This window comes from Shewanella zhuhaiensis, assembly GCF_022484835.1.
Classification (GTDB): Bacteria; Pseudomonadota; Gammaproteobacteria; order Enterobacterales; family Shewanellaceae; genus Shewanella; species Shewanella khirikhana.
On sequence record NZ_JAKUDL010000002.1, the window covers coordinates 288358 to 403700 of the forward strand.

Annotated in this window: 105 protein-coding genes, 2 tRNA genes and 1 pseudogene (2 of these 108 only partly in view); 59 read left to right on the plus strand and 49 right to left on the minus strand. The window is 54.9% G+C overall.

The window, feature by feature from the left end:
* Window positions 1-1174, plus strand: partial view of a methyl-accepting chemotaxis protein gene (locus MJ923_RS06830; RefSeq protein WP_240590455.1) — the 3' portion only. Its footprint begins 266 nt before the window's first position; the window shows 1174 of its 1440 coding nt (coding positions 267-1440); its start codon lies off the left edge, out of view; the stop codon is at window positions 1172-1174.
* Window positions 1175-1336: 162 nt separating this feature from the next.
* Here the strand turns inward: MJ923_RS06830 and xthA are convergent, their stop codons facing one another.
* From xthA to MJ923_RS06880, 10 genes are all read right to left on the minus strand, one after another.
* On the minus strand, window positions 1337-2143 hold the full coding sequence (gene xthA, locus MJ923_RS06835; protein WP_126167289.1) for an exodeoxyribonuclease III: 807 nt from the start codon (window positions 2141-2143) through the stop codon (window positions 1337-1339).
* Window positions 2143-2442: a YciI family protein gene (locus MJ923_RS06840; RefSeq protein WP_126167288.1), complete on the minus strand. Its 300-nt coding sequence runs from the start codon at window positions 2440-2442 to the stop codon at window positions 2143-2145. Before MJ923_RS06840 ends, xthA begins: the two co-directional genes overlap by 1 nt.
* Entirely contained in the window at window positions 2442-2987 is a 546-nt protein-coding gene (locus MJ923_RS06845; protein ID WP_126167287.1) for a septation protein A, read from the minus strand. The genes MJ923_RS06840 and MJ923_RS06845 overlap by 1 nt, the downstream gene beginning before the upstream one ends.
* Window positions 2988-3089: 102 nt before the next feature.
* Window positions 3090-3623 (minus strand): cysteine hydrolase family protein, encoded by a 534-nt coding sequence (locus tag MJ923_RS06850; RefSeq protein ID WP_240590456.1) that lies wholly within the window; start codon window positions 3621-3623, stop codon window positions 3090-3092.
* Window positions 3624-3815: 192 nt separating this feature from the next.
* Window positions 3816-4616, minus strand: coding sequence for a tryptophan synthase subunit alpha (trpA, locus tag MJ923_RS06855; protein WP_240590457.1), 801 nt, complete (start codon window positions 4614-4616; stop codon window positions 3816-3818).
* Between the two features lie 11 nt (window positions 4617-4627).
* A complete protein-coding gene (gene trpB / locus MJ923_RS06860; RefSeq protein ID WP_240590458.1) occupies window positions 4628-5821 on the minus strand; it encodes a tryptophan synthase subunit beta in 1194 nt (397 codons plus the stop codon).
* 73 nt (window positions 5822-5894) lie between these two features.
* Complete coding sequence (gene trpCF, locus MJ923_RS06865) at window positions 5895-7271, minus strand: bifunctional indole-3-glycerol-phosphate synthase TrpC/phosphoribosylanthranilate isomerase TrpF (protein WP_240590459.1); 1377 nt, start codon at window positions 7269-7271, stop codon at window positions 5895-5897.
* Between the two features lie 13 nt (window positions 7272-7284).
* Window positions 7285-8319 carry an anthranilate phosphoribosyltransferase gene (gene trpD / locus MJ923_RS06870; protein ID WP_240590460.1) on the minus strand — a complete coding sequence of 345 codons (1035 nt, stop codon included), beginning with the start codon at window positions 8317-8319 and terminating at the stop codon, window positions 7285-7287.
* Window positions 8316-8918, minus strand: a complete 603-nt coding sequence (locus MJ923_RS06875; RefSeq protein ID WP_240590461.1) for an aminodeoxychorismate/anthranilate synthase component II — start codon at window positions 8916-8918, stop codon at window positions 8316-8318. Before MJ923_RS06875 ends, trpD begins: the two co-directional genes overlap by 4 nt.
* The gene (locus MJ923_RS06880; RefSeq protein WP_240590462.1) at window positions 8915-10507 is read right to left on the minus strand and encodes an anthranilate synthase component 1; all 1593 of its coding nucleotides are present in this window, start codon (window positions 10505-10507) and stop codon (window positions 8915-8917) included. The genes MJ923_RS06875 and MJ923_RS06880 overlap by 4 nt, the downstream gene beginning before the upstream one ends.
* 352 nt (window positions 10508-10859) lie before the next feature.
* On the opposite strand from MJ923_RS06880, the gene rnm reads away from it, so the two are divergent.
* The 6 genes from rnm (at window position 10860) to MJ923_RS06910 (ending at window position 15757) form a co-directional block, all read left to right on the plus strand.
* Window positions 10860-11720 (plus strand): RNase RNM, encoded by an 861-nt coding sequence (rnm, locus tag MJ923_RS06885; protein ID WP_240590463.1) that lies wholly within the window; start codon window positions 10860-10862, stop codon window positions 11718-11720.
* Window positions 11717-12337 carry an L-threonylcarbamoyladenylate synthase gene (locus MJ923_RS06890; RefSeq protein WP_126167278.1) on the plus strand — a complete coding sequence of 207 codons (621 nt, stop codon included), beginning with the start codon at window positions 11717-11719 and terminating at the stop codon, window positions 12335-12337. The genes rnm and MJ923_RS06890 overlap by 4 nt, the downstream gene beginning before the upstream one ends.
* 134 nt (window positions 12338-12471) lie before the next feature.
* A complete protein-coding gene (locus tag MJ923_RS06895) occupies window positions 12472-13260 on the plus strand; it encodes a segregation and condensation protein A (protein ID WP_126167277.1) in 789 nt (262 codons plus the stop codon).
* Entirely contained in the window at window positions 13260-13856 is a 597-nt protein-coding gene (gene scpB, locus MJ923_RS06900) for an SMC-Scp complex subunit ScpB (protein ID WP_126167276.1), read from the plus strand. Before MJ923_RS06895 ends, scpB begins: the two co-directional genes overlap by 1 nt.
* Window positions 13849-14736 carry a 23S rRNA pseudouridine(2605) synthase RluB gene (gene rluB, locus MJ923_RS06905; RefSeq protein WP_240590464.1) on the plus strand — a complete coding sequence of 296 codons (888 nt, stop codon included), beginning with the start codon at window positions 13849-13851 and terminating at the stop codon, window positions 14734-14736. The genes scpB and rluB overlap by 8 nt, the downstream gene beginning before the upstream one ends.
* Before the next feature lie 91 nt (window positions 14737-14827).
* On the plus strand, window positions 14828-15757 hold the full coding sequence (locus MJ923_RS06910) for an exo-alpha-sialidase (protein WP_240590465.1): 930 nt from the start codon (window positions 14828-14830) through the stop codon (window positions 15755-15757).
* A 57-nt stretch (window positions 15758-15814) separates the two neighbouring features.
* Here the strand turns inward: MJ923_RS06910 and MJ923_RS06915 are convergent, their stop codons facing one another.
* The gene (locus MJ923_RS06915; RefSeq protein ID WP_240590466.1) at window positions 15815-16750 is read right to left on the minus strand and encodes a M14 family metallopeptidase; all 936 of its coding nucleotides are present in this window, start codon (window positions 16748-16750) and stop codon (window positions 15815-15817) included.
* 60 nt (window positions 16751-16810) lie between these two features.
* Entirely contained in the window at window positions 16811-17548 is a 738-nt protein-coding gene (locus tag MJ923_RS06920; RefSeq protein WP_240590467.1) for a YciK family oxidoreductase, read from the minus strand.
* A 260-nt stretch (window positions 17549-17808) separates the two neighbouring features.
* Between MJ923_RS06920 and MJ923_RS06925 the strand changes: the two genes are divergently transcribed.
* The 3 genes from MJ923_RS06925 to MJ923_RS06935 all read left to right on the plus strand — a co-directional run bounded on the left by MJ923_RS06925 (window position 17809) and on the right by MJ923_RS06935 (window position 22648).
* Complete coding sequence (locus MJ923_RS06925; RefSeq protein ID WP_240590468.1) at window positions 17809-20292, plus strand: VolA/Pla-1 family phospholipase; 2484 nt, start codon at window positions 17809-17811, stop codon at window positions 20290-20292.
* A gap of 134 nt (window positions 20293-20426) precedes the next feature.
* Window positions 20427-21440, plus strand: coding sequence for a protease SohB (gene sohB, locus MJ923_RS06930; RefSeq protein ID WP_240590469.1), 1014 nt, complete (start codon window positions 20427-20429; stop codon window positions 21438-21440).
* Between the two features lie 161 nt (window positions 21441-21601).
* A complete protein-coding gene (locus tag MJ923_RS06935; protein WP_240590470.1) occupies window positions 21602-22648 on the plus strand; it encodes an AraC family transcriptional regulator in 1047 nt (348 codons plus the stop codon).
* Here the strand turns inward: MJ923_RS06935 and MJ923_RS06940 are convergent.
* Both MJ923_RS06940 and MJ923_RS06945 read right to left on the minus strand, forming a co-directional pair.
* Window positions 22599-23858: an SO2930 family diheme c-type cytochrome gene (locus MJ923_RS06940; protein WP_240590471.1), complete on the minus strand. Its 1260-nt coding sequence runs from the start codon at window positions 23856-23858 to the stop codon at window positions 22599-22601. The genes MJ923_RS06935 and MJ923_RS06940 overlap by 50 nt on opposite strands.
* A gap of 64 nt (window positions 23859-23922) precedes the next feature.
* The gene (locus MJ923_RS06945; protein WP_240590472.1) at window positions 23923-26571 is read right to left on the minus strand and encodes a parallel beta-helix domain-containing protein; all 2649 of its coding nucleotides are present in this window, start codon (window positions 26569-26571) and stop codon (window positions 23923-23925) included.
* Between the two features lie 86 nt (window positions 26572-26657).
* Here MJ923_RS06945 and MJ923_RS06950 point away from each other — a divergent pair, with 86 nt between their 5' ends.
* The gene (locus MJ923_RS06950; RefSeq protein ID WP_240590473.1) at window positions 26658-26822 is read left to right on the plus strand and encodes a hypothetical protein; all 165 of its coding nucleotides are present in this window, start codon (window positions 26658-26660) and stop codon (window positions 26820-26822) included.
* 231 nt (window positions 26823-27053) lie between these two features.
* On the opposite strand, the gene MJ923_RS06955 is transcribed toward MJ923_RS06950, so the two are convergent.
* The 3 genes from MJ923_RS06955 to MJ923_RS06965 form a co-directional block, all read right to left on the minus strand.
* A complete protein-coding gene (locus MJ923_RS06955) occupies window positions 27054-27899 on the minus strand; it encodes a D-hexose-6-phosphate mutarotase (protein WP_240590474.1) in 846 nt (281 codons plus the stop codon).
* A gap of 219 nt (window positions 27900-28118) precedes the next feature.
* On the minus strand, window positions 28119-28718 hold the full coding sequence (locus MJ923_RS06960) for a VOC family protein (protein WP_240590870.1): 600 nt from the start codon (window positions 28716-28718) through the stop codon (window positions 28119-28121).
* A 12-nt stretch (window positions 28719-28730) separates the two neighbouring features.
* The gene (locus tag MJ923_RS06965) at window positions 28731-29228 is read right to left on the minus strand and encodes a L,D-transpeptidase family protein (protein WP_240590475.1); all 498 of its coding nucleotides are present in this window, start codon (window positions 29226-29228) and stop codon (window positions 28731-28733) included.
* A gap of 176 nt (window positions 29229-29404) precedes the next feature.
* Here MJ923_RS06965 and MJ923_RS06970 point away from each other — a divergent pair, with 176 nt between their 5' ends.
* The 3 genes and pseudogenes from MJ923_RS06970 to tnpA all read left to right on the plus strand — a co-directional run bounded on the left by MJ923_RS06970 (window position 29405) and on the right by tnpA (window position 32400).
* Window positions 29405-30241, plus strand: a complete 837-nt coding sequence (locus MJ923_RS06970) for an ion transporter (protein ID WP_126167265.1) — start codon at window positions 29405-29407, stop codon at window positions 30239-30241.
* A gap of 9 nt (window positions 30242-30250) precedes the next feature.
* A complete protein-coding gene (locus MJ923_RS06975; protein WP_240590476.1) occupies window positions 30251-31762 on the plus strand; it encodes an MATE family efflux transporter in 1512 nt (503 codons plus the stop codon).
* 190 nt (window positions 31763-31952) lie between these two features.
* Window positions 31953-32400: pseudogene (gene tnpA / locus MJ923_RS06980) on the plus strand (IS200/IS605-like element ISSham1 family transposase).
* Between the two features lie 235 nt (window positions 32401-32635).
* Here tnpA and MJ923_RS06985 read toward each other — a convergent pair.
* Together MJ923_RS06985 and MJ923_RS06990 are read right to left on the minus strand one after the other, a co-directional pair.
* The gene (locus MJ923_RS06985) at window positions 32636-32890 is read right to left on the minus strand and encodes a DUF2986 domain-containing protein (RefSeq protein WP_240590477.1); all 255 of its coding nucleotides are present in this window, start codon (window positions 32888-32890) and stop codon (window positions 32636-32638) included.
* Between the two features lie 57 nt (window positions 32891-32947).
* Entirely contained in the window at window positions 32948-33388 is a 441-nt protein-coding gene (locus tag MJ923_RS06990) for a hypothetical protein (protein WP_240590478.1), read from the minus strand.
* Between the two features lie 78 nt (window positions 33389-33466).
* Between MJ923_RS06990 and MJ923_RS06995 the strand changes: the two genes are divergently transcribed.
* The 7 genes from MJ923_RS06995 to MJ923_RS07025 all read left to right on the plus strand — a co-directional run bounded on the left by MJ923_RS06995 (window position 33467) and on the right by MJ923_RS07025 (window position 37760).
* Window positions 33467-34156, plus strand: a complete 690-nt coding sequence (locus tag MJ923_RS06995; RefSeq protein ID WP_240590479.1) for an energy-coupling factor ABC transporter permease — start codon at window positions 33467-33469, stop codon at window positions 34154-34156.
* A gap of 237 nt (window positions 34157-34393) precedes the next feature.
* Window positions 34394-35410: a 2Fe-2S iron-sulfur cluster-binding protein gene (locus tag MJ923_RS07000; protein WP_240590480.1), complete on the plus strand. Its 1017-nt coding sequence runs from the start codon at window positions 34394-34396 to the stop codon at window positions 35408-35410.
* A 118-nt stretch (window positions 35411-35528) separates the two neighbouring features.
* Entirely contained in the window at window positions 35529-35957 is a 429-nt protein-coding gene (locus MJ923_RS07005; protein WP_126167259.1) for a GNAT family N-acetyltransferase, read from the plus strand.
* A 70-nt stretch (window positions 35958-36027) separates the two neighbouring features.
* Window positions 36028-36732 (plus strand): DUF445 domain-containing protein, encoded by a 705-nt coding sequence (locus MJ923_RS07010; RefSeq protein WP_240590481.1) that lies wholly within the window; start codon window positions 36028-36030, stop codon window positions 36730-36732.
* 121 nt (window positions 36733-36853) lie between these two features.
* On the plus strand, window positions 36854-37201 hold the full coding sequence (locus tag MJ923_RS07015; RefSeq protein WP_240590482.1) for a VOC family protein: 348 nt from the start codon (window positions 36854-36856) through the stop codon (window positions 37199-37201).
* 8 nt (window positions 37202-37209) lie between these two features.
* Complete coding sequence (locus MJ923_RS07020; RefSeq protein WP_240590483.1) at window positions 37210-37551, plus strand: 5-carboxymethyl-2-hydroxymuconate Delta-isomerase; 342 nt, start codon at window positions 37210-37212, stop codon at window positions 37549-37551.
* Window positions 37552-37559: 8 nt separating this feature from the next.
* Window positions 37560-37760, plus strand: a complete 201-nt coding sequence (locus MJ923_RS07025) for a DUF1289 domain-containing protein (RefSeq protein ID WP_240590484.1) — start codon at window positions 37560-37562, stop codon at window positions 37758-37760.
* Window positions 37761-37810: 50 nt separating this feature from the next.
* Here MJ923_RS07025 and asnB read toward each other — a convergent pair whose 3' ends face one another.
* From asnB to purM, 5 genes are all read right to left on the minus strand, one after another.
* Window positions 37811-39475 carry an asparagine synthase B gene (asnB, locus tag MJ923_RS07030; protein ID WP_240590485.1) on the minus strand — a complete coding sequence of 555 codons (1665 nt, stop codon included), beginning with the start codon at window positions 39473-39475 and terminating at the stop codon, window positions 37811-37813.
* A 346-nt stretch (window positions 39476-39821) separates the two neighbouring features.
* The gene (locus MJ923_RS07035) at window positions 39822-41450 is read right to left on the minus strand and encodes a M28 family metallopeptidase (protein WP_240590486.1); all 1629 of its coding nucleotides are present in this window, start codon (window positions 41448-41450) and stop codon (window positions 39822-39824) included.
* A gap of 147 nt (window positions 41451-41597) precedes the next feature.
* A complete protein-coding gene (locus MJ923_RS07040) occupies window positions 41598-42344 on the minus strand; it encodes an HAD-IIA family hydrolase (RefSeq protein WP_126167252.1) in 747 nt (248 codons plus the stop codon).
* 313 nt (window positions 42345-42657) lie between these two features.
* The gene (purN, locus tag MJ923_RS07045; RefSeq protein ID WP_126167251.1) at window positions 42658-43296 is read right to left on the minus strand and encodes a phosphoribosylglycinamide formyltransferase; all 639 of its coding nucleotides are present in this window, start codon (window positions 43294-43296) and stop codon (window positions 42658-42660) included.
* Window positions 43296-44333: a phosphoribosylformylglycinamidine cyclo-ligase gene (gene purM / locus MJ923_RS07050; RefSeq protein WP_240590487.1), complete on the minus strand. Its 1038-nt coding sequence runs from the start codon at window positions 44331-44333 to the stop codon at window positions 43296-43298. Before purM ends, purN begins: the two co-directional genes overlap by 1 nt.
* 232 nt (window positions 44334-44565) lie before the next feature.
* Between purM and upp the strand changes: the two genes are divergently transcribed.
* On the plus strand, window positions 44566-45192 hold the full coding sequence (gene upp / locus MJ923_RS07055) for a uracil phosphoribosyltransferase (RefSeq protein WP_126167249.1): 627 nt from the start codon (window positions 44566-44568) through the stop codon (window positions 45190-45192).
* 109 nt (window positions 45193-45301) lie between these two features.
* On the opposite strand, the gene MJ923_RS07060 is transcribed toward upp, so the two are convergent.
* Complete coding sequence (locus MJ923_RS07060) at window positions 45302-46621, minus strand: Na+/H+ antiporter family protein (protein WP_240590871.1); 1320 nt, start codon at window positions 46619-46621, stop codon at window positions 45302-45304.
* Window positions 46622-46927: 306 nt separating this feature from the next.
* Between MJ923_RS07060 and MJ923_RS07065 the strand changes: the two genes are divergently transcribed.
* Complete coding sequence (locus MJ923_RS07065) at window positions 46928-47533, plus strand: peroxiredoxin (RefSeq protein WP_126167248.1); 606 nt, start codon at window positions 46928-46930, stop codon at window positions 47531-47533.
* 101 nt (window positions 47534-47634) lie between these two features.
* On the opposite strand, the gene rnt is transcribed toward MJ923_RS07065, so the two are convergent.
* Window positions 47635-48330, minus strand: coding sequence for a ribonuclease T (rnt, locus tag MJ923_RS07070; protein WP_240590488.1), 696 nt, complete (start codon window positions 48328-48330; stop codon window positions 47635-47637).
* A 214-nt stretch (window positions 48331-48544) separates the two neighbouring features.
* Between rnt and MJ923_RS07075 the strand changes: the two genes are divergently transcribed.
* The 12 genes from MJ923_RS07075 to MJ923_RS07130 all read left to right on the plus strand — a co-directional run bounded on the left by MJ923_RS07075 (window position 48545) and on the right by MJ923_RS07130 (window position 58975).
* Window positions 48545-49354 carry a flagellar protein MotY gene (locus tag MJ923_RS07075; protein ID WP_276313013.1) on the plus strand — a complete coding sequence of 270 codons (810 nt, stop codon included), beginning with the start codon at window positions 48545-48547 and terminating at the stop codon, window positions 49352-49354.
* 646 nt (window positions 49355-50000) lie between these two features.
* Window positions 50001-52052, plus strand: coding sequence for a prolyl oligopeptidase family serine peptidase (locus tag MJ923_RS07080; RefSeq protein WP_240590873.1), 2052 nt, complete (start codon window positions 50001-50003; stop codon window positions 52050-52052).
* A 156-nt stretch (window positions 52053-52208) separates the two neighbouring features.
* Window positions 52209-52610 carry a tol-pal system-associated acyl-CoA thioesterase gene (gene ybgC, locus MJ923_RS07085; RefSeq protein ID WP_126167244.1) on the plus strand — a complete coding sequence of 134 codons (402 nt, stop codon included), beginning with the start codon at window positions 52209-52211 and terminating at the stop codon, window positions 52608-52610.
* A complete protein-coding gene (gene tolQ, locus MJ923_RS07090; RefSeq protein ID WP_126167243.1) occupies window positions 52600-53289 on the plus strand; it encodes a protein TolQ in 690 nt (229 codons plus the stop codon). Before ybgC ends, tolQ begins: the two co-directional genes overlap by 11 nt.
* On the plus strand, window positions 53286-53726 hold the full coding sequence (tolR, locus tag MJ923_RS07095; RefSeq protein WP_240590874.1) for a protein TolR: 441 nt from the start codon (window positions 53286-53288) through the stop codon (window positions 53724-53726). Before tolQ ends, tolR begins: the two co-directional genes overlap by 4 nt.
* 4 nt (window positions 53727-53730) lie before the next feature.
* Window positions 53731-54711 (plus strand): cell envelope integrity protein TolA, encoded by a 981-nt coding sequence (gene tolA, locus MJ923_RS07100; RefSeq protein WP_126167241.1) that lies wholly within the window; start codon window positions 53731-53733, stop codon window positions 54709-54711.
* A gap of 9 nt (window positions 54712-54720) precedes the next feature.
* Complete coding sequence (tolB, locus tag MJ923_RS07105; RefSeq protein ID WP_240590489.1) at window positions 54721-56046, plus strand: Tol-Pal system beta propeller repeat protein TolB; 1326 nt, start codon at window positions 54721-54723, stop codon at window positions 56044-56046.
* 36 nt (window positions 56047-56082) lie between these two features.
* Entirely contained in the window at window positions 56083-56625 is a 543-nt protein-coding gene (gene pal, locus MJ923_RS07110; RefSeq protein ID WP_126167239.1) for a peptidoglycan-associated lipoprotein Pal, read from the plus strand.
* A 22-nt stretch (window positions 56626-56647) separates the two neighbouring features.
* A complete protein-coding gene (gene ybgF / locus MJ923_RS07115) occupies window positions 56648-57409 on the plus strand; it encodes a tol-pal system protein YbgF (protein WP_240590490.1) in 762 nt (253 codons plus the stop codon).
* 146 nt (window positions 57410-57555) lie between these two features.
* Window positions 57556-57628, plus strand: a tRNA-Lys gene (locus tag MJ923_RS07120).
* Window positions 57629-57630: 2 nt separating this feature from the next.
* Window positions 57631-57706: transfer RNA gene (locus MJ923_RS07125), tRNA-Lys, on the plus strand.
* 120 nt (window positions 57707-57826) lie between these two features.
* Window positions 57827-58975 (plus strand): DcaP family trimeric outer membrane transporter, encoded by a 1149-nt coding sequence (locus tag MJ923_RS07130; RefSeq protein WP_126167237.1) that lies wholly within the window; start codon window positions 57827-57829, stop codon window positions 58973-58975.
* A 129-nt stretch (window positions 58976-59104) separates the two neighbouring features.
* On the opposite strand, the gene MJ923_RS07135 is transcribed toward MJ923_RS07130, so the two are convergent.
* From MJ923_RS07135 to acs, 4 genes are all read right to left on the minus strand, one after another.
* A complete protein-coding gene (locus MJ923_RS07135; RefSeq protein ID WP_240590491.1) occupies window positions 59105-60427 on the minus strand; it encodes an ATP-binding protein in 1323 nt (440 codons plus the stop codon).
* A 156-nt stretch (window positions 60428-60583) separates the two neighbouring features.
* Window positions 60584-60844, minus strand: coding sequence for a GrxA family glutaredoxin (locus tag MJ923_RS07140; RefSeq protein WP_126167234.1), 261 nt, complete (start codon window positions 60842-60844; stop codon window positions 60584-60586).
* Between the two features lie 74 nt (window positions 60845-60918).
* Window positions 60919-62694: a DNA repair helicase RadD gene (radD, locus tag MJ923_RS07145; protein ID WP_240590492.1), complete on the minus strand. Its 1776-nt coding sequence runs from the start codon at window positions 62692-62694 to the stop codon at window positions 60919-60921.
* 150 nt (window positions 62695-62844) lie between these two features.
* Window positions 62845-64797, minus strand: coding sequence for an acetate--CoA ligase (gene acs / locus MJ923_RS07150; RefSeq protein ID WP_240590493.1), 1953 nt, complete (start codon window positions 64795-64797; stop codon window positions 62845-62847).
* Between the two features lie 179 nt (window positions 64798-64976).
* On the opposite strand from acs, the gene MJ923_RS07155 reads away from it, so the two are divergent.
* Window positions 64977-68417, plus strand: a complete 3441-nt coding sequence (locus MJ923_RS07155; RefSeq protein ID WP_240590494.1) for a hybrid sensor histidine kinase/response regulator — start codon at window positions 64977-64979, stop codon at window positions 68415-68417.
* Window positions 68418-68512: 95 nt separating this feature from the next.
* A complete protein-coding gene (locus tag MJ923_RS07160) occupies window positions 68513-69802 on the plus strand; it encodes an NAD(P)/FAD-dependent oxidoreductase (protein ID WP_240590495.1) in 1290 nt (429 codons plus the stop codon).
* Between the two features lie 54 nt (window positions 69803-69856).
* On the opposite strand, the gene MJ923_RS07165 is transcribed toward MJ923_RS07160, so the two are convergent.
* Together MJ923_RS07165 and MJ923_RS07170 are read right to left on the minus strand one after the other, a co-directional pair.
* The gene (locus MJ923_RS07165) at window positions 69857-70519 is read right to left on the minus strand and encodes a response regulator transcription factor (RefSeq protein WP_240590496.1); all 663 of its coding nucleotides are present in this window, start codon (window positions 70517-70519) and stop codon (window positions 69857-69859) included.
* Window positions 70520-70721: 202 nt separating this feature from the next.
* The gene (locus MJ923_RS07170) at window positions 70722-71147 is read right to left on the minus strand and encodes an acyl-CoA thioesterase (protein WP_126167228.1); all 426 of its coding nucleotides are present in this window, start codon (window positions 71145-71147) and stop codon (window positions 70722-70724) included.
* A 352-nt stretch (window positions 71148-71499) separates the two neighbouring features.
* Between MJ923_RS07170 and MJ923_RS07175 the strand changes: the two genes are divergently transcribed.
* The gene (locus MJ923_RS07175) at window positions 71500-74889 is read left to right on the plus strand and encodes a glycosyl hydrolase family 18 protein (RefSeq protein WP_240590497.1); all 3390 of its coding nucleotides are present in this window, start codon (window positions 71500-71502) and stop codon (window positions 74887-74889) included.
* A gap of 79 nt (window positions 74890-74968) precedes the next feature.
* Window positions 74969-76561, plus strand: a complete 1593-nt coding sequence (locus MJ923_RS07180) for a lytic polysaccharide monooxygenase (protein WP_240590498.1) — start codon at window positions 74969-74971, stop codon at window positions 76559-76561.
* Between the two features lie 96 nt (window positions 76562-76657).
* Here the strand turns inward: MJ923_RS07180 and MJ923_RS07185 are convergent, their stop codons facing one another.
* Window positions 76658-77719, minus strand: a complete 1062-nt coding sequence (locus MJ923_RS07185; RefSeq protein WP_240590499.1) for a 3-deoxy-7-phosphoheptulonate synthase — start codon at window positions 77717-77719, stop codon at window positions 76658-76660.
* 149 nt (window positions 77720-77868) lie between these two features.
* Complete coding sequence (ppsR, locus tag MJ923_RS07190; protein WP_126167225.1) at window positions 77869-78681, minus strand: posphoenolpyruvate synthetase regulatory kinase/phosphorylase PpsR; 813 nt, start codon at window positions 78679-78681, stop codon at window positions 77869-77871.
* A gap of 124 nt (window positions 78682-78805) precedes the next feature.
* On the opposite strand from ppsR, the gene ppsA reads away from it, so the two are divergent.
* From ppsA to MJ923_RS07210, 4 genes are all read left to right on the plus strand, one after another.
* Entirely contained in the window at window positions 78806-81175 is a 2370-nt protein-coding gene (ppsA, locus tag MJ923_RS07195; protein WP_240590500.1) for a phosphoenolpyruvate synthase, read from the plus strand.
* A 137-nt stretch (window positions 81176-81312) separates the two neighbouring features.
* Window positions 81313-84336, plus strand: coding sequence for a D-2-hydroxyglutarate dehydrogenase YdiJ (ydiJ, locus tag MJ923_RS07200; protein ID WP_240590501.1), 3024 nt, complete (start codon window positions 81313-81315; stop codon window positions 84334-84336).
* Window positions 84337-84384: 48 nt separating this feature from the next.
* Window positions 84385-84843: a DUF1285 domain-containing protein gene (locus MJ923_RS07205; protein ID WP_240590502.1), complete on the plus strand. Its 459-nt coding sequence runs from the start codon at window positions 84385-84387 to the stop codon at window positions 84841-84843.
* 103 nt (window positions 84844-84946) lie between these two features.
* Window positions 84947-85360: a MarR family winged helix-turn-helix transcriptional regulator gene (locus tag MJ923_RS07210; RefSeq protein WP_240590503.1), complete on the plus strand. Its 414-nt coding sequence runs from the start codon at window positions 84947-84949 to the stop codon at window positions 85358-85360.
* A 225-nt stretch (window positions 85361-85585) separates the two neighbouring features.
* Here MJ923_RS07210 and MJ923_RS07215 read toward each other — a convergent pair whose 3' ends face one another.
* Window positions 85586-85939: a hypothetical protein gene (locus MJ923_RS07215; RefSeq protein ID WP_126167221.1), complete on the minus strand. Its 354-nt coding sequence runs from the start codon at window positions 85937-85939 to the stop codon at window positions 85586-85588.
* A 214-nt stretch (window positions 85940-86153) separates the two neighbouring features.
* Complete coding sequence (locus MJ923_RS07220) at window positions 86154-87188, minus strand: Glu/Leu/Phe/Val dehydrogenase dimerization domain-containing protein (RefSeq protein ID WP_240590504.1); 1035 nt, start codon at window positions 87186-87188, stop codon at window positions 86154-86156.
* Between the two features lie 253 nt (window positions 87189-87441).
* Here MJ923_RS07220 and MJ923_RS07225 point away from each other — a divergent pair, with 253 nt between their 5' ends.
* Complete coding sequence (locus MJ923_RS07225; RefSeq protein WP_240590505.1) at window positions 87442-87885, plus strand: DUF4826 family protein; 444 nt, start codon at window positions 87442-87444, stop codon at window positions 87883-87885.
* Window positions 87886-88020: 135 nt separating this feature from the next.
* On the opposite strand, the gene MJ923_RS07230 is transcribed toward MJ923_RS07225, so the two are convergent.
* The 6 genes from MJ923_RS07230 to MJ923_RS07255 form a co-directional block, all read right to left on the minus strand.
* Window positions 88021-89139 (minus strand): cupin domain-containing protein, encoded by a 1119-nt coding sequence (locus MJ923_RS07230; RefSeq protein WP_240590506.1) that lies wholly within the window; start codon window positions 89137-89139, stop codon window positions 88021-88023.
* A 50-nt stretch (window positions 89140-89189) separates the two neighbouring features.
* Complete coding sequence (purB, locus tag MJ923_RS07235; protein ID WP_240590507.1) at window positions 89190-90560, minus strand: adenylosuccinate lyase; 1371 nt, start codon at window positions 90558-90560, stop codon at window positions 89190-89192.
* A gap of 33 nt (window positions 90561-90593) precedes the next feature.
* Window positions 90594-91208, minus strand: coding sequence for a high frequency lysogenization protein HflD (gene hflD / locus MJ923_RS07240; protein WP_240590508.1), 615 nt, complete (start codon window positions 91206-91208; stop codon window positions 90594-90596).
* Window positions 91209-91211: 3 nt separating this feature from the next.
* A complete protein-coding gene (mnmA, locus tag MJ923_RS07245; protein WP_240590509.1) occupies window positions 91212-92345 on the minus strand; it encodes a tRNA 2-thiouridine(34) synthase MnmA in 1134 nt (377 codons plus the stop codon).
* Between the two features lie 181 nt (window positions 92346-92526).
* Window positions 92527-93000: an NUDIX hydrolase gene (locus MJ923_RS07250; protein ID WP_240590510.1), complete on the minus strand. Its 474-nt coding sequence runs from the start codon at window positions 92998-93000 to the stop codon at window positions 92527-92529.
* A gap of 9 nt (window positions 93001-93009) precedes the next feature.
* Window positions 93010-93828, minus strand: coding sequence for an rRNA large subunit pseudouridine synthase E (locus MJ923_RS07255; protein ID WP_338092216.1), 819 nt, complete (start codon window positions 93826-93828; stop codon window positions 93010-93012).
* A gap of 270 nt (window positions 93829-94098) precedes the next feature.
* Here MJ923_RS07255 and MJ923_RS07260 point away from each other — a divergent pair, with 270 nt between their 5' ends.
* On the plus strand, window positions 94099-96324 hold the full coding sequence (locus MJ923_RS07260; protein ID WP_240590511.1) for an NADP-dependent isocitrate dehydrogenase: 2226 nt from the start codon (window positions 94099-94101) through the stop codon (window positions 96322-96324).
* 248 nt (window positions 96325-96572) lie between these two features.
* Here MJ923_RS07260 and cspD read toward each other — a convergent pair whose 3' ends face one another.
* A complete protein-coding gene (gene cspD, locus MJ923_RS07265; RefSeq protein WP_011760171.1) occupies window positions 96573-96779 on the minus strand; it encodes a cold shock domain-containing protein CspD in 207 nt (68 codons plus the stop codon).
* 204 nt (window positions 96780-96983) lie between these two features.
* Here cspD and clpS point away from each other — a divergent pair, with 204 nt between their 5' ends.
* Together clpS and clpA are read left to right on the plus strand one after the other, a co-directional pair.
* Window positions 96984-97292 carry an ATP-dependent Clp protease adapter ClpS gene (gene clpS, locus MJ923_RS07270; protein ID WP_126167212.1) on the plus strand — a complete coding sequence of 103 codons (309 nt, stop codon included), beginning with the start codon at window positions 96984-96986 and terminating at the stop codon, window positions 97290-97292.
* A 53-nt stretch (window positions 97293-97345) separates the two neighbouring features.
* On the plus strand, window positions 97346-99607 hold the full coding sequence (gene clpA / locus MJ923_RS07275) for an ATP-dependent Clp protease ATP-binding subunit ClpA (protein ID WP_240590512.1): 2262 nt from the start codon (window positions 97346-97348) through the stop codon (window positions 99605-99607).
* A 209-nt stretch (window positions 99608-99816) separates the two neighbouring features.
* On the opposite strand, the gene infA is transcribed toward clpA, so the two are convergent.
* The 3 genes from infA to aat form a co-directional block, all read right to left on the minus strand.
* Window positions 99817-100035, minus strand: a complete 219-nt coding sequence (gene infA, locus MJ923_RS07280) for a translation initiation factor IF-1 (RefSeq protein WP_006081934.1) — start codon at window positions 100033-100035, stop codon at window positions 99817-99819.
* A gap of 110 nt (window positions 100036-100145) precedes the next feature.
* On the minus strand, window positions 100146-100859 hold the full coding sequence (locus MJ923_RS07285; protein WP_126167210.1) for an arginyltransferase: 714 nt from the start codon (window positions 100857-100859) through the stop codon (window positions 100146-100148).
* Window positions 100849-101559 (minus strand): leucyl/phenylalanyl-tRNA--protein transferase, encoded by a 711-nt coding sequence (aat, locus tag MJ923_RS07290; protein WP_240590513.1) that lies wholly within the window; start codon window positions 101557-101559, stop codon window positions 100849-100851. Before aat ends, MJ923_RS07285 begins: the two co-directional genes overlap by 11 nt.
* 51 nt (window positions 101560-101610) lie before the next feature.
* On the opposite strand from aat, the gene MJ923_RS07295 reads away from it, so the two are divergent.
* Window positions 101611-102078 carry an outer membrane lipoprotein gene (locus tag MJ923_RS07295; RefSeq protein ID WP_240590514.1) on the plus strand — a complete coding sequence of 156 codons (468 nt, stop codon included), beginning with the start codon at window positions 101611-101613 and terminating at the stop codon, window positions 102076-102078.
* Between the two features lie 100 nt (window positions 102079-102178).
* Here MJ923_RS07295 and MJ923_RS07300 read toward each other — a convergent pair whose 3' ends face one another.
* Window positions 102179-102556, minus strand: coding sequence for a hypothetical protein (locus MJ923_RS07300; RefSeq protein WP_240590515.1), 378 nt, complete (start codon window positions 102554-102556; stop codon window positions 102179-102181).
* 185 nt (window positions 102557-102741) lie between these two features.
* On the opposite strand from MJ923_RS07300, the gene MJ923_RS07305 reads away from it, so the two are divergent.
* Window positions 102742-103491 (plus strand): Nif3-like dinuclear metal center hexameric protein, encoded by a 750-nt coding sequence (locus MJ923_RS07305; RefSeq protein WP_240590516.1) that lies wholly within the window; start codon window positions 102742-102744, stop codon window positions 103489-103491.
* A 79-nt stretch (window positions 103492-103570) separates the two neighbouring features.
* Here MJ923_RS07305 and metG read toward each other — a convergent pair whose 3' ends face one another.
* On the minus strand, window positions 103571-105598 hold the full coding sequence (gene metG / locus MJ923_RS07310) for a methionine--tRNA ligase (protein WP_240590517.1): 2028 nt from the start codon (window positions 105596-105598) through the stop codon (window positions 103571-103573).
* 165 nt (window positions 105599-105763) lie between these two features.
* On the opposite strand from metG, the gene apbC reads away from it, so the two are divergent.
* Genes apbC through MJ923_RS07355 form a run of 9 tightly spaced genes read left to right on the plus strand, consistent with a single transcriptional unit; the run spans window position 105764 to window position 112757 of the window.
* On the plus strand, window positions 105764-106873 hold the full coding sequence (gene apbC, locus MJ923_RS07315) for an iron-sulfur cluster carrier protein ApbC (RefSeq protein WP_420854425.1): 1110 nt from the start codon (window positions 105764-105766) through the stop codon (window positions 106871-106873).
* A 12-nt stretch (window positions 106874-106885) separates the two neighbouring features.
* A complete protein-coding gene (udk, locus tag MJ923_RS07320) occupies window positions 106886-107524 on the plus strand; it encodes a uridine kinase (protein ID WP_126167181.1) in 639 nt (212 codons plus the stop codon).
* A gap of 29 nt (window positions 107525-107553) precedes the next feature.
* Window positions 107554-108138 carry a dCTP deaminase gene (gene dcd, locus MJ923_RS07325; protein WP_126167180.1) on the plus strand — a complete coding sequence of 195 codons (585 nt, stop codon included), beginning with the start codon at window positions 107554-107556 and terminating at the stop codon, window positions 108136-108138.
* Between the two features lie 8 nt (window positions 108139-108146).
* Entirely contained in the window at window positions 108147-109037 is an 891-nt protein-coding gene (gene pabC / locus MJ923_RS07330) for an aminodeoxychorismate lyase (protein ID WP_240590519.1), read from the plus strand.
* A complete protein-coding gene (mltG, locus tag MJ923_RS07335) occupies window positions 109034-110044 on the plus strand; it encodes an endolytic transglycosylase MltG (protein ID WP_240590520.1) in 1011 nt (336 codons plus the stop codon). The genes pabC and mltG overlap by 4 nt, the downstream gene beginning before the upstream one ends.
* Complete coding sequence (gene tmk / locus MJ923_RS07340; RefSeq protein WP_240590521.1) at window positions 110041-110679, plus strand: dTMP kinase; 639 nt, start codon at window positions 110041-110043, stop codon at window positions 110677-110679. The genes mltG and tmk overlap by 4 nt, the downstream gene beginning before the upstream one ends.
* A complete protein-coding gene (gene holB / locus MJ923_RS07345) occupies window positions 110679-111593 on the plus strand; it encodes a DNA polymerase III subunit delta' (protein WP_240590522.1) in 915 nt (304 codons plus the stop codon). Before tmk ends, holB begins: the two co-directional genes overlap by 1 nt.
* 3 nt (window positions 111594-111596) lie before the next feature.
* Complete coding sequence (locus MJ923_RS07350) at window positions 111597-111923, plus strand: PilZ domain-containing protein (protein WP_126167176.1); 327 nt, start codon at window positions 111597-111599, stop codon at window positions 111921-111923.
* Between the two features lie 45 nt (window positions 111924-111968).
* Window positions 111969-112757, plus strand: a complete 789-nt coding sequence (locus tag MJ923_RS07355; RefSeq protein WP_240590523.1) for a TatD family hydrolase — start codon at window positions 111969-111971, stop codon at window positions 112755-112757.
* A 197-nt stretch (window positions 112758-112954) separates the two neighbouring features.
* Here MJ923_RS07355 and rsmF read toward each other — a convergent pair whose 3' ends face one another.
* On the minus strand, window positions 112955-114358 hold the full coding sequence (rsmF, locus tag MJ923_RS07360; protein ID WP_240590524.1) for a 16S rRNA (cytosine(1407)-C(5))-methyltransferase RsmF: 1404 nt from the start codon (window positions 114356-114358) through the stop codon (window positions 112955-112957).
* Between the two features lie 80 nt (window positions 114359-114438).
* Between rsmF and MJ923_RS07365 the strand changes: the two genes are divergently transcribed.
* Window positions 114439-115343, plus strand: partial view of a nucleoside recognition domain-containing protein gene (locus MJ923_RS07365; RefSeq protein ID WP_240590525.1) — the 5' portion only. It continues 322 nt past the right edge of the window; the window shows 905 of its 1227 coding nt (coding positions 1-905); its start codon is at window positions 114439-114441; its stop codon lies beyond the right edge, outside the window.

A 115343-nucleotide genomic window follows, 5' to 3' on the forward strand; every position in this document is an offset into this window, starting at 1 on the left:
CGGCGGTCAGGGCCGCAGTGGCGATCGCGTTACCGCCGCAGCCCAGGTCAATGGCGAGCGGATAACGCTTAGTGCAAATGTGGCGGCCAGTGAGCAGGAGGCGCGCAGCCAGGCTAATATGATGCTCCTTTGGGCTGCGATCGGGTTACTGCCGCTGTTTCAGCTAAGTTACTGGATTTCCACCTCCCTCGGTGGCGGTCTGTGGGATATGTACATGGCCATTAAGCGGCTTGCCGATGGTGATTTGACCCAGCGGCTTAACTTCTTCGGAACCGATGATTTCAGTCTGATTGCCCGTGAAATCGACCGCTGCGCCGACAATATGAGTGATATGGTCAGCGCCATTCGCAGCAATGCCGATACCCTCAAGCGGGCATCGAGCGCTTTTTCATCCCAGGCGCGCAGCAGCGATGATTTGGCCAGACGCCAGCACCAGTTTCTCGATTCAGTGTCTGTGGCCATGTCTCAGATGACCTCGGCTATAGAAGAGGTATCGGCCAATGCGGCCTCAACCTCGAGCCAGACCCGCCAGAACGCAGGTGCAGTGCAGGACAGCCAAAAGCGGATTGCCGCTACGGTTACCGGCATAGCCGAGCTGTCCGGCAAGATTGGAGATGCCTCAAGCTCGGTGGAGGCCCTGTCGCGGGAGGCCACTGAAATCAGCGCTGTGGTGACCGTGATTAACAGTATTTCAGAGCAGACCAACCTGCTGGCGCTTAATGCTGCCATTGAAGCCGCCCGGGCCGGTGAGCAGGGAAGGGGATTTGCGGTGGTGGCGGATGAAGTACGTACTTTGGCGGGCCGTACTCAGCAAGCGACTGTGGAAATTCAAACCATGATTGAGAGTCTTCAGGGCGGCACCCGCTCCCTGTCGGGGATCACCGGTGAAATCGTCAGCCGCGCTGAGCAGGGTAAAACGGCGGTATCGGATGTGGGCGAGGATGTGGGCAGTATGGCCGAATCGGTTAATCAGGTGTTTGATATGGCGAGCCACATTGCGGCGTCAGCGGAAGAGCAGAGCGTAGCCTGCCGCGAAATTGCCTCGCAGCTTGCGGAAATTCGCAGCCAGTCAGGCGTTATCAGCGACAATGCCCACAAGGCACTGGAATTGTCGGAGGAGCTCGCCGGCGCATCTGTAGCGCTTGGGGATATTCTCGGCCAATATCGCACCTGAACTTGAGCCTGAACTTGAACCAATGCTTCGCTGTCAGTGTTGGCAGTCGGTGCGATTAGCGAGTACAGCCGATACTGCATTTATCCAAGTAGTGCATTTAACCAAACAAAAAGCGCCACCAGGGCGCTTTTTTGGTATCAAATCTTAAGCATTGCTGCCGAATTATTCGAACTCGCTCCACACCGGGGCGTGATCCGATGGCTTTTCCATGGCTCGGATATCGTAGTCCACACCAGACGCTTTAAGCCTTTCGGTAAGTGACTTGGTGGTGAGGATAACATCGATACGCAGGCCGCGATTGTCATCAAAGCCTTTGCTGCGATAGTCAAACCAGGAATAGGTGCCTTCTTTTTCAGGGTGCAGCACCCGGAAGCTGTCATCGAAGCCCCAATCTTTCAGGGTTTGCAGCCATTCGCGCTCTTCGGGCAGGAAGCTGCACTTACCGGTTCTAAGCCAGCGTTTGGCGTTGTCCGGACCGATACCGATATCGAGATCCTGCGGGGAGATGTTGATATCGCCCATCACGATAATGTCATCGTCTTTGCTGTAAGACTCGGTCAGTAGACGCTGAAGGTCGGCATAAAACTTACGCTTGGCAGGAAACTTGGTCTCGTGGTCGCGGCTCTCGCCCTGGGGGAAATAGCCGTTCATCACAGTGAGCAGTCTGCCGTTTGGCTGGCGGAATTTGCCAATAATCATCCGCCGCTGGGCATCTTCGGCATCCCAGGGATATCCCTTCTCCAGTGACTCGGGTTCTACCTTTGATAGCAGTGCCACACCGTAGTGAGCCTTGCCGCCGTGGTAGTAGACCTTGTAGCCCATGGCTTCCACGTCGGCCAGTGGAAAGGCCTCGTCGTGTACCTTGGTTTCCTGCAGACCAATGATATCTGGGTTCTGGGTATCAATAAGCGCCTGCAATTGATGCAGGCGTGATCGCAGGCCGTTGATGTTAAATGAAATAACCTTCATCAGGGCAGCACTCGCTTGAAAGGCTTCACAATCACTTTTTCATACACGCCGGCCTGAATATAAGGGTCGGCATCGGCCCAGGCCTGGGCGGCTTCTAAAGACTCAAACTCGGCAACCACCAAAGAGCCGGTGAAGCCGGCTTCGCCTGGGTTGTCGCTGTCGATAGCAGGGTGGGGACCGGCCAGCATCAAACGGCCTTCATCGCTTAACAGCTGCAGACGGGCAAGGTGGTCCGGGCGGGCGGCGAGACGTTTTTCCAGGCTGTTTGGCACGTCTTGAGACGAGATCATGTACCACATTATTTGAGTTCCTTCTTTTTCTCTTCGGGAATATGTTTGAACAGGTAAGCCACAGTTACAACCGTGTTGATCAGGGTGGCGGCAGTCAGACCAAAGACCTTGAAGTTCACCCAGGTTTCCTGGGGCAGGCTAAAGGCCACATAGATGTTAATCAGGCCACAGGCGACAAAAAATGCCACCCAATACCAGGTCAGGCGTGCCCAGATTTTATCTTCTACGGGCATTTCCTGGCCGAGCATGGACTTAAGGATTGGCTTGCCAATTAACTGGCCCACAATCAGTGCGGTGGCAAACAGGCCGTAAACAATGGTCACCTTCCATTTGATAAAGGCATCGTCGTGGAAATACAGGGTCGCACCACCGAAAACCGCCACCAGAACAAAGGTCACCAGATGCATCTTCTCTACTTTTTTGAAGAGCATATAGGTGACAGCAAGCTGGATAAGGGTGGCAACCACCAGGGCGCCGGTAGCGGCATAAATGTCGAAAAACTTATAGACGGCGAAAAAGACCAGCAGGGGCAAAAAGTCGAGTAACTGCTTCATGGGACTTCCACTGAAAAAGACAAAGGCGCAGTGTAACACGCTCCCATATGAGGTAAAACAGGGAGGTAAAACACCGCGCCGGGCTGCATTTTGCTTGAGTGCTCAGCCTTGCCAGTTCAGGGTATCAATCAGAGTCGCCCGCACGCCAAAGCTCTGGATGGCGCTCAAGGTGGCGTTATGGTGTGCCTGAATGAGCTTGCCTTCGAGATGCGGTTTATCTGCAGTGGTGTGGGCATCGCTGATAAGCTCCACCGGATAGCCCAGCGCCAGCGCGCGGCGCACCGTGGTATCAACGCAGAATTCGCTGGCGTAGCCGCAGATAGCGAGTGTTTCCACATCCATTTCATCCAGCAGCGCCTTGAGACCAGTGCCGAGGAAGCTGTCCGGGGTGGATTTACCGACAAGATAATCGTCTTCGTCGACTTCGAGCCTGCTGACCAGCTGCCAGCCTGGAGTCTCCCGGGCAATGGCAGTGTCTGGCTGCTCATGCTGGATAAAGATGACCGAGGTGCCATTCTCCCGCGCGGTGTGGGTGAGGGTGTTGATACGCGTGATAACCGCGTCGGCATCGTAGGGGGGCTTATCGCCTTCAAAAAGCAGGGTCTGAACGTCAATTACCAGCAATGCCTTGGCCATGGGCCACTCCTTAGCTGCTGTGTCGGTACTGTGGTTTGAGTCACTGTGCCGAAAGTATCTGGTACCGTTAAGTTTTATTTCAGCAGCTGCCGCGAGTCAACCCGTAGCGGGTGGGAATTGTGGTTTCTTTTTGGCAGGAAATAAAAAAGCGGGCTGTGCCCGCTTTTTGCTCTTTTGCTATCGGATGTTTGCTCAGGTCGCTGCTTTCATGGCCTCAGCAAAGGCTTTCAGCTCGGCGCAAAGCGCTGAAATATCATCCTTCATGGCTTCGATGCGCTTAACCACTGCCGAGCCTGAGATGGCCCCGGCGGCGCCGGCGGCAATGGCTTCACGTACCTGCGCAGGTTCCGCAATACCAAAGCCCAAGAGTGGCGGCGGCGCGTCAAACTCCTTAAGTGCACTGAGGATGGAGTCCAGCGGCAGGCCGGCGCGGTTGTCGGTGCCGGTTACACCAGCGCGGGACAAAAGATAGGTATAGCCTTCGCCGAGGCTTGCCACTTGCTTAAGGCTGTCACGGCCTGCGTTGGGCGGGGCGATAAAAATCGGCGCTATGCCTTCGGCCTTGGCGGCGGCGACGAAGGGCGCAGACTCTTCCACAGGCACATCGGCAATCAGCACTGAGTCGACGCCAGCCGCCTTGGCGCGGCGGTAAAAGGCCTCGATACCGTTGGCATACACCAGATTGGCATACAGCAAAAGGCCAATGGGCAGCTCTGGGTACCTGGCGCGGATATGGGTAATCATCCGAAAGCAATCGTCCGGCGTGGTACCAGCTTCCAGCGCGCGAATGTTGGCGCCCTGGATCACCGGGCCATCGGCGAGCGGGTCGGAGAAGGGAAAGCCCAGCTCCAGACAGTCGGCGCCGCCCTCGACCAGGGCATCGATGATGGCAAGGCTTGCCTCAATGCCGGGGTCTCCCAGGGTCACGAAGGGTACAAAGGCGCCGCGCTTCTCGGCAGCCAGGCGGGCAAAGGCGTTTGAATATCGGTTCATGGCAGTACTCCTTATGCGCTGGCCTTGCCGTCTAAAATGTCGGAAACGGTGAAGATATCTTTATCGCCGCGACCGGAGAGGTTCACCACTATGATTTGCTCATCGGTGGCCTCTTTGGCGAGCCGCAGGGCGTAGGCAAGCGCATGGGCGGACTCCAGCGCCGGAATAATGCCTTCACTGCGGGCAAGCAGCTGGAAGGCTTCCAGCGCTTCATCGTCGGTGGCGGACTCATAAGTGGCGCGGCCAATCGCATTGAGGTACGCGTGCTGCGGGCCAACCGATGGGAAATCCAGACCTGCTGAAATAGAGTAGGACTCTTCAATCTGGCCGTGTTTGTCCTGCATCAAAGGCGCCTTCATGCCAAAGAAGATGCCGGTCTTGCCATGCTTAAGCGGCGCGCCGTGCATCGGGGTATCAATGCCCTTACCGGCAGGCTCAACACCGATAAGTTTCACTGAGGCTTCGTCGATAAAGTCTGCAAACATGCCGATGGCGTTGGAGCCGCCGCCGACACAGGCGATGACCGCATCCGGGAGACGGCCTTCTTTTTCCAGCATCTGCGCCTTGGTCTCGGCGCCAATCATCCGCTGAAACTCACGTACAATGGTCGGGAAGGGGTGCGGCCCCGCGGCAGTGCCAAGCAGATAGTGGGCTTTTTCGTAGCTTCCTGACCAGTCGCGCATGGCCTCGTTACAGGCATCTTTAAGGGTGGCCGAGCCGGAGGTGACCGGAATGACTTCGGCGCCCATCAAGCGCATGCGAAACACGTTGGGGCTCTGACGGGCCACGTCTTTGGCGCCCATGTAGACTTTGCACTTCAATCCCAGCAGGGCACAGGCGAGTGCGGTAGCCACGCCGTGCTGACCGGCACCTGTCTCGGCGATGATTTCTTTCTTGCCCATGCGCTTTGCCAGCAGCGCCTGCCCAAGCACCTGATTGGTCTTGTGGGCGCCGCCGTGGAGCAAGTCTTCACGCTTTAAGTAAATCTTTACCTTGGGGTTGGGCGAGAGGTTACGGGTTAAGGTCAGCGCAGTGGGGCGACCGGCGTAGTTTTTCAAAAGATCGTGAAATTCTTTTAAAAACTCAGGGTCTTGCTGAGCCTCAACGAAGGCTGTTTCCAGCTGCTTTAGCGCCGGGATCAGGATTTGTGGCACATACATGCCGCCGTATTCACCGAAGTAGGGGTCGAGTTTAAGCTCGCTCATGGCTATCTCCAATCTGGTCAATCTGTTAATTCTTCACAGGCCCGGCCGGTGCCGGGCGCTAAAACGCAATCTGTCAGTAGTTTCTGAGCGCGGCAAAGGCTCTGGCTATCAGTTCGGCACACTTAACGCCGGGGGCAGTTTCGAGCCCGGAGTTAAAGTCGAGCCCCAAAAAGCCCTGGGTGGCCGCAGTGGCAGCGTTGTCTGCATCCAGGCCCCCTGCCAGCATGGCACCCTCTTTACCTTTCAGATCCAATCGCCAGTTAAAGCGGCTGCCGGTGCCACCAAAGCCCTGGGCATTTTTGCTGTCGAAAACGATACGGTCGGCATTGGCGGGTATGGTACCTACGGCGTTTTCTTCCACCGCGACCGCCTTCCAGAGGGCGCATCCTTCCGGCAGTTTGGCTTTAAGGGCATCGATAAAGGCTTCATCTTCGCTGCCGTGCAGCTGCACTGCTGCAAGCTTAAACTCGCTCGCGCGGGCGGCGATGTGCTCTATGCTGTCATCCACAAACACCCCTACCAGCGCCAGCGGCTGGGCTGCAGCTTGATTGACAAGACTCAGGGCGAGGGCAGCATCGTCACTCACAAACCGGGGCGACTTGGGCGCAAATATCAGCCCGCCATAGACGGCACCGGCTTTGGCGGCGGCTTCGATGTCTTCATTGCGGGTCAGGCCGCAGACCTTGTTTTCACCGAAGATGAGCCTGCGACAGGACAAATCCAAATCCTTTTCGGCCATCAGTGAACTGCCCACCAAAAAGCCCTGCACCATGGGAGCCAGGCGCTTGACCTGGGCGTGGGTGTAGATGCCGGATTCGCTCACCACTAACGTATCCGCCGGAATGTGCGGCGCCAGCTCTTCGGTGGTGGCAAGGTCGGTGCTCAAATCACGCAGGTTGCGGTTATTGATGCCGATGATGGGCGCCTTGAGGGCGATGGCGCGCTTGAGTTCTTCTTCGTTGCTCACTTCGGTGAGAGTATCGAGCTGGTACTTGGCGGCCTCTGCGGCAAGAGCGCGGTAGTCGTCATCGTCTAGCACACTCAGCATCAGCAAAATCGCATCGGCGCCCTGGTGGGCGGCAAGCTTCACCTGATAGGGCGCAATAAAGAAATCTTTGCACAGCACAGGTTGGCTGATTGCGGCGCGCACTTTGGGGATATAGTCCATATCGCCCTGAAAGAATTGCTCGTCGGTGAGCACAGACACGGCGGCGGCGTAGCGGCTGTAAACTGATGCGATGGCCACAGGGTCGAAGTCGGCGCGGATAAGCCCCTTGGAGGGGCTGGCCTTTTTACATTCCAGAATAAAACCGGCCTCGGGCGCCGCGAGCTCCTGATACAGGCTGCGGTCTGAGATTTTGGGCGCAAGGCTTGCCTCGGGGAAACGCTGCTTGAGCGCTTCGATATGGGCATATTTGGTGTCGATAATCCGGGTTAACACGTTGCTCATGTATCTTAAATCCTTATGCCTTGTCCTGCTGACTCATGGCCGCAAGGCCTACAAGCTTTTCATATGCCTTGCCGGAGGCGAGGGTGTCAATGGCGAGTTTGAATCCGGCCTGCGGGGTATCGGCAAGGCCTGCCACGTAAAGCGCACAGCCTGCGTTCAGTGCCACGGCGTCGCGGTGGGCACTCTTTCCTTCACCTTTCAGGATTGCGCTGCTGATGGCGGCGTTCACTGTAGGGTCGCCGCCTTCCAGCGCCGAAACATCGATGGGCTCCAGGCCAAAATCGGCTGGGCTTAAACGGTAGTCCTTCAGAGCACCATTGTTCAGCTCACACACCTGGGTGTCGCCGTGAAGCGCCACTTCATCAAGCCCTGAGCCGTGAACCACCATGGCACGTTTCACCCCAAGTGCGGCCAGCACTTCGGCGATGGGGCGCACCAGCGATTCACTGTAGACGCCAAGCAGCATGGCATCGGGGCGGCTTGGGTTAATCAGTGGCCCCAGCACATTGAACAGGGTACGGGTTTTCAGCGCCTGACGCACAGGCACTGCGTATTTCACGCCGCCGTGGTAGTGGGGCGCGAACAGGAAGCAAATGCCCAACTCTTTTAAGCAATTGGAGGCGGTTTGCGGCGCCATGGTGAGCTTGATGCCTAGCTCACCCAGCAGATCGGATGAACCTGATTTGCTCGACACGCTGCGGTTACCGTGCTTGGCCACATTGGCACCAGCGGCGGCCGCGACAAAGGTAGCTGTAGTGGAAATATTGATGGTGTTAAAACCATCGCCGCCGGTGCCGACGATATCCAGCACCAAGCCATCGAGTGCTGGGCGCGGGAAAGGGTTTGCAGCACTGCGCAGCGCATCGGCGGCGCCGCAGATTTCGTCAATGGTTTCGCCGCGTACCTTCAGGGCAATCAGGAGAGCCCCTATGGTGATTTCATCAAGCTCACCTTTTACCAGTGCCGAAAACACGCTCGCGGCTTCATCGCGGCTCAGCTTTTCACCTAAATAAGCCTTATCCAGCAGCGCTTTGATCTGTTCATTCATTTGGCGGCCTCCTGTTTAAGCTTGCTGCCTGTAAGGTACTCGAGACTTTGCACCAGCAGGGTACTGCCCAAGGTGGTGAGGATGGACTCGGGGTGGAACTGAAAGCCGAGTGCCTTGTGTTCCTCATGCAGAATCGCCATAGGCATGGATTCTGTGGTGGCGATGACTTTCAAACACTCGGGCACCTTGGTGGCCACCAGGCTGTGGTAACGGGCGACGGGCAATGGCGATGGCAGGCCTGCAAAAATGCCGCTGCCGTCGTGCTCGGTCGGGCTTGCCTTACCGTGCACCACATTTGGCGCGCGCTCGACCTTGCCGCCGTAATGTTCAACCAGCGCCTGATGGCCAAGGCAAATGCCGAGGATGGGCAGCTTGCCGGCGGTGAGCTTAATCAGCGCCATCAGGCAGCCGGCCTCATGGGGCGCACCCGGGCCGGGGGAGAGCACAAGCGCGCACTTATCTTCGGCGAGCATCTTTTCAGCCAGCAGCTTTGGGTCCACATCGTTGCGGTAAATCAGTACCTCAAAGCCCAGTGAGCGGAACTGATCCACCAGGTTGTAGGTGAAGGAGTCGAAGTTATCCAAAAGATAGAGTTTCACAGGCCACCTCCCATTTTGATGGCAGAGATCACTGCCTGCGCTTTTTGTCTGGTTTCGTCGGCTTCGGCCTGGGGTTCTGAGTCATAGACCACGCCGGCGCCCGCCTGAATATGGGCCGTGCCGTCTTTGACAAACGCAGAGCGAATAACGATGCAGGTATCCATATCGCCAGTGCCCGAGAGGTAACCCACGGCGCCGCCGTAACTGCCGCGGCGAATGTGCTCGGTTTCACGGATAAGCTGGGAGGCACGAACCTTGGGCGCGCCCGTGAGGGTGCCCATGTTCATGCAGGCCTGATAGGCGTGCAGGGCATCGAGATCGCTGCGAAGCTGGCCTGTGACGCGGCTGACCAGATGCATCACATGGCTGTAGCGGTCGACTTTCAAAAGCTCGGCCACTTTACGGGTGCCGCTTTGGCTGATGCGGGCAATGTCGTTGCGGGCAAGGTCAACCAGCATCAGGTGCTCTGACAGTTCTTTCTTATCCAGCCTGAGTTCCAGTTCAATGCGGCCATCCAGATCATGGTCGATATTGCCCGCCGCATCCTTGCCGCGCTTGCGGGTACCGGCAATGGGGTAAATCTCCACTTGATTGCTGCTGGCGTCATACTTAAGCGCACTCTCTGGGGAGGCGCCAAACAGGGTGAAGTCGCCGCTCCTGAAATAAAACATGTAGGGGCTTGGGTTGGTTTTGCGAAGCGCGCGGTAGGCGCCAAGGGAGTTAGGGCAAGGCAGGCTGAAGCTTCTTGAGGGCACTACCTGGAAGATATCACCGGCGATGATGTGCTCCTTAAGTGCCACAACCGAGGCCTTAAAGTCTTCATCGCTGACGCTGGCGGTCGCTTCCAGCGATACCCCTTTTAACGGCTTGGGCGTTCTTGGCTTGGCGGCGATGGCCTCAATCACGGCGGCGCGGCGGCTAAGCTCATCCTGCATACTGCCTCTTTGCTCTGAGCCACCGGCGTCCAGGGTATGGAACTCAGTCAGCACCAGCTCGGCGGATTGGGCTTTGTGGTCAACTAAAATCAGGGTGTCGGCAAGGTAGAAGAGGTAATCGGGGCAGCTGTTGGCGCCTTCGCGGGCTTTGGGCAGCGGCTCAACCGTATCAATCAGGTCGTAGGCCAGTACGCCGCCAAGGAACAGATCTTCAAACTGCCTGTTATTGCCCACATCAATATGGCGGATAAGGGCACGCAAACCATCGAGTGGTGAGGTGGACTTAAGGCGCGCATCTTCATCCAAAAGCCCGCTGTCGCGATTAAGCTGCACGTCGAGCTTGCCGCTTTGGGCCAGGGAATCTGTGTAATCGATATTAAAGAAAGCGGCGATGGCAGGCAGCAGGGTGTGGCCGTTGCCATCCAGTGCGGAAAACTCAAGTTGGTAACCCCGGGCACAAATACGCAGCGCGGCGTGGGTCATGATGATGCTTTTCAGGTTTTCCTTGCTGTCGATTTCAGCCGACTCCAGCAGCAGAGTATGGGGTGCATCCTGGGTGAGACTCTCGTAGAGCGCCAACGGGTCATCCTGGTATGGCAGTGCCTCCTTGACCAGAACTCCCCGTGCGATGGCATCAAAAGCCGTTTGTGTCATCAGATTATCCTTATTGTTACCTTGTGCCGCTTTCCCCGGGCCATAACGCAGAAAGGCCCGCATTGTGCGGGCCTTTCGATGAATCTTGTCTCTGTCAAATGAGCACGAAGCTTCACACCACCCGCGTTGCTGGGAAGTGCCACCACCAGTTGATGATAGAAGCGTTGATTGGCTGCATTTGATTTTTGTCTTGTGAATTCAGGTATTGGCCTATAGAAAACCCCAGGGGCGGGGGAAAGTCAATTGAATATTTATCATAATTTATACCCGCGCGGGTTTTACGGCACTATGCGCTGGCCGCAAAGCGAAAGTTTGAGGCGCTTTTATCAATAGTTTCAAGTAGAATAACCGAATGAACGATGAAAATTATTTGGTTGATCTGCACTGCCATACCACGGCATCGGATGGTCAGCTTCCACCGGCTGAGGTTGTCGGCCGCGCCATTGGTCAGGGCGTGAATATGCTGGCTATTACCGACCACGACACAGTGGCCGGACTGGACGAAGCCCACCTTGCCAATCAGGACGCAGGGCAAGCCCTTACCTTGATTGACGGGGTTGAGATATCAACCCGCTGGCACAGCTACGATATCCACGTGGTGGCGCTCAATATTGACCGTCACAATCCCGAGCTGCTGGCCTTTTTGGAAAACCAGCGCAACCTGCGTGAGCAGCGGGCACAGCTTATTGGTGAACGGCTCGCCAAGGCTGGTATCGAAGGCACTTACGAGGCGGCCAAAGCCCTTGCGGGCAACGCTGCAGTAAGCCGTGGCCACTACGCCCGGGTGCTGGTGGAGCGCGGTGTTGCCACCGATATGGCCGGGGTGTTCAAGCGCTATCTGGCCCGCAATAAAACCGGCTATGTGCCCAATAACTGGGGCGATATGGCCACTGCCATCAGCATCATTCATGACGCCGGCGGCGTGGCGGTGCTGGCGCACCCAAGTGGCTACAAGATGTCGGCCAAGTGGCTGAAAAAGCTGGTGCGGGAGTTTAAAGAGGCGGGCGGCGACGCCATGGAGGTGGTGCTCGGCCAGCAGACGCTGGAAGACAGAGCCAACCTTGTGGCGCTGTCTCACTTGAATGGCCTTGCCGGCAGTCTTGGCAGTGATTTTCATTTTCCCGGCAGCTTTGTTGAGCTGGGCAAAAATTTATTCCGGCCCCAGGGCATTACCTGGGTCTGGGAAACGCAACCTTGGGGGACGCGCGCGTGAGTCAGTTTTTTTATGTGCATGAGGAAAATCCTCAAAAACGCCTGATAGATCAGGCGGTCAACATTCTTCGCAGCGGCGGGGTTATCGTCTATCCCACCGACTCCGGCTATGCGCTGGGCTGCCTGATCGGCGATAAAAACGCCATGGAACGCATTGTGCGTATTCGTCAGATGGAGCAGGACCATCACTTCTCGCTGATGTGCCGCGATTTGTCGGAAATTGCCACTTATGCGCGGGTGGAAAATCAGGCCTACCGCCTGGTAAAACACTGCACCCCAGGCCCTTATACCTTTATTTTCAAGGCCACCAAGGAAGTGCCGCGCCGTTTGCAGAACGACAAAAAGAAAACCATAGGTATTCGCGTGCCGGACAACGTAATTGCGCTGGCGCTGCTGGAAGCCCTGGGCGAACCTTTGATGTCCACCAGTCTGGTGATGCCGAAGGAAGAGTTTGCCGAGTCAGATCCTGAGCATATTCGCGACATCCTTGAGCATCAGGTCGAGGCCATTATTCATGGTGGTTACCTGGCTGAAAGTCCTACGACTGTGGTTGACATGTCTGAGGGGACTTTCGAAGTGCTGCGCGAAGGCGCGGGCGACATCAGTCCTTTCCTTTAAAGGGCGGCCAAACTCAGGTATAATCGCGCGCTTTCGTGTCTGCGACCTGTCCTTATGATGGGCTAAAAAGCGGTGGAAATCTCCTCGCAGGCGCACGAGTGAGTGTATGCAATAGTGCATTCGGTGGAGGAGACATGCAGGGCGTTCAGCAAAGTTTGCCCCTGGCAGTGGTGCGCGGTGAACCCGTAAGGGAATTGCCGGCGGATCTCTTTATTCCCCCCGAGGCGCTGGAGGTCTTTCTTGAGGCCTTCGAAGGGCCGCTGGATTTACTGCTGTACCTTATCCGTAAACAAAAGCTGGATGTGGTGGAGCTGCCGCTGACACTTATTGCCGCACAGTATCTTGAATATATTAAGCTTTTAACCGATGCCCGCATCGAGCTTGCCGCTGACTATCTGGTGATGGCGGCAACCCTGGCGGAAATCAAATCCCGTTTGCTGCTGCCAAAAATGGCGGTGGAAGATGACGAGGAAGAAGACCCGAGAGTCAGGCTTATTCGTCAGCTCAAGGCCTATGAGGCCATTCGGGAAGGCGCCTTTAAGCTTGATGAGTTGCCTAGGCTTGAGCGGGACGTTCATCAGGCACGGGCCACACCTGCGCCGGGGCTTAAGCCGCAAATCATTCCGCCGGATGTATCGCTGAAGGAATTGGCGCTGGCCTTTGCCGAGGTGCTGAAACGGGCGTCAGCCTTTGAGCATCATCAGGTGAAAAAAGAAGTGCTTTCCACCCGGGAGCGGATGAGCGAAATCCTCGGCAAGCTAAACCATGAGAGTTTTACGCCGTTTTCCATGCTGTTTGGTGTGGATGAAGGTCGCGCCGGGGTAGTGGTGAGTTTTCTTGCGCTGATGGAGCTTGTGAAAGAGAGTCTGGTGGAGCTGTACCAGGCCGAGCCCCTCAGCGGCATTTATGTGAAGGCAGCCTGATGGCACAGATTAATAATTTACAGCTCAAACAGTTAATTGAGGCTTGTCTGTTCGTTCAGCAAAAGCCGATGACCATTAAAGCACTGCGTGAAGGGGTGCTGGCGCAGTTCTCGGTCTCCCGGGAGCGGGTCAGTGCCGCCATTGGCGAGCTGGTGGTCGATTATCAGGAACGTGGGGTAAACCTGGTGAAGGTGGCGGGTGGTTACCGCTTTCAAACCCAGGAAGCCCTGAACCCTTTTCTGCAAACCCTGTGGCAGGAGAAGGCGCCCAAATATTCGCGGGCAACCATGGAAACCCTGGCGGTCATAGCGTACCGCCAACCGGTCACCCGGGGGGACATAGAGCAGGTGAGGGGGGTTGCCCTTGGCAGTCATATCCTCAAAACCTTATCTGATCGTCGCTGGATCAGAGTGGTAGGGCACAAAGAAGTACCGGGACGCCCGGCGCTTTATGCCACTACTTCAGAATTTTTGGCCTATTTTGGCTTGGACAGTCTGGCATCGTTACCTGTGCTGGCCGATCTCGAGTCATTGGATGCGTTGTTTGGTAAGCCCTCTGAGGCGCCACAACCGCAGGAAGAGTTAACTCATGAGTGAAAAATTGCAGAAAGTCTTGGCCCGTGCAGGCCATGGCTCCCGTCGTGAGATGGAGGCATGGATTGCTGCAGGACGAGTGAGTATCAACGGCGAAATCGCCAATCTGGGCGACCGTGTCGATGCCGATGCCAAAGTGCGTCTCGACGGCCGTCTGGTGTCTATCAAATCAGCCGACGACATCATCTGTCGGGTGCTGGCGTACCATAAGCCTGAAGGTGAAATTTGCTCGCGCAAAGATCCTGAAGGCCGTCCAACCGTGTTTGACCGTCTGCCAAAGCTGCGTGATGCGCGCTGGGTGGCCGTGGGCCGTTTGGATATCAACACCTCGGGTTTGCTGCTGTTTACCTCCGATGGTGAGCTGGCAAACCGCCTGATGCACCCTTCAAACGAAGTGGAGCGTGAATACGCGGTGCGTACCTTTGGTGATGTGAACGATTTCACCATCCAAAAGCTGCGTACCGGCGTAATGCTGGAAGATGGCCCAGCCCAGTTTGACTATATCAAGTCAGCTGGCGGCGAAGGCATGAACCAGTGGTGGCACGTGGGTCTGCGCGAAGGTCGTAACCGCGAAGTACGTCGTCTGTGGGAGTCGCAGGATGTGCAGGTAAGTCGCCTTATCCGCGTGCGTTACGGCATGATTGAACTGCCCAAAACCCTGCCACGTGGTGGCTGGACTGAGCTGCCGTTGGAGCAGGTGAACTACCTGCGTCAACTGGCTGGCATGGATCCGGAAACCCGTTCCATGCTGGGCGCCGACAAGCACAGTGTGGCCCGTGCCGCTCAGGTGCGCAGCGCCAAAATCCGCCGCGCCGTGCGTAAAAGCAAGGTGGGTGCAGCAGGCAGTAGCAAACGCCCCAAGCCAACCCGTACCCGCAGCTAATCCGCGAACACGGATTTCAGCTTAAAAAAGGCCGCATATGCGGCCTTTTGTGTTATATGGTTCTGTATTCGTTGAATTTGCGGGAATTGCCATGAAACTGCTGTCGGTTACAAAAATCTGGGATAAGGGCGAGCACAATGCCTTTACCGATCTGATTGAGTTTCAGGGACGACTTTACTGTGCCTTCCGGGAAGGTTCCGCCCACGTATCGCCCGATGGCGGGCTTAGGGTGCTGATGTCGTCCGATGACGGACGCAGTTGGCAAAGTGCAGCCTTTATCCAGGCTTCGAAAGGCGATTTACGTGATGCCAGATTATTGGTGTGGCAAGGACAGCTGTATCTTTTTGGTGCCCGGACTTTGGCAGGCGAGCCGCTGCAGTCGCTGATGTGGCGCTCAGAGGACGGCTCTCAGTGGCAGGAAGCGCAGCCTTGTGCCGATAGCGGATACTGGCTGTGGCGGGTCATTGCCGCGGATGACAGTCTCTACGGCGTAGGCTATCGCCCAGGCCCGGATGGCGACGTGCGCCTGTACCGGGCGAGCGCTGGACAACCTCTTCAGGGCGCGGATTTTACCAGCCTGGTTGCCCCCTTAAATCAGGATGGTTACGTCAATGAGTCGGGGCTTGAATTCAGCGGCGGTACCCTCACTTGCCTGCTTAGGCGCGATCCTGTGTGGGATGAACGTAAACTGGCCCTGCTTGGCAAAGCCGAGGCGCCATTTACTGACTGGCGCTGGTTGGAGCTGGATTGCCGCATCGGCGGCCCGGTGGCCTTTCGCTGGCGTGGCCGTCTGCTGGCGATTGTGCGGCTGTATGATGATAAAGTTCGAACGTCGCTGGTGGAGATTTGCGAAAGTACCGGCCATGTTGCCGAGCATCTGGCGCTGCCGTCCGGCGGCGATACCAGTTATGCGGGGGTGCTGATGCGCGCTACAGACGATGGTGATGGGCTGTGGGTGAGTTACTACTCGAGCCACGAAGGCAAAACGGCCATTTATTTCGCAAGCCTGTTACTCGAATAACCATCAAAAACAGCAGCCTGGGCTGCCGTTTTGCATTCAAGCAGATCAAGTTCAAACTTATCTGCGGTTTGCCAGCATAAAGTCCAGGGCGGCGCGAATGGCAGCGACCTGGGCGGCGTTACACTCTTCAGCCGTTGCCTTGGGGCTGTCCGGATACACTTCGGTGGTGGTGGTGAAGGTCGCCTCGGTGATACCGGCGCACAGGCCCAGTTTTTTCACCGGATAGTTAATCACCCCGTGCTGCACCACAGGCGAGCCGATAATGTTGCCTTTGTCATCCGGCGGCGCAATATGGGTCACTTTTTCCACGGCGTCGATAATGGCCTTTTGGAACGCTTCCTGGGGATTATCACTGTCGCCCACCAGATAGAAACCGTCCGGGATCAGATCGGGCTCATAGTCTTTGCCATCACGGGCGGCCAGCGCCGGGCGGAACTCGGTTTCGTCGCTGTCGGTGGTTTCGTGCAGGTCGATGTGCAGTACAAAGTCATGCTTGTTGGCGGCAACCAGTTTAAGCAGTGCAGCTGACTCTTCCGAGGGGCTGTTTTCCACGAATGAGCGGTTGGGATCCACCGCCTTTGGATTCCAGCGGTTGATGATTTCATAGCCCCAGGGACTGACGCAGGGGGCGACAAGTAAATTGACCTTACCCTGATAATCCGCGGCATGCTGATGCAGGAAATCCAGTGCGCCCTGGACGCCGCTGGTCTCGTAGCCATGCACGCCGCCGGTCACCAACGCCAGTGGCAGGCCAGCCTGCCAGTCATTCTTCAGCGCATACAGCGGGAAACGCTCAGGGTTAATGGACAGGGCGCCGTAGTTCAGCAGCTCAAAGCCGGCTGCCAAAGGCAAAATGCGGGACAGCACTTCTTCCTGATAGCTGCGCTTTACGGTTTGGGCGTCAAACCAGGCCTGTTTGTCGGCATCACTCCAGGGGGTGCCCGGAGTGCCAATTGGATAAGAGGCTGTGGAGTAGGGAGTCGTCATAGTCATAAGTTTTTATAATTTGCTTAAAATAAAAAAGCCCGCGGTGGCGGGCCTTGTTGATACTGCTTACTGCGCGCTGAAGGCCTGACCGTTCTGGTCTTTGCTGTTGTCTGCCATCAGGTATACATACAGTGGCATCAGCTCTTCGGCGGTTTTCAGGGTTTGCGGATCTTCACCCGGATAGGCATTGGCGCGCATCTTGGTGCGGGTGGCGCCGGGGTTGATGGTGTTGGCGCGCACACTGGTGCCGTCGCACTCGTGGGCCAGAACCTGCATCATGCCTTCGGTGGCAAATTTGGAGAATGAATAAGGACCCCAGTAAGCACGGCCGGTGCGGCCAACGCCACTTGAGGTAAACACCACAGAGGCCAGTGGCGCTTTGCGCAGAACCTTCAGCAGATGTTTGGTCATGATGGCCTGCGCCGTCACGTTTACCTTCATCACTTCTTCGAGTGACGCCAAATCGATATGCTCGAATGGGCCGAGTACGCCCAGCACACTGGCATTGTGCAGCACGCCGTCGAGGTGGCCGAATTGCTCTTCAATGGTCTCGGCCATGTCACGATAGTTTTGCTCGGTGGCGCCTTTCATATCCAGCGGAACTATGGCTGGCTTGGGGAAACCCGCTGCTTCGATTTCATCGTAAACCGCTTCAAGCTTCTTTACCGTCCTGCCCAGCAGGATAACGGTGGCGCCATGGGCGGCATAGGCGAGGGCGGCGGCACGGCCAATGCCGTCACCGGCACCGGTTACCAAAATGGTTTTGCCTTTCAGGGCGTCGGGTGCAACTTGATATTCCAACATGGATTTGAACTTCCTCTTGGCGCAACTTCCCGTCAATATTGAGGGTTTTCTAGAGTCAAACAACTGTTTCAAACAAATGACTGTTTATTGGCTGCTCGCATCGGCATTCTGTGTGACAAAAATGTAGCGAACTCAATATTTTTGCGTTAAGTTGAAACGAGTTACGGACAACATAAGTCCGGTTGGCTTCGCAATATCGGCTATTGTGACCAATTTCTTGGGGAAAACAAAATTATTACAACAAGATTTGGGGAAAAAAGATGAAAAGACTCATTTTGGGAGTAGCAATCGCCTCTGCCTTGGGCCTCACAGGCTGTGGTGGTGAGGGCAGTGTCAATGAGCTCAAGGACAAGACAGAGCCGCTGATCCCTGAATCACACCTGGTGTTTGACCCAACGGCGGGCAAGGTGCCACTGCCAAGCGATCTGCTGTTCAGTGGTACCCTCGATGGCACCCTGAGCATCCCCGGCGAAGAAGGGGGTGATTACACCAATCCTCAGTACGCCCTGGGTGCCCTCGATGGCTGGTCGACCACACAGCCCATTTCCATCGACTTTGCACCTTCCAAAGATCACAGCGGCAACGAACTGTTCCTGAGTGAAGCCTCAGTGTTCCAGCCTGGTGCCGTGCGTCTGTTTGAAGCCACAGTTGGCGGTGCGCTGTCATCGGATGCTGAATGTAAAGCGGCCGCCTCTGTGTCTGCCTGTAAGATTGGTGACGAGCTGCAGTTTGGCGTTGATTTCATCAGCAAGGCTGTGGGCAACAAGATTGTGATTGTGCCGCTCAAGCCTCTCAAAGCCGGTCATTCTTACATTTACGCCACCACCAATCTGATTGAAGATTCAGAAGGGCGTCCGGTTGCGCCTTCATCGACCTATGCCTCGGTGAAGATGGATATCACCACTCATCCGTTGGGAACTGAAGCCCAGCGTGGCTTGCAGGCGTTGGTGAACAGCTATGAAAATGCCCTCGAGTCCAAGGGCGTCGACAAGGCCAGAATCAGCTATTCAAGCCTGTTTACCACTCAGTCAGTAAACCCTGCCTATGAAACCTTAAAACTGCTGATGGCGAGCAACGATGCGTTCAAGCCATCCTTTGAGGTGACACCAGCTCCAGCGGGTTACACAGTGGCGCAGGCACTGCAGTTATCCCCAGAGATGGGGCTGCCATACGTGCTTGCCGATCTGGCTGATGTGTGGAAAGCCACGCTGAAGCTGCCAGTCTACGGCGACTGTTCATCCAACGGCTGCTTAAGCGCCGATATGAAGCCCACTATAAATGGCCGCTGGAATGCTCTTGGTGACAGCCCTGTATCTGTACTTTTGGCACTGCAGGCCGGCACCCTGAGTCAGCAAAACTTTGGTGCCCAGGCTGTGGCGCAAGGCATTGAAGACCCATCAGCAGCCCTTGCCAATCCAGCGCTGCTGGCCGGCAAGCAATTTAAGCTCGACGATGGCACCCCTGCTGACAAAACCCGTCACGTCACCAAGTTCAACCCCATTCCAGCGCCCAAGACCTATGAGTCTGTGCCTGTGCTTATCACTGTACCCAATGCAGCCAAGCTGAAAGCCTTTACCGAGGCGCAGGGGCAGGTATTCGTGCCACCAACGAGCGGCTGGCCGGTTAACATGGCCATGCACGGCCTGGGTGGTGGTAAAGAGATGGCGCTGGCCTATGCCGGCAGCTACGCCGGTGTTGGTGTTGCCACCATTGCCATCGATATGCCGCTGCACGGTGAGCGTGGCTTCGATGCAAATAAAGACGGTGTGTACGAAGTGTCTGCCAGTGACCCCTCGTTTGGCGACGCCATCGGCAAGCCGGATGCGTTCAAGAACGGCTCGCCACTGGTATTTGTGAATGTCGCAAGCTCACTGTCAGTGCGGGATAACTTCCGTCAGGCGGTTGTGGATCATCTGGGCGTGCGTCTGGCACTCACCGGTATGGCGCAGTATCTGGCTGCCAACAACCAGCCACAGCTGTTTGATGTGAGCAAGGTGTCGTCTCAGGGCCTGAGCCTTGGTGGTATTGTTAACACCAACTTTGCCACTTATGCCTCAACCGGCCTGGTTGACCCATCTACCGGCAACGCGTTGCCAAATGCCTACGGCATTACGGCTGCATCGCTGGTGGCACCTTCCGGTGGTCTGGCCGGCGCTTTTGCAGGCTCTGCCACCTTTGGCCCTGTGCTGTTTAACACCATCACCGCCACTGAGGACTTTAAGGCGCTGGTAGATGCTGCCAATGCCGCAGGTTATGAGCCCGGCAGCCCTGAATACGCCGCGCTGGTGCAACAGGTATACGCTGGCTTTATCCCAAGCTTTGCCTTTGCCATTCAAACCGGTGTTGATTCAATCGACCCTGTGAACCACGGGTCTATGCTGAAGGCCACAGGTTTGCCGGTTCACCTGATTGAGGTCGTTGGTGATGGCAACGGTAACGCACCGGATCTGGTTCTGCCAAACAGCGTTGAAGGCTTCCCGCTGTCAGGTACTGAGCCACTTATTGCAAGCCTTGGTCTTGAGTGCCGCGATGCCACCGAAGTGGGCTCAGGTGCAGTGCGCTTTATCAAGGGGCATCACAGCTCAATCGTGAACCCCGGTGAGGTTGAAGGCGCCACCGATGGTAAGGCTGCCCAGGCCACCGCTGAAATGCAGTGGCAGGTAGCTGGATTTGCCAAGACCGCCGCAGCTGGCAGCGCGACCATTCTGGTCAATGACCCAAGCGTGCTGAAAAGCTGTGACTAATCGGTAATATCGATAGTAAAAACCGGTCTTTATGGCCGGTTTTTTTATTGGATTTATATGCTGACTTGCTAGAATAGCCCCACTTTTATGCTCGCCCGTTTTAAAGCGGGTGATGGGATGCTTTGGAGCAAGATTTGGAATTTTTATACGATTACGGGCTCTTCCTTGCCAAGGCGGTGACCCTGGTTGCAGCCATCGGTGCCGTGCTGGTGATCCTGTTCGCCTCAGCAGCGCGCACCAGAGGGGACAAGGGGGAGCTGGTGCTGACCAATGTTTCCGAAGAACTGGAACATTTGAAAGACCATCTGAAACATGAGCTTTTGGATAAAAAAGCCTGGAAAGCCTACGAAAAGGCCAAAAAAGCAGAAAGCAAAGCCGCAGAGAAGGACGAGAGCGTCAAGCCGCGCACCTTCGTTCTCGACTTCAAAGGCAGTATCGATGCCCATGAGGTTGCGTCGCTTCGCGAAGAAATCAGCGCCATTATCACAGTGGCTGAAGCCGGTGATGCGGTGCTGGTGAATGTCGAAAGTGGCGGCGGTATGGTGCATGGCTACGGGCTGGCGGCAAGTCAGCTCGACCGTCTGCGTCAGGCCAATATTCCCCTCAGTATCTGTATTGATAAGGTGGCCGCCAGTGGTGGTTACATGATGGCATGTGTGGCCGAACGCATTTACGCCGCGCCTTTTGCGATTGTCGGCTCTATCGGTGTGGTGGCTCAGCTGCCCAACTTCAACCGTTTGCTGAAAAAGCATGATATCGATTACGAGCAGCATACCGCCGGCGACTTCAAACGTACCCTGACACTGTTTGGTGAAAATACCGAAGAAGGGCGGCAGAAGTTCCGTGAAGAGCTGGAAGAAACCCATCAGCTGTTCAAGGCCTTCGTTGGCAAGTATCGCCCTGAGCTGGATTTATCCAGAGTCGCCACCGGTGAGCACTGGTACGGTCAACAGGCGCTGGAGCTGGGTTTGGTGGATGAAATTGCCACCAGTGACGACCTGATGCTGGCTGCAGCCAAAGACCGAACCCTGATTAAGGTGCGCTTCCAACCCAAGAAAAAGCTTGCTGATAAGTTAGCCCACAGCGCGGCGCTGTCGGTGAGTACCTTCTTTGGCAAGCTTGCGGAAAAGAATAAACCGCTGCCCTGAGCAAAAAGACAAACGCATTGTTTCAAGAGCCTGCTTTTGCAGGCTTTTTTGTGCCTGACCTTTGCAAGCCCGGCAAGCTGACCGGCGTGCATACGGGGTTTTCTTCACCACATAAATGGTATACAACAGAGAGTTCGGGGGAGTCACAAACGGTTGTTAACATGTCAAATTATCGCGCCGGCGCCATGGTGGGGGATCAAGGGTACCCTGCCTGGGAGCTGGCTCAGGTGTTGGGTGCCATTGGGCGGCTCTTTGGTGAGGCCTGCTACCGGGATGTTTGCGAGCACCTTGGGGTTGCCCCAGAGGTGCTTGCGCATATGACCCTGGTGCCGGTCTGGCAAGTGGCGGGCGCCATGGAGGCGCTGTGCAGTTTCAGCGACGATTGTCAGATAGGTATGCGCGCTGCAGCCGATTACAAGGTGGCGGAGCTTGGCTTTTTGAAAGGCTACCTTGCCCGCTGTGAAACTCTGGGAGATTGCTTTGGACTGCTCAACGATAACCCGGAGTGGGCAGGTTCCATGAGCGACAGTTTGGTGAGTGTGAGCAACTCCGCCCTGAGCGTGCGCTGGATTAACACCCTAAGATTGCCCAACTCACTGTTTCAGTGCCACTTTCTGCACAGTCTTGGGGCTCTTGTGGTGCTGGGCCGAGCCCTTTGCGGTGAGCGTTTTAACCTGGATTCGGTGGCTCTGGCGTGTCCGCCCCACGAGGCTGATTTTATCAGCAGCCTTTGCGGAGTGACCCCAGCATTTAACGCGCCCTTCTATGAGTGGCGGGTTGCCACCGATACCCTCGCATTGCCGGTCCGTTACAGCTTCAGCGATGAAGAGCGCAAAGAACCCTGTTTGCCCCAACCCAGCTTCATCGACGGGGTACTGGAGCAGCTTAAGTCTCAGATGCCGTTGCTGCCCACACTTACCGATATGGCCCAGGCCCTTGGCATGAGTGAGCGAACCTTGCGCCGAAAGCTTGCCGATAATGGTTGCAGCTATCAGCGGCTGTTGGATCAGGTGCGAAGCCAGGCAGCCATCAGCCTTATTTTGCAGGGAAACCTTAGCGCCGATGATATTGCCGAGCGGCTGGGCTTTACCGACGTGAGCCACTTTCGGGCGAGCTTCAAGCACTGGCTTGGCGCGCCGCCCGGCAAGTTTCAACGGCTTATTGGCAGTTCCCAAGGGCAGGGGACATCAAATCAATCCAGCGACTGATCTGCGCTACCGCTTCCTGATGGACCAGATTACGCCCAAGCGGCGGCATTCTGTCTTTCGGGGCTGACAGGGTTTGGCGATAGACCACAATCGAGTGATCGCCATTACCCGGCACTATGTCGTAGGACAGGCCACGCTCGCCACCATCCCACCCCGGCGGCTGCTTGCAAATGCCGTATTGCACGCTTTCATGGTCAATCTCAAACCCAAGTCGTAACCCCGACACGCTGGCAAAGCCGCTGGCCTTATGGCAATGGGCGCAGTTGACATCCAGATAACCCTTGGCGCGGGCGGTAAGGTCGGCGGTTTCATCGGTTATGGCGAAGGTACGTGGCAGTGCGCTTAGCTCCACATTGCCGGTTATCAGCCCCTTATCTTTGAAATAAAGCAGCTGATTAATAGTCTCTGCGCTGCCGCTTCTGTTGATGTCGCGGTTCAGCAACAATGGTTTGGGGCCAATGGGTTTAATCACCGCCAGCTCGTTTTGCAGATCCTGATGACAGATTTTGCACTCGGCCCGGCTTGGCACGTGATAGCCGAAGTCCAATGTTTCTGCGCCGCGGTTAAGGCTGTGGGAAACATCCGCGCCCGCTTCGGTCAGCACAGCTTCCAAGGCGCCGCTGCCGTTATCGCGCCATACGTAGGGCAGAGCAGTCCAGCCTGACTCACGTTGGATAAGCAGCCGGGTTTCGATAAGCCTTGCGTTAAGCGGGTCTTGTTGTTCGGTATCGGCAGGAAGATAAAAGCTTTTGATCAGCACAGTGCCCACAGGAAACTCAAGCTGGCCGTTAACGAGGCTCATCTGGGTCGCGGGCGGTAAAAAGATAAAGCGGCGCTTGATGGCGTAATCGGTAAAAAGCTCGCTGGCAAGCATGTAGGGCTCGCCGCGACCATTTGGCTGGGCGCCGGGATTGGCCGGGTCGGCAAACAAACGGTAATCACTGAGCTTGGCACAGTTTTCCTGCATCAATGCCTGATAGTTAATTTCGCCCTCGGTCGCTGCACATAAACCTGCGCCTGACCCCGAGCCGCCAGTGCTGCCATTTCCTGAGCCACCACTTCCCGAGCCGCCATTTGCGCCAGCGGGTGGCGAGGCCGGGTTGTCTTCACCGCCACCGCAGCCACCCAGGGTTAACAGTGCGGTCAGCAGCATGATGATGCTTCTCACATTGCGCCGCTGTGGGGCACTTTTATTTTTAGCCCTTGGCATATGCTTACCTCCTTGCCAAAGAAAAGGCCGGATAAACCGGCCTTCAGCTGTTACTCAATGCTTATCAGTTGGAGCAGGCGGCTGCAGGCAGACGCTTAATCCATTCATGGATAAGGGCAACACCCTCGGTATGGGCCAGGCTGCGGCCGATTTCCGGCATGCGGTCGCCAGGCTCGGTGCTCGCCATCCTGAAGTGCATGATGGAGCTTTCTGGCTTGGTGGGCACCACATCGTAACCCAGGCTGCCGCCGCCGTAGGCAACAGGCTGCTTACAGGTTCCGTGGGAGAAACCGTTGTCATCGCCGTAGGCGCGCCAGTACTCAAGCTTGAGGCCGGTGTTGGAGGCGTTGCCTTCCGGGCGGTGACAGTGGGCACAGTTAATGTCCAGATAGCCTTTGGCGGTGTTCATCAGGGTGTCGTTGTCCAGACTGGTAACCTTGGTTTCGTCGCCGTCGTGGTAAGCAGGCACCTTGGGTACAGTGGCCAAATCAGGCAAGCCCTGCAGAATACCTGCGCTCTGCCAGCGGCTGAGCTGGTTCACGGTAGCGTCCTGATAGGCGAAGTCGCCATTGAGGAAGCGTGCCTTGGGGCCAATGGGGACGAAACGTGGGTAGTCTTCACCTTCGGCCTTGAACTGGTGGCACTGCTTACACTGGTTGATGGAAGGCACCATGTAGTCGAAGCTCAGGATCTCGCCGTTGTGCTTCACGGTTTTGGCCTGCACGGCACCGGGCTTGGTCAGCACGGCTTCATCCTTTTGGGCGTTCCACACATAAGGCAGCGCAGTCCAGCCGCTGGCGCGGTGGATAAGCAGACGGGTTTCAATCAGATCTTCGTTTTCTATACCCCGTTTGGCAGTGTCAGCGGGCAGCGCGAAGGTTTTGCTGATAACGGTTCCCACCGGGAAGTCGAATGCTTCGTTTTCTGAGTACTGCGCCTTGGTGCCGTCCGGCAGGAATACAAAGCGATACTTACTGGCATAGTCAGTAAACAGCTGCGTATTCAAGTCATAAGGCATGCCGCCATTGGCGTTTTGGGTTGGATCTGTGCCATCGCTGAACAGATTGTAATCCGACAGTTTAGGGCAATTGGCCTTGGCCAGTGCATTCCAGTTTACGCCGCTGCCAGCGGTTTCACACAGGCTCACATCGCCGTCACCTATGATGCCGCCATCGCCGTCGCCAATGGTGCCACCGCCGCCAATCAGATTACCGCCATCACAGCCAGCGGTGTCGTCGTCCACGCCACAGCCGAAGATTTGTTCACCGAAGGTGACGGTATGCACCGGCAGGCTGACCTGGGCACATTTCATCAGATTGGTTTGGTTTTTTTCATACATCACATCGGCAATACTCAAATCGGTATTACTGTTGCCGTAGAGCTGCCCCAGGCTGACATCGCCGTTGTTTTGCATACAGACGTTGTCGCTGCCATCGTCGGCAAAAGGCATCTCCTTCAGGCCAAGGTAGGCGGCGGTGCCGTTATTGGCCAGCAGTTCACCCAGACCATCGTAGAGGATCCCCGGCATGGCGCCGTGGGTCAGCACAAAGGCATTGATGATGTCGGTGATAAGATAGCCGTTGGGCTTTTTGCCGTAACCGCTGATTTCGTTGTCGTGCACATAGATATTGCGGGGCACCGGACGCCAGCCATCTTCAATGGCCTGGCCGGGTTGACCGTAGTTGGCGACAAAATCGCTGATCTCAGGCTCGGCGATAAAGAAGCTGGAGACTGTCAGCCCGAGGGTGTCGTGGTTGGTTATCTGGTTATTGAAGATTTCCACGTCACTGGTGGACAGCACAATCACCCCTGTGCCCGGAGGCACAATATGCACGCCGGCCGGGTTGGCTGAGGCGTTGGCAAAGTTGTGGGTGTTGTTGTCGTACACCTTGTTGTCGAAGATACGCACGCTGGAGCCGTATCTGTGGTTATTGATGGGCAAGTCGAACACCAGAATACCGCCGGTGTTACCCATGGCTTCGTTGTTGTATACATCGGCGTAGCGGCTGTTTTCAATCTCAATTCCGGCCACGTTTTCCTTGGCGATGTTGTTGCGTACCACTATGTATTCAGACTGACCCACGTAGATGCCCGCATCGGCGCTGCCGCGTACATAACTGTCTTCAATCAGGATGTTTTCGCACTCCACCGGATACAGGCCGTAGGCGCCGTTATCTTTGTCGAGGGCGCCTTCCCATACAGCGCCCAGGCGGCGCAGTATGATGCCATTGGTGTTCTTCAGCTTGATGCCGTTGTTTTTGGCTTCATACACCGACAGATCCTGGATGGTAATGTTCATCGCATTTTGCACGAAAATGCCGTCGCCGGAATTGGCGTTGGCAAAATCCAGAATGGTGTCGTCCTTGCCGTAGCCCATCAGGGTTACGTTTTTGGCAAAGGCGCCATCGCCATCCACGTCGCCATCAAACAGCAGGGTGGACTGGATTTCGAAGCGGCCCTTGGGCAGCACAATTACATCGCCGCTTTGTGCGTTGATCAGTGCTTCCTGAATACGGGTGGTCAGGTTTTCACCGGCTTCCACCATGATAGCGCCTTCGGGGAAGGTTGGGCCGCCGGTGGCCGGTGGCGTAACTGCCGGTGGCTCCGGTGTTGGCGCAGGATCTTCACTATCAGAAAAACAGCCGCCCAGATGAAGGGCAACGGCCAATGCTACCGTCGTGGGTAGCCAATGCTTTCGAGTCTTGATGTGCATGAGTTCTCCTCATTATTGTTATAATGCTGTTAAGAAAACTTGCACGAACGTGCAACATAGGCAATGAGAAATCCGGCCAAACTGATATGGCCGCCAAAAAGCGACGCTTGGCTGCTCAGTCTTTAAGCAAGGCATTACAGCAAGCCCTTAAACAGCTTGTTGTATGCGGTCTGTTTCAGGTGAGATTAACGCTTGGTTTGCAGCGTCTGCTGGTGATGGATTTGTGGGTGATGCTTAATGTGTTTGCCTGACTGAAATCAAACGCAGTTTGCAAAATGGGGGCTTGCGAGCGGCAACATCCTGCCGAGCAGCTTGGCGGGATACAGCCTGGACACACAGCGCGAAAAACCAGCGCAAAACTTGAGAAAAGCCCGTGAAAAACCGGCGAAAGAAGAAGCAACGAGCAAGCTGATGTCAGCCTGGTAATAAAAAACGCGCCCGAAGGCGCGTTTATCGTTTTAGGTCAGGCCAGGCCGCAAAGGTTATTTCCAACGAATTATCGTCGACAGCTCGTGGGTTTGCCCTGGCTCCAGCACCAGCTTGTCTTCCAGTACATTGGCCGCTTCGAGGCAAACCATGCTGAGGTAGTCTTCATCGTTAAAACGGGTCAGCCACTTGGACTTGTCAATCCAGGGATTCCACAGCACCGCTGACTGGCTGTTCTCCCGCGCCACTTCAATCACGCCTTCCGGGGTATGCAGGGTTTGCACTGGGCCAAGGTCGGTGTAGACCCGGTCGGTTTCCCGGGTAAAGGTCACTTCATCGCCATCCTGCGGGTAGGGGCCTTCGCCAAACTCGATGTACTTGGCACCGCTGAAGCCTTTGGCGACCAGGGAATGAATATCCTGAATGGGGAAATAGCTGTGCAGCGCCTGGGTCAGGGTCACGGTTTCCTGGCCCACATTGCGGTTCACCAGGGTGACTTTGAGGACCTCGGTCAGGTGGAAGCGGACTTCCACTTCGGTGTCGTGTGGCCAGAAGCGCTTGTCCTGCTCACTGACGTTCAGGGTGAAGCTGAGTTCCACCGCTTCGTTGGCCATGCGGGTGTGTCTTAGGCTCCACAAACGGGTGCGGGCAAAACCGTGCTGGGGAAAGTCGGGGTTGCTGTGCATACCAAACCAGGGCCAGCAAACCGGAATGCCGCCACGAATGCCGCTGCCGGGTTGATAGTCGTCCGCCTCTGATACCCACAGCAGCGGCGCCTTACCGGCGGGCTGGAAAAAGTCTATCTGGGCGCCCTGTAAGAAAATTCGCGCCTTGCAAAAACGGGTATCGACATCGACATAATCGAGTCCATTGGGGTGTTTTTTGGTGGTAACCGACGCCATGGATGACATCCTCCATCAAGATGTTACGGGCCAGACCCGCTGAATACTCAGGCTACTTTACCCAAGAATTGGCGCCGGTATAAGCCGTAAAAAGTGCAATTACGGGTTTTGTCTGTTCGCTTGCTGAAACACTGAGCTGAAATGCCAAACATTCCCCGGTGGCTAGCCGGGGGCGGAGTGAGATAAGTAGATTTGCAGAGTCAGCCTGAACGTTGGGGCTCAGACTCGGGCTTGCTCGCTGGCGACGATGGCTTCGATGCTGTGGGGGTGCACTTTTACCGTCAGCCCCTGATAACCAAAGGCGATGGTAGGGTTGGCCAGCCGTTCGGCTTCGCCCTTGGGGGAGCTCATTTTGACTTTCACATCGGTGTTGCCATCGAGCACCGCAGCAAGTGAAGGGACTCTGGCAATCAGCTGAGCCGCCAGTTCCTCGCAGCTCTGAGCTTCACTGCCTTTTCCTGGGGCTTCGCCTTGGTCTGCACCGGGCAGGACCAGTTCGATATGCTCCCAGCCTTCCTGTGGATAGCGTTTTTCCGATGGGAAGGGCAGCTCGATGCAGGGCACTGACATGCTGCCAAGTATGAGCGGTTGATGCAGGCGGATGATCAAAATCGGTCTGCCATTGATGATATTGTCGCTGATGATATCGCCAAGATTGGCAAAATCGGCTTTCAGTTGCTCGGCGCCCTCGACACTGTTGACCCGCAGAGATGCATGGTCACATTCAAGCTTGAGCCCATCCAGCCCGAGCTTTTTCATCAGTTTCAGAATATTGGCTTCAAATTCGGCCCAGTTGGCGTACAGCTCACTTGCGAGCATCAAGGTTACCTCTTATGGCCAGATTTCGATGGGCGTGCCTGGGTCAATCAACTGCCACAGCTCATCCATTTCTTTGTTGGTCACGGCAATGCAGCCATTGGTCCAGTTGTACTTTTGGGCTTCTTCGGCGCTCAGAGGGGACTTGGGGTCCTGGCCGTGGATCATAATGGCGCCGCCGGGGCTTATCCCCAGCGCGCTGGCACGCAGCAGATCTTCTTCGTTGGGATAGGAGATATGGATAGAGCGGTAGTAGGCGCTGTCGGCCTTCTTGAAGTCGAGAATATAACGGCCCTGAGGCGTGCGCTGATCGCCTTCTTTAAGCTTGTGGCCTTTGGGGTTGTCTCCCATGGCGATGCGGTAGCTTTTAATCAGCTCACCACGGTAAAACACCTGCATTTGGGCGTCGGACTTGTTGACCACCACCAAATCCACCTTTTGACCAGGCTTGATGGCGGCCGCGCCGGCGCCAAAGGTGGCCAGCAAACACACAAAACAAAGCAAACGGAACATGATTACCCCAAAGAATACGACTAAGCGCCTCGCGCAGCCCCCGATTCTACCCAAGCAGGCCTGCGCTGAAAAGTCGGCAGAAAACCTGATTGAGAATTGTTTTTGAGCCAGACCCCAGTGCGTGGCACACTGTTAGCGTTTTGCTGCGATATCAGGGATTTCAGGGACAATACACCATGACTCAAGCGCCTGCTGCGCCAGAGAGCGAGCTACAGAAAAAACTCAGGATCATTATTTTTGGCACAGATACCCCTGCCGGACGCTGGTTCGACCTGGGGTTGATTCTGTGCATCATCGCCAGTGTTACCCTGGTGCTGCTGGACACGGTATCCAGCATTAACGAGCGCTGGGGCGATGTTATCCACGCCCTCGAGTGGGTATTTACGGTGATTTTTACCCTGGAATACCTGCTCAGAATTTATTGCTCTGCTCATCGTTGGCAGTACGCCCGCAGTTTTTACGGCATTGTGGATCTGTTGTCGGTGTTGCCAAGTTATCTGGCGCTGTTCTTCCCCGGGGCCAATTTTACCCTCATCATCCGGGTGCTGCGGCTGTTTCGTATTTTCAGGGTGCTCAAACTGCTGCGTTATTTGAGCGAAGGGAATCTGCTGCTCAAGGCCATGATGCAGTCCGGCCGTAAGGTATTTCTGTTTTTCTTCTCGGTGAGCCTTATCATCATGGTGCTCAGCGCCATCATGTACATGGTGGAAGGTCCGGAGAATGGCTTTTCATCCATTCCCAAATCCATCTACTGGACCATAGTGACCATCACCACGGTAGGCTATGGTGACATCACCCCAAAAACCGAATTAGGTCAGGCGATTGCTGCGCTGACCATGTTGATTGGTTACTCGATTATTGCCATCCCCACCGGGATACTTACCGCCGAGATTTCCCAGGAAATGGGCCGTAATCGCGATTTGCGCCGTTGCAGCAACTGCCTGAAAACGGGACACGATCAGGATGCTGAATATTGCAGCCGCTGTGGCAGCGAACTGCAGCGGGAGGTTTAAGCCACTACCATGACCGATGCCAAATTTGTAGAAGGCCCCATTCTTCGCCATATTCTGGTGATGAGCTCCACCGCTGCCGTGGGTATATCCGCGCTGTTTGTGGTGGATCTGATTGATATCTTCTTTTTGAGCCTGCTTGGGGAAGCAGAGCTTGCCGCCGCCGTGGGCTACGCGGGTACCATCTCGTTTTTCACCACCTCGATTGGTATTGGCCTCTCGATTGCGCTGGGGGCTCAGGTGTCCCGTGCCATTGGTGCCAGAGAGCCCGAAAACGCCAAGCGGCTGATGATGAGTTCGCTGCTGGTTACCCTAGCCGTGTCTACCCTTGTGGCCATTGTCGTTACCTTAAATATCCCGTCACTGGTGGCACTTGTTGGCGCCAGTGGCCGCACCGCAGAGCTGGCGGCGAGTTATCTCTATATTCTGGTGCCTTCGCTGCCGTTTATCTGCCTTGCAATGGCGCTGGGTGCTGCACTCAGGGCAGTTGGCGATGCCAAGCTGTCCATGGTGTCGACCCTGGTGGGCGGCGGCGTGAATCTGGTGCTCGACCCGATTTTTATCTTTCTGTTTGCCATGGGTATTGAAGGGGCGGCAGCGGCATCTGTGCTGGCAAGACTGTCGGTGCTGTTGGTGGCTGGGCGCGGCGTCTTTATCAAGCATCAGTTGGGGACAAAGCCCACGGTAGCAGGGGTGTTGGGAGACTTATCGCCCATTTTCGCCATCGCCGGACCGGCGATGTTGACCAATATTGCTACCCCCATAGGCAACGGTTTTATGACCCGGGCGATCGCAGGTTTTGGTGATGGTTATGTGGCTGGCTGGGCTGTGCTAGGCCGCTTAACGCCGGTGGCTTTCGGGATGATATTTGCGCTTTCCGGCGCCATTGGCCCCATTGTGGGGCAAAACTTTGGCGCCCGGCGTTTCGATAGGCTGCGGGAATGCCTTACCCAGTCGCTGCTGTTTTGCGGCGCCTATGTATTGGGGATGTCGCTGATTTTGTTTATCGCCCAGGACTTTATTGTTCATGTGTTTGATATGAAAGGGGATGCCGCCGAGTTTATCGGCTTCTTCCTAACCTATATCGCGGTGTTTTTTGTGTTCTCGGGCGCGCTGTTTGTTGCCAATGCTTCGTTTAACAATCTCGGTAAAGCCAAATATTCCACCGTGTTTAACGTGGGCAAGGCGACTCTGGGCACCTTGCCGTTTATCTGGCTTGGGGCGCAGTATGGCGGCGTATACGGAGTACTGATTGGCCAGGTCATAGGCTCGGTACTCTTTGGTATCGCCGGGGTGTATACCGCCTATCGGTTGGTGGGGGCAATTGAGGGCGATAAGTCCGCTGCCAGGGCTGATGTGGATGATGAAGTAATGCCCGCCAGCAGCAGTCCGCTGTCGTCTTCGTTTGCGCAGATGGCAACCCACACCGAGGAGAAAGACTGCCTGGGTGCCCAGGAGGCCACCGAGTTTTTGGTCACCCCCGATAGCGACGCTGTGCCAGGGAAAAGACCATCATCGAGCTAGCGGGCGCACCTTGATGAATTTGGCAGAAGCGGCACATAAAAAAACAGGCTCCATATGAGCCTGTTTTTTTATTGTCACCCTAAAACCACCTCCTATGGTGGTGGTGATCGTTCTAGTGGGGCTTTGCCCGTAGAATGCCCATGCTAAATACTCCCTCGGTTTGTTACCAGCAAATCAAGGAGTAAGTAGCATGAGCAGATATGAATCCGCGTCTCACGTGTTCTATCGCTGTCAGTATCACCTCGTTTGGACACCGAAGTACAGGTACAAAATCCTAAAAGGTAATCTTGGCAAAGAGCTTTATCGAAGTATTTATGTTTACTGCAACATGAAGAAATGCAGAGTCAGTAGAACTGAATGTGCAGGAAGATCATGTTCATCTAGTAGTTAGAACTCCACCGAGTCTAAGCGTGTCGGACTTAATGGGTTTTGTAAAAGGAAGAACGGCAATCAGAATGTTTGCGAAATTTCCGTATTTGAGAAAGCAAAAGCTCTGGGGGAATCACTTTTGGCAAAGAGGCTATTTTGTTGACTCGGTAGGAGCGAACGAAGAGATAATCCGCAGATATGTACGGCACCAAGAAAGGACAGCCAAAGAAGAAGAGAAACGGCAGATAGCATTGGGGCTTGAAGGTTAGTTTTTAAGCCCCCTTTTAGGGGGCAGTGTCAAAGCCACCTGCTATGCAGGTGGATTTTTACTTCTGATGCGTTGTGGCAAGGTTTATGCGAAACAGTTCATGCGAAACAGTTTATGCGGAATAGTTCGTGCGACAAAGCTCGTGCAAACACTCGTTTCAATAAGCGTGAGCAGAGTTTTGGGCAAAAAGACGCTTTTGCACCTGTGCTCAAAGCGCGTTTCACCGCTGCCGTGGTTCAGCCGGGCTGACCGTTATGCTCAGCGACATCAGAATGAGCCTCTGCTACTTGAGTGTCAGAAGCCTGAGTCTCGGAAGCCTGAGTCTCAGAAGACAGGGCCTCTTCGGCCTGTGCTTCTGCTTCCATTTTGGCGCGCTCGGCCTTGGAAATGTATCTGTCTTTGGCTGCACCGGCGTTGGGTTTTTCTTTCTTGTTTTCCCGGGCCTTGGTGCGCTTGGCCATTTTTTTGATGAGTGCCTGTCGTCTGTTCATTATGAGCTCCAAAATCGAGCGGCGAATACTACCGAAATGGCGGGTGTTTTTCCAGTGTCAGCCTTTGCTGCCAAAGCGCTGTCTGTCCTCATCGGATGCGCTTTCGTTGCACTCGCCGCGGATCTCGGCTCTGTCTGCCTGGATAAGCCGACTGATTTCGGTGCTGCCTTCCCGGCAGTAGCCCGACATTGCCAGGGTGCGGGCAAGGCCGATTTCAATCTGTTCGGTCCAGGTGGTTAAGTCCACCGATGGGCGACTGCGGCTGCTGCGTGTCAGGTTTCTCGATGGCAGTGGTGGTAAGGCGTCTGCGGCGCTGGGAGCACTGGCGCTTACGCTGTAGGTGAACAGCTTCAGGCCGTTGTCTTTGATGCTGGTGCTCAGACGATCGCGAATTTTCCCGGCATAGCTGATGTCCGGCTCATCTGTGTCCGGGGCGCTGCTGGAGCAGGCGCCGAGGCTTAAGGTGACGATGGCGAGCAGCAGACTTCTTGATAACACTGTTTTCTTTCCCCGGAAATGATTGATAATCAGATGTATCAAGAGTACCCATATCCAATCGGGAATCAATTCATTTTCATGCTCGAGTTCTGGCAGGGCCTGCTGGCCAACATACAGTGGCAGCTGAGCGGCGCCGATGCGCTGGGGCTGCTGTTGCTTGGGCTTTGGCTGTGGCTGATTTATCCATCCCGGGATTTGGCCGAGCTTGCTGCCAACCGGCAATTGCAGGGCAGGGCGCTGTTGGCGCTCAGCGCCATGATGGGCATTTGGTTGTTCAATGCCAGTATCCATGGGCTGTTGCAGCTGCATTTTCTGGGACTGGTTACCCTGATGCTGATGTTCTCATGGCGATTGGCCACCATGCTGGCGTTGCTGCCGAGCGCTTTTTATTGCGTGTTTGTCTTAAAAGCCCCTGGCCACTTTGGTGCTTACGCGTTGATGGGCGTGTGTCTGCCACTGTTTGTGGCCTTTGTTATTCATAACCGCAGCTTTTACCTGCTGCCGAAAAATCTGTTTGTGCTGATTTTTGTCAGTGGCTTTGCCAATGCAGGCCTCAGTCAGTTGAGTCACGAGAGCTTTTGGTCGCTCTGGCTCGGTATTTCCGGCACTTACAGCTGGCAGGTGCTGTGGCACGACTATCTGTCGCTGTCGATTCTGATGATGTTCCCCGAAGCTTTGCTCAATGGCATGGCGGTGACCCTGCTGGTGGTGTATCGCCCCGAGTGGCTTGCCGACTATTCTGATCGCCATTATCTGTGGCGTGGCTAGGCACGGTATAAGTTCAGACTAAACTCAGACCAAAACGCAGATAAAGGTTCAGAACAAGACAGGGTTAGAGGCTGAGTTCAGGAACCCGGCGCCTATTCTGAAGGTCGAACAGGTGATCGGCGCCCGTAAAATCGCCGCCGACACGGATAACACCTAAGGTTCACTTGACTTTGACAACCAATGTCAGCATCTTGGGGCGTTCGAATTCCTTCCCCGGCAGGGAGAGCCACACAAGCTATGACGCTGTTTTTTCTGGATAACCAGCGCTTTCATGCCGAGCCCGGCGAAACCATTCTTTCCAGCCTTAAACGGGCGGGCCATCCCCATAATTATTCCTGCACCAAAGGCCTGTGCCGCTGCTGCTTATTGAAGCTGGATGAAGGTCTGGCGCCTGCCAAAGCGCAGAAAGGACTTGAGCCTGAACTCAAAGCTGAGGGGCTGCTGTTTGCCTGCCAGTGCGTGCCCAAAGAAGGCATGAAGCTGTCTGTGCTCAATGAAGCGGTGTTAATGCCGGCAAGGCTGCTGGATAAACAGTCCATAGGCGCCGATGTGCTCAGGCTGGTGCTACGGCCACAGGATGCGACCGGGTTTCATGCGGGACTGTGTGTCGGACTCAGGGCGCCTGGCGAAGATGGCCAAAGTGCCGGCATGGGCCGAACCTATGGCATTGCGCCAGGGCTGGGCGAGGGCACAATCGCGTTTCATATCCGGCGTAAGCGCAATGGCCAGTTCAGCCAGTGGCTGTGCCAGCAGGCCAATGTGGGCGATACCCTGATGCTGACCCGTCCCTGGGGTCGCTGCGATTATCGCAGTGAGTACCTTAATGACGAACTGATTGTGGTGGCCTTTGGTACAGGTATCGGCCCGGCGCTTGGCATGGTGCAGGCGGCCTTGCTCGCTGGCCATGAAAAGCCGATCCATCTGTACCATTGGGGTAAGTATCTCGACGATTTGTATCTGCACCGGCCGCTGCTAAAACTGATGCTGGAGCATCGCAATCTGTTTTATCAGGGGCTGATTGCCGCCCAGAGTGATAAAGAGCGTATCGATAACAACCGCGTGCGGCTGATTGGTGTACCCGAAGTGCTCAAAGAGCGCCATGAACTGGGCCGCGATAAGCGTCTGTTTCTGTTTGGTGAGCCGGATATGGTGGCCAAGGTCACCGAATATGCCTTTTTGAGTGCCCTGGATATGGAGCGAATTCACAGCCAGTCATTTGAGTATCGCGACCTTCGCAAACGGCCCCGAAAGTAGCCGGTTTTGATGGCGCCAGTCCGGGTAAAAGTTGCAGTGTCTTTTTTAATTTCATTATGTTAAGTTTCCTTGAAGTCGTTCCGGACGTCTGGAGCATAGGTAAATTCAAGGAAGAAGCATGCAAATACGTTTAGCCTCGGAAAACGATCTCGACAATCTGGTTCCCCTGTTCAATGCCTATCGCCAAAGCCTGGGCAAAGAATCCGATCCCATTGGCGTTAGGGAGTTTATTGCCAGCCGCCTGTGCGAAAATGATTCGGTGATCTTTGTGGCACTGGACGAGCACAATGCGGTCGGGTTCATTCAGTTATACCCCTCATTTTCATCGCTGCATTTGAAGCCGATTTGGTACTTTGATGACAGCTATGTAACCCCTGCTTATCGTGACCGTGGTGTGGCCCAAATGCTGGCCGACAAGGCCATGGAACTTGCCGGCGAAACCGACGTGCTGATCGTTCGTCGCACCCTGGTGGATGATTCCACCTCAGTGGCACTCGACACCGACACTGGTGATCGCAACATCTATCAGCTGCTCGCTTCCCGCTAAGGGCGTTGGACTTGGTTGGACAACTTGCTAAAATGCCGCCGATTTTTGCATAGTCCAACCGGGGGATCCGATGAACAAAGGTTTGGTAACCAATGGTGTGGCCGCAGCGGTCACGGCGACAGGCTTGGCCACGGGCCAGCCCCTTGTCACCTCTGTCGGCCTGTTCTCGCTGTCGGGCGCGATTACCAATGAGCTCGCCATTCATATGCTGTTCGAAAAGGTGCCGGGCCTGTATGGCTCCGGGGTTATTCCTGCCAAGTTTGAAGCCTTTAAAGCAGCCATTCACAATCTGATGATGAGTCAGTTTTTTACTGATGAAAACATCGACCGTTTCTTAAGTGGCCAGGCTGGCAGCAAGATGCTGGATCTGACCCCCGTCATCGACAAGATTGATTTAAGCCCCGCCTTCGATGCATTAGTGGCCACAGTGGCGCAATCATCCTTTGGCGGCATGTTGTCCATGTTTGGCGGCGTGGAAGCGCTTGAACCCATGAAGGCACCCTTCGAAGAAAAGATGAAGGCATCGTTGGCTGAAATCGCCAGCTCCGACAGCTTCCATGAGCTTTTGGTCAATGAGTTGGAAAGCCCGCAAATGCTCAGTGATTTCAAAGGGCAGATAGCCCAAATCGTGCAAAGCCGACTGGATGAGCTGACCCCTGAGCTGGTGAAAACCCTGGTGCAGGAGATGATCCGCGAGCATTTGGGTTGGCTGGTGGTATGGGGCGGAGTATTTGGTGGTCTCATCGGTCTTGTTGCCGGATTGCTGCAGGGATAAACTGGCGTTGAATGGGGCGCATGAAGCGCCCTGACACCTGACTTGCACGTCGATGCGCCGCCGGAAGTGCTAACTCCGGGCTGCGCAGGAAGCTCAGCATGACTGTGAAAGGGAGCGCAGTATGAACCGGGTTGATTGCATCAACTATCTTGAGATCCCCTGCCGGGACCTTAACGCCACCAAAGCCTTCTTTGCCGCCGCCTTCGGTTGGCAGTTTATGGATTATGGCCCTGAATACAGCTGCTTTCTCGATGTCGGAATCGATGGCGGCTTTTATCAGGCCCCTGCCAGTTTCAGCGCCCAGGCGGCGCCCCTTATCGTGCTTTACAGCGACAACCTTGCCCTGAAGCAAGAGCACATAATGCACCATGGCGGTCGCATCGTGCGCTCGGTATTCAGTTTCCCCGGCGGTCGCCGTTTTCATTTTGCCTGTCCCAGCGGTAACGAATATGCCGTTTGGTCAGAATAGGAGAGCAAGTGCCACATTGTGTGATTGATTTTTCGCCTGATTTAATGGGCGACGAGCTGGCTCTAAAGCTTACCCAAGCCTGCCATGGCGCCATGCTGCAAAGCGGCCTGTTCGACCCTGTGTCGGTGAAAACCCGCGCCTACCGGGCCGATGCGGCGCTCACCGGTCAGGGCGATGACAGCTTTATCCATGTGGATATTGCCATTATGCCCGGCCGCAGCAGCGAGCAGAAACTGGCGCTGATGCAAGCGGTGGCCGATGCCATTGCCACGGCGGATGTGGTGGCATCGAGCCTGACCATGGAAGTGCGTGAGCTTGTGCAGGCGCACTACATGAAGAAGCTCGCCTGAGCCTGAAAATGGACAAGGTCCCGTCGCCCTGTGTACGCAACTGTTGTCTGAATGATGACGACATTTGCCTGGGGTGTGGCCGCAGTTATCAGGAAATTCTCGACTGGCACGGCGCCGATGAAGCACAGCGGCAACAGATCCTGCAGTTGGCGAGTGAGAGATTGGCGGCAATGGCGCGAAAGCGCCGCCATGGCCTTGGTGATAGCTAGCCTGGATAACGAAAAGCCCCGCAATCGCGGGGCTTTTACATTGCTGAGTATCAGTAACTTTGGGCGTGCACTTCACGCACTGCGCGGCCGGAGGGGTCGATAATGCCTTGCAGGCTTTCATCCCAGGCAAGCGCCTCTGGGGTAGAGCAGGCGACACTCTTGCCACCGGGCACAGTGAGCGCAGCAGACTCCAGCGGGAACAGCTCTTCAAAGAAGCAGCGATAGAAATATGCTTCCTTGGTTTCCGGGGTGTTGTGCGGGAAGCGGAAACGGGCGTTGGCGAGCTGCAAATCATCCACCTGAGCGGCAGCCTGCTCCTTGAGACCATCAATCCAGCTGTAGCCTACGCCATCACTGAACTGCTCCTTCTGGCGCCAGGCAATCTCAGCTGGCAGCTTATGCTCAAAGGCTTCACGCAGAATGTGCTTCTCGATTTTGCCCTTGCCGGACATCTTGGCGGCAGGGTTTAAGCGCATTGCTACGTCCATAAATTCTTTGTCGAGGAAGGGCACCCGCGCTTCCAGACCCCAGGCCGCCATGGCCTTGTTGGCACGCAGGCAGTCGAACAGGTGCAGCTTGTCGAGTTTACGCACCAGCTCCTCGTGGAAGGCCTGTGGGTTTGGCGCCTTGTGGAAATACAGGTAGCCGCCAAAAAGCTCGTCTGCGCCTTCACCCGAGAGCACCATCTTAATGCCCATCGCCTTGATTTTACGTGCCATCAGATACATAGGGGTGGCTGCGCGAATGGTGGTCACATCGTAGGTTTCAAGGTGATAGATCACATCCTTTATGGCATCCAGCCCTTCCTGGAAGGTGAAATGGATTTCGTGGTGAATGGTGCCAATGGCGTCCGCCACCTTACGGGAGGCTGCCAGATCCGGCGAGCCTTTAAGACCCACGGCAAAGGAGTGCAGCTGTGGCCACCAGGCTTCGCTTTCATCGTCATCTTCGATGCGGCGCTTGGCAAAGGTTTGGGTAATGGCTGAAACAATAGAGGAGTCCAGACCACCGGAGAGCAGCACCCCATAGGGCACATCTGACATCAGCTGACGCTTGACCGCCGCTTCCAGTGCGGCGCGCAGTTCATCCACGCTGGCCTCGTTCTCGGCCACAGCTTCATAGGATTTCCAGTCACGCTGATAGTAGTGTACGGGCGCCGCGTCGCTGCTCGACTGGTAGTGACCGGGGGCGAAGGTTTCCACGGTTTTACACACGGGCACCAGTGCCTTCATTTCAGAAGCCACGTAGAAGTTGCCCTGGGCGTCGCGGCCAGTGTAAAGCGGAATGATGCCAATATGGTCGCGACCAATCAGGTAGGTGCCCTTGGCCTTGTCGTAGAGCACAAAGGCGAAGATGCCGTTGAGTTTGTCGAGGAAATCGCTGCCATATTCCTGATACAGCGACAGGATCACCTCGCAGTCACTGTTGGTCTGATAGCTGTACTTGTCGCCAAGCTCGGCTTTGAGTTCTTTGTGGTTGTAGATTTCGCCGTTCACCGCCAGCACCAGGCTGCCGTCTTCGCTCAGCAGTGGCTGGGCACCGTGTTCAATGTCGACAATGGCAAGGCGTTCGTGGGCCAATACTGCGTGGTCATCGGCATAGATACCTGACCAGTCGGGGCCGCGGTGACGCAGCAGCTTGGACATTTCCAATGCTACCTGGCGCATGGCTTTGGCATCGGACTGGATATCGAGAATGGCAAAAATCGAACACATAACAAACTCCGCACTTTACTTCCTGAGCATCAATGTTTAGCCACTTTGCCAGCGAAATCTTCAATACGCAAACACAAAAACTGATGAATCGACATTTAAATTGATTCTTTGGTGCAGTGATCGCGAGATATACGCCTCCAAAAATGACGAATCGCCAAAATTATGCTTCGGATTTTGATGATGCTGGATTTTTTGGGGGATGCAGCCGACTGGGATTGGCAGATCGGCAACCGCTTGGCAGCACTGCAACTTATTGCTGCTTTGAGTTGTTTGCGCACAAAATAAACAGGGCATCCGAAGATGCCCTGCATTGCTATTTGTCTTTCCTGGCACAAGTGCCAAAAGGTCAGTTCGCCGGCCTTAACGGATAAAACTCGCTGCGCTGGTAATAGCCGGGGCGGTGATCGTTGTTGGCAAGTTCACGGGCCACTTTATAAAACACCGCCATATCTTCCAGCGCGCCGGATAAATCCCACTCGGCGCGGTATTCATCACAGACATTGTGATAGCAGCCTTTCATCTTGGCCTGCATTTCCTGCTTGTAGGCGGCGGTGGCTTCATCAACCGGGATGCTGCCGCCACCGGCAAATACCGCAGGTACGCCAAGCTTGGCAAAGCTGAAATGGTCAGAGCGGAAAAAGCCGCCGGAGGCCGGGTTCTTCTCTGGCACGGCTTCGCGGCCCTGAGCTTTGGCGGCGGCGCTGAGGTAGTCTTCCAATTGAGACTGGCCTTTACCGACTATGGTGAAGTCTTTGGTGCGGCCATACACATTGGTGGAGTCAAGGTTCAGCACTGCAATGCTGTTATCGATGGGGAACAGCGGGTGGGCGGCATAATAGCGTGAGCCCAACAGTCCCTGTTCTTCGCCCGTGGTGGCGATAAAGGTCAGTGAGCGGCGGTTTTTAAAGCCCATGGCATCCAGCGCCGCGAACTGGCGCGCAATTTCGAGAATGCCTGCCACGCCTGAGGCGTTATCCAGGGCGCCGTTATAGATTTTGTCGCCCTCGCGGCTGTCATCTTTGCCGATATGGTCCCAGTGGGCGGTAAAGAGGATATGCTCGTCGGCCTTGTCGGTGCCGGGCAGGGTAGCGACCAGATTGTGGCTGTCAGAGAAACTGGCACTGTTGGCAAAGGCGATATCGGCGCTTTTGCCAAGGGGCTGATTGAGTGAGTGCTGGGCTGCTTCTTTGCTGAGAGTGTCGAGGGACAGATTGGCATCGGCAAACAGGGCCTTGGCGGTTTCCAACTGCATCCAGCCTTCCACCTGAACCCGGGGAGCGGCATCCGGGCTGGAAACCAGATCCTGCTGCGGTCCGGTCCAGCTGTTTTCCACCACAGACCAGGGGTAAGACGCCGGCGCCGTGTCGTGGATGATAATGGCGCCAAGGGCTCCCTGGCGGCCAGCTTCGGCAAATTTGTAGTCCCAGCGACCGTAGTAGGTCATGGCTTTGCCTTTGAACTTGCCAGTTTCAGGCAGCGCAAAACCCGGGTCGTTCACCAGAATAACGGCAATCTTGCCATTCATATCCAGCCCGGCGTAGTCGTCCCAGTCATATTCAGGGGCCTTGATGCCGTAGCCGACAAACACCAGTGGTGCATCCTTGATATCGACGCCCTGATTGTTGTGGCGGCTGCCAAGCACTATGTCTTTGCGATAGGCGGGGTGCAAACTGCCGAGGCGAATGCTCTGCTGCTCGGAGGCGGTGTAGGTCACCATGGGCACGCTTTGTAAAAAGCTGCCGCCGTTGGCGCCCTTGAGCCCGGCCGCCTTAAAGGCGGTGGTCAGGTAATCGAGGGTCAGCTTTTCGCCCTGGGTAGTGGGTGCTCTGCCTTCGAAGGCGTCGGATGACAGCACCTTGATATCATTACGAAAACGGGCCTCATTGAAGTCCGGCTCTGGTACTTTTTGGCTGACCATACCGCCCTGAGAGCAGGAGGTGAGCAGCAAAAGCCCCAGCGGGAGCAAAGGTTTCATAGGGTACCTTGTTATTTTTGTGTTGTTTTTGTTTGAATTTGATTGCGGCGCCCATAATGACAAAGGCCGCTTACCTGTGACAAGGCAAACGGCCAAAATTTAGTGTCAATTTGTGACTGTGGCAGCGCTGCTGCCAGCGTCAAATCGTTACACCACGTCGATATCCCCGGCGCAGTTAAACACGTGATTGGGGCGAAACGGCTCTTTTTCGATATCTTCGAGACGACTGACGCCCGAGAGCACCAGGATGGTTTCCAAGCCTGCCTGGAAGCCCGCCAGAATATCGGTGCGCATGTTGTCGCCGATGATCACCGTATTGTCGGAATGGCCGTTAATATGATTCAGCGCCGAGCGTATTATCCAACTGCTGGGCTTGCCCACGTAAAAGGGTTTGCGGCCGGTAATACGCTCGATAGGGGCACACAGGGCGCCGCAAGCTGGCGAATACGCGGGGCCGTGGGTGTCCGGGTTGGTGGCAATAAAACGGGCACCTGCGGCCACGAAACGGGCCGCTTTATGGATCATGTCCCAGTTGTAGGAGCGGGTTTCACCCACAATCACAAAGTCGGGGTTGATGTCAGTGATGGTAAAGCCCGCTTTATACAGCTCGTGGGTGAGGGCGCCTTCGCCAATCACAAAGGCTTTGCTGCCCTGCTGGTGCTTTAAAAAGTCCGCAGTAGCCATGGCGGCAGTATAGAAACACTCTTCCGGCACATTAATCCCCGCTGCTTCGAGGCGGTTTTGCAGATCTTTACCAGTCTGCACCGGATAGTTGGTGAGGATCACCAGCGGATTGCCCTGCTCGAGAATGCGATGAATAAACTTGTCGCTGCCTGGTACCAGCTTGTTGTCGTGAAGCAAAACTCCGTCGATATCACAGATGATGTTTTTCATTAAAAAATCCTTAAGACTCCCGTCCCTGGAGAGAATAATGGACGGCTTGTCTATCTAATGCCAATTGGTGCACATTTTCAATGGCGGATTGAAAATCGACCTGACACATTGCTGGTTTCGTTAATCTGACTGACTTTTTGCAAGAGATGCTGCCAGAGGTGCAGCAAGAGGTGCAGCAAGAGGTACTCACTGGCTGCTCAATGGCTTTAAGCCTGCTGCGATATAAAAGGTCTGAGCATGATGGCGATGGATGCGTAAAAAACAAAAGAGGCCGGTGGCCTCTTTTGTGGGTGAAAATCAGTGAAAACGGATATCAATCCGGGGCATAACCGCCAGGGCCGATAGCATCGCCATCGAGGAAAGCGGTGTCGTCTTTCATCGCAAGACGGCCCTGAGCAAACCATTTCACCACCAGTGGGTAGATGGCATGCTCCTGCTCATGAACCCGCTCGGCCAGCAGGGTAGCGTCGTCACCTTCGTAGATGGGGACCTTGGCCTGCAACACTACTGGGCCGGCATCCAGCTCGGGGGTAACGAAGTGCACGCTGGCACCGTGCTCGCTGTCACCTGCGTCAATGGCGCGCTGGTGAGTGTCGAGGCCAGTGTACTTGGGCAGCAGTGACGGATGAATATTGAGCATACGACCCAGGTAGCGGGTCACGAATCCATCGGAGAGGATCCGCATAAAGCCGGCCAGCACAATCAAATCGGGCTGGTAGGCTTCAATTACCTCGGTCAGACGCGCGTCATAGTCCGCACGCTTCTCACCCTTGCGGGCGATGACGCAGCTGGTGTCTATCTCGGCGTGATGGGCACGTACCAGGCCATAGGCATCGGGCTTGTTGCTGATAACGCCAACCAGTTCAACACCATGTTGGCCATGGCACTGGTCGATAATGGCTTGCAGGTTACTGCCACTGCCAGAGATAAGGACGACGACGCGACAACTCATTACAGGATCTCCACCTGCTCTTCATCGCCGTTACGATCGGCGATATGACCAATGTGCCAGGCGTTCTCGCCTTCGGCCTTGAGCAGTTCAAGTGCGGCATCCACCTTGTCTGCAGGCAGAGCAACAACCATGCCCACGCCGCAGTTGAAGGTGCGATACATTTCATAGGTTTCGATGTTGCCGGCGCTTTGCAGCCAGTCAAACACCACGGGCCACTGCCAGGAGTCACCCTTCACCACGGCCTTGCAGTTTTCAGGCAGAACGCGGGGGATGTTTTCCCAGAAACCGCCGCCGGTGATGTGCGCCATGGCGTGAACATCGTTTTCGGCAATCAGTTTCAGCAGTGATTTCACATAAATCTTGGTCGGTTCCAGCAGGTGCTTGATAAGCGGCTTGCCATTCAGATCCATTTGAGGATCGGCCTGGCTCACTTCCAGCACCTTACGGATCAGCGAGTAACCGTTTGAGTGAGGTCCGCTTGAGGCCAGGGCAATCAGGGCGTCACCGGCTTTCACCTTGGTGCCGTCGATGATGTCAGCTTTCTCAACCACGCCCACGCAGAAACCGGCCAGGTCATAGTCTTCGCCTTCGTACATGCCAGGCATTTCGGCGGTTTCACCACCGATAAGGGCACAACCAGACTGGAAGCAACCTTCACCGATACCGTTTACCACAGAGGTGGCGGTTTCCACGTCCAGCTTGCCGGTTGCGTAGTAGTCGAGGAAGAACAGCGGCTCAGCGCCCTGAACGATCAGGTCGTTCACACACATGGCAACCAGATCCACACCTACGGTGTCGTGGCTCTTGAAGTCGATAGCCAGACGCAGTTTGGTTCCCACACCGTCAGTGCCAGACACCAGAACAGGGTGCTTGTACTTGGAAGGCAGTTCACACAGGGCACCAAAACCACCCAGGTTACCCATCACCTCAGGGCGGCGGGTACGCTTAACGGCAGACTTGATGTTTTGAACCAGTGCATTGCCTGCGTCGATATCGACACCGGCGTCTTTATAGCTCAGTGGGGTAGGAGTGCTCACGGAGGATCCTCTAGATAGGGTACATCGAGTGGTTTTTATTGGGGGCGTATTCTACCAGTTTGTGAGGGGTGTCGAAAGGGCAGTTTTGGTTTTAAGCTTGGGTTTTCACCAGCAGTTAAGCGACTTGCTTCACGATTCAACGTTTTCACAAAACTTTCTGTTTTATCTAAAGAACAAATACACTAAAATCGAAAAAATTTGCCCGAAAAATGCCAACACGCAGGAGTGAGACATGAAAGTTGTCGAGGTTAAGCATCCCCTGGTTCGCCACAAGATTGGTCTGATGAGAGAAGGTGACATCAGCACCAAGCGTTTCCGTGAACTCGCCGCCGAAGTGGGCAGTCTGCTCACCTACGAAGCCACCGCTGACTTTGAAACCGAAACCGTCACCATCGAAGGCTGGAATGGCCCGGTGGAAGTGGATCAGATTAAAGGCAAAAAAGTGACTGTAGTACCGATTCTGCGCGCCGGTCTTGGGATGATGGATGGTGTGCTTGAGCATATCCCCAGCGCCCGTATCTCTGTGGTGGGTATCTACCGCGACGAAGAAACCCTCGAGCCTGTGCCTTACTTCGAAAAGCTGTGCAGCAACGTGGATGAGCGTATCGCCCTGGTGGTTGACCCCATGCTGGCCACCGGCGGCTCCATGATTGCCACCATCGACCTGTTGAAAAAACGCGGTTGTAAGCATATCAAAGCACTGGTACTGGTGGCGGCGCCAGAAGGTATTGCTGCACTCGAAAAAGCCCATCCAGACATTGAGCTGTATACAGCGGCGGTTGATAAATGCCTGAATGAAAAAGGCTATATCCTGCCAGGTCTTGGCGATGCCGGTGACAAGATTTTCGGCACCAAGTAAGTTGCCAGAAAACAAAAAAAGCGCCCTCGGGCGCTTTTTTGTTGCTTGATAATTCGCTTCACAGCATAACTCAGGTCAGAGCAACACTTACGTCAAAGCAACACTTCCGTCAGAGCACCATAGCCGCTATCCAGCCAAACACCAGCAGTGGGATGTTGTAGTGAATAAAGGTTGGGATCACGCTGTCACGCATATGGTCGTGCTGGCCGTCGGCGTTAAGGCCAGCGGTGGGGCCGAGGGTGGAGTCAGACGCAGGTGAGCCCGCATCCCCCAGTGCTGCAGCCGTGCCCACCAGAGCAATGGTTGCCGGTACCGAAAAGCCAAATGACAGCGCCAGCGGCACATAGATGGTGGCAATAATCGGGATGGTGGAAAAAGACGAGCCAATACCCATGGTGATAAGCAGGCCGACCAGCAGCATCAAAAAGGCCGCCAGCGCCTTGTTATCGCCAATCAAACCACTCAGAGACGACACCAGATTGCCCACATCACCGGTGGCTTTCACCACGGCGGCAAAGCCTGCGGCAGCAATCATAATAAAGCCGATATTGGCCATCATGCGCACGCCCTGGGTGAAAATATCCTGATCTGCCACATGCTTAAGGGCGCCGGAGAGGCTGAACACCATAAAGCCAATCAGGGCACCGAAAATCATTGAATCTGTGTAGAGCTGCACCGCCAGAGTTGCCAGCACGGCGATAACTGCCACCACCAGGCTGCGGCCATTGACTTTGGCTTCCGGCTCGGCGGCAAGAATGGTTTCTTCCACATAGTCTCTGGGTTTGCGGTAGCTGATAAACACCGCCACCAACAATCCAATAATCATGCCGATAGCCGGAATGAGCATAGCGCCGGGAACCTGCTCGCGGGTGGCTTCAAGGCCATTGCCTGTCAGGTTTGCCAGCAGAATGTCGTTCAGGAAGATACCGCCAAACCCCACAGGAAGCACCATATAGGTGGTGACCAGACCAAAGGTCAGCACACAGGCCACCAGACGGCGGTCGAGCTTAAGCTTTGACATCAGGTGCAGCAGCGGTGGCACCAGTATGGGAATAAAGGCAATGTGGATTGGCAATATGTTCTGGGAGGCCATCGCCATGGCGAGGAGTGCAATGAGCAGCAAAATACGCACGGCGCCGAGGGCTTGGGTATCGTTTTCCCGGCCAAGCTTTTTAATCACCGACTGGGAGATAACAGTGGTGAGTCCGGAATGGGACAGGGCAACCGCAAAGGCGCCCAGCAGCGCATAACTCAGGGCGATCTGGGCGCCGCCGCCAAGGCCGGTATTAAAGGCATTTATGGTGGCAGAGATATCCATCCCGCCCCACAGCCCCGCTGCCAGGGCGCTGATGGTCAGCGCAATAACCACGTTTACCCGCGCAAGGCTCAGGCCCAGCATCAGGCAAACCGCAATAACCACGGAGTTCATCATGAAAAAGTCTTCATCGAGTCAAAAGGGCTATTTTTGACAGTCTTTCCCACGCTTGTCCAGCAGCTTGCCTGAAATGACGCTGAAATTTGGCAATTGTGATCCTGCGCGGTTCCACAGATGCAAAGACCGTGATCTGCATAAGGGCATTACGGCGATAAAATACGCTTCCGGCCCCTTCTGTATGGCAATTGTGTGATATTAATCCGATTTGGGTTGTAAGCGTACGGGCACCTCTTATAATGCTGAATATCCAACAGGAAAGTTCGTATTATCCATAGCTCAATCCATAGATGGAGGTTACCAATGAGCGTATTAGTAGGTCGCAAGGCCCCCGATTTTACTGCTGCTGCCGTTCTGGGTTCAGGCGAAATCGTTGACAACTTCAACCTGACTGCTGCCATCAAGGGCAAGCCAGCCGTGGTTTTCTTCTACCCACTCGACTTTACCTTCGTTTGTCCTTCTGAGCTGATCGCCTTCGATCACCGCATGGAAGAGTTCACCAAGCGTGGTGTTGAAGTAATCGGTGTGTCTATCGACTCTCAGTTCAGCCACAATGCATGGCGTAACACCCCGGTTGAAAAGGGTGGTATCGGCCCTGTTAAGTACACTCTGGTTGCTGACGTTAAGCACGAAATCTGCCAGGCGTACGACGTTGAGCACCCAGAAGCCGGTGTGGCTTTCCGTGGTTCTTTCCTGATCGACAAAGAAGGTATGGTTCGTCACCAGGTAGTGAACGATCTGCCACTGGGCCGTAACGTTGATGAAATGCTGCGTATGATTGACGCGCTGCAGTTCCACGAAGAGCACGGTGAAGTGTGCCCAGCCGGTTGGGAAAAAGGTAAGAAAGGCATGAGCGCCAACCCAGACGGCGTTGCTGCTTACCTGAGCGAAAATGCTGACGACCTGTAATGGTCCGGCCTGAGCGCCGATAAATAGAAAAGCCGCCCAAGGGCGGCTTTTTTGTATCTTGCTGGTGGCAATTGATGAACTGAACCCGGGGACGGCGATGGTTATTCAGCTTCCCCGGTTTCTCCATCGGCCTCTGCTTGTGCACTCTCTTCTTCATCTAGGGGAGCGGCCAAAGGCCAGCCGCCAAGGGCTTTCCAGCGGTTAACGATATGACAAAAGAGCTCTGCGGTGCGCTCGGTATCATAGAGGGCGCTGTGCGCTTCTTTATTGTCAAAAGGAATGCCAGCGATTTTACAGGCCTGGGCGAGCACTGTGTGACCAAGGGCCAAGCCCGACAGACAGGCGGTATCGAAGGTGGCAAAGGGATGGAAGGGCGTCCGCTTCACGCCACTGCGTTCAATTGCCTTGGTGACAAAACCATGGTCGAAGGCGGCGTTGTGGGCCACCACCACGGCGCGGTGGCAATCGCTGGCCTTCATGCCTTTGCGTACGGCCTTGAAGATCTCCAAAAAGGCCTCTTTTTCACTGACAGCACCGCGAAGCGGGTTATTGGGGTCAATACCATTAAAGGCCAGGGCGGCCGGTTCCAGATTGGCCCCCTCAAATGGCTCGATATGGAAATGCAGTGTCTTGTCCAGACCCAATACACCGTCATCATCCATTTTCAGCAGGGTGACGGCAATTTCCAGCAAGGCATCGGTTTGGGCATTAAAGCCCGCGGTCTCAACATCGATAACCACAGGATAGTAGCCACGGAACCTGTATTTGAGCTTGTTGGGGTTGAAGGCGTCGGACATCAGAACTCTCTGGCAATTTCAAAGGGCGCTATTATGCTAAAAGCAAAACGGGCTGTCATGTTTGATTGTACAAAATCCAGGCTAAAGAAACCCTTGTTTTGGTCGATACCCTCAAGGTAGGCACACTCAGGTGAGATTTCTTATGTGGTGTAATTGGTGGCGTAAATGCCTTGTGGTACCCGTGTTGCTGTTGCCTTTAGGGGCGGCGGCGGACATGCGTCATTATGTGGCATCCATAGACGACTCGCATTGGCGACTGGCAGAAAACTCACGCATTCGCTGCTCGCTCGAGCACGATATCCCGGCTTACGGCAAGGCGGTATTCTCCAGTGCTGCCGGAAAAGAGCAGAACTTGCTGTTTACTCTGGATATGTGGACCAAGCCGGATGCGGCCACCCAGGCAACGCTGGTCAGCAAGGCGCCGGCGTGGCGCCCGGGAGAGCAGCAAAAAAACATCACCCGCCTTAGCTACATGAAAGACTTCAACGGTGAAGTGCCGAAAAAAGCCGCCTGGTCGATGCTGACCGAATTGGAGCGCGGCCGAGAGCCTACCTTTTACTACGCCGATTGGTACAACAGCGACAACAAGGTTGCCGTGGGCCTGTCTGCTGCCAATTTCCGCCGTAAATACAGCGAGTTTCGTCAGTGTCTGTCGGGGCTCTTACCCTACAATTTCGACGATATCGCCTTTACAGTGCTCAATTACGAGGCTGGTGGTACTGAGCTGACCCGTTTTTCCAAGGCCCAGCTTGCCCGGGTGCAGGAGTATTTGAGTCAGGACCCGGAAGTTGAGCTGATTGTGATTAATGCCTACACCGACAGTTATGGTGGTCGCAGCATCAACCAGAAGGTGTCGGATAAGCGCGCCGCCTCGGTGAAGGAGTTTTTTGTCAGCAAGGGGATCCCGGCCAATCGCATTCAAACCGAAGGCCATGGCGAGACCCGCCATGTAGCATCAAACCAGGGGGCGGATGAGCGCGCCCGCAACCGCCGGGTCGTGGTGCAAATTACCAAGGCAATTTAACACCTATTGAACGAGAAAGGCCGCACAGCGCGGCCTTTTTTGTTGTGCGGATGCAGCAAAGCAATGCATAAAAAAAAGCCCGCTTGAAACCAAGCGGGCCGCAAAAGAATAAGCATTGCAATCAACAAATTGAAGGAAGGAAGTCAAGCATAAGAACCAGGGATGATATCGATGTGTCAGACACAGCGATAAAATGTTCTTTGTTTTCACAATCTGCCAGGCAGACACTTCCGGAAAACGAGGCCATTTTAGTCAGGTCGGATGAGAACAACAAACGAGAAAAATTGGAATTTGAGATTAGAAAAACTAATCACACTTTTAGTGATCTCTGTCACCAAACTGCCATAATACGCTTAAAAGCGGTTATTTAAGCAGGCGGCGAGCATAAAAAAGCGTATTGCATCGCTTGAACATGTTACGAGAGCATTAACAAGTGCCATTGTACAAAGTTTCGCCCCATCAAAGCTTTGCCGTTGCCTGTGGTGTATTTGGGGGTATAGTTGGCAGCGGCAATGCAACGCAATCCAAAGGATGTATAAAAATGACAAGCAGAATCAGCACCCTCAGCCTGCTGACCCTGGGCCTTGCCCTGGGACTCGGCGGCTGCCATTCAAAAGACACGGCCGTCGCGTCCGATAGCCGCGCCATGGCCTATCCTGCATCACAAGCCAGTGCCGTGGTTGAAGAAATCCATGGTGTCAAAGTAGCTGACCCTTATCGCTGGCTTGAAGAAAACAGCCCGGCCACCGAAGACTGGGTAAAACGCCAGCAGGCGTTCGGCGATGACTACTTGGCGCAGATCCCCAACAAGCAGGTGGTGGTTGACCGCATTACTGAGCTGTGGAACTTCGAAAAAGTGGGTGCGCCGTTCGAGCATGGTGAAAATTTCTTCATCTTTCGTAACGACGGACTGCAATCGCAAAACGTACTTTATGTGAGTGAAAAGGGCGGCGCCGAGCGTGTGCTGCTGGACCCCAATAAACTGTCTGCCGATGGCACTGTGGCCTTGTCCGGCGTGTCAGTGAGCGGCGATGGTAAAACGCTTGCCTACGGTGTATCCAAGTCAGGTTCCGACTGGCAGGAGTGGGCCTTTATCGATGTGGCCAGCGGCCGCAAGCTGGGCGATAGCCTTAAGTGGATCAAATTCTCCCGCGCCGAGTGGAACCACGACAACAGCGGCGTATATTACTCCCGTTACGATGCGCCAGCCGGCGGCGATATCCTCTCTGACGTAAACTACAACCAGAAGGTGTATTTCCACCGTCTGGGTGACGATCAGGCAAAAGATACCCTGGTGTACGAGCGCCCGGATAACCCGGATTGGGGCTTCTCGGCTTCAGTGTCTGACGATGGTAACTTTTTGCTGATCAGCATTTCTGTGGGCACCGACAGCCGCAACCGCTTCTTTTACAAGCCGCTTAAAGATCGCAGCCTGAAAGTGGTTGAGCTGATGAGCGAGCTTGAAGCCGAGTATCAGTTCCTTGGCAACGAAGGCCCTGTGTTCTACTTCAAGACTGACCTTGATGCCCCTAAAGGCCGTATCATTGCCGTGGATACCCGCAAGCCCGGCAAAGACAACTGGCGCACCATAGTGCCGGAAAGTCAGGACCCTATTGCTGCCGTCAGCATCATCAGTGAGCATCTGGTGGTGAGCTATCTGCATGATGTACTGGGTCAGCTGTCTATCTACAATCTGGATGGCGTTAAGCGTGAAGATGTGGCGCTGCCAGGCAAGGGTAAAATTGCCGGACCTTATGGCAAGGCCAGCAAGCCTTACTTCTATTATGTGTTTAACAGCTACGTACAGCCGCAAACCATCTACAAGTATGACTTGAACAAGGGCACCAACGAGCTGTTCAGCGCGCCCAAGGTGTCGTTCAACCCAGATGACTATGTGTCTGAGCAAGTGTTTTACACCAGCAAAGATGGTACTCGCATTCCTATGCTGGTGAGCTACAAGAAGGGGCTGAAAAAAGACGGCAACAACCCAACACTCCTGTATGCCTACGGCGGATTCTCCATCTCCATGACCCCACGCTTCAGCCCCGCGACCATTGCCTGGCTGGATATGGGCGGCATCTATGCCGTACCTGCGCTTCGTGGTGGCAGCGAATATGGGGAAGAGTGGCACAAGGCCGGTATGTTCGGTAAAAAGCAGAACGTGTTTGACGACTACTTTGCCGCCGCCGAATACCTTATCAGCGAAAACTACACCAACAGCGGCAAGCTTGGCGCTTATGGTCGCAGTAACGGCGGCCTGTTGATGGGCGCCGCTGTGACTCAGCGTCCCGACCTGTTCGCCGCCATCCTGCCGGCCGTGGGCGTACTGGATATGCTGCGCTTCCAAAAGTTCACCATCGGCTGGGCCTGGACCGCAGAATACGGCAGTGCTGACAATGCCGCAGACTTCCCGTATTTGCTGGCTTACTCGCCTTATCGCAACGTGAAGCAGCAGGCTTATCCTGCCACCATGGTGATGACCGCTGATCATGACGATCGCGTGGTGCCGCTGCACAGCTTCAAGTTTGGCGCCATGCTCCAGGCTAAACAGCAGGGTGAGGCGCCGGTGATTATGCGCATCGAGTCCAAGGCCGGCCACGGCGCCGGTAAACCAACCTCAATGCAGATTGCCGAGTTTGCCGATATTTATGCCTTCCTGTGGCAGAACTTCGGTCTGACTTTGCCAGAGAAGCTCTGAGCGCAAAACGCACAAAAAACGCGTTGATACAAGGGGCTTCGGCCCCTTTTATCATTTATTTTTCTTTACAGTTGCCGCAGTGGCAGCCATTCACAATCCGGACATGGATAGGTATAGTAGGCCTCACTTTTATCAAAGGATTTGTGCGCATTTCCCATGTTTGTGTGGCCGATTTCCGTTTATTACGAAGATACCGATGCCGGTGGGGTGGTGTACCACTCCAACTATTTGAATTTTTTCGAGCGAGCCCGCAGCGAATGGCTCAGGGCACTCGGAATAAGCCAAACGGCGTTGCTTGCCGAGGATATCGCCTTTGTGGTGAAACGGGCCGAGATTGAATTTCGTAAGGCCGCACGCTTTGAGCAGAATCTTTTTGTGCATTCCGCTGTCATAGAAATGAAGAAAGCCTCCATGGTTTTCGAACAACGACTTCTGGATGAGGCCGGCACCTGTTACTGCGAGGGACACATAGTGGTTGCCTGCGTGGCATTGTCAAAGATGCGGCCCCATGCCATTCCACCCCATATTGCGCAGGAGTTAACACAAGGTGCACGCTGATATTTCTTTTCTGGGACTCTTTTTACAGGCGAGCTTACTGGTCAAGTTGGTAATGCTTATCCTGGTGGGTCTTTCGGTGCTTTCCTGGGCGGTGATTTTACAGCGCCGCAATCTGCTGAAAGCCGCCAAGGCCCGCTCACTCAAATTTGAAGACAAGTTCTGGTCAGGGGTGGATCTTAATCGCCTGTATCAGGAGCTGTCTGCCCGCGGCGAAGCCAATACCGGCCTCGAAGCCATGTTTGTCACCGGCTTTAAAGAGTATTCGCGGCTGTCACGTCTGTCTGCCCGGGTGCCTGGCGCCGTGATGGACGGTACTTACCGCGCCATGCGGGTGACCCTTTCCCGTGAGCTTGAAAAGCTGGAAAACCATCTGCCACTGTTGGCAACCATAGGTTCAACCAGCCCATACATCGGCCTTTTCGGTACTGTGTGGGGGATCATGAACGCCTTTATCGCCCTGGGCGCAGTGCAAAACCCGACACTGGGTATCGTTGCGCCGGCCATCGCCGAAGCCCTTATTGCCACGGCCATGGGTCTGGCAGCCGCTATCCCCGCGGTGATTTTCTATAACCGTTTCTCCACCGATGTGGAAAAACTGGAAGGTGCCTACGTCAACTTTATGGAAGAGTTCTCCAGCATTCTGCACCGTCAGGCCTATGCCGAGAAGGAGACCGCCTGATGCACGGATACCAGCGCAAGCGGCGCCGGCCCGTGGCGGAAATCAACGTCGTGCCTTATATCGACGTGATGCTGGTACTGCTTATCATCTTTATGGCGACAGCGCCCATTGTGACTCAAGGGGTGAAGGTTGACCTGCCGACAGGCGAAGCCGAGGCGCTGTCAACCGACAGCAAGCCGCCGGTGGTCGCCTCCATCGACGCCAACGGTGACTACTACCTGGACATCGGCAGTGGCAGCAGCGACAAAGACGTGCTGACACTGGAAGACGTTGCAACCCAGGTTGCCGCCGTGATATCTCTGGAGCCCGAGCGTCCCGTGGTGGTCAAAGCCGATCGCACCATTCCCTACGAAGACGTGATCCAATTGATGGTTGCCCTGCAGCAGGCCGGCGTGCCTTCGGTGGGGTTAATGACGGACTCGCCACAGGAGAAGTAACAGGGTGGCCGCTAAGAAGTCTCATTCCAGCTTAACCCTGCCAGTGGCCATTTCACTGGCAGTGCACATAGGCCTTATTCTGGTGTTGGCACTGGGAGCGCTGGATTTTTTCACCACCAAACTTGAAACCCCTGAACCTGCCGCTGCCGCCCCTGTGCAGGCGGTGCTGGTGGATCAGCAAAAGGTGGCCGCTGCGGCGGAAAAGATAAAACAGGAAAAACGTGACGCAGAGCGCCGCGAGCAGGCCCGTCAGGCCGAGCTTGAGCGTAAAGCCGACGAAGCCAAAAAGGCCCGCGAGCAAGAGCAGGCCAGGCTGAAACAACTCGAAACTGAGCGCAAGCAAAAAGAAATCGAAACTCAAAAGGCGATTGAAGACGCCAAGCGCAAGGAAGAGCAGGCCAAAGCTGACGCCAAAAAAGCGGAAGAGGAACGGGCCCGCAAAGAATCTGAGCGCAAGGCTGCCGAAGAGGCCGCCAAGAAAGCTGAAGAGAAACGCAAGGCTGAAGAAGCCGCAGCCAAGAAGGCCGAGGAGGAGCGCAAGCGCAAAGCGGAAGAAGAGCGCAAGCGTAAAGAAGCCGAAGCCAAACGCAAAGCGGAAGAAGAGGCCAAGCGTAAGGCTGCCGAAGACGCTAAGCGCCGCGAGCAGGAGCTGGCTGACATGATGGCCGCCGAGCAGGCCACCATCAATGCCGCCCGAAGCCGCCAACTGGTGTCTGAGCGTGACAGATACACCGCCATGATCAAGGCGACTATTCAGCGCCATCTGGTGGTGGATGAATCGATGCGTGGCAAGAGCTGCAAAATGTTTATTCGTCTCGCCAGCGACGGTTTTGTCACCACAGCCGAAGCGAGAGAAGGGGATGGCGTGGTCTGCCGCGCCGCCAAAGCTGCCATTACCAAGGCCGGACGTCTACCGGTGTCGCCAGAGCCTGAGGTGTATCAGCTGATGAAAGAAATCAATTTGACCGTGCAACCGGAAATCTAAAGGAGTTTCATGAAGATCATCCCAAAGTGGGCGCTGCTGGTACTGGCAGCCTTGTCTTTGCCCGTGAAGGCCGCACTGGATATCGTTATCACCGAAGGGGTGGATGCTGCCCGGCCCATCGTGGTGGTTCCCTTTGTTTGGCAGGGGACAGGTCCCGTGCCATCGCAAATCTCGGACGTGGTACAGTCTGACTTAACCCGCAGTGGCACCTTTAAGGTGCTCGACAGCCTGGGCCTGCCCCAAAACGGCATTGCCACCCTGGCCGAGTTTGCGCCGCAAAAGTGGACTGGTGTTAACGCCGAAGCGGCGGTGATGGGCGCTATCAAGCCTTATGGTCCGGATCAGTATCTGGTGACGTTCGATCTGGTCGATTTGCTTAAAGCCCAGCTCGGTGGTCAGGGACCGGTGAACAAGCAGGACTTGCTGCTCGACAGCCGCCAGACGGTGATCACCGCAGCGCAGTTTCGCCAGTACGGCCACCGCATCAGCGATATCGTTTATGAGAAGCTCACCGGCATTCGTGGTGCCTTCTTAACCCGTATCGCGTATGTGGTTGTTAACCATGGTGAAAAATCGCCCTATCGGCTGATGGTGGCCGATTATGATGGTTACAACGAGCAAATGTTGCTGCGCTCGCCCGAGCCTTTGATGTCGCCATCCTGGTCTCCCGATGGCCGCCGCCTGGCTTATGTGAGCTTTGAAAACCGCAAAGCGGAGATTTTCGTGCAGGATATCTTCAGCCAGGAGCGAGTTAAGGTTTCAAGCTTCCCCGGTATCAATGGTGCGCCAAGCTTCTCGCCCGATGGCAAGACACTGGCGGTAACCTTGTCCAAAGACGGCCAGAGTGAAATCTATACCATCGACATTGCCACCAAGGCCATTCGCCGCATTACCAATCACTATGCCATTGATACCGAGCCAAGTTGGTTCCCCGATGGCAAGTCGCTGCTGATCACCTCCGAGCGAGGCGGTCGTCCGCAGCTGTATAAGGTGGAGCTGGATTCTGGCAAGCTCACCCGTTTGACCTTTGATGGCGAGTGGAACCTTGGTGGTTCCATCACCCCTGATGGTCGCAACATGATTTTTGTGAATCGTACCAACGGCCGCTTTAACATTGCCCGCATGGATCTGGAAACCCGTTTCATGCAAGTGTTGACCTCGACCCGTTTGGACGAATCCCCCAGCGTGGCGCCCAATGGCACCATGGTGATTTATGGCACCACGCATCAGGGCCGGCAGGTGCTCGCTGCCGTGTCTACGGACGGACGTTTCAAGGCAAGATTGCCGGTTGGCCAGGGTGAAGTGAAATCACCAGCCTGGTCGCCCTTCCTGTAACCGAATTATCATATTGATTGATTTAAGGATTTTAAAATGGAATTGAATAAACTGCTCAAAACTCTGTTGGTAGTGGCGCCGATTATGGCTCTGTCTGCCTGTAGTTCTACCGATTCAGCCACCGACGCCAGCGGTTCTTCCAGCAGCATTGGCGGCAATGGCAGCGGCGCCGGTGTAGGCGGCGTGGAAACCGGCAGTGTGGCGGGTGTGATGAGCCCCGAAGAGCAGATGCGCATGAAGCAGGAAGAACTGCGCCGCGAAAATATCATCTACTTCGATTTTGACCGCAGTGAAGTATCACCGCTGGCCGCTGACATCCTGCTGGCCCACGGTAACTATCTGCTGGAAAACCCCTCTGTGAGTATCTTGATTGAAGGTCACTCAGACGAGCGCGGTACCCCTGAGTACAACATTGCCCTGGGCGAGCGCCGTGCCAAGGCCGTGGCCAAGTACCTGCAGTCCATGGGTGTTCAGCCTTCACAGATGAGCATCGTCAGCTACGGTGAAGAAAAGCCACAGGATCTGTCCCGCAGCGACGAGAGCTTCTCACGTAACCGCCGCGCGGTATTGGTGTACTGAGGTCAATAACGGGTAAGGATTGATGAAAAAAAGCGTATTACTGACAGCACTCTTGGTGGCGGGGCAGGCCATGGCCGCCGCGCCGGTGGAAGACATTGGCGGCGGCAGTGCCGATGAGCGCATTGCCAAGCTTGAGCGTATATTAAAAGCCAAGCAGCAGACTGATTTCGATATGCAGCGCCGCCTGGATGCCCTGCAGCAGGAAGTGCTGGATCTGCGTGGTCAGACTGAGCAGCAGAACTATCAAATCAACCAGATGCTTGAGCGTCAGCGCAAGCTCTATGAAGAGATAGCCAATCTGCAGGCGGCCCCCGCGGCTAAACCGGCTGTTGCTGCCAGTGCAGGCACTGCGGTTGCGGCCAGCCAAACTCCGGCTGCTCAAGCGGGCACTGTGGCGGTAGAAGCTTCGCTCAACGAAACCGCTGCCTATGAAAAGGCTATCAATCTGGTGCTCAAAGAGCGCAAGTACGACGACGCTATCACGGCTTTTCGTGGTTTCATCAAACAGTACCCGGGTTCCAACTATACCGACAACGCCAACTACTGGCTCGGACAGCTGCTCTATAATAAGAACGAGCTGGACGACGCCCGCGGCGCCTTCACCGTGGTGGTGGAGAAATATCCTGATTCCAGCAAGCGTGGCGACAGCCTGGTGAAGCTGGGTCTGATTGCCGAGAAAAAGGGCGATACTGTAGGGGCTAAAAACCTCTATCGTAAGGTGGTAAAAGAGTACGCAAACAGCGCTGCTGCCCGCATTGCACAGCAGCAATTGAACGCCCTTTAAACGGTTTTAATACATAAAACAGTCTCTTGGGCTGTTTTTCATGCAAACGGCAAAAGTTTCGGGAATTTACGCTTGCATGGATAACTGAAAAAGGTATTATAGGCGCCCTCAGCGCAGCCAAGGCAGTGTTGAGGGCAATCTGGAATGGGTCGTTAGCTCAGTCGGTAGAGCAGTTGGCTTTTAACCAATTGGTCGAAGGTTCGAATCCTTCACGACCCACTGGGTCGTTAGCTCAGTCGGTAGAGCAGTTGGCTTTTAACCAATTGGTCGAAGGTTCGAATCCTTCACGACCCACCATCTTTCAGCTTCAGCTCTCCCTTTTCTACTTTTGTCTCATAGACCTATTGCTAATATTTAAGCGTTAACAAATTGTTCATAGTGCCTCTGATTAATAATAACAATCAGGGAGCAACGAGCATGAAACAAGCACCAGTCTCAATTGCACTGGCAACCGCCCTTATGGCGATGGCAGGCAGCGCTGCGGCTGAAGTTGGCAAAACCGACTTTAAGTTTGGTGGTTACATTAAAGCCGATGTGATGTTCAGCGATTACAGTAACGGCGCACCGGATTCCGGCAATCTTTCCCGTCAGTTTTATGTCCCCGGCACCATTTATGGTACCGCCGGCAATGGCAAACAAGTTGTTGATTTCCAAGCCCGCGAAACCCGATTTAACTTCAAAACCGTTACCGATCTCGATGGCCACAAACTGTCTGGCTTTATCGAACTCGACTTTATGACCCACACCGACGGCAACGAGCGTGTATCCAATAGCTACTCGCCACGTATTCGCCACGCCTTTGTCAGCTACGACAACTGGACCGTGGGTCAAACCTGGACCACCTTCCAAAACCCAGGTGCCTTGCCTGAAAACCTCGATTTCGTAGGTGCGGCCGACGGTACGCCCTTCGTGCGTCAGGCACAGGTTCGCTATACCAATGGCGGCTTCCAGTTTGCACTGGAAAACCCGGAAACCACCCTCAGCGCCAACGCGACCGGCGCCCGCATCACCAGCGGCAGCGGCATGATGCCCGATGTGGTGGCCCGCTATAACTTCAAGACCGAAGGCGGCGCCTCGTTCTCGCTGGCCGCTATCGGTCGTCAGCTGAATATCGAGCAGGGCACCTATGACGATTCTGCCATGGGTTACGGCGCAAGCTTCGCCGGTGTGATCCCGGTTGGCAAGGACGATCTTAAATTCACCGCCACCTGGGGTGAGGGCCTTGGCCGTTACTTTGCGCTGAACTACGCCAATGCCGGCGCGCTGGATGCCAATGGCAAGATTGAAACCATCGGCTCATACGGCGGCTTTATTTCTTACCGTCACTGGTGGAATGAGCAGTGGCGCTCAAGCTTCACCCTCTCTGGCATGAAAGCGGACAACCATGTGGATTTGACCGGTGAGAACGTCAACAAGGACGCCATGTCGGCCTATGTGAACCTGCTGTACTCGCCAAGTAAGCCACTGACCTTCGGCGTGGAATACATGTATGCCACCAACAGCAAGGAAAACGGTGTGGATGGCGACTTGAACCGGGTGATTTTCTCGGCCAAATACGTACTCTGATAGCATATCCGCTACATGAAAAAGCGAACCCTCGGGTTCGCTTTTTTACTATGAGCTTATGATGAGCCTGGGCTTAGCCAATGCTTTGTGGAAGGGGGTTACAGTAACTAACTCCATTATGCAGGCGGCTTAACTTTCGCCAAGCTCCGGAAACACCATATCCAGGGCAAAGCCCCTGTCGCTGACGGGCAGAATGATTTTTCCGCCAAGCTGCTGATTAACCAGGTTAAATACAATATTCATCCCAAGACCTATACCACCTTTGGCGCGTGCAGTGGTGAAAAAGGGCTCAAAGATGTGTTTCCTGGCCTCAGGACTTAAGCCCTTGCCGTTGTCCCGGTAGTGAATGCAGTAGTTGCCATCGGCAAGTCGTTCGCCCGTAATCTCAATCTGGTTATCTCCACCCGCATCAAAACCGTGCATCACACTGTTACTGAGCAAATTGGTCAGGGTTTGGGAGTGCACACCGGGGATGGTCGTCAGGTTCCAGTCTTCGGGGATGTGAATACTGGCTTTGGCCTGTACCGATTTGAGCAGGGGTTTCAGTGCCAGCAGTACCTGGCGGTAGTACTGGGCAAGGTTAATCAGCTCTTTGTCGGCGCAGTGTTGATCGGCGGCGGTGCGCTTAAAGCTTTCCACCAGTTCCACCGCCCGGTGCAGATTCACATCGAGCAGCATCAGCGCACTGTCGGTCGTCTCAAGGTATTCGTCCAGCTCTTCGGTTGACAGCTCACCACTTTGATAATGGCTGCGCAGGGCATCGCGCTGCTCACTGAGCACGCTGTGGCTGGTAATGGCAACACCGAGCGGTGTATTTACCTCATGGGCAAGCCCGGCCACCAGATTACCCATGGCAGCCATTTTCTCTGACTCAACAAGCCGCTTCTGGGCGTCTTTAAGCTCACTGATAACCTTATCGAGATGTGCGGTGCGCTCAGCCACTTTCGACTCGAGCTGTTGATTGGCCTTTTCCAGCAGTCTCTCATGGGAAAGGCGGTCAAGTTCGGCCTCAATGCGGCCAGAGAAGAGTTTAAACAGCTCCAGCACCCGGGATTCATCTTCAATGGGCCTTCGATACAGGGCGACGATAATGCCCATCACTTCGCCTTTAAGGTCGTGCAGCGGCGTGCCGAGGTAGCCTTCGATTTGCATGTCTTTCAACAGCTTGTCGTTTGGAAAACTGGCGGCGACGTTGGTGCGGTAACAGCATACAGAGTCATCGGCGGCATTGGCACAGGGGGTATCGGCCAGCGAATAGGAGATGTTGTCTACCAGTGCTCCATCGGCCACCAGTGCCAGGGTATTGGAACAATATTGTTCCTTATCCAGGGTGGCAACGAAGGTGTAATCGGCGTGGATGGCATCGTGCAGAGCGAGGGTAATGCTGTTGAAAAAGGCCTCGCCACGGGTGTTGGAGACCTTTTCAATGATGGTGGCAAGCATGGGATCCATTGGCCGTTCCTCGCACTGTCATGGTTCCAGCTTAGCTGTTAACCGTACGCCGCGCCAATAAGGTTGCGTGGCAATTACCGCAGAGGGCGCTAACCAAGTCTGGCGCTTGCCAAATAAAAAGCCCGCCGGATGGCGGGCTTAAAAAGACTTGTAAAATCAATCCAGCAGATTGTTTTCGCGCACGTAGGCTTCGAAATCGGTGCAGCCACCCACGTGGGTTTTGTCTACAAAAATCTGTGGCACGGTTTCTACCGGTTTGCCAACAGTCTTGGACAGATCTTCTTTGCTGATCCCTTCGGCGTGGATATCCACGTAGCGGAAGCGGAAGTCTTCACGTTTTTCGGCAAGCTGCTCGCACAGTTGCTCGGCGCGAACACAGTAAGGGCAGCCTGGACGGCCAAAAATTACAACGTACATGTAGGCTCCTTTGGAGTTTAGCTTGGGGCTTTTATAACACAGGCCACCGGGATTTGATATTGGGATAGGCAGGATCAGAGTGCAAAACGTGCGCCCGTCTGATATTTGCCCCGATAATCAAAGAATTTGTCGATAAGTTGCCAGCCAAACTTGGTCTTTTTCAGCAGTAGCATATCCGGGGCACGAAACTTGTCCTTGTCGGCCACGATGGCGGCGGCATCTCTGTATTTGGGCAGCTTAATACCGGGAGCCCTTTGGTGCCTGAGCAGGAAGGCGGCAAACAGTGCCTTGCGCTGGCCATCAGTCGCCAGTTTAAAGCGCTCGTTGAAGCTGTTGCCATCCATGTCCTGATAGATAATCGTCAGCCCGTCATCGCTTGCTTCAAGCAGCATATCCGCCACTTTGAACAAATGATGGTGCTTGTGGGACAACACAGCTTTTAAGTGCTTATCTGGGTCCACAAGGGCCGAGTCGCAGCCCCGGCATATGCGGGCTGCGATATCGTTTTCAATGCCGCAGTCAGGGCAGATACGCGCCCGGTAGCGAAAATCACACTGGTTGCCATCTTCCAGAAGTCCCTGGCAGCGGCGGCCGTAATGCTCGATTATGTCGCCGTCTGCGTCTGTCTTGCCCCAAAACAGGTTGGCAAAGCCGCAGGCAGGGCAAGGCACCTGCACAGGCACACTTTTGCTGTCGGGTCTGGGCTTACCCACTTCGGGGTGGAACAGGCTGAAACCATTGGCAGCGTAATCGAGGATAAGGCACTCGCTCTTGCCGGGAAACAACCTAAGGCCCCGGCCTACCATCTGCTGAAACAGACTTACCGAAGCAGTAGGGCGCAAAATGGCAATCAGGTCCACATGGGGCGCATCGAATCCCGTAGTGAGTACAGACACATTGACCAGAAACTGCAGCCGCTCGGCCTTAAAGTCATCAATAATGCGGTCACGTTCATCGGCCGGGGTGTCGGCGGTAATCAGCGCAGCGGTGAGCGGCTGTTCGGCGCTATCTTTCTCAAGCAGCTTCAGCACTTCCCTGGCGTGGCGTACTGTGGCGGCAAAGATAATGATGCCCCGTTTGGCCGACGCCAGGCCAGCTAACTGCTCCACAATCGCGGTGGTGGCACGGCCACTCTGGTTCAGTACTGTGTTGACCTCTGCCTCTGAATAGTCGGCGTCTTCTTTGGGCAAAAGGCTGTCGAAATTGTACTGGGCCGCAAGGCCATCAAGCAGCCTTGGTGGTGTTAAAAAACCTTTTTTAATCAATACCCGCATCGGCAAGTCGTAAATGCAGACATCGAAAACGCCTTTGTCTGGATTGCCCACGTGGCCGTGGATGTGGCGCTTATAGATGTAGCCTTCGCCGAGCCGATAAGGGGTGGCGGTAAGGCCCAGCAGCAGTAGCTTGGGGTTATTGGCCTTAAGGGCGGCAAACAGGCTGTGGTACTGGCTGTTGCTGTCGAGGCTCACCCGGTGGCACTCATCGACTATCACCAGTGAAAACGGCTCGCTGAAGGCTTGCGGAGTACGGGCGGCCGATTGGATCCCTGCAATCACGGTTTTGCCGCTGCTGTCTTTCTCGCCAAGTCCGGCGGAATAAATGCTGCCTTCGCCTGCCAGTAATGCCACTTTCTCGGCATTTTGTGCCACTAACTCCTTCACGTGGGTCAGCACCAGCACCCGGCCTTTGGCAATGCGGGCAAGCTCGGCAATCACCAGGCTTTTTCCGGCGCCAGTGGGCAACACCAGCACCGCTGAGTCGCGACTTTGACGAAAGTGGTTAAGTGCGGCGTCTATGGCATCTTGCTGATAATCGCGAAGTTGTATTGTGGGCTTAGGCTTGGTCGTCATGGGCGTTGCGTCATGGGACATGGGAGTTGAGCAGACACGGGGTAGGGCGAGTGTAGCAGCAATCGGGGTTAGGCTGAAACCAGGCGAACAGGGACACATAAAAAAGGCCCCTGAAACAGGGGCCAAACTTGAGGAGAAGACTGAGGTTGGTTAGTCAGCGCGGTTCAAGCGGCTCTCGATAAGGGTGTCGATAACCGATGGATCCGCCAGGGTAGAAGAATCGCCCAGGTTGGTGATTTCGTTCGCCGCAATCTTACGCAGGAAACGGCGCATGATTTTGCCTGAACGGGTTTTTGGCAGACCTGAGGCCCACTGGATAAGGTCCGGTGTTGCCAGGGCGCCGATTTCTTTACGCACCCACTGACGCAGCTCCTGACGCAGCTCTTCAGTGGCTTCGGTTCCCTTGGTCAGAGTCACGTAGGCATAGATACCCTGGCCCTTGATGTCGTGTGGGTAACCCACAACGGCGGCTTCGGCCACCAGATCGTGGGCTACGAGGGCGCTTTCCACTTCGGCGGTGCCAAGGCGGTGGCCGGATACGTTAATCACATCATCCACACGGCCGGTGATCCAGTAGTAGCCATCTTCGTCACGGCGGGCACCGTCACCGGTGAAATACATGCCGCGGAAGGTCTTGAAGTAGGTCAGCACGAAGCGCTCGTGATCGCCATACACGGTGCGCATCTGGCCAGGCCAGGAGTCCAGCAATACCAGGTTGCCTTCGGTGGCGCCTTCGAGGATGTTTCCTTCGTTGTCAACCAGTGCTGGCTGCACGCCAAAGAAAGGGCGGGTGGCCGAACCGGGTTTGGTGTCGGTGGCGCCGGGAAGTGGGGTGATCAGGATGCCGCCGGTTTCGGTTTGCCACCAGGTGTCCACAATCGGGCAATGCTCGTGACCAATAACTTCGTGGTACCAGCGCCAGGCTTCGGGGTTGATAGGCTCGCCCACAGAACCCATGATGCGCAGTGACTTGCCATCGAAGTTGTCGAAATGCTGCTTGCCTTCGGCCATCAGGGCGCGGATAAGGGTCGGCGCTGTGTAGAGGATGTTAACCTGGTGACGGTCGACAATCTCACCCAGACGGGCAGGGCTTGGGTAGTTTGGAATGCCTTCATGGATGAGGATGGTGGCACCATTGGCCAGCGGACCATAAACCATGTAGCTGTGGCCGGTGATCCAGCCCACATCTGCGGTACACCAGTAAACTTCGCCTGGCTTGTAATCGAACACATATTCGTGGGTCATGGAGGCGTACACCATGTAACCACCTGTAGTGTGCAGTACGCCCTTGGGGTTACCGGTAGAGCCTGAGGTGTACAGCAAAAACAGTGGATCTTCAGCGCCCATTTCTTCGGCGGGGCAGTCATCAGATACGCTTGCTACCACATCGTGCCACCACACATCCCGGCCTTGCTGCCAGTCGACATTGCCACCGGTGCGCTTAAGCACAATCACGGTTTCCACTGTGGTGACTTCAGGGCGGTTCAATGCTTCATCGATGTTGCCCTTAAGCGGAATTTTACGGCCGCCACGCACGCCTTCGTCGGCGGTGATCAGCACCTTGGATTTGCCATCAATCACGCGGGAAGCGATGGAGTCAGGTGAGAAGCCACCAAACACCACAGAGTGGATGGCACCAATGCGAGCACAGGCCAGCATGGCAACAGTGGCTTCAACCACCATGGGCATATAGATGGTTACCACGTCGCCTTTTTGCACGCCTTGTGCTTTCAGGGCGTTGGCAAAGCGGCACACTTCGCCGTGCAGCTCACGGTAGGTGACTTTGCGCTGTTCGCTGGCATCGTCGCCTTCCCAGATGATGGCAATATCATCGCCCTTGGTGGCCAGATGGCGGTCAAGGCAGTTGGCGGAGGCGTTCAGGGTGCCATCGTGGAACCATTTGATGTACAGATTCTGGTCGTCGTAGGAAGTGTCTTTGACCTGGGTAAATGGCTTTATCCAGTCGATGCGCTTGGCTTGCTCTCCCCAGAAACCCTCAGGGTTGGAAACGGATTCCTGGTACATCTTCTGATATTGTTCGTTGTTTACCAGTGCGTTTTGTGCAATATCGGCAGGCACTGAGTAGAGAGACTGCGTGCTCATAGGGCTTCCCTTTTTATAATTTGTTGCGTGGCTTCGAGTATGGGCATCGGGCCCGCGTCACACTATTAGACCTTGGTCTAGTTTGTTTTTTCCCTTATTTTTTAGCCTGTTGCGCCTCGTTTGTTGGCTGGATTTTCCGCAGTTTTCGAGGCACAATGGGTTAAAAAAATGAGCATACTATGAATCTGACCCTCTTTGTCGCCGTGATTGCGGTTTTTTACGTGTTTCTGTTGTTCCTGCTGGCGTGGGGCGCAGAGCGCTGGTTCAGCGGTGTAACCAAAAAGCTGCAAACCTGGATTTATGGCCTGAGTCTGGCGGTGTACTGCTCGTCATGGAGCTTTTTGGGCACTGTGGGGCAATCCGCCGGTGACCTCTGGTCCTTCCTGCCTATCTTCCTAGGACCTATCCTGATTTTTACCCTTGGCTTTGGCATGCTGCGCAAAATGGTGGTGGTATCCAAGGCACAAAATATCACCTCGGTGGCCGACTTTATTGCCGCCCGCTACGGCAAATCCCAGGTACTGGCGGCGCTGGTTACCCTGATAGCCCTCTTTGGCATAATGCCCTATATCGCGCTGCAGCTGAAAGCCATGGTGGCGTCGCTCAATTTGTTCCAGCCAGAGGGCAAGCCCCTTGATGGGATAAGTGTGGCGCTGATCATCTCCGTGGTGCTGGCGGTGTTTGCCATCCTGTTTGGTACCCGCAAACTGGATGCCACTGAGCACAACCCGGGGATGATGCTCGCCATTGCCTTTGAGTCTTTGGTGAAAATTGCTGCCTTTTTGTTGGTGGGCATTGTCATCAGTTTTGGGGTGTTTGGCGGCTTTGGCGATATTTGGGATCAGGCGCTGTCGGCCAATCTGATTGAGCATCCCAAGCTCAGGCTGGAAACCATACTGCCGGATCTGGTGGTGGGGATTGCGGCCTTTTTGTGTATGCCGCGCCAGTTCCACGTGATGGTGGTGGAGTGTGCCAGCGAAAAGACCCTGAGCCGGGGCCGCTGGATTTTTCCGATTTATATTGCCCTGTTTGGCCTCTTTGTGGCGCCGCTGGCGCTGTCCGGTAAGTTGCTGCTGGGCGACAGCGTGCCAGCCGACACCTATGTCATCAATATGCCGCTGTTTATCGGCGCCGACTGGCTGGCTGTGGTGGCGCTGCTTGGAACCCTCTCGGCCGCGACCGGCATGGTGATAGTGGCGGTGGTGACCATTTCCATCATGGTCAGCAATGAGTGGCTGGTGCCGCTGATGCTCAGGGGCGGTCGCATCCGCGAAAAGAACTTTGCTCAGTTTTCGCAGTTTCTCTTGAACGCCCGCCGTCTGGCTATTGTGCTTATTCTTGGCATTGGCTATTTGTCGTTTTTGTATCTGGCCGACAGCGACTCGCTGGCGCATCTGGGGATGCTGGCGTTTGGCGCCTTCGCCCAGCTGGCACCGGCCCTGGTCGGCGGCCTTTACTGGAAACACGGTAACCGTGGTGGGGTGTTCCTCGGCCTTGGCGCCGGTTTTGGTTTGTGGATTTGGGTGCTGCTGCAAGGTGCTGGCGAGCGTCTTGCCAGCGCCGGACTGTCCGATGTCTGGCTGCTGTCCTATATCAGCCCCAATGTGAGCGATACCCTGCTGGCGTTGATGGTCAACACCATGTTTTACATTCTGGGCTCGCTGTGGTTTCGCGCCGGAGTGGTGGAACGCATTCAGGCGAGCAGCTTCGTTTCCCCAGGTGAGCTTAAGGGCGCAGGCGGCCGTAAAACCGGGCCTATCTCGCAGCAGGAGCTGCTGATTCTGGCCAGCCGCTTTGTCAGCCCCACCCGTGCCTATCAGAGTTTCAGTCGCTTCTCGGCGGAGGCTGTGAACCACGAAAGCTGGAATAAGGCTGCAAGCCCTGAGCTGATTGCCCACACAGAACACATGCTCTCTGGAGTGCTTGGCGCGTCCAGTGCCGCGCTGGTGCTCGATTCGGTGATTGCCGGGCGGGATCTGGCCCTTGATGAAGTGCTCTCTTTAGTGGATGAAGCCTCCTCCAAGGTGATGCTGAGTCAGGAGATTTTGCGCGGCGCCATCGAGCATGCCTACGAGGGCATCAGCGTTGTCGATAAGGATCTGAATCTGGTTGCCTGGAACGCCCGTTACAGCGAGCTGTATCAGTATCCGGAGGACTTTTTACAGGCTGGCATGCCCATCAGTGAAGTGGTGCGCTTTAATGCCGCCCGCGGTTATTGCGGTGTCGGCGACATAGAAGATCAGGTGGAGCGTCGCGTGCAGCATATGCGTGATGGCACGCCTCACACCTCGGAGCGGGAGCGCAGCGACGGCAAGGTAATCAAAATTCAGGGTAACCCTATGCCCGACGGCGGTTTTGTGATGACCTTTACCGACATTACCCAATACCGAGCGCAGGAGCGGGCGCTTAAGGATGCCAACGAGACGCTGGAGTCCCGGGTAAAAGAGCGCACCTACGAGCTTGCCATGCTCAACAGCCAACTGCTGGAAGCCAAGGCTCAGGAAGAAATGGCCAACGCCTCCAAGAGCCGTTTCCTTGCCGCCGTGGGCCATGACCTGATGCAGCCGCTCAATGCCGCCAGGCTCTTTACCGCGTCGCTTTCCCAGTACACCAACCTCGATGACGAGGCGCGCACCACCTTGTCCCACGTTAACAGCTCGCTGAAAATCGCCGGAGAGCTGCTTACCGATCTTTTGGACATTTCCAAGCTGGATTCCGGAATGGTGGAAGTAAACCGGCGCGACTTTTCAGTGTCTGAAATCCTCTCGGGGCTGGCGGTGGAGTTCGATGCCATGGGCAAGGACAGTCAAATCCGCTTCACCATGGTGTCGTCCAGCGCCACGGTCAACTCAGATCCGGCGCTGCTCAGAAGGGTGCTGCAAAACTTCCTCACCAATGCCTACCGCTATGCCCGCGGTGGCCGGGTGCTGCTGGGCTGTCGCCATCGCCCGGGTGAGCTTGAAATTCAGGTGCTGGACACCGGCTGTGGCATAGATGAAACCGAGCTGCATGAAATTTTTAAAGAATTCAAACGCCTCGCCAATCCGCAAAGCAAGGGCGTGAGTGGTCTGGGGCTGGGGCTCGCCATTGCCGATCGTATCAGTAAGGTGCTGGGCCATGATATTAAGGTGGCCTCTGTGCTGGGGCGTGGCTCGGTGTTTTCTATCTGCGTGCCCCTTGGAAAAACTATCTCGACACCCATGCCTGCCCGCCGTCCCGCGGTATTGCAGCCGCTGGCTGGGGTAAAGGTGCTTTGTATCGATAACGAAGAAGCCATTCTTGCCGGCCTTGAAAGCCTGCTCAGACGCTGGCAGTGCGAGGTGATTTGTGCCCGTGACCTTGGCGATGCCCGTATCAAGCTTGGTCTGAAGGGCGTTGCCCCCGACATAGTGCTGGCCGATTACCATCTGGACGATGGGCAGAATGGGGTGGACGCCATGGACGGTATTCGTTCGCTCTATGGCGAGCATTTGCCTGGGATCCTCATTACCGCCAACACCCGCAAGGATCTGGTGGAGGATGTGCAGCGCCGCGGTTATCACTACATGGCGAAAATGGTTAAACCCGCCGCGTTGAGGGCATTGATCTCCAGCCTGGTGAAGTCCTCCTCTGTTGCATAAATTAAGCGGGGTGAACAAAATCTTGTTCACCCCATTGACCCATCGTTGCATATATCGTTAACATCCGTAAAAAATAAAAAACAACGGAGTTTTCCATGCAAGCTCGCTGCGGTTCTTACTACAACGCCACCATCAAGCAGGAAACCGATTATCCGCCGCTTGCGGGGGATATTCAGGCCGATGTGGCCATTATCGGTGGCGGTTTTACCGGTGTGAACACAGCGCTGGAGCTGGCCGAACGCGGTTACAGCGTGGTCCTGCTGGAAGCCAACAAAATCGCCTGGGGCGCGACCGGCCGAAACGGCGGTCAGGTCACAGGCTCATTATCGGGCGACAACGCCATGACCAAACAGCTCAGAAACCGCATAGGCTCGGAAGCCGAAGACTATGTATGGGCACTGCGCTGGCGCGGTCATGACATCATCAAAAACAGGGTGGCCAAGTACAATATCGATTGTGATTTGCGCTTTGGCCACCTGCATACCGCCTTTAAACCAGCCCACATGGATGAGCTTAAATCCATGCTGGATGAAGCCGAGCGCCGGGGTATGGGCGATTTGGTGTCGCTGGTGCAAAAGGACGAGATGCCGCAGTATCTCGAATCGCCGCTGTATCACGGCGGTTTGCTCAACAAAAAGAACATGCATCTGCACTCAGTCAACCTCTGTATTGGCGAGGCGAGGGCGGCTGAAAGCCTGGGAGTACGGATTTTTGAAGGCAGCCAGGTGCTGGATATCGTGGATGGTAACCGGCCTGTGGTGAAAACTGCCTTTGGCAGTGTGACCGCCGACAAGGTGATGATTGCCGGTAATGCCTATCACAAGCTGGGACGTCCACGTCTGAAGGGGATGCTGTTTCCGGCCTCCCTTGGCAACTGTGCCACTGTGCAGTTGTCTGACGAGGTCGCCAGGGCCATCAACCCCCATAATCTGGCGGTGTACGATTGCCGTTTTGTGCTTGATTATTATCGTCTTACCGCTGATAACCGCTTGATGTTCGGTGGTGGCACCAACTACAGCGGTCGCGATCCGAAAAACGTGGCCGAAGAGCTGCGCCCTGCCATCGAGCGCACCTTCCCGCGTCTCAAAGGCGTCGAGATTGAATTTGCCTGGGCCGGTATGGCCGGGATTGTGATTAACCGCATTCCACAGCTTGGCAAGGTGTCTGAACATGTCTACTACTGCCAGGGCTATTCGGGCCACGGGGTGGCGACCAGCCATATCATGTCGGAAATCATGGCCAAGGCCATTGATGGCGATTTGCGGGAGTTTGGCCTGTTTGCCTGCATGAAACACTGGCGCATTCCGCTCAACGAATGGTTTGGTAATCAGGCGCTTGCGGTAGGGATGTTGTATTACCAGCTGCGGGAAAGCCTGCGTGGCTGACGTGAATTGAAAAAGGCCGCATGATGCGGCCTTTTGATGTTTTGCAGGGGGGGATTAACCCAAATCGACCTTATCCATTTCCAGTTGCTGCAGCGCTATCACCGCCTGGGTGCGGTTTCTCACGCCAAGCTTACGGAAAATCGCAGTGGCGTGGGCCTTGATGGTGGCCTCGGATACCCCCAAATCATAGGCGATTTGCTTATTGAGCAGACCTTCGGCAAACATCTGCAATACCCGGTATTGCTGCGGAGTCAGATCCGCGAGCTTGCCCGCCATTTGATCTGTGCCATCTTCTTCAATCTTAATGATCTCAACCCCTGGCGGCAGCCAGATATCACCGTAAAGCACAGCGCTCATGGCTTCGGTGAGGGTTTCCATCGAGGCAGATTTGGGGATAAAACCGGCGCTGCCATAATGGATGGCACGGCTGATGGTTTGCGCATCTTCGTGGGCTGAAATCACCACCACCGGGATATCTGGGTAGTGGGAGCGAAGATGGATGAGGGTGGAATAACCGTGGGAGCCGGGCATCTGCAAATCGAGCAGCACCAAGTCGTACTCGGCATCGGTGTTATCCAGTACCTGCTGCAGTGCATCTGCACTGTCTGCCTCAAACCAACGTGTATCGGCAAAGGCACTGGACAAGGCTTGTCTCAGCGCGTTGCGAAACAATGGGTGATCATCGGCAATGATGATATTGAGATTCTCGAGCTTCATGTTGTTGCAGGGTTCTTATTGTTCTTGAATGTGCAATGAACCAATGTAACAGAAAAAACCAGCAGGATCCTACGGATTTATCCTGGGTAAATACTTTAAATCCTTAGAATTTCTATCAGCCTAGACTAAAGTATAATCCGCGGTTTGTGTGAAAGGCTGGTGTAATTTTGGCCAATCACACCAGCGGGTACAGGAATTTTGGTCAGTCGTGCTGCCACACCTGGGTGGGCTTTCGGTTTTCATCCACGGCAACAAAGGTAAACACGCCGCGAATGGCATGTTCTCTTTTGTCCTGATACATGTCCTCGACAAAAATGTTCACTTCCACCTTCAAACTGGTATTGCCTACGTGGATAACCCGGGCAATCAGTTCCGCCAAACTGCCGGCCGGAATAGCCTTGTTGAAATCAATTCTATCGGAACTCACGGTTACCAGTGGTTTACGGCAAAAGCGGGTGGCGGCGATAAAGGCGGTTTCATCCATCCAGGCCAGGGCTTCGCCACCAAACAGGGTGTTGTGGTGGTTGGTATTGGAGGGGAAAACCGCTTTGATTACACGGGCTTCCGATGAATCGATGCGGCGGGCAATGGCCTCAGGAAACTGGGGCAGGGTATCAGTCAGTGGCATACGGCAACCTTGTGGTTATGCAGACAAATCTGGTGTTTAGGTGAAAGGCGCGCAGTATACGATTTTCGGCTGATCTCTGCCATTGCTTAAAGCGTACGCTATATTTGTAAGCGCTAATTTTGTAGCAAAACTGCAACTCTGTTTCAAAAATAATCCCTTTTTAATTCAGTTAGATCGAATATATCGGTATAAAATGTAATCAAATTTCATATTCAGGTAGTTAACTTTTGGGAATTTCGCGGCTAAGTTAAAAACACCGATGCTGTCCTCGAAGCAATTCGGCCGCTTACCCGCTTTGCCGGGGTTCGGAAAAGCTAAAAGCTAATTAAATTAATAAATTGAGGTCCTGAGTATGAAACAACCCCCCTACAGTGGGCGCCCTACGGGCGTGAACCGCTTGGCTTTGTGTACCGCTTTGGCTCTGTCTGGCGCTTTTGCCCAGCAAGCCTTCGCCGCAGACTGCCAGGGCGTTGCCCCCTGGGCTGCCCAAACCATCTATGCAACCACCACCCAGGTGACCCACCAAAACACCCTGTTCCAGAACAAGTGGTGGACCCAAAACGAAGACCCATCGCTATCCGGCGACTGGGGTGTTTGGAAAAACCTCGGCGCCTGTGAAGGCAGCAATCAGGCGCCCGATGTGACCATCAGCTCACCGATGGCGGGTGCACAGTACAATCTGGGCGACCAGCTGTTGCTGGAAGCCAGTGCCTCAGATGCCGATGGTCAGGTAGTGAGCCTTGAGTGGTTTGCCAATGGCGCGGCCATCAGCTCTCCCTGGTCAGTTGATAAAACCGGCAGCGTGGTGATTGTGGCCAAAGCCACCGATGACAAGGGCGCAGCCACCGAGGCCAACGTACAAATTCTGGTGGTGAATGCCAATAATTTACCGCCCCAGACCGCAATTTCTGCACCTCAAAATGACAGCGTTGTCACCGTAGGTGATAGTGTATCCGTGACCGTAGACGCCAGCGATCCTGACAGTAACGATGCCGTTGCCTCGGTGGAACTCTGGGTTAACGGCAGCAAGTTTGCTACCGACTCTGCCGCGCCCTGGGCCTTTAACTGGTCGCCGCAGACTGCAGGCAGCTATCGTCTTGAAAGCCGTGCTTTCGATGGCAGCGGCGCAGAAGGGCGCTCGGCCGAGGTCAGCGTTACCGTCAAGGCCGCCAATCAGGCGCCGGTGGTGAGTCTTACTCAGCCCACGGCGGGCTTCACCCTTGCCAGTGGTGGCAGTCTCAGTATCCGCGCCGATGCCAGTGATGCCGATGGCAGCGTTGCCTCGGTCAGTTTTTATGCCAATGGCAGCCTTGTCGGCGTTGATGACAGTGCGCCGTTCGAATTCAACTTCACGCCAGCCGATGGCAGCCTGAGCCTGCAGGCGCGGGCGGTGGACGACCAGGGGCTTGAAAGCAGCTCTGCAGCCGTCAGTGGTTATATTGGTGAGATGCCAAGCGATCATGAGGCGTGCCGCCCCGATGGTCTGGTGGGCAACTCGCTTTACTGCCTGGTGTACGATGAACAAGGCCGCGAGAAAATGGGCAACGACCATGCCCGCCGTGTTATCGGTTATTTCACTTCCTGGCGCACAGGCAAAAACGGTCAACCATCGTACCTCGCCAAGGACATCCCCTGGGACAAGATCACCCACATCAACTACGCCTTTGCCCATGTGGATGCCAACAACAAGGTGTCTATCGGCAACCCGCAGGCGGCCGATAACGCGGCCACCAATATGACCTGGCCTGGTGTAGCCGGCGCCGAAATGGACCCGGGCTTCAGCTATTCCGGTCACTTCAACCTGCTGAATAAATTCAAGAAGCAGCACCCAGATGTGAAAACGTTGATTTCCATCGGTGGCTGGGCCGAAACCGGTGGTTATTTCGATGACAACGGCAACCGGGTCGCCAGTGGTGGTTTCTATGAAATGACCAAGACCCAGGCCGGAATCGACACCTTTGCCGATTCCGTGGTGGCCTTCCTGCGCAGCTATGGTTTTGATGGTGCCGACATCGACTACGAGTACGCCAGTTCCATGGGCAAGGCGGGTAACCCGGATGACTTCTGGATTTCCGAACCCCTGCGTGGCTCACTGTTCAAGCAGTACGATGCGCTGATGAAGACCCTGCGTGAGAAGCTGGACGCGGCCGGTCGTGAAGATGGCAAGCACTATATGCTGACCGTGGCGGCACCTGCGTCAGGCTATTTGCTGCGCGGTATGGAAGCCTACCAGATGACCAAATATCTGGATTACGTCAACATTATGAGCTACGACCTGCACGGTGCCTGGAACGACTTCGTCGGCCACAATGCCGCGCTGTTCGATACGGGTCTCGATGCTGAGCTGGCGCACTGGGATGTGTACAGCACTGCGCAATACGGCGGTATTGGTTACCTCAACACCGACTGGGCCTATCACTACTTCCGCGGCTCACTGCCATCGGGCCGGATCAACATAGGTCTGCCTTACTACACCCGCGGCTGGCAGGGCGTGAATGGCGGTAACAACGGTCTGTGGGGACTGGCACCAGCGCCGGATCAGAATGCCTGCCCGGCCGGTACCGGCGAAGGCACCGCCAACTGCGGTTATGGCGCTGAAGGTATTGATAACCTGTGGCACGATCTGGATGTGAACGGCAATGAAGTGTTTGCTGGCTCCAACCCCATGTGGCATGCCAAGAACCTCGAAGCTGGCCTGGTGCCATCGTATCTGGCCGACTATGGGCTGGATCCGCTGAACAACCCAGCCGATAAGCTTTCAGGCAACTATCAGCGTCATTACGATGCAGTCGCGGTAGCGCCCTGGCTGTGGAACGCTGACAAGAAGGTGTTTATCTCCACCGAAGATGAAGAGTCCATGCGCGCCAAGGTGCAGTATGTGGTGGATAAGGGCATCGGCGGCGTGATGTTCTGGGAACTGGCGGGTGACTACAGCTGGTATCCAGAGCGCAATGGCGGCAGCGGTGAGTTCTTTATGGGCGACACCCTGACCAGCATCGCCTACAACGCCTTTGCCAGCGCTGCGCCATACGGCAACAAGGTCGCCTCCGGCGAGATGCCAACGTCAACCCTGGCGCTGTCTGCCTCGCTTAGCGGCTTTAAAGAAGGGGATAACAACTATCCCATCACCCCAACCCTGACCATCAGCAACAACAGCAGTGTGACCATCCCCGGTGGCGCCGTGTTCGAGTTTGATATTTCAAGCTCTACCTCGTCGCAAATCAGCGATCAATCGGGCCTGAATCTCACCGTGAAAACCGATGGCTCCAACGCCGCTGGTAACAACATCGGTGGCCTGGAGAACGACTTCCACCGGGTGAAATTCACCTTGCCCGGTTGGCAGAGTCTGGCGCCCGGCGCCTCTCTCGATGGGGTGATAAAGTACTACCTGCCGGTGTCCATGCCGTCCAACTTTACCGTGACCTTTGATGGCAAAACCTATGGTTTTGGCAGCGTCGATTCAGGGAATGGTGATGGCGGCACCCCGCCGGTGGATTGCTCGGTAACGCCAAACGATCCTGCCTGCAACACGCCACCGGTGGATAGCTGTGAGGCCAAAGGCATTGATGCCAGTGCAGTGCCTGCCTATCCCAACTTCCCGCAAACCGATTGGGCCGGTAACCCAAGCCATGCTGCGGGCGGCGATCGCATGAAAAATGCCACCGCCGTATACGTGGCCAAGTGGTGGACCAACACCGAGCCAGGCACTTCTGCCGATTGGGACTTTGTCTGCAACATCTAATCTCACCATAAAGGCGCCCGCGGGCGCCTTTTCCTCATGCCCGACCTGAACAAAGGGCAAAGGATTGGAGGATATATCAATGAATAAACATAAGCTTATCTTGTCGCTTGCCTTGCTGGGTGCAAGCTCACAAGCGCTGGCCCATGGCCTGATGGAATACCCCAAGGCCAGACAGGAATTTTGTACCGAGCAGGGGGGCTACTGGTGGCCCGATGATGGCAGCGCCATTCCCAATGCCGCCTGCCGCGCGGCCTTTTTGGCATCGGGCACTGTGCAATTTGTGCAAAACCATGAGTTTTCCATCAACGTTGCCGATTTTCGCAATATGGAAGCCGTCAAAGCGGCCATTCCCGATGGCAAGCTGTGCGCCGCGGCCGACCATGCCAAACGCGGTATGGATGTGGTGTCGCGCGATTGGCAACGTACCGCAATGACGGTGGATGCCGATGGCACAGTGGAGCTGCTGTTTGCCGCTCACACGCCCCATAACCCAAGTTTCTGGCAGTTTTACTTATCGACCCCGGATTACGATGCGGCCACTGAGGCGCTGAGCTGGGGCAAGCTTGAGCTGATTGCTGAGCTTGGCGATCAGCCCATTAGCCTGATTGGCGATAAAAAGTATTACCGGATGCGGATTGCTATTCCGGCAGGTCGCAGCGGCGAGGCCACCTTGTACACCCGTTGGCAGCGCGATGATGCGGCAGGCGAGGGCTTTTATAACTGTTCTGACATAGTGCTGGATCAAGGCGGCAGTGTGCCGGACTGGCAAACGCTGGGGGCATTTGTGCCACCGGGACTCGATGTTGAGCCAGGGGATGAGCTCTGGTTCCGGGTGTTTGATGGCGTCGGCGCTGAGAAAGTATTTGAAAAGCGCACTGTTGCTGAAGCCGAACTTGAGGACGGAATATGGGCCAAAAACCTCGCCGCTCAGGTGGGCACAGCAACCAGTCTGGTGGCCATTGGCGTGAAAGTTCAGGATGGCAGTATCAGTTACAGCGATGTGCTTGGCGACAATAAGGTGTGGACCCGCGAGGCCGGACTTAGCTATCGGCTCGACCTTAAGTCTTCGCCGCCGGCGGTGACGATAAATGGCCTCAAGCCGTCCTACACCCTGCAAAACGCAAGTGTTGAGGTGACTTATGAGCTTAATGCCAGCAAGCCGGTGGCAGTGACGCTGGGGCTGGAAAAAGACTCGGCACTCGTCAGTGAAGAGAGCTTGCAGCTCGCCCAGGGCTCGCTTGCCAGAAGTCTTGCTTTGACTGAGGTTGGCAGCTACAGGCTGATGCTGCAAAACCTCGAAACCGGCAGCAAAGAAAGTCGAGATTTTAACGTCATCGCGGCGGATGATTGCAGCGTGTCTGATCCCGATGCGCTCAATCACCCCGCCTGGGCGGCGGCGACTATCTACAACAGCGGTGATAAGGTGAGCTTCAATTCGCTGGTGTGGCGCGCCAATTGGTGGAATCAAGGCAGTGAGCCTTCGGCGTCGAACGGCGCCTGGAGCTTGGTCAGTCAGGTGTTGCTGCCCTGGGATCCGGCCATTGCCTACGCCCAGGGTAAGCAGGCAACCTTCAATGGCAAACTTTGGCAGGCGAGCTGGTGGACCCAGGGCGAAGCCCCCGGCAGCGGCAGCGCCTGGCAGGCTATGGGGCCGTGGCAATGCGGCCAGTGATCTGTCTTTAGATTTACTATGCTGCAAAAGGAAAAAGCCTCCATTGGGAGGCTTTTTTCTGTCTTGCCAAAAGTAGCGCTGGTTTATGAAGCGAGTTTACTTTTTCAGCTCGCGGCGCACCCGGGCAGCGGCAGCGAGGCTGCGCAGCAGCGGCTCGGTATCGCCCCAGCTCAGGCAGGCATCGGTAATTGACTTGCCGTAGCAAAGCGGCTGACCTTCCACCACACTCTGGTTGCCTTCTTCGATAAAGCTTTCGGCCATGATCCCGGCGATGGCAGTGGAACCGGCGCGAATTTGTGCCATCACGTCTTCGGCCACTTCGAGCTGCTTCATGTGCTGCTTCTGGCTGTTGCCATGGGAGAAGTCAATCACCATGCCTGTGTCGATGCCGGTGGCTTTGAGCTGCTCATGGGCCTTTTGTACATGCTCCTGCGCGTAATTGGGGTTCTTGCCACCACGCAGAATGATGTGGCCGTATGGGTTACCATGGGTGCGGTAAACTGACATATGGCCGTCTTTGTCCGGCGAGTAGAAGATATGTGGCACCTTGGCGGCGCGCACTGCATCCACAGCAATATTGATATTGCCGTCAGTGCCGTTTTTAAAGCCTACCGGGCAAGACAGTGCCGAGGCCATTTCACGGTGGATTTGGCTCTCAGTGGTGCGGGCGCCGATAGCCCCCCAGGTGATAAGATCCGCGATGTACTGACCGTTCACCATATCCAAAAATTCGGTAGCGATAGGCAGTTTAAGTTCGGTAATTTGCTGCAGCAGATGACGGGCCATACGCAGGCCTTTGTTGGCACTGAAACTGCCGTCCAGATCCGGGTCGGAAATCAGACCTTTCCAGCCTACAATGGTACGTGGCTTTTCAAAATACACCCGCATCAGGATGCACAAATCGTCTTTCAGTTCGTGGTGCAGTTTCGCCAGGCGTCCGGCGTATTCCAGTGCGGCTTCGGTATCGTGAATAGAGCAGGGGCCGATGATCACCAGAAGGCGTGGATCCTGACCGGTCAGAATGGCTTCTACTTCACGGCGCTGGGCAACCAGATAGTCAGCCGCTTCCTGAGTGAGCGGATACTCGGCCGCCAGTTGCGAAGGTGAAATTACTTTACAAAGAAGGGATGTGCGTAGTTCGTCAGTCTTAATCGTCATTCAGCATACCGGTTTGGTGCGGGCTTATCGCCAGATTGAACCGGATTATAACCAATAGTGACGTGCTGCACAGTGCCGATTGTGTAATAAATCGACAACTGTGCAACGAAATTGATTTAAGTTAGATCCGTTTGCTCATTGCAGCAGGATCAGAACATATGACGCTCCATGCCCGTCATGTCGAGGATTTTGGTGGCAATTTCTTCCACCGAGTGGTTGGTGGTGTCTATATAAGGAATGCGTTCCTTCTTGAACAGCATCTCCACTTCTTTGACTTCCAGTCGGCACTGGCGCAGTGACGAGTAGCGGCTGTTCTCCATCCGGCTCTGGCGGATTTCCTGCAACCGCACCGGATCTATGGTCAGGCCGAACACTTTTCCTTTATTACGCTTAAGCGCTTCAGGCAGCTTTAAGTTGTCCATGTCATCCTCTGTAAAAGGATAATTGGCGGCTTTAATACCAAATTGCATCGACAAATACAGGCTCGATGGGGTTTTGCCGCAGCGGGACACGCCGCACAGAATAATATCCGCCTTGTCCATGTGCTTTAAGGTTTGGCCGTCATCATTTTCCATGGCGAAGTTGATGGCATCGATACGCGCCTCATAGCTGTGGTTGGCTTTCCCGTGGGTGCGATGCAGCACAGGCGCAGCACTGACGCCCAATTGTTGTTCAAGTGGTGCCACGAAGGTGTTCAAAAAGTCGTAATCCAGGCCTTCACTGGAATAGATAACATCCCTGATCTCCGGCTTCACGATGGAATGAAATACCAGTGGCCGCTCTCCTGTTGTAATAAAACTATCATTTATCTGCTTTTTAACTGCTTCAGCCTTGGCATTCGTTTCCACGAATGGGATGGTAATTGCTTCAAATTCCATGGGAAATTGTGAAAGTACTGCATGGCCGAAAACTTCTGCCGTGATCGCCGTTCCGTCGGAAATGTAGAAAACTTTACGAGCCATACCAACCTCATGTAGTAATAAAATTACAAAGAAAATTATAGATTTACGCTTAATGCCCCGAAGTGTAAAATGCCGCTGCCCCGGTGTGAAGGGGCCAACTAAATAAACATGCGGAGATAGAACTGTGCAGCAATATGTACTCTGGTATCAGGAATTGGGCATGGGCGACGTCAACAAGGTTGGCGGAAAGAATGCTTCACTTGGCGAGATGATCAGCAATCTGGCCAACGCAGGTGTTCAAGTCCCCGGTGGCTTTGCAACCACGGCTCATGCATTTAATGAGTTCCTGGAGCAAAGCGGAGTAAACCAGAAGATTTACGACATTCTTGACACTCTGGACGTCGACGATGTTAACGCACTGGCGAAAGTGGGTGCACAGATCAGACAGTGGGTTATTGAAACCCCCTTCCAACCCGAACTCGAACAGGCCATCCACGAGGCCTATGACAAACTCTGCGGCGAGACCAAGGATGCTTCCTTCGCCGTACGTTCCTCTGCCACCGCCGAAGACATGCCTGATGCCTCTTTTGCCGGTCAGCAGGAAACCTTCCTGAACGTGAAAGGCTACGACTCTGTGCTGGTGGCTATCAAGCACGTGTTTGCCTCTCTGTTCAACGATCGCGCGATTTCTTATCGTGTTCACCAGGGCTACGACCACCGTGGTGTGGCGCTGTCTGCCGGTGTGCAGCGCATGGTGCGCTCCGACATGGCTTCCTCTGGTGTTATGTTCACCATCGACACCGAGTCAGGTAACGACGACGTGGTATTCGTGACCTCTTCATACGGTCTCGGTGAAATGGTGGTGCAGGGCGCCGTAAACCCTGACGAATTTTATGTTCACAAGCCAACCCTGACCGCCGGCCACCAGGCCGTGGTTCGCCGCAACATCGGTTCCAAGCTTATCCAGATGGTCTACTCAGACGATCTTTCACACGGTAAGCAGGTGAAAATTGAAGATGTGGCGGTTGAGAACCGTCGTCAGTTCTCCATCAGCGATGCTGAAGTGATGGAACTGGCCAAGCAGGCGATGATCATCGAGAAGCACTACGGTCGTCCAATGGACATCGAGTGGGCCAAAGATGGCAACGATGGCAAGCTGTACATAGTTCAGGCCCGTCCTGAAACCGTACGTTCGCGTGAAGATGTTCAGCTGATTGAACGCTATCACTTAAAGAGCCGCGGTCCTGTGATCAGCGAAGGCCGTGCCATCGGTCACAAGGTGGGCAGCGGTGTTGCCAAGGTGCTGAAATCCATTGATGAAATGGACAAAATCCAGCCAGGTGACGTACTGGTTACCGACATGACCGACCCGGATTGGGAACCTATCATGAAGCGCGCCAGCGCTATCGTGACCAACCGTGGCGGTCGTACCTGTCACGCTGCCATTATCGCCCGTGAACTGGGCGTGCCAGCCGTAGTGGGTTGTGGTGATGTGACTGACCGTATCCAGAACGGCCAGATGGTGACTGTATCCTGCGCCGAAGGCGACACTGGTTATATCTACGATGGCAAGCAGGAGTTCGAAGTGATCTCCAGCCGCGTTGATTCCATGCCCGATCTGCCAATGAAGATAATGATGAACGTGGGTAACCCTGACCGCGCCTTCGACTTCGCCCGTCTGCCAAACGAGGGTGTGGGTCTGGCCCGTCTTGAGTTCATCATCAACCGCATGATTGGTATTCACCCCAAGGCACTGCTCGAATTCAACCAGCAGGAAGCTGCCCTGCAGGAAGAAATCAACGAGATGATTGCCGGTTACGACTCGCCTGTTGAGTACTACGTAGCCCGTCTGGTTGAAGGTATCGCCACCATCGCGGCCGCCTTCCATCCTAAGAAGGTGATCGTGCGTATGTCTGACTTCAAGTCAAACGAGTACGCCAACCTGGTGGGCGGTGACCGCTACGAGCCGGAAGAAGAGAACCCAATGTTGGGCTTCCGCGGTGCCAGCCGTTATATCTCTGAGTCGTTCCGTGACTGTTTCGCCCTCGAATGTGAAGCCATCAAGCGCGTTCGCAACGACATGGGCCTGAAGAACGTGGAAATCATGATCCCATTCGTGCGCACCCTGGGTGAGGCCGAGCAGGTGATTGAACTCCTGAAAGAGCAGGGCCTGGAGCGTGGTAAAGACGGCCTGCGGGTTATCATGATGTGCGAACTGCCATCCAACGCCCTGTTGGCCGAGCAGTTCCTGGAGCACTTCGATGGTTTCTCCATCGGCTCTAACGACCTGACTCAGCTGACTCTGGGTCTGGACCGTGACTCCGGCATCATCAGCCACCTGTTTGATGAGCGTAACGAAGCTGTGAAGGCACTGCTGGCCATGGCCATCAAGGCCGCCAAGGCCAAGGGCGCCTACGTGGGCATTTGTGGTCAGGGTCCTTCTGATCACGCCGACTTCGCCGCTTGGCTGGTGGAGCAGGGCATTGATACCGTGTCACTGAACCCTGACACAGTGATCGATACCTGGCTGTACCTGGCCGAGGCCCACGGTTAATCCGGGCAAATATAGCCACATTCTGAGAAGGTCGGCGCCAGCGGCGCCCCTTTTTACCGATGTGTAACAAAAGCCGCTTTTTAGCGGCTTTTTTTTGTTTATAATGCCCGCATAAAACAACAACACAGACGCCGTGCATGTTACCCCTGCTTTCTCACCAGCAAACTCTGGAACCCGTCTATCTGGCCTTTCTCGAGGCGCTTGCCGCTGATTTTGACGGCGAGATAGATACCCGTTACAGCGCCCGCATAGTGCAGGCCACAGACAACTCCGTGTATCAGTTTCTGCCGCAGGCGGTGCTGTATCCCAAGAGCACCCTGGATGTGCAGCGGGTGATGCAACTCGCCGCCAAAGACGAGTTCCGCGAGGTGGTTTTCAGTGCCCGCGGTGGCGGCACCGGCACCAATGGTCAGTCGCTGACCCACGGTCTTATCCTCGATTTATCGCGCCATATGAATAAGGTGCTGGAAGTCAACGCCGAGGAAGGCTGGGCGCGGGTACAGGCAGGTGTGGTGAAAGATGCCCTCAACGATGCCTTAAGGCCCCATGGCTTTTTCTTCAGTCCCGATTTGTCGACCTCCAACCGCGCCACCCTGGGCGGCATGATTAACACCGACGCCTCGGGCGCAGGCTCACTGGTGTACGGCAAAACCTCAGATCATGTGCTTGGCCTCAAGAGCGTGCTTATCGATGGCTCTGTGCTGGATTCAGCCCCGATGGCTGCCGAAAACCTGGATGCAGTGGACAGCACCAGTCTTGCCGGTAAGCTGATTGCCAATATCTCCGCCGTGTGCCGCGACAAGCGCGAGCTGGTGAAAACCCGTTTTCCACGCTTAAACCGTTTCCTCACCGGTTACGATTTGGAGCACGTGTGGGACGATAAGCTCAGTCAGTTCGATTTAAGCCGCATTCTTACCGGCTCCGAAGGCACCCTGGCCGTTATCACCGAAGCTAAGGTGAATCTCACGCCGCTGCCCAAGCAGCGCGCCATGGTGAATATCAAATACGATTCTTTCGAGTCGGCGCTGCGTCACGCACCGTCGCTGGTGGCAGCCAACGCCACAGTCGTGGAAACCGTCGACTCCAAGGTGCTGGGCCTTGCCCGTGAAGATATCGTCTGGCACTCGGTGAGTGAACTCATTCAGGAGGTGCCCGGCAAGCATATCGATGGCCTCAATATGGTGGAGTTTGCCGGTGACGAAGCCGAAGTAAACGCCAAACTGGTGGCGCTCGAAGCTGTGCTTGCTCAGCAAATCGAAAACGGCGAGTGCGGCGTGGTGGGCTTTCAAAGCACCCACGATAAGGGCAGTATCGAGAAAATCTACGCCATGCGTAAAAAGGCCGTGGGCCTCTTGGGTGCCGCCAAGGGCAGCCGCAAACCCATCGCCTTTGCCGAAGACACTGCCGTGCCGCCTGAGAAGCTCGCCGACTTTATTATGGAGTTCCGGGCGCTACTCGATGGCCATAAGTTGCAATACGGCATGTTTGGCCATGTGGATGCGGGTGTGCTGCACGTCCGTCCGGCGCTTGATATGTGCGATCCCTTGGATGAACAGCTCCTTCGAACTATTTCCGATGAAGTGGCGGCGCTGACGCTTAAATATGGCGGCCTGATGTGGGGCGAGCACGGCAAGGGCGTCCGCGGTGAATACGGTCCGGCTGTGTTTGGTGATGAGCTCTATTGCGTGCTGCAGGACATCAAGGGCTGGTTTGACCCTGATAACCGCTTAAACCCCGGCAAGCTGGTGGCCCCAAAAGACAAGGGCGAGCTGTTTTATAATGTCGACAGCGCCAAGCGCGGCAGCTTCGACCGGCAAATTCCCGTTAACGTGCGCGAAGCCTTCCCCGATGTGATGAACTGCAACGGCAATGGCCTGTGCTTTAACTACTCAGCCTATTCGCCCATGTGCCCGTCGTTCAAGGCGACCGGCGATCGTATCCAATCCCCCAAGGGCCGCTCGTCGCTGATGCGCGAATGGTTAAGGCTTTTGGAAGCCGAAGGCGTGGATGTGGAGCAGCTTGCCAAATCCAAGCCCCTTGGGCTGCTGCAGCGGGCGCAAAATACCTTAAAAGCCAAGGAAGAGTACGACTATTCCCACGAGGTGATGGAATCCTTAAAGGGCTGTCTCGCCTGTAAGGCCTGCTCGGGTCAGTGCCCGGTCAAGGTGGATGTGCCCAAGTTCCGTGCCCAGTTTTTCAATATCTACTACCAGCGTTATCTGCGTCCGCCAAAAGACTATCTGGTGGCCGGTATCGAAGATGCGCTGCCGCTGATGGCCAAAGCGCCGAAGATGGTGAATGCGCTGTCGCAAAACACTGTGTCCCAGTGGGTTATCAAGAAAGCCATCGGCTATGTGGATGCGCCTAAACTGTCGGTGCCAACCCTGACCCAAAGGCTTGAGAGCCATCAGAGTCTGGGGTATGACCTTGAGTCACTGAAACGTATTCCGGCCGCCGAGCGCAGCCGTTACGTGTTGGTGGCCCAGGACCCATTCAACAGCTTCTATGATGCAGGCCTGGTGTATCACTTCGTGAAGCTGATTGAAAAGCTTGGCTTTAAGCCAGTGCTGCTGCCATTCAAGCCAAATGGCAAGCCCGCTCATATCAAGGGCTTCCTCGATAAGTTTGCTGCCACAGCAGGCACGGCGGCGGCCTTCTTCAATGAACTCAGTCAGCTTGAAATGCCCATGGTGGGCGTGGATCCGGCCATGGTGCTGGTGTACCGTGATGAGTACAAGGTGGCGCTCGGTAACGCTCGCGGCGACTTCAATATCAAGCTCGCCAACGAGTGGTTGATGGAGGTGCTTGAGGCGTTGCCGCAGCGTGAGTCATCGGGCCGCGAGTACACCTGGTTCAGCCACTGCACCGAGTCCACCGCCAAGCCGGGCACCGCCAAAGAATGGAGTACCGTGTTTGCCAGATTTGGCGCCACGCTCAAGGTGAAGAACCTTGGCTGCTGCGGCATGGCAGGCACCTACGGCCATGAGCTGGATAACCTGGAGCGCTCGCAAAAGCTGTATGATATGTCCTGGAAAGAAAGCATTGAGGGCACATCACAAGCCGAGATTTTGGTGTCTGGGTATTCTTGCCGCTCTCAGGTGAAGCGCTTCTCAGGCTTCAGGCCCAAGCATCCGCTGGAAGCGTTGCTGGAGCTTATCTAAGCTTGCCAAGGCCCTTCGGGGCCTTTTTGCTATTGGGGCTGTGAAAATATGAATTCCAAAGATAATGAAAACCCTGAGCAGGTATCGGCGGCGCTATCTAGCCTCAAAGACAGTCGCACACAGGCCGTGCCGGCGCTTTGCAGTGAGCAGCCGCTTTTCAGCATAGATACCCACGGCCAGTGGCAATATCTCGGCGAGGCCCTGCCAGAGAAGTTTGCCAGGCTGTTTATGTCGGTGCTCAGGCGTGATGGCGAGCACTGGGCGCTGGTGACGCCGATGGAGCGGGTGAGGGTGGCTGTGGCTCACACGCCTGTGGTTATCGTCGATTTTGAGCCCGCTGAGGGCGGTTTTCGACTGATTTCAACACTTGGACATGAATATCTGGTCAGTGCAAGCGATATCCAACTCGCCGAGGATGGAGTGCTGATTGCGTTGCAGAATGACCTCAGCGCCAGCATGGGCCGCGCCTGCTTCTATCGATTTGCCGAAACCCTGGTTGACGACTGAAGTTGAATTTCCCGCATCCTCCTAGTTTATTGCGCTTTAGGTGATAGTATTAAAGGAAGTGGTTAAGGAGACTTAACGCTTGCTGGATGACGGGAGGTGCTGTTTGAATCGTCAGGAAAGTCTTGGTTATTTGGTTTCCCATCTCAATGTGGCCATTGCCAATGAGCTGGACCAACGCCTCAGGCGCTATCAGCTGGATATCAAGCTCTGGCCGGTGCTGTTTGCGCTGTGGCAGGAGGAAGGTATTACCCAGACTGAACTGTCGCGCCGCTGCGATGTGGCCAACTACACCATGACCCGCCTGCTTGATCAGTTGCAGGTGCAGGGGCTGATTACCCGCCATCAGGAAGCCGATAACCGCCGCGCTTTCCAGATTTTCCTCACCGACGAAGCCAAGGCGCTGGAGCAGGACCTGATTTGCGAGGCCGAACGGGTGAACGAGAAGTTTATGGCCGAACTGGACGATGAAGAGCAGGCATTGCTGATGAAGCTGCTGAATAAGATAAACCGAACCTGAGTCTTTCCGGTTACACAGCGCGCAAACCGCACAGACAAAAATAACAAGGCCGGCAATTGCCGGCCTTGTTATTGGATAGGTGAGCAGTCAACTCAGCGCTGAGGCCCTGCATGCCAGCCTCGACTGGCCATTCTTAATTGGCCAGCTTAGATTAGCCAGATTCAATTGGCCGGATTCAATTGGCCAAATTCAGTCCGCAAGCGTTGGCGAGTCAGTTTCAGTCGCTCAGTTCCAGTTGGCCAGGGTCAGCAAGAGGCCGCCGCCCAAGCAGAGCATCAGCAGAAGTTGCCACATCATCGATTTGGTTTGCGCCAGGTTGTCCTTGCCCTGTTTAAGGCTTGCGATAAGCACACCTTTTTTGTAAATGCGGCACATGATCTCTTCAGTCTGAGGATCGATAAGTAATTGAAATTTTGCCCTGTGTCCGTCTTTCAACGCGACAGTATGCTCACTTTGTCCGGCAAAATTCAGTTTGCTTGACACCATTTCACCGTTCACAAACACGCGCTCAATACCATTCCAATTGCTTGCCTGCAACTCCACTGCATCCTGATTCAGACTGTATTTGAAACAGACCATGAAGGGCTCCTGCTGTTGGGGGAGTGTCTAAGTCAAGCAAAGGATAAGAGGGTTCGCCAGCGAGAAAATCGTAAAAATGGATGACAAATTTCTATCCCCCTGATGGGCGGATAAAAATAGTTTGGCAAAAGATTTTCGCCGTATTTGAGCCTTGATGTTGGCCATAAAAAAGGGGAAACCGGACTGGTTTCCCCTAAGTGACCGAGCGCTAAGCTTATTTGGCAGCGGCGTCGATAATGGCGCGCGCCATCTCGTCGGCGATTTCACCTGTGGTGCGATTTTGCGCATCCGCAGCGGTGAAGATGGTCAGCAGGGTATCGTAAATTTTTTCGACCTTGGCGGTGGACTTGGCTACGTCGTAGTTGTTCTCAAACGACACGTTGATGATGCCACCGGCGTTAATCACATAGTCAGGGGCATAGAGAATACCCATGTCTTTCAGAAGCTGTCCGTGGCGTGGCTCGGCCAGCTGGTTGTTGGCACAGCCCGCCACAATCTTTGCCTTGAGCAGCGGCAGGGTGGCATCGTTGATGGTGGCGCCCAGGGCACAGGGGGCGTATACGTCCACGTCCTGAGAGTAGATATCCTGCGGCGCAACCACGGTCGCACCAAACTCGGTGGCTACCCGGTCGAGGGAAGGCTGATGAATGTCGGTGACGATAAGCTCGGCGCCTTCTTCATGCAGGTGCTTACACAGGTAGTAACCCACGTGGCCAACGCCCTGTACGGAGATCTTAAGCCCCTTGAGTGTGTCCAGGCCGCGCTGATGCTTCACCGCTGCCTTGATCCCCAGGTAGGTGCCCAGGGCGGTAAAAGGTGAAGGATCGCCACTCTTGCCTTCCAGACCCGCCATGTACGGGGTTTCCTGATGGGCAATCATGATATCGGCGGTGGTAGTGCCCACGTCTTCTGCTGAATAGTATTTGCCACCCAGGGTATTGATAAAACGGCCGAAGGCGCGGAACAGGGCTTCTCTGTCCTGGGTTTTGGGATCGGCGATGATCACCGACTTGCCGCCGCCCATTGTCAGGCCGGCAAGGGCATTTTTATAGGTCATACCGCGGGAGAGACGCAGTACGTCGGTCAGGGCCTCGTCATCGGACTGGTAGTTCCACATACGGCAACCACCCACTGCTGGACCAAGGTTGGTGTTGTGAACCGCGATAATGGCCTTCAGGCCGCTTTCCTTGTCATGACAGAACACTACCTGTTCATGCTCGTCAAAAGATACATGATTGAATACAGCCACGTTAGAGGATCTCCGGATTGCTTATAAAAAGCCGCAGGGAAGGCCTGCGGTCGTTATATTTATTGCGAAACCATAGCATTTAGGGATACTCTCAACAAAGGCCGTGTGTGGAATATTTGTGATCGCCGTGGCAATTTAGCTTTCCACTTTACGTCAACGTAAAGTTATGGCAGTCTCGACCCATCAACTCCCCGTTACAAATCCCGTCGTCGGTGTTTATTTGCACGGTATAACAATAAGATAGGAATGAAGTATGACTGAGCAAACCCAGGAACCCCAGGTAGAAACCGCAGCACAGGATCCCGAAGCGCTGCGTCAGGAGTGGGTGCGTACCCAGTTTCAAAAGGCCAACCGCTTTTTGGCCGAAAAAGGCATTTTGCCGGGTAAAGTGCTGGTCGATGAGAGCCGCTATCTGGCCCCGTATGTCGCCGTGTGGAAAATGGAAGCCCAGAAGCCTGCCAAGCAAACGTTTTGGGTGATGTCGGGCGATCTGCCAAGCGATTATGTGGATGTCAAAGTCGCCAAAACCGCCCGTGAAGCCCTGCGTCATTTCTCGATGATGTGGCAACTCAAAGCGGAAAACCTTATTCAGTCCGGTGCGGTGAAAGATCCAACCCAGGCCAAGTTTGCCAATCTCCTGATTTCCCGCGCCCAGAGCCTGTATCAAATCCAGCAGGATGAAAAACTATGGGGCTAAGCTGAGCCGCGGTGAGGCGCAGCAATGCCGGATACAAAATGACAGATACAAAAAAGGCACCTGAATGGTGCCTTTTTTAATGGGTGCTTCAATGTGCTCAGGGCGCTTTCGCGCTGACGCTTACTCAGATTCGGCTCACGCCTCGGCCAGATAGAAATAGCCTTTCTTCAGCATATCGGCAAAAAAGCACTGCCAATGGGGTTGAAGGGCAATGTCAGCACTGACTGTCACATCATCCGCAACCTGAACCAGCTCCTCGTCAGTGGCGCCGGCAATCACATAGCCTTCACCGGCGATAAAGAGTCTTGGCTCGCTGTCGCCTTCCATCCTGAGCACTTTAAGCCCGCCGATGCGGCTAAGCAGGGCGCCTTCGTCCAGCGCAGCCTGCAGCTCGGCCCCATCCATGGACTCATCTTCCTGAATATCCAAATCGAAACGGTTTTGACTCAGAAGCTTACCCAGCAGCTTGGCGACAGTATCGCTATCGTCACACAGCTCTCGAATAAGCTGCATTATGCCCTGCTGCTCGGCGACGCTTACCAGACCTTTGCTGGCGGCGCCTTCGGCGGCAATAAAGCGCTTGTGGCCCTTGTCTTCATCCATCAGCTGATCGGCAATTTGTCCGGCAAGTTCTTGCTGGCTGGGGGCGCGGAAACCCATGGAGTAAGACAGCGCCAGGGTCAGGGTCTCGCCCTGATGGGGGAAACCTGGCGGAATGTAGAGCACATCGCCCTTTTCCAACACCACGTCGATAATGGGCTCAAAATCTTCAATCAATGGCGAGGTTGGGTTACCACCACGGCGACCGTAGTTGCCTTTTGGCCCGACGGTCCAGCGGCGACGGCCTTCACCCTGAATGATAAACACATCGTAGTTATCGATGTGTGGTCCCACGCCGCCCTTGGGAGTAGCGAATGACACCATCAAATCATCGAAGCGCCAATCCGGCAGGAAGCGGAAGGCTTCTACCAAGGGCTGTGCGTCCGGGTACCAGTGGTTTACGGCCTGTACCAAGAGTTGCCAGCCTTGCTCGCCGAACTGGTCGTAGTCTTCGAATGGGCCGGAGATAACGTCCCAGTCTTCACCCTTGGTGACCACGACCCGGCTCGAGACTTCTTCTTCACAGGCAAGGCCTGCAAGCTCGTCGGCGGCAATGGGATCGTCAAATTCAGGGAAGGCACCCTTATAGACTTTGGGGGCTTGCTGCCAGTCGTTGGCGAGGAATGATTGAAAATCGAGATTGAGCTTATACATAGTGTTAAAAAAGGCGGCTTGGTTTCCCTTGCCGCCTCTCCATTAGTGGATTAGATAAGGTCGTCCACGAAGGCTTCGGCGCGGCCAATGTAGCTGGCCGGGGTCATCAGCTTCAGCTCAGCCTTCACAGGCTCTGGCAGCTCAAGACCATCGATAAAGGCAGCCAGCTGAGGGCCATCGATACGCTTGCCACGGGTCAGCTCTTTGAGCTTCTCGTATGGCTTTTCGATGCCGTAACGGCGCATCACGGTTTGCACCGGCTCAGCCAGTACTTCCCAGTTGCTGTCGAGTTCAGCGGCCAGGCTCGCTTCGTTCACTTCCAGCTTGCTGATGCCTTTGAGGGTAGCCTGATAGGCAATCAAGCTGTGGGCAATACCCACGCCCAGGGTGCGCAGCACTGTGGAGTCGGTCAGGTCGCGCTGCCAGCGGGAAACCGGCAGTTTAGAGGCTAGGTGCTGCATCAGTGCATTGGCGATACCCAGGTTGCCTTCGGAGTTTTCGAAGTCGATTGGGTTTACCTTGTGCGGCATGGTAGATGAACCGATTTCACCGGCGATGGTCTTCTGCTTGAAGTGACCCAGGGCAATGTAACCCCAGATGTCACGGTCGAAGTCAATCACTATGGTGTTGAAACGGGCCACGGCATCAAACAGCTCGGCAATGTAGTCGTGCGGCTCGATTTGGGTGGTGTACGGGTTCCAGTTCAGGCCCAGGCTGGTGACAAAACGCTGAGACAGGGCATGCCAGTTAACTTCCGGGTAGGCAGACAGGTGGGCGTTGTAGTTACCTACGGCGCCGTTGATTTTACCGAGGATTTCCACGGCCTTGATCTGGTGCAGTTGACGCTCAAGACGCACTGCCACGTTGGCCATTTCCTTACCCAGAGTGGTAGGAGAGGCTGGCTGACCGTGGGTGCGTGACATCATAGGCACGCTCTTGTAGGTCTTGGCCAGAGCCTTGATTGCATCCAGCACTTTCTGGCAGTAAGGCACCAGTACCTGCTCACGGGCTTCTTTGAGCATCAGGCCGTGGGACAGGTTGTTGATGTCTTCTGAGGTACAGGCAAAGTGAACGAATTCACCTACGGCGCTCAGTTCGGCACTTTGGGCAATTTTTTCTTTGATGAAGTACTCAACCGCTTTTACGTCGTGGTTGGTGGTGGCTTCGATGGTCTTTACGCGCTCGGCGTCGGTTACGCTGAAGTTATCTTTGATGCCGTCCAGCAGTGCCAGCGCTTCTTCGCTGAAAGGAGGCACTTCTTCAATTTCTGGGCAGCTGGACAACAGCTTGAGCCAGTTGATTTCAACCTGAACACGGTACTTGGTGAGACCAAACTCGCTGAAGATCCCACGCAGTTCGGCGGCTTTGCTGCCATAGCGGCCGTCGACCGGAGAGATAGCTGTCAGTGCGGAAAGATCCATTGTTAAGCTCCTTAATGGAATGGCTTTATTTGTCTATAGGGTAAGATTTTTCTTGGCAGTATCGACGATGGCCTTGCGGGCAAACACCAGATGACGGCGCTTGCCGCCCAGCTGGCGCCACAGAACGGCGCTGCGCATGGCGGCCAGCAGCAGGGCACGGATTTTCTGCTGCACCAGCGGCCGCTGCAGGACATTTGGGTTACCGGTGATCTGCAACTTGGGGCCAAGGTTACTGATGATATCGCTGTAAATACTGGCCAGATTGGCAACCACTTGCTCATCGGTGATGGCAAAGTGGTTGAGCTGGCGATGAATTTGGTTGATGCGCTCAGACAGCATGCCAAGGGACGCATTGCTGCGGGAAAGTTTGCGCTCGAGCGCCAGGAGTCCCACCAGATAGCGGGTCATCTCGACGTCTTTGCTTTCGCCGTCGCCAAGCTGATTCAAAATCCACTTGTAACCCACCTGAAGCTGCACCTTATCGGCATAAACGTCCTCCGGCTGCTCGGGGCTTGTTATCAGAATGGTATTTAAGCTGGCGGCCATGGCGTCTGTGTCGCTGTCACCATGGCGGGCGATGTATTGCACCTGGGCGAGCGCCTGCAAGATACCGGCAAAGGCCATGGTGCGGGCTTGCATTTGGCTCATGGCTCAGTCCTTAATCAGGCTGTCGATGATGCCGCCGCCAAGGCAGACTTCAGCGTCATAAAACACCGCCGACTGCCCCGGGGTCACTGCGGCCACCGGCTCATCGAACAGCACTTCAATGGTCTGTTCGTCGATAATCTTCACGGTGCAGGGAATGTCCTGCTGGCGATAGCGGGTTTTCACGCTGATAAGCGCGCCATCAGCCGGGCCCTTACGGTCAACCCAGTGCAGCTGGTTAACGCGCATGCCTTTGGACATCAGCCTTGGGTGCTCGTGGCCCTGGGCCACCACCAATACATTGCGGGCCATGTCTTTGTCGACCACATACCAGGGGTCGTCGTTTGAATTCTTCATGCCGCCAATACCCAGGCCTTTGCGCTGGCCGAGGGTGTGGTACATCAGGCCTTCATGGCGGCCAATGATGTCGCCTTCTGGAGTCTCAATGTTGCCTGGCTGGGCGGGCAGGTAGGTAGCGAGGAAGTCTTTGAACTTACGCTCACCAATAAAGCAGATGCCGGTGGAGTCTTTCTTATCGTGGGTGATAAGACCTTGCTCTTCGGCGATGCGGCGCACTTCCGGCTTTTCCAGCTCGCCAACCGGGAACAGGCTGCGGGCAACCTGCTCGTGGCTTAAGGTGTACAGGAAGTAGCTCTGATCTTTATTGCCATCGATGCCGCGCAGCATTTCGGTTTTGCCGTCTGTGTCGCGGCGGCGCACATAGTGGCCCATGGCGATGTAATCGGCATCGAGGATGTCATCGGCAAACTCAAGGAAGGCTTTGAATTTGATTTCCTTGTTGCACATGATGTCGGGATTCGGGGTACGGCCAGCCTTGTATTCGGCGAGGAAGTACTCAAACACGTTATCCCAATACTCGGCGGCAAAGTTCACTGTGTGCAGCTTGATGCCGAGCTTGTCGCATACCGCTTGGGCATCTTTCAGATCCTCAGCGGCGGCGCAGTATTCGTCGGTGTCGTCTTCTTCCCAGTTTTTCATGAACAGGCCTTCAACCTGATACCCCTGTTGTTTCAAAAGGTACGCAGAGACAGAAGAGTCCACACCGCCGGACATGCCGACAATGACTTTTTTGCTGCTGTTGGCAGCGATTTCAGCGGGAGAAGCTGTTGTTGACGTCATACGTTGAAAATGATCCTTTCGAGTAACCAGTCACCGCGGTGTTTGCCCCGTGCTGCAAATAAGCGCAGGCAAATTGCAGGCAAAACACAGATAAAACAATGGCTAAGCAATGCTTGGCTCAGCGCCTGTTGTTTATCTGTTCGGCATTGAAACTGCGGCGTTTTTTCGGGGGCGTATTCTATCACGGATTGCCACTAGCGGCTATGGAAAGAAGTTCGCTGTCTAGGATGCTGAGTTCTGCACCATTGCCAGCCAGGTAGTCGTCGATACAGCGGCTGACCAAAGGGCTTCTAAGGTTGCGCAGAGCATCGTTAATTTCGGCCTGAGTAAGCCAGTGCAGGGCATGGATAGCCGCATCCTGTGGCGCACTTTGCACTATGTCATCGAGTTCACAGACAAAGGTGAAGCGCAAAAACGCAAGCTCGGCACTGGCGCTGAACTGATAAATGCCAACGAGGCGGCAGGGCTCGGCGCTGATACCGGTTTCTTCCCATAATTCGCGCTTGCAGGCATCAATCAGCGACTCCGCCGCTTCAAGGTGACCTGCCGGTTGGTTAAACACAGATCTGCCGTCGATGATTTCTTCAACCATCAGAAACTTGCCCTGGCAGTGGACTATGCAGGCCACGGTGACATTGGGTTTGTAGCGCTCCATCGTACTTCCTTACGGGTAAAATTCGCGTTTGAGGCCAAGAGCGGCGCCGAGACGGCGTATTTCATCCTGGCTAAGTTCCCGGTACTCGCCGCTGCCAAGTTGTCCAAGGCTTATCTCACCGATGGCGGCGCGCACCAGTCTTAATGTGGGATAGCCAATATGGGCCGTCATGCGCCGAACCTGGCGGTTGCGACCTTCGCAAATCTGAATTTCGAGCCAGCAGTCGGGAATGCTTTTTCGCTCCCGCACCGGCGGATTGCGCGGCCATATTGGAGGCGCATCGATACGGCGCACTTTGGCTGGCAGAGTAGGGCCATCTTTAAGCTCAACACCCTCACGCAGTTTATCCAGCGCCGATTCGTCGGGAATGCCTTCGACCTGCACCCAATAGGTTTTATAGGTTTGCTTTTTCGGCTCGGTGAGACGGGATTGCAGCTGGCCATCGTTGGTCAGCAGCAACAGGCCTTCACTGTCTCTGTCGAGCCGGCCTGCGGCGTAGACGCCGGGCAAGGGAATAAAGTCCTTCAGGGTTTGCCTGCCGGCTTCGTCGGTGAACTGGCACAACACATCGAAGGGCTTGTTGAACAGCACCACCTGGGTGACCGCGGGCTTGCGCGTTGACGCCTTGGCGCCTGGCCGTTCAGCGGTTTTCTCTGACAGCCGTTTGCCAGTGCCGGGCCCTTTGCCATTGGATGATTTGCGGTGTTTGGCGGTTGCTTGCTGGCTGGTGGTTGCAAAACCTTTTTTCTGGCCCTGCGCTTGCCGCTTCAATGAGCTGTTGGCTGGGCGCTTGGCCGGGGGTTTATTGGCGCGGGAAGGGGACGACACGGCGTGTGGATTTCCTTTGTAGCTCTAACTGTACAGTTACCTGGCTATAGGGTAACCCCTGTTCGCCCTAAGTGGAATTTGAATATTGAGCCGAATGCTCTATGATGTCGGCCATCAAAATGTGATCCATGCCCATGTCGGCAGCCCAGCTTTCCGGTAGCCCCAGGACGACAGGTTACCGTGCGGTGAAATCAGCGGTTTATGCTGCTCGCCGTGCATATCGAATAAAAACTATAAATCTTTAAATTATACAATCACGTAGGAAGCAAAATGAAAGATAATTCCCCAACGATTATTTACACTGAAACCGATGAGGCGCCAGCACTCGCTACCCTGTCCCTGCTGCCTATCCTTCAGACATTTGCCGAGCCTGCCGGCGTGAAGATCGAAACCCGCGATATCTCTCTGTCCGGTCGCGTTATTGCTACTTTCCCTGAGAAGCTGACCGATGCCCAGCGCATTGGCGATCACTTGGCTGAACTGGGCGAGCTGGCCACCAAGCCAGAAGCCAACATTATCAAGTTGCCAAACATTTCAGCCTCTATTCCTCAGCTCAAAGCCTGTATTAAAGAGCTGCAGGCTCAGGGTTACGACATTCCCAACTACCCTGAAGAGCCAAAGACTGATGAAGAGAAGTCTATCCAGGCCCGTTACGACAAAATTAAAGGCAGTGCGGTAAACCCTGTGCTGCGTGAAGGTAACTCCGACCGCCGCGCGCCGCTGTCAGTGAAAAACTATGCCCGCAAGAACCCACATTCTATGGGTAAGTGGGCCAGCGACTCCAAGTCTCACGTATCACACATGGAAGCCGGTGATTTCTACGGCTCTGAGCAGTCAGTAACATTGGCCGATGCCGATAGCGTAAGCATAGTGCACACCAGCAAAGCCGGTGTTGAAACTGTTCTGAAATCAGGCCTTAAGCTGCAAGCCGGTGAAATCATCGATTCAGCCGTGATGAGCAAAAATGCCCTGGTTGCTTTCTTCGAGCGCGAAATAGACGCCGCCAAGGCTGAAGACGTGCTGCTGTCGCTGCACCTCAAAGCCACCATGATGAAGGTGTCTGACCCCATCATGTTCGGCCATGCCGTTAAAGCTTTCTTCAAGCCGCTGTTTGCCAAGCATGCCGAGACCTTTGAGCGTCTGGGTGTGGATGTAAACAACGGTTTTGGTGACGTGGTTGCCAAAATCCAGGCGTTGCCGGAAGCCGAACGCGCCGCCATTGAAGCCGATATCCAGGCTGTATATGCCGAGCGTCCTGCCATGGCCATGGTGAACTCTGACAAGGGCATCACCAACCTGCACGTGCCAAGCGACATCATCATCGATGCCTCCATGCCTGCCGCTATCCGCTCTTCAGGCCAGATGTGGGGCCCGGACGGTCAGCTCAAAGACACCAAGTTTATCATCCCGGATCGCTGCTACGCTGGCGTGTACGATGCCACCATCAACTTCTGTAAAGCGCACGGCGCCTTCGATCCTCGCACCATGGGTACCATCCCTAACGTGGGCCTGATGGCACAAAAAGCGGAAGAGTACGGCAGCCACGACAAGACCTTTGAAATCGCTGAAGATGGCGTTGTGACCGTGGTTAATGCCGCCGGCAATGTGCTGATGAGCCACAATGTTGAAGCCGGTGACATTTTCCGTATGTGTCAGGTGAAAGATGCCCCAATCCAGGATTGGGTGAAGCTCGCCGTTCGTCGCGCCCGCTTATCTGAGACTCCAGCGGTTTTCTGGCTTGATAAAAACCGTGCCCACGATGCTGAGCTGATCAAGAAGGTGGAAGCCTACCTGCCACAGCACGACACTGCCGGTTTGGAGCTGCACATTCTGTCTCCGGTTGAAGCAACCCAGTTCTCACTGGCGCGCATGAAAGATGGCAAAGACACCATCTCTGTAACCGGTAACGTTCTGCGTGACTACCTGACTGACCTGTTCCCCATCCTTGAGCTCGGTACCAGCGCCAAGATGCTGTCTATCGTGCCTCTGATGAACGGCGGCGGCCTGTTTGAAACCGGTGCCGGTGGCAGCGCGCCCAAGCACGTTGAACAGGTGCAGAGCGAAAACTATCTGCGTTGGGATTCACTGGGTGAGTTTCTGGCTCTGGCTGCTTCGTTTGAACATTTGGCACAAACTGCCGGTGTTGCCAAGGCGCAGGTGTTGGCTGATACCCTGGATACCGCAATCGGTAAGTTCCTGGATGAAAACAAGTCACCAGCCCGCCGCGTTGGTCAAATCGACAACCGTGGCAGCCACTTCTACTTGGCAATGTACTGGGCCCAGGCGCTGGCCGCTCAAACGGCTGATGCTGAACTTGCTGCACACTTCGGTCAGTTGGCTGATAAGCTTGCTGCCAACGAAGAAACCATTCTGGCTGAGCTGATTGGCGTGCAGGGCCACAGCGTGGATCTCGGCGGTTACTATCGTCCAGATTTTGCCAAGGCAAGCGCAGTAATGCGTCCAAGCGCGACCCTGAACGGCCTGATGAGCCACTGATTACCGGGTTGATTGCTAAATGAAAAAGAGAGCTTCGGCTCTCTTTTTTTATGGGCTGATTGTATGACTGGTGCTATTGGCCGACTTTTGGAGAAAGCTGCGGGCAACCCCGGAGTAATGCCTTGAGCCGATTGAACCAAGGCGGGGAGTAAAGAGCGCCCGTGGCCTGCAATCTGGCGGAGAGTAACAAAAAACAAAGAAAAAGGCAGGGACATGTCCCTGCCTTTTTTACCTGGCCACCCGATAAGTTATCGAGCAGGCGTTATAGCTGAAGCGTGCATCCCCTTTGGACCTTGCTCAACTTCGAACTGGACTGGTTGGCCTGCTTTTAGAGTTCGATAGCCTTCCATTTCGATAGTTGAATAGTGGGCAAATACATCCTCACCACCTTCATCAGGGCAGATAAACCCGAATCCTTTGGCGTTGTTGAACCATTTAACAGTTCCGCTTGCCATACTTCCACTTCCTTCTGTTGTCTACTTCCCAGTAAGATAGTAAAACCAAATAAACGGGTTCCTAACTCCGTTCGTTGAACAGAATGAAAGCAGTAAAAGCGGATGTCAAGCTAAAATTAACAAAGAGGCAACATCTGCTTAATCTGGTGGTATCAATTGGTCAGGCCAGTTGGTGCCCCGTATTTGAGAGGCTAATATTGCTATATGGCAAAAGCAGGAAATGTTGAACGTGTCGTCGAGCGGGCCGACACCGAACTGATGCCACCATCCATGTATAAGGTAATCCTGAATAATGACGATTACACACCCATGGATTTTGTGGTAGAAGTACTTCAGCTGTTCTTTAAGATGAATGAGTATCAGGCAACAGAGATAATGTTGCAGATCCATCATCAAGGGAAAGCGGTATGCGGTGTGTTTCCGTTCGGCATTGCCGAAACCAAGGTGGCGCAGGTGAATCAATTTGCCAGGCAAAACCAACATCCGTTACTGTGTTCTCTGGAGAAAGCCTAAAGCCTTTTGTCAGTTCGTTGTATGCGCTTTAGCAGCAGTTTTAGGGGGTGTTTATGCTGAACAAAGATCTTGAAGTGACGTTGAATCTGGCGTTTCAGCAGGCAAGGGATGCCCGCCACGAATATATGACCGTGGAGCATTTGCTGCTCGCGCTCATTGATAACCCGTCGGCTCAGGATGCCCTGGTCGCCTGTGGTGCAGATATTGACAGACTCAGGGAAGATGTCGCGACTTTTATTTCCCAAACCACGCCGGTGATCACCGACCCCAATGACGACCGTGAAACTCAGCCAACGCTTGGGTTTCAGCGGGTGTTGCAACGGGCGGTGTTTCATGTGCAGTCCTCCGGTCGTAACGAAGTGACCGGCGCCAATGTGTTGGTGGCCATATTCAGTGAGCAGGAATCTCAGGCCGTGTACTTGCTGCGTCGAAGCGATATTACCCGCCTCGATGTGGTGAACTATATTTCCCACGGATTTTCCAAGAGTGAAGATGCGCCTCAGGAAACTGAGCAGGAGCGCATTGAAGATCAATCCGAGCAGGCCGAAGAGCAGCGCAGCATGCTGTCGCAGTTTGCGTCTAACCTCAATTTGATGGCCGCTCAGGGGATTATTGACCCACTTATCGGCCGCGATAATGAGATTGAACGCTCAATCCAAATCCTCTGCCGTCGCCGTAAAAACAACCCTCTGCTGGTGGGTGAGGCGGGTGTGGGCAAAACCGCTATTGCCGAAGGTCTGGCTTATCGGATTGTGAATGACGAAGTGCCTGACGTGATGCGCGATGCCACTGTATATTCACTGGATTTGGGCGCGCTGCTGGCGGGCACCAAGTACCGAGGCGATTTCGAGAAGCGCTTTAAGAGCCTGCTAAAGGAGCTAACTGCCGACAAGCATGCGATTCTGTTTATCGATGAGATTCATACCATCATAGGTGCCGGCGCTGCCTCCGGTGGCGTGATGGATGCTTCCAACCTGCTTAAACCGTTGCTTTCAAGCGGTACGCTGCGTTGTATGGGCTCTACCACCTTCCAGGAATACCAAAGCATTTTTGAGAAGGACAGGGCGCTTGCCCGCCGTTTTCAGAAGGTGGATATCAACGAGCCGTCGGTGGCCGAAACAACCAAGATTTTGATGGGCCTTAAGAGCAAGTACGAAGAGTACCACGGGGTGCGATACACCCAGGCTGCGCTCGCCAGCGCAGCTGAGCTCAGCGCCAAGCACATTAACGACCGACATCTGCCCGACAAGGCCATTGATGTTATTGATGAAGCCGGTGCCCGCATGGCGATGTTGCCTGTCAGTAAGCGCCGCAAAACCATAGGCCAGCCCGATATTGAAGCCATCATTGCCAAGATTGCCCGTATTCCTGAGAAGTCGGTGTCTACCTCAGACAAAGAAATGCTCAAGAACCTTGAGCGCAACCTTAAAATGGTGGTGTTCGGTCAGGACAAGGCCATTGAAGGCCTGAGCGCCGCTATTCGCCTCTCTCGCAGTGGTCTTGGCGCTGAGAACAAGCCCGTGGGCAGCTTCCTGTTTGCAGGACCGACCGGTGTGGGTAAAACCGAGGTGACCAACCAGTTGGCCAAGTGTTTGGGGCTGAAACTCATCCGCTTCGATATGTCCGAGTACATGGAGGCGCACACGGTATCGCGCTTGATTGGTGCGCCGCCGGGCTATGTTGGTTACGATCAGGGTGGTTTGCTGACAGATGCGGTTATCAAGCATCCCCACAGTGTGGTACTGCTCGATGAAATCGAAAAGGCGCACCCGGACGTGTACAACTTGCTGCTGCAGGTAATGGACCACGGTACCCTGACTGATAACAATGGCCGTAAGGCAGATTTTCGCCACGTCACCCTGGTAATGACCACCAACGCCGGGGTACAGGAAACCGTGCGTAAATCCATTGGCTTTAAACAGCAGGATCACAGTCACGATGCCATGTCGGAAATCAATCGGGTGTTCTCACCTGAATTCCGTAACCGGCTCGACTCCATCATCTGGTTCAACCATCTGGATCTGACCATCATTGCCAAGGTGGTGGATAAGTTCCTCACCGAGCTGCAGGCCCAGCTTGATGCCAAGCGGGTGACCTTGGTGGTGAGTGATGAAGCCAGAACCTTGCTGGCCGAGAAGGGCTATGACAAGGCCATGGGCGCACGGCCAATGGCGCGGGTGGTCAAAGATCTGATTAAGCGGCCACTTGCCGATGAAATCCTCTTTGGCGAACTCGAGCAGGGCGGCACGGCTCACGTGGATGCGCAGGACGGTGAAATAGTGATAAGCGCAGAGAAGCTGGAAAAGGTGACCTGATTTCAGTTAAGTGTTCCTGCAACGAGTGCTTTCGCCTAAGCGACAAGTGCTAACGCCTGAGCCCCATCAGTGAATGGGGCTTTTATTTGGCGCTTAAAGCGGCTTTAACCACAGCTTGTTGTGCATCAGCATCACTTGCGCAGTAACCTCGTTTCAGAGACCAAACAAAAAACCCGGCATTGCCGGGTTTTCTCATTTGAAAGCTTATGTCAACGGGCGCGGAAGACGATACGACCCTTGGTCAGATCATAAGGGGTCAACTGAACGGTAACCTTGTCGCCGGTCAGGATACGGATGTAGTTTTTGCGCATTTTGCCGGAGATGTGGGCGATAACCACGTGACCATTCTCGAGCTCTACGCGAAACATTGTGTTAGGCAGAGTTTCCAGGATGGTGCCCTGCATCTCAATGTTGTCTTCTTTCGCCATTAAATAAGTGTCCCATTAGCCTTCAAATATGAAAAACGGGCGTATCATGCCGCAAATTGCCCTGAGTGTAAAGGGGAACACCGGGATCTGGTTGATGGAATTACGGTCTTTCAGGCTGGAACCTCATCATCAAACTCCCAACCGTCCGCGGTGAGGATTTGATATGGGCGGTAGAGTCGCTTGTAACGCATTTTCCGATTTTCATCAATTTGATAGCCAAGGTAAACAAATGACTTGCCGAGGGATTTCGCTTGCGTCAATTGTGTAAGGATCAACTGGCTGCCAAGGGAGCGGTCGTCAAAATCCGGGTCGAAAAAGCTGTAGATTGCCGACAGGCTGGTGGGCAGCACATCGGTGACAGCTACGGCAATCAGGCGACCATCAAGTCTGAGTTCCAGAAAAGCCGGCGGTGCCCAATCGCACAACACGAAGTGATCGTACTGGCCGCGACTCGGTGGATACATGGGCCCATCAAAATGGCGTAAATTGATGTATTTTTCGTATAGCTGATAGTGTTCCTGGCTGCTTTGCTCCGCCCAGTGAACGGTTAAATCGCGATTCTTCGCCAGAGTCCGTTTTTGCCGCTTGGAGGGTACAAAAGTATTGACCGGGACCCTGAGCGCCATACAGGCATTGCAACTTGGGCAGCGCGGCTTATAAATGGCATCGCCGCTTCGACGAAAACCCAGTTGAAGGAGTCGTTCAAACAATAAGCTGTCTAAAAAATGTTCCTGAATAATCAGCAGTTGCTCCTGCTGATCGTCAAGATAGCTGCAAGGAAACAGTTGGCTTATGCCAACACTTACATGGGTACTACTCTCCAATCAGCACCTCCCTTGTACACCAGCAGCCATCGGCAACCTTTTCGTCACGGTAGCGTTTAAGCAGGCTTAAAAAGGCGCTGCGACTCACCTCTTTGGCTCCGAGGCTGGCCAGGTGCGGGTTCATCACCTGGGCATCGAGCAGCTTAAAACCATTGCGCTGCAAATGCCGGTGTAGTGCCAGCATGGCGATTTTGGAGGCGTCTGTTTCACGGTGGAACATGGACTCGCCGCAGAAAACCTGACCAATCGCCATGCCGTAAAGACCGCCCACCAAACGCTCACCAAGCCAGACCTCCAGCGAGTGAGCATGACCCTGACTGTGCATCTCCAGATAAGCCAATTGGATTTCCTGGGTGATCCAGGTGTCTTTTTGTTTACTGCGTGGCTGGGCACAGCCTGCCATCACATCGGCAAAGGCCTGGTTCAGCGTGATGCGCCAGGGCTGCCTGCGCAGGCTCTTTTTCAGGCTGCGACTGACATTCAGCTCGCCGGGGACAAAGATTGCGCGGGGATCCGGTGACCACCATAAAATCGGATCTTCCGCATTAAACCAAGGGAAAATGCCATCGTAATACGCAGCCAACAGGCGCTTGGGGTGCAAGGACCCGCCAATGGCAAGCAGACCATTGGGATCGCTTAACGCGAGTTCCGGTGAGGGAAACCGCATGTGCTCATCATCAATAAAAGACAGGCCGTTCACAAAGGCGTACTATCAAGAAGTCCATCTTTATAAAGTAGCGGAAATTGGAATATGTGGAAACCTGCCCTCTGTTGCCTGATGCTGTTGACTGCGTGTTTTTCAGCCAATCTGAGTGCTGCCTATGAGCGCAATCAGGCGATGCCCGTCGAAAAAGTACTTTACGGTGAACTTGTCTCGGTTCGACGAGTGACACAACAAGAGTTGGTAGAAGACAGACACAGTGGCTGGCGCACTTTCGGCGGTGCCTTACTGGGCGGCGTAATAGGCCATCAATTCGGTGGTGGCAGTGGTCAGGATGTGGCTACCGTTTTGGGCGCTTTGGTGGGGGGCGCAATGGCCAATCGCGCCGGTGGCGACTATTATCGCCAGCTGCATTTGATTGAATTGATGATAAGGCAGGAAGACGATACCCAAATCATGATTTTGCAGGACGAAGATCCGGGCATGCCACTGCAGGCCGGTGACGAAGTCAGAGTCGTGTATCTTCAGGGCATGGTCAGAGTGGATAAGGCGATGTAAGCCTGCAACTCGCTTGTGCGATAATTACACAAAAGCCCGGCGTTGCCGGGCTTTTTGCTGCACGCTTGGCCGCAGTTGGGCCGCGCTTATGTCTGCGCCGTTACTTCACGCCGCGGGGCAGAGTATTGCCTTTGGCCAGCAGTTGCTGTTTCCAGAGGTCTTTTGGCAGCAGGCCACCCTTGCCGGTGTTGGCCGTTGGCTTAGCTGCGGCTTTGGGAGCCGCCTTGGCTTTGGGCTCGGCTTTTGCCTTAGGTTCGGCCTTTGCTGTCGTTGCCGGTTTGGCGGCCTTGGGGGCACTCTTTGCACTACTGCCGCTGTGCTCAGCCAACATGGCTTCCAGCTCAGCGAAACGCAGGGATTTGCCACCATCAATTTTGAACCAGCTTCCTTTCTGTTCAATGCTTACCTTACGGCCTTCGGCTTTCTCCAGCGCGGCCTCCAAGGCTGAGATCACCTCTTCTTTGGTCATGTTAGACATATTGATATAACCTGTTGTCGTCTATGGTTGTTTGGGTTACCGGGCACATAGTAAAAGCGGATGCCTGTCTTGTCCAATTTTTCGCCGCCGAATGGCGAGATATGCAGCGTGGATTGACGCTGAGGGCTGGATAAGTACACTTTGCCATCAACATATTGAATATTAAGCACAGTTTGGGAGGCGCCATGGAGCGCAGCACGCTGGACCAGTATTTGGCCGACTTTCTTCAAATCAGCCGTTTTAAGGATTATGCCCCCAATGGCCTGCAGGTTGAGGGCAAGGATGAAATCAATACCCTGGTTACCGGGGTAACAGCTTGTCAGGCGCTTATCGACAGAGCCATCGAGCTTAACGCCGATGCAATTTTGGTTCACCACGGCTTTTTCTGGAAGAATGAACCCGATGTGATAGTGGGCATGAAACAGCGCCGCATAAAGGCGCTGCTGACCCATGATATCAATCTCTTCGGTTATCACTTGCCATTGGATGCTCACGTGGTGGTGGGCAATAACGCCACTCTGGGCCGTCGCCTTGGCATTCTCAATGCCGAAGCTTTTGAGAATGTCGGTGATGGGCTACTGTGGAGCGGCACTCTGGATACGCCTTTAAGCGGGGCAGCCTTCAGTAGCCTGCTTGAGCGAGTCTTGGGCCGTGCGCCGCTGCATATTGCTGCTGACAGACCCGTTCAGCGCCTGGCCTGGTGCACAGGTGGGGCTCAGGATTATATCGACCTTGCCGTGAGTCAGGGCGTCGATGCCTTTATCAGCGGTGAGGTGTCTGAGCGCACCTTCCACAGCGCCAAAGAGCAGGGCATTCATTATTTTGCTGCCGGTCACCATGCCACCGAGCGTTATGGCATAGAGGCTTTGGGTGAGCACCTGCGCCGTGAGTTTGGTCTGACTCACCATTTTGTCGATATCGACAACCCGGTTTAAGGCTTTTCAATCAGCAACTTGAATAAATAAAAAAGGCCGCGATTGCGGCCTTTTTTGTATCAACGCAGAGCTAAACGAGTTACTTCACCCGCATGCCAGGTTGGGCGCCTTCGTGTGGCTCCAGTACGAACAGGTCTTTACCGCCGGGGCCTGCCGCCAGCACCATGCCTTCGGACATGCCAAAACGCATCTTGCGCGGCGCGAGATTCGCTACCATCACGGTGAGTTTGCCTTCCAGATCTTCCGGGTTGTAAGCAGACTTGATGCCGGCAAACACCTGACGCACTTCACCGCCAATATCCAGCTGCAGTTTCAGCAGTTTATCGGCTTCTGGTACGGCTTCGGCCTTTTTAATCAGCGCTACGCGCAAATCGATTTTAGCGAAGTCTTCGTAGTTGATGGTTGGGCTAATGGGATCATCGGCCAGCGGGCCTGCTTTAACTGGCTCAGCAGTGGCTTGCAGGTTTTCCTTGGAGGCTTCCACCATGGCTGCAACCTTGTCCAGCTCCACACGCTGCATCATGGGCTTGAACGGTGCAATTTCATGGCCGCTCAAATCGCTGCCAAGACCATCCCAGGTCAGTTCCATTCTGAAGAAGTCTTCCACGTCTTTGGCAAGACGCGGCAGCACAGGCTTTAAGTAAGTGACCAGAATACGGAACAGGTTCAAAGCGTTGGAGCACACCTGATGGGCTTCTTCCTGCTTGTCATCCTGTTTCACCAGCTGCCATGGGGCTGCATCGGCCACAAAGCCGTTGGCCACGTCGGCCAGCGCCATGATTTCACGCATGGCTTTGCCGTATTCGCGGGTCTCAAACAGCTCGGCAATCAGGTCCTGCTTGGCAAGGAAGCTCTCGATAAGACTCTTGTCTGCCACTGCGGCAAGCTTGCCATCGAAGCGCTTGGTGATAAAGCCGGCGGTACGGGATGCGAGGTTAACCAGTTTGCCAACCAAGTCGGAGTTCACCCGCTGGGCAAAATCTTCCAGGTTCAGGTCCAGATCGTCGATACGGGCGCTGAGTTTGGCGGCGTAGTAGTAACGCAGGTACTCAGGATCCAGATGATCCAAGTATGTACGGGCCTTGATAAAAGTGCCCTTGGATTTGGACATCTTGGCGCCGTTTACGGTGACATAACCGTGGGCGTACACACTGCTTGGCTGGCGGTAACCGGCGCCGTGGAGCATGGCGGGCCAGAATAGGCTGTGGAAGTAAACGATGTCTTTGCCGATAAAGTGGTACACCTCGGCGCTGGAGTCTTTGGCCCAGAACTCATCAAAATTGATATCGCCGCGCTTGTCGCAGAAGTTCTTGAATGAGCCCATGTAGCCGATTGGGGCATCGAGCCACACGTAGAAATACTTGCCCGGTGCATCGGGGATTTCAAAGCCGAAGTATGGTGCATCGCGGGTGATGTCCCACTGTTGCAGGCCCTGCTCGAACCATTCATCCAGCTTGTTGGCCATTTCTGACTGCAGCGCGCCTGAGCGGGTCCACTCTTTGAGCATGCCTTCGAAGGCTGGCAGGTCGAAGAAGAAGTGCTCGGTCTCTTTCATTACCGGCGTGGCACCACTTACGGCAGAGCGCGGGTTAATCAGCTCGGTTGGGCTGTAGGTTGCACCGCAGTTGTCGCAGTTGTCGCCGTACTGATCTTCAGACTTACACTTGGGGCAGGTGCCCTTAACGAAGCGGTCTGGCAGGAACATCGACTTTTCTGGGTCAAACAACTGAGAGATGGTCTTGCTCTTGATATAGCCGCCATCGCGCAGTTTCAGATAGATATGGCTCGCCAGCTCGCGGTTTTCGTCGCTGTGGGTGCTGTGATAGTTATCAAAGGCCACGTTGAAGTCAGCAAAGTCCTGCTGATGCTCAACGTTAACCTGGGCAATCATCTCTTCGGGAGCCATGCCAAGTTGCTGGGCCTTGAGCATGATAGGCGTGCCGTGGGCATCGTCGGCGCAAATGTAATGGCACTCATGGCCGCGCAGTTTTTGAAAACGTGACCAGATATCGGTCTGGATGTATTCCAGCATGTGCCCCAGGTGGATTGGGCCGTTGGCATAGGGAAGGGCGCTGGTGACAAGGATTTTACGTTGTGAATTGGCCATCTTTACTCAAAATCGTGTTGGTCCCGAAATAATTGGCTTAGATACTAACCGATGCGCGCACTATTTTCACCAAATGCCTGTGCAATTGAGTCATTTGTGCACGCATCTTTTCGGCAATATCTGATACACTTGGGCAAATTTTTGCGCCGGAGAATGTCCCAGGTGTTGTCTTCACAGAATTTTCAGCTGCAGGAACCGCTGAGGTCTGCAGTACTCGCCGTGCTCGAAGCCTTTATTGAACCCAAGTTACAGCAAGGGCTGGTAAGCGCCGGGATGGTCACCAAACTGGCCCTCAATGGCCGCCGTTTGGAGCTGGGGCTGGTGTATTCCTACCCCTGTCAGAGCACCTACAAAGACACAGTCATGGCGCTGACTCAGGCGCTGGCCAAGCTCGAGGCCATCGACGAAGTTGAATGCGAAATAGACCTGCAGGTGCCGAGCAACACAGGTAACACTAATGCTGCGCCTATCCCCAATGTGAAGAACGTGATTGCGGTGGCGTCCGGTAAAGGCGGCGTGGGTAAATCCACAACTGCGGTGAACCTGGCGCTGGCACTGGCGGCAGAAGGCGCCAATGTGGGTATTCTCGATGCCGACATTTATGGTCCATCCGTGCCCCTGATGCTGGGGGTGCCCGACTTCAAACCGGTATCCCCGGACGGCAAAATGATGACCGCCGCCAAGGCTCACGGCATTTCTGCTCAAAGTATTGGTTTTATTCTGGCGGACGAGCAAGCCGCTGTCTGGCGTGGCCCTATGGCGGCAGGTGCCCTGGTACAGCTGGTGAACGAAACCAGCTGGCCTGAGCTCGATTACCTGGTGGTGGACATGCCGCCCGGTACCGGCGATATCCAACTGACACTGTCACAAAAGGTGCCGGTGAGCGGCGCAGTGGTGGTTACCACACCGCAGGACATAGCCACGCTGGATGCCAAAAAAGGCATCACCCTGTTTAATAAAGTGAATATCCCGGTGCTTGGCATCGTGGAGAACATGAGTTTTCACCTTTGCTCCAATTGCGGGCACAAGGAACACCCCTTTGGTACCCAGGGCGGCAGCGACATAGCTGCGCGTTATGGCGTACCGCTGCTTGGCGCGTTGCCACTCAACATCGCCATCAGGGAAGGAATGGATAAAGGCTTGCCTTCTGTGGTGGCCGAGCCTTCGGGTGAAATTGCGGCTATCTACCGGGAGATTGCCCGCAGTGTGGGAGCCAGTTTGGCCAAAGCCAAACCCCAGACCGGTGTTTCAATTAGCATATCGGACGACGAGTAAGGTTTTAAGTATATGAATTCGCAGCAATGTGTCATTATTGGGATTGCAGGGGCAAGTGCATCGGGCAAGAGCCTTATCGCCAAGACCATATATGAAGAATTGTGCCGTGATCTGGGAACGGATCAGATAGGTGTTATCGCAGAAGACTCCTACTACCGTGATCAGAGTCATCTGTCCATGGAAGAACGGGTGCAGACCAACTACGACCACCCCAAGGCCATGGATCATCAGTTGCTGGCACAGCACCTGCGAAACCTGAAAAATGGCGAGTCGGTGGACATTCCCGTGTACAGTTACACCGAGCACACCCGTATGAACGAAACCCGTCCAATGACACCGAAGAAGGTGATCATTCTGGAAGGGATTTTGCTGCTCACCGATCCGCATCTGCGTGATCTGATGGACGCCTCTGTGTTTATGGATACGCCGCTGGATATCTGTTTCCTGCGCCGTCTGACCCGCGATGTGGCCGAGCGCGGCCGCACCATGGAGTCGGTGATAAGCCAGTACCAAAAAACGGTAAGGCCGATGTTTTTGCAGTTTATCGAGCCTTCCAAGCAATATGCCGACATCATAGTACCCCGTGGCGGTAAAAACCGGATTGCCACCGATATTCTCAAGGCGCGTATTCAGCACCTGTTGGCAAAATAAAACAAATAATTCAGGGAGATAAAGGCAAAATGCGATTGACTGACATTGAAATTGAACAGGCGCTCGATGCAGGCAAAATCCTCATTGAACCCCGTCCGAGCAACGATGCCATCAGCGGTGTCAGCGTGGATGTGCGTCTGGGTAACCAGTTTCGGGTGTTTCAGGATCACACCGCGCCTTTTATCGACTTAAGTGGCCCCAGTGCCGAAGTACAGGCGGCGCTCGACCGGGTGATGAGCGATAGAATCGATATCAAAGACGGGGACGCCTTCTTTCTGCATCCGGGCGAACTGGCGCTGGCCGTGACACTGGAAAGCGTGACCCTGCCGGCTGATATCGTTGGCTGGCTCGATGGTCGCTCGTCACTGGCACGTCTGGGTTTGATGGTGCACGTGACCGCGCACCGTATCGATCCGGGTTGGCAGGGCAAAATTGTGCTGGAGTTTTACAACAGCGGTAAATTGCCATTGGCGCTGCGCCCCGGTATGACCATTGGTGCCCTCAACTTTGAACGTTTGAGTGGTCCGGTGGCGCGCCCTTACAACAAGCGCAAAAACGCCAAATACAAGGATCAGCAGGAAGCGGTAGCCAGCCGCATCAGTCAGGACGGCTGAGTCTGCCCATGGCCACAGTGACCATGGAAGGCGGCAAGGGCAAGGCAATAGCCAGCCTTTGCTGGCTCGATTTGACTCTGGAGCCTGCTCATTCAGAGCAGGCCCACAACATATCTCCAATGGACAGAGGCCTCGCCTATGGCGATGGCCTTTTTGCCACCATGGCGCTGAGCCGCGAGGGCAAGGTCGCCTTTCTCGAATCCCACCTATCCCGATTAAAGCAGGGGGCCAGCCGCCTTGGCTTTGCGCTGGATATCAAGGATATCGAGGCAAGGCTGATTGTGGCCGCCAAGTCGCAGACCAAATATAAAACTCCAAGGGGATTAAAGCTGCTTATCAGCCGCGGCGCGGGTGGCCGAGGTTATCTTGCGCCGGATGACCCCAGCCCTGTGGCTGTGCTGAGTGCCTTCGATATTCCGGCCCATTACCTAGACTGGCAACAGCAGGGGATAGCGCTCGCATCGAGCGAGCTTATGCTTGGCCATCAGCCCAAACTTGCCGGTATTAAGCATCTGAATCGGTTAGAGCAGGTGCTTATCCGCCGCCAGGTGCTGCCCGAGTGGGCCCAGGACTTTTTGGTCTGTGATGCACTGGGGCAACTGGTTGAAGCCTCTATGGCCAATCTTCTCTTTATCAAAGGCAAACAGTGCATTACCCCTAGCCTTGCTTATAGCGGCGTCTCTGGTGTGATGCGTCAGCAAGTCATTATGGCGCTGCTGACGCTGGGTTACTCAGTAGAGATGAAACCGCTGCACCGAGCTGAGTTGGCTCAGTTTGAGGCGGTACTGATGACCAACAGCTTGCTTGGCATTGTCGATGTAATTCGCATCGACAACTCTCACTATAAAGCCTTCAATGGCACGAACAAGGTGCGCAAAGCACTGGAACTTACCCTATGAAAAAGTTACTGCTGGGCATGGTGGCCACCATCATGACCCTGACACTGCTGGGCGCCGGTGTGGCGATATGGGGCCTAAAAAGCCTGGAAACCTTTGGCAACACCCCGCTTACCCTCTCTGAGGCTCAGGAGTTTGAAGTACCAAGGGGCATGCACGCCCGTGCTCTGGGCAAGGCCATGACCGATAGGGGCTTGCTACCGGCTGGCTGGCAGTATGATTGGTACTTGCGCCTGCACCCCGAATTTGCCGCTATCCGCCAGGGCGTCTATCAGCTTGAGCCCGGCGAAACGCCCGCGAGCCTGTTTGCCAAGCTACTCGCCGGCAAGGTAAAAGAGTTTTCCATCACTCTGGTAGAAGGACAAAATCTGCGGGAGTGGCAGCAAAAGCTGACTCAGGCCGAACGTTTAGCCTGGCAGGATGAGGCATTTCTTAATGTGCTCAAAGCTGAAGGCGACAACTCTGGCCTGCCGGAAGGAAAGTTCTTCCCGGATACCTACAGTTATCATGCCGATCAGAGCGCGGCAGCACTCCTGACCCAAAGTTACCGCAAAATGCAGACCGAACTCGACGCCGCCTGGCAGACACGGGAGCCGGATTTGCCCTTGAAAAGCCCCTATGAGCTGCTGATCCTGGCTTCCATTATTGAAAAAGAGACGGGCCTTGCCGAAGAGCGGCCGCTTATCGCTGCTGTGTTTATCAATCGGTTAAATAAAGGCATGCGCCTGCAAACCGACCCTACGGTGATTTATGGCATGGGGGAGCGTTTTAACGGCAATATCACCCGTAAGGATTTGCAGGAAGCGACGCCTTTTAACACATATAAAATTAATGGCTTGCCGCCAACTCCCATAGCGGCGCCCGGCAGGGCAGCGCTGACGGCGGCCGCGCAGCCCGCCGACGCCGATTATTTGTATTTTGTGTCCCGTAATGACGGCAGCCACGTGTTTTCCCGCACTCTGGTTGAGCATAACCGGGCCGTAAACCAGTATCAGAGAAGACAGAAATGACACACGCCGCAGGCAAATTTATCGTAATCGAAGGTCTGGAAGGGGCTGGCAAATCCAGTGCGGTGGCGCTGGTGAAAGACCTGATAGCAAAACACACAGGTCAGGCGCCGCTTTGTACCCGTGAGCCAGGCGGAACGCCGCTGGCGGAAAAAATTCGCGATCTGGTGAAAAATGCTGAGCCCGGCGATCCTCTGTGTGACGAGGCCGAGTGCCTGCTGTTTTATGCTGCCCGGGCACAGTTGGTGGCCAATGTGATTAAACCGGCTCTGGCAATCGGGCAGTGGGTGCTGGGTGACCGGCATAATCTGTCGTCCATCGCCTATCAGGGCGGCGGCCGCGGTCTGATGCACCTTGTTACCCGCATAAGTGAAATTACCCTGGGCGACTTTAAGCCGGATTTAACCCTGTATCTCGATATCGATCCGCTGATTGGCCTTGAGCGCGCCGCCCGCCGCGGCGAGCTCGACCGCATCGAACAGCAGGAAATCGATTTCTTCCAGCGCGCCAGAGCAACGTTCCTTGCTGCGGCGCAGCAGGATGAGCGGATTTTGGTAATTGATGCGTCCAAGCCCATGGCTGAAGTGCATCAGGATATCAGTGCGCGCCTGCAAGAGGCTTTTGTGGAGGCGGATTGATGGCAAGCTTGCCCTGGCTTGAGCCGAGCGTTCATCAATTCCAGCGCCTGCTGCAATCGGGGCGCATGCCACATGCGGTGCTGGTAGCTGTGGATACTGGGCTCGGTGCCCGCGCCTTGCTCGAAGCGTTGGCAGCCAGCGCACTTTGTACTGCGTTGACGCCGGTTGGTGCCTGCGGTCAGTGCAAGAGCTGTCAGCTTTTCAACGCCGGCAACCATCCCGATTTTTATCCCATTGAAGCCGATGGCAACCAAATTAAGGTTGATCAGATCCGCAGCTTGATTGGCAAACTTGCCACAACGGCGCAGCAGGGCGGCAAGCGGCTGGCGGTGATTTACGGCGCTGAGCGGATGAACCATGCCGCCGCCAATGCGCTCCTGAAAACCCTCGAAGAGCCGGGCGAGCAAACGCTTATTCTGCTGCACACCAACACCCCGGCGCAGCTGTTACCCACCCTGAAAAGCCGTTGTCAGAAGCTTGCGTTTCAGGCGCCCGACAACAGGCAGATTGCGACCTGGTTATCGGCGCAGCAACTGGCAACCGATGCCATGTGGGCATTGCCCATTGCCGGTGGCCCATTAAAGTTGGCAGACTACTTGCACAACAATTACATAACAGTGCTGGAGCAGTTTCGTGTAGACTGGCTTTCCAGTTTGTCCACGGGTCATCTATGTGCTAGCTTGAAAGATATCAGAGAAGAACAAATCACTGATGCACTTAAAGTTTTGTACGTGGTTTTGATGGATGAAGTGCGACGCCTGTCTGGCATCAATGCACTGGCGGCTGCAAAAGTTGCCGGTCTGAGTGGCGAAATTATGGCTGTGTGCCATACGTTAACTACTATGCCAAGCGTCAATTATCTGGCACTATGTCACAGAATTGTTTCAAGTTATCAGGGATTAAAAGCCGAATAGCCTATGGTAGATCTGGTGGTTAATTTCGATACGCTACATCAGCTGTATCGTGCCTATATGCCTTTTATCAAGCCCGCGGGCTTGTTTGTCTCGACCAGTGAAAGCCATTTCCTCGGTCAGGAGCTGACGCTCGCTTATCGTTTGCCCGGTGCTACTACCGTGCATCAACTCAAAGGCGTGGTGGTGTGGATCAATCCCGTTGGTGCCTCCGGCGGCCGCCCGCCCGGCGTTGGGCTGAAGATTTTGTCCGATGCTGATACCCACAAGCACCATATCGAGAACCTGCTGTCCCGCGAACTGGCTTCGGGTGATTTGACCTGCACCATGTAGGTCGTTATCCTTGCCATCCTCAATTTGACCGGCAGGAAATTCACTTTGCTTATCGACTCTCATTGTCATCTCGACAGGCTCAAGGCTGCGCCTTGTCATGACTCACTGGCCGCCATGCTGGATGGCGCCAAGGCCCGCGGTGTGGACTATGTACTGTGCGTGAATGTGCGCCAGAAAGGCTTTGAGTCCATGCGTGAAAGGGTGGAAGCCTTTGACAATGTGTTTCTCTCAAGCGGTGTTCACCCGCTGGATGTGAAAGAAGGCCTGAACCTTGCCGAGCTTAAGCAGTTTGCCGCCCATCCCCGGGTGGTGGCCATTGGTGAAACCGGGCTTGATTATTACTATGCTGATGACAGCCGTGAGCTGCAGCTGCAGTGTTTTGAGCAGCAAATCGCATTGGCCCGCGAAGTCAATAAACCCCTGATTGTGCACACCCGTGATGCCCGCGAAGACACTATCCGCCTGCTCAAAGACGGCGGCGCCGATAACGTGGGCGGTGTGCTGCATTGTTTTACCGAGAATTGGGAGATGGCCAAGGCGGCGATGGATCTGGGCTTTTATATCTCGGTTTCCGGCATTGTGACTTTCAAGAATGCCGCCGAGCTCAGGGAAGTGATCCGCAAGGTGCCAAAACACCGGCTGCTGGTTGAAACCGACTCGCCGTATCTGGCGCCTGTACCGCACCGGGGCCAGGAAAACCAGCCAGCCTATGTTCGTGATGTGGCTGAATTTGTTGCCGAACTTCGCGGTGAAAAGTTCCCCGAGCTCGCCGAGTACACCACCAATAACTTCTTTAACTTGTTTAAGGATGCGGCCCGTTTGGCTGGGCGCTGAGCGGCAGATAAAAAAAGGCCCAAAACTATTCCGATTGTTTTGGGCCCAGGGGAATGGCTCATAAAGAGCCGTGCGCTATTCGGTCGCAAAAGGGGATTAAGGAAACACTGACATGAGTGTAGGACAGTGTTTCAGCCTTTGCTTAAATTTTGTGCAAAAAATTTTTACCAGTTTCGCATCGCCGTGGCAGATCTGGCTCAGATCTGTACATTGTCCCGGCAAAGATCTCTTGGGTAATTGTTTTTAAGCTTATTTCCCAAGTGCTTGGCAACGCCAAGTGCAATGCCATGCAAGGACAGAATTTTTTCACCCTGTGCCTTGCCTGCGCTGTCCAAAGCAATATCCCGTCCCATCAAAAAGCTCATGGCCTCTTCGGCAGTCACTTCCTGCATCTTGCTGCAAGGCAATGCCATCACGGCATCGTGGCGCACTTTAATACCGTGTTTGTGCTGCTCGGCAAGTTTCACACCAATACGCTGGAATCTCACCTTGCCAATAAAAGCTTCGAGGGGCGCAGGGCAGAGCCAAAACTCATCATCCCGGCAGAAAATCAGTCCATCATCTGGGAGTGATAAACCCAGGGCGGACAGCGCTTCGTCAAGCAACTGGCGCTGTTTGGTACTGGCTCTGGTGAAGGGGAAATTCTTTGGCGGTGCGGGCTCGTCGGTATTTCGTGCCACACTGGCGGTTTTACGAATACGGGCCACAAAAAAGCCTTCACTGTCGTAGATTTGTGGCCAGATATGCAAAAAGCCTTCCTCAGTCAGTGACTTGTCAGCGCCGTCAAACAGGTCGTGAAGTGACTCAAAGACCACTGCATCGCCGTAGCTTTGCTTGAGGAAGTGGCACACGTCCTGGTTTTCCCGACGATTCAGGGTGCAGGTAGAATATACCAGTACGCCACCTGGCTTCAGTGCCTGGAAGGCCGAGTCAATCAGTTCCCGCTGTAAGGCCGAAATGGCTTCGATTTCTGCCGGATCCCAATTTTTCAGCGCCAAAGGATCTTTACGAACCGTGCCTTCTCCGCCGCAAGGAGCGTCCAGCAGAATCGCATCGAGGGATTCGTACAAATAGGCGCCAAACACCCGGCCATCGAACTGCGTCAATGCTGTATTGGCCGCTCCCATGCGCAGGGTATTGGCATACAGCACCTTACTGCGGCTTGCTGAATACTCATTGGCGATGAGCAGCCCCTGATTTTGCATCAGCGCCGCCAACTGGGTGGTTTTGGAGCCGGGCGCCGCGGCCACATCCATCATTACCCGTGGCGTGTCGCCGTCTTTGAAAAGGGCGCAGGGCGGCATCATGGAGCTGGCTTCCTGAATGTAAAACAGCCCCTGAATGTGCTCGGCCAGATTACCGGGTTGGCATTCCGGGGGATAACTCACCCAAAAGCCATCGTCGCACCAGGGCACAGGCTCAAATTGCCAGCCGCGGGGCTCAAGAATTGCCTTTAACCCATCGCTGCTGATTTTAAGGGTGTTAACCCGAATAGATGGGCGCAGCGGCAGACCGCAGTAATGGATAAAATCATCCATTGACAGGTGAGTCGGCATTTCTTGCGCGATGCTATTGATAAAATTCTGATTTAATTGAACCATAACCGCTGAGAGCTTAACGCGAATGGCCGGAGTATATCAGAATTCACCCGTGCCTTGTTGCCTGAATTGGGGGAGTTGGCTTGCTGAACCGGGTTTGGTTGGCGTTTTTTAGCGCGAGTTTGCTGGCAATAATGCTGCGCTTGGGGCAGGGGGATACCAGTGTCCTGAGTACCGCCGTGGATGGGTTGTTTGCCAGTGCCAAGTTGGCGGCTGAAATTGCCCTTGGCCTGATAGGGGTGTTGGCGCTGTGGATGGGGCTGATGCGGGTTGGTGAGAAGGCGGGCATGGTGGCAATGCTTGCCCGGGTAACCGAGCCGCTGCTTGCCAGGTTGATGCCGGAGGTGCCGCGGGGGCATCCAGCATTTGGCAGTGTGACCATGAATCTTACCGCCAATGTGCTTGGGCTCGATAATGCCGCTACGCCCCTTGGCCTTAAGGCCATGAACGACCTGCAAAGCATCAACCCGCTCAAAGACACCGCCAGCAACGCACAAATCCTGTTTTTGGTACTCAACACCTCGTCGGTAACGCTGGTTCCGGTCACTGTCTTTTTGTACCGTGCTCAGCAGGGGGCCGCATCACCCGCCGATGTGTTTTTACCGATTTTATTGGCCACCTCGGCATCCACTCTCGCGGGTTTGCTGGCGGTAGCGCTGGTGCAGCGGCTGCCACTGTTATCCACTGTGGTGCTGGGGTATGCGGCGCTGGGGATTGGTTCACTCAGTGCGCTGGTGTTCTTTCTTGGTACCCTGGCCGCCGATGAGATAGCCCGGGTGTCCGGCGTGATGGGTAATGGGGTGCTGCTGGCGCTGATTTTTGTGTTTGTGCTGGGGGCGAGCATTCGCAAAGTGGCAATTTATGATGAGTTTATCGAAGGCGCTAAAGAGGGCTTCGGTCAGGCCATCAAGCTGATCCCGTTTTTACTCGCCATGTTGCTGGCCATTGGCTTGCTGCGCTCATCAGGCGTGCTGGATTACCTGCTGTC

Bases quoted from the DNA above. Each gene is read 5' to 3' on its own strand.
- xthA (WP_126167289.1), bottom strand. From the start codon at position 2,143: ATGAAGGTTATTTCATTTAACATCAACGGCCTGCGATCACGCCTGCAT.
- MJ923_RS06840 (WP_126167288.1), bottom strand. From the start codon at position 2,442: ATGTGGTACATGATCTCGTCTCAAGACGTGCCAAACAGCCTGGAAAAA.
- MJ923_RS06845 (WP_126167287.1), bottom strand. From the start codon at position 2,987: ATGAAGCAGTTACTCGACTTTTTGCCCCTGCTGGTCTTTTTCGCCGTC.
- MJ923_RS06850 (WP_240590456.1), bottom strand. From the start codon at position 3,623: ATGGCCAAGGCATTGCTGGTAATTGACGTTCAGACCCTGCTTTTTGAA.
- trpA (WP_240590457.1), bottom strand. From the start codon at position 4,616: ATGAACCGATATTCAAACGCCTTTGCCCGCCTGGCTGCCGAGAAGCGC.
- trpB (WP_240590458.1), bottom strand. From the start codon at position 5,821: ATGAGCGAGCTTAAACTCGACCCCTACTTCGGTGAATACGGCGGCATG.
- trpCF (WP_240590459.1), bottom strand. From the start codon at position 7,271: ATGAGCAACGTGTTAACCCGGATTATCGACACCAAATATGCCCATATC.
- trpD (WP_240590460.1), bottom strand. From the start codon at position 8,319: ATGAATGAACAGATCAAAGCGCTGCTGGATAAGGCTTATTTAGGTGAA.
- MJ923_RS06880 (WP_240590462.1), bottom strand. From the start codon at position 10,507: ATGACACAAACGGCTTTTGATGCCATCGCACGGGGAGTTCTGGTCAAG.
- rnm (WP_240590463.1), top strand. From the start codon at position 10,860: ATGAACGATGAAAATTATTTGGTTGATCTGCACTGCCATACCACGGCA.
- MJ923_RS06895 (WP_126167277.1), top strand. From the start codon at position 12,472: ATGCAGGGCGTTCAGCAAAGTTTGCCCCTGGCAGTGGTGCGCGGTGAA.
- scpB (WP_126167276.1), top strand. From the start codon at position 13,260: ATGGCACAGATTAATAATTTACAGCTCAAACAGTTAATTGAGGCTTGT.
- rluB (WP_240590464.1), top strand. From the start codon at position 13,849: ATGAGTGAAAAATTGCAGAAAGTCTTGGCCCGTGCAGGCCATGGCTCC.
- MJ923_RS06910 (WP_240590465.1), top strand. From the start codon at position 14,828: ATGAAACTGCTGTCGGTTACAAAAATCTGGGATAAGGGCGAGCACAAT.
- MJ923_RS06915 (WP_240590466.1), bottom strand. From the start codon at position 16,750: ATGACTATGACGACTCCCTACTCCACAGCCTCTTATCCAATTGGCACT.
- MJ923_RS06920 (WP_240590467.1), bottom strand. From the start codon at position 17,548: ATGTTGGAATATCAAGTTGCACCCGACGCCCTGAAAGGCAAAACCATT.
- MJ923_RS06925 (WP_240590468.1), top strand. From the start codon at position 17,809: ATGAAAAGACTCATTTTGGGAGTAGCAATCGCCTCTGCCTTGGGCCTC.
- MJ923_RS06935 (WP_240590470.1), top strand. From the start codon at position 21,602: ATGTCAAATTATCGCGCCGGCGCCATGGTGGGGGATCAAGGGTACCCT.
- MJ923_RS06940 (WP_240590471.1), bottom strand. From the start codon at position 23,858: ATGCCAAGGGCTAAAAATAAAAGTGCCCCACAGCGGCGCAATGTGAGA.
- MJ923_RS06945 (WP_240590472.1), bottom strand. From the start codon at position 26,571: ATGCACATCAAGACTCGAAAGCATTGGCTACCCACGACGGTAGCATTG.
- MJ923_RS06950 (WP_240590473.1), top strand. From the start codon at position 26,658: ATGGCCGCCAAAAAGCGACGCTTGGCTGCTCAGTCTTTAAGCAAGGCA.
- MJ923_RS06955 (WP_240590474.1), bottom strand. From the start codon at position 27,899: ATGGCGTCGGTTACCACCAAAAAACACCCCAATGGACTCGATTATGTC.
- MJ923_RS06960 (WP_240590870.1), bottom strand. From the start codon at position 28,718: ATGCTCGCAAGTGAGCTGTACGCCAACTGGGCCGAATTTGAAGCCAAT.
- MJ923_RS06965 (WP_240590475.1), bottom strand. From the start codon at position 29,228: ATGTTCCGTTTGCTTTGTTTTGTGTGTTTGCTGGCCACCTTTGGCGCC.
- MJ923_RS06970 (WP_126167265.1), top strand. From the start codon at position 29,405: ATGACTCAAGCGCCTGCTGCGCCAGAGAGCGAGCTACAGAAAAAACTC.
- MJ923_RS06975 (WP_240590476.1), top strand. From the start codon at position 30,251: ATGACCGATGCCAAATTTGTAGAAGGCCCCATTCTTCGCCATATTCTG.
- MJ923_RS06985 (WP_240590477.1), bottom strand. From the start codon at position 32,890: ATGAACAGACGACAGGCACTCATCAAAAAAATGGCCAAGCGCACCAAG.
- MJ923_RS06995 (WP_240590479.1), top strand. From the start codon at position 33,467: ATGCTCGAGTTCTGGCAGGGCCTGCTGGCCAACATACAGTGGCAGCTG.
- MJ923_RS07000 (WP_240590480.1), top strand. From the start codon at position 34,394: ATGACGCTGTTTTTTCTGGATAACCAGCGCTTTCATGCCGAGCCCGGC.
- MJ923_RS07005 (WP_126167259.1), top strand. From the start codon at position 35,529: ATGCAAATACGTTTAGCCTCGGAAAACGATCTCGACAATCTGGTTCCC.
- MJ923_RS07010 (WP_240590481.1), top strand. From the start codon at position 36,028: ATGAACAAAGGTTTGGTAACCAATGGTGTGGCCGCAGCGGTCACGGCG.
- MJ923_RS07015 (WP_240590482.1), top strand. From the start codon at position 36,854: ATGAACCGGGTTGATTGCATCAACTATCTTGAGATCCCCTGCCGGGAC.
- MJ923_RS07025 (WP_240590484.1), top strand. From the start codon at position 37,560: ATGGACAAGGTCCCGTCGCCCTGTGTACGCAACTGTTGTCTGAATGAT.
- asnB (WP_240590485.1), bottom strand. From the start codon at position 39,475: ATGTGTTCGATTTTTGCCATTCTCGATATCCAGTCCGATGCCAAAGCC.
- MJ923_RS07035 (WP_240590486.1), bottom strand. From the start codon at position 41,450: ATGAAACCTTTGCTCCCGCTGGGGCTTTTGCTGCTCACCTCCTGCTCT.
- MJ923_RS07040 (WP_126167252.1), bottom strand. From the start codon at position 42,344: ATGAAAAACATCATCTGTGATATCGACGGAGTTTTGCTTCACGACAAC.
- purN (WP_126167251.1), bottom strand. From the start codon at position 43,296: ATGAGTTGTCGCGTCGTCGTCCTTATCTCTGGCAGTGGCAGTAACCTG.
- upp (WP_126167249.1), top strand. From the start codon at position 44,566: ATGAAAGTTGTCGAGGTTAAGCATCCCCTGGTTCGCCACAAGATTGGT.
- MJ923_RS07060 (WP_240590871.1), bottom strand. From the start codon at position 46,621: ATGAACTCCGTGGTTATTGCGGTTTGCCTGATGCTGGGCCTGAGCCTT.
- MJ923_RS07065 (WP_126167248.1), top strand. From the start codon at position 46,928: ATGAGCGTATTAGTAGGTCGCAAGGCCCCCGATTTTACTGCTGCTGCC.
- rnt (WP_240590488.1), bottom strand. From the start codon at position 48,330: ATGTCCGACGCCTTCAACCCCAACAAGCTCAAATACAGGTTCCGTGGC.
- MJ923_RS07075 (WP_276313013.1), top strand. From the start codon at position 48,545: ATGCGTCATTATGTGGCATCCATAGACGACTCGCATTGGCGACTGGCA.
- MJ923_RS07080 (WP_240590873.1), top strand. From the start codon at position 50,001: ATGGCCTATCCTGCATCACAAGCCAGTGCCGTGGTTGAAGAAATCCAT.
- ybgC (WP_126167244.1), top strand. From the start codon at position 52,209: ATGTTTGTGTGGCCGATTTCCGTTTATTACGAAGATACCGATGCCGGT.
- tolB (WP_240590489.1), top strand. From the start codon at position 54,721: ATGAAGATCATCCCAAAGTGGGCGCTGCTGGTACTGGCAGCCTTGTCT.
- pal (WP_126167239.1), top strand. From the start codon at position 56,083: ATGGAATTGAATAAACTGCTCAAAACTCTGTTGGTAGTGGCGCCGATT.
- ybgF (WP_240590490.1), top strand. From the start codon at position 56,648: ATGAAAAAAAGCGTATTACTGACAGCACTCTTGGTGGCGGGGCAGGCC.
- MJ923_RS07130 (WP_126167237.1), top strand. From the start codon at position 57,827: ATGAAACAAGCACCAGTCTCAATTGCACTGGCAACCGCCCTTATGGCG.
- MJ923_RS07135 (WP_240590491.1), bottom strand. From the start codon at position 60,427: ATGGATCCCATGCTTGCCACCATCATTGAAAAGGTCTCCAACACCCGT.
- MJ923_RS07140 (WP_126167234.1), bottom strand. From the start codon at position 60,844: ATGTACGTTGTAATTTTTGGCCGTCCAGGCTGCCCTTACTGTGTTCGC.
- radD (WP_240590492.1), bottom strand. From the start codon at position 62,694: ATGACGACCAAGCCTAAGCCCACAATACAACTTCGCGATTATCAGCAA.
- acs (WP_240590493.1), bottom strand. From the start codon at position 64,797: ATGAGCACGCAGTCTCTCTACTCAGTGCCTGCCGATATTGCACAAAAC.
- MJ923_RS07155 (WP_240590494.1), top strand. From the start codon at position 64,977: ATGAATCTGACCCTCTTTGTCGCCGTGATTGCGGTTTTTTACGTGTTT.
- MJ923_RS07160 (WP_240590495.1), top strand. From the start codon at position 68,513: ATGCAAGCTCGCTGCGGTTCTTACTACAACGCCACCATCAAGCAGGAA.
- MJ923_RS07165 (WP_240590496.1), bottom strand. From the start codon at position 70,519: ATGAAGCTCGAGAATCTCAATATCATCATTGCCGATGATCACCCATTG.
- MJ923_RS07170 (WP_126167228.1), bottom strand. From the start codon at position 71,147: ATGCCACTGACTGATACCCTGCCCCAGTTTCCTGAGGCCATTGCCCGC.
- MJ923_RS07175 (WP_240590497.1), top strand. From the start codon at position 71,500: ATGAAACAACCCCCCTACAGTGGGCGCCCTACGGGCGTGAACCGCTTG.
- MJ923_RS07180 (WP_240590498.1), top strand. From the start codon at position 74,969: ATGAATAAACATAAGCTTATCTTGTCGCTTGCCTTGCTGGGTGCAAGC.
- MJ923_RS07185 (WP_240590499.1), bottom strand. From the start codon at position 77,719: ATGACGATTAAGACTGACGAACTACGCACATCCCTTCTTTGTAAAGTA.
- ppsR (WP_126167225.1), bottom strand. From the start codon at position 78,681: ATGGCTCGTAAAGTTTTCTACATTTCCGACGGAACGGCGATCACGGCA.
- ydiJ (WP_240590501.1), top strand. From the start codon at position 81,313: ATGTTACCCCTGCTTTCTCACCAGCAAACTCTGGAACCCGTCTATCTG.
- MJ923_RS07205 (WP_240590502.1), top strand. From the start codon at position 84,385: ATGAATTCCAAAGATAATGAAAACCCTGAGCAGGTATCGGCGGCGCTA.
- MJ923_RS07215 (WP_126167221.1), bottom strand. From the start codon at position 85,939: ATGGTCTGTTTCAAATACAGTCTGAATCAGGATGCAGTGGAGTTGCAG.
- MJ923_RS07225 (WP_240590505.1), top strand. From the start codon at position 87,442: ATGACTGAGCAAACCCAGGAACCCCAGGTAGAAACCGCAGCACAGGAT.
- MJ923_RS07230 (WP_240590506.1), bottom strand. From the start codon at position 89,139: ATGTATAAGCTCAATCTCGATTTTCAATCATTCCTCGCCAACGACTGG.
- purB (WP_240590507.1), bottom strand. From the start codon at position 90,560: ATGGATCTTTCCGCACTGACAGCTATCTCTCCGGTCGACGGCCGCTAT.
- hflD (WP_240590508.1), bottom strand. From the start codon at position 91,208: ATGAGCCAAATGCAAGCCCGCACCATGGCCTTTGCCGGTATCTTGCAG.
- mnmA (WP_240590509.1), bottom strand. From the start codon at position 92,345: ATGACGTCAACAACAGCTTCTCCCGCTGAAATCGCTGCCAACAGCAGC.
- MJ923_RS07250 (WP_240590510.1), bottom strand. From the start codon at position 93,000: ATGGAGCGCTACAAACCCAATGTCACCGTGGCCTGCATAGTCCACTGC.
- MJ923_RS07260 (WP_240590511.1), top strand. From the start codon at position 94,099: ATGAAAGATAATTCCCCAACGATTATTTACACTGAAACCGATGAGGCG.
- cspD (WP_011760171.1), bottom strand. From the start codon at position 96,779: ATGGCAAGCGGAACTGTTAAATGGTTCAACAACGCCAAAGGATTCGGG.
- clpS (WP_126167212.1), top strand. From the start codon at position 96,984: ATGGCAAAAGCAGGAAATGTTGAACGTGTCGTCGAGCGGGCCGACACC.
- clpA (WP_240590512.1), top strand. From the start codon at position 97,346: ATGCTGAACAAAGATCTTGAAGTGACGTTGAATCTGGCGTTTCAGCAG.
- infA (WP_006081934.1), bottom strand. From the start codon at position 100,035: ATGGCGAAAGAAGACAACATTGAGATGCAGGGCACCATCCTGGAAACT.
- MJ923_RS07295 (WP_240590514.1), top strand. From the start codon at position 101,611: ATGTGGAAACCTGCCCTCTGTTGCCTGATGCTGTTGACTGCGTGTTTT.
- MJ923_RS07300 (WP_240590515.1), bottom strand. From the start codon at position 102,556: ATGTCTAACATGACCAAAGAAGAGGTGATCTCAGCCTTGGAGGCCGCG.
- MJ923_RS07305 (WP_240590516.1), top strand. From the start codon at position 102,742: ATGGAGCGCAGCACGCTGGACCAGTATTTGGCCGACTTTCTTCAAATC.
- metG (WP_240590517.1), bottom strand. From the start codon at position 105,598: ATGGCCAATTCACAACGTAAAATCCTTGTCACCAGCGCCCTTCCCTAT.
- udk (WP_126167181.1), top strand. From the start codon at position 106,886: ATGAATTCGCAGCAATGTGTCATTATTGGGATTGCAGGGGCAAGTGCA.
- dcd (WP_126167180.1), top strand. From the start codon at position 107,554: ATGCGATTGACTGACATTGAAATTGAACAGGCGCTCGATGCAGGCAAA.
- pabC (WP_240590519.1), top strand. From the start codon at position 108,147: ATGGCCACAGTGACCATGGAAGGCGGCAAGGGCAAGGCAATAGCCAGC.
- mltG (WP_240590520.1), top strand. From the start codon at position 109,034: ATGAAAAAGTTACTGCTGGGCATGGTGGCCACCATCATGACCCTGACA.
- tmk (WP_240590521.1), top strand. From the start codon at position 110,041: ATGACACACGCCGCAGGCAAATTTATCGTAATCGAAGGTCTGGAAGGG.
- holB (WP_240590522.1), top strand. From the start codon at position 110,679: ATGGCAAGCTTGCCCTGGCTTGAGCCGAGCGTTCATCAATTCCAGCGC.
- MJ923_RS07350 (WP_126167176.1), top strand. From the start codon at position 111,597: ATGGTAGATCTGGTGGTTAATTTCGATACGCTACATCAGCTGTATCGT.
- rsmF (WP_240590524.1), bottom strand. From the start codon at position 114,358: ATGGTTCAATTAAATCAGAATTTTATCAATAGCATCGCGCAAGAAATG.